This window comes from Pseudomonas sp. GD04091, from assembly GCF_029836165.1.
Taxonomy (GTDB): Bacteria; Pseudomonadota; Gammaproteobacteria; order Pseudomonadales; family Pseudomonadaceae; genus Aquipseudomonas.
This window is the reverse complement of sequence record NZ_JAOEBG010000016.1, coordinates 1-114,946: the sequence shown is the minus strand read 5'-3', so window position 1 is coordinate 114,946 and position 114,946 is coordinate 1. Positions and strand designations below refer to the sequence as shown.

Sequence of the window (114,946 nt, the reverse complement as noted above, 5' to 3'; positions counted from 1 at the left end):
GGAGCACGAGATCGGTCGCCTGCGTGAAGAGATTCCGCAGACCAACTCGGAAACCAAGATCAAGAAGCTGTCCAAGCGCCTGAAGCTGATGGAAGCTTTCCAGGGCTCGGGCAACCTGCCTGAGTGGATGGTCCTGACCGTCCTGCCAGTGCTGCCGCCGGACCTGCGTCCGCTGGTTCCGCTGGATGGCGGTCGCTTTGCGACCTCCGACCTGAACGACCTGTATCGTCGGGTGATCAACCGTAACAACCGTCTGAAGCGCCTGCTCGATCTGTCGGCGCCAGACATCATCGTGCGCAACGAAAAGCGCATGCTGCAGGAAGCGGTCGACGCCCTGCTCGACAACGGCCGTCGCGGTCGCGCCATCACTGGCTCGAACAAGCGTCCGCTGAAGTCCCTGGCCGACATGATCAAAGGTAAGCAAGGTCGCTTCCGTCAGAACTTGCTCGGTAAGCGCGTGGACTACTCCGGCCGTTCGGTAATTACCGTAGGCCCGACCCTGCGTCTGCATCAGTGCGGTCTGCCGAAGAAGATGGCTCTCGAGCTGTTCAAACCGTTCATCTTCGGCAAGCTGGAAATGCGTGGTCTGGCGACCACCATCAAGGCTGCCAAGAAGATGGTCGAGCGCGAGCTGCCAGAGGTGTGGGACGTTCTCGCCGAAGTGATTCGCGAACACCCCGTACTGCTCAACCGTGCACCAACCCTTCACCGTCTGGGTATCCAGGCGTTCGAGCCTGTGCTCATCGAAGGTAAGGCAATCCAGCTGCACCCGCTGGTCTGTGCCGCGTACAACGCCGACTTCGACGGTGACCAGATGGCCGTTCACGTGCCTCTGACCCTGGAAGCCCAGCTTGAAGCGCGCGCGCTGATGATGTCGACCAACAACATCCTGTCGCCAGCCAACGGTGAGCCAATCATCGTTCCGTCGCAGGACGTTGTACTGGGTCTGTACTACATGACCCGTGAAGCCATCAACGCCAAGGGCGAAGGTCGCGTATTCGCCGACCTGCAGGAAGTCGACCGCGTATTCCGCGCCGGCGAAGCCGCCCTGCACGCGAAAATCAAGGTCCGTATCAACGAGACCGTGAACGACCGTGATGGCAGCGTCACCAAGAACACCCGTATCGTCGACACCACCGTCGGCCGTGCGCTGCTGTTCCAGGTTGTACCGGCAGGCCTGCCGTACGACGTGGTGAACCAGCCGATGAAGAAGAAGGCGATCTCCAAGCTGATCAACCAGTGCTATCGCGTGGTTGGTCTGAAAGAGACCGTGATCTTCGCTGACCAGCTGATGTACACCGGTTTCGCCTACTCGACCATCTCCGGTGTTTCGATCGGTGTGAACGACTTCGTCATCCCGGATGAGAAGGCTCGCATCATCGACAGCGCTACCGATGAAGTGAAGGAAATCGAGAGCCAGTACGCCTCCGGCCTGGTAACCCAGGGCGAGAAGTACAACAAGGTCATCGACTTGTGGTCGAAGGCGAACGACGAAGTGTCCAAGGCGATGATGGCCAACCTCTCGAAAGAGAAGGTCATCGACCGCGAGGGCAAGGAAGTCGAGCAAGAGTCCTTCAACTCGATGTACATGATGGCCGACTCCGGTGCTCGTGGTTCCGCGGCCCAGATCCGTCAGCTGGCCGGTATGCGTGGCCTGATGGCCAAGCCGGACGGCTCGATCATCGAGACGCCGATCACCGCGAACTTCCGTGAAGGTCTGAGCGTACTGCAGTACTTCATCTCGACTCACGGTGCTCGTAAGGGTCTGGCGGATACCGCATTGAAGACCGCGAACTCCGGTTATCTGACTCGTCGTCTGGTAGACGTGGCGCAGGATCTGGTCGTGACCGAGATCGACTGCGGCACCGACCACGGCCTGCTGATGACTCCGCACATCGAAGGCGGCGACGTTGTCGAGCCGCTGGGTGAGCGCGTACTGGGCCGTGTCATCGCCCGTGACGTGTTCAAGCCAGGCACCGAGGACGTCATTGTTCCGGCTGGCACCCTGGTCGACGAGCAGTGGGTCGAGTTCATCGAGCTGAACAGTATCGATGAAGTGGTCGTGCGTTCGCCGATCAGCTGCGAAACCCGCTACGGCATCTGCGCCAAGTGCTACGGTCGCGACCTGGCTCGCGGTCACCAGGTGAACATCGGTGAAGCTGTCGGCGTTATCGCTGCCCAGTCCATCGGTGAGCCGGGTACCCAGCTGACCATGCGTACGTTCCACATCGGTGGTGCTGCAAGCCGTACCTCGGCTGCCGACAGCGTCCAGGTGAAGAACGGCGGTATGGTGCGTCTGCACAACCTGAAGCAGGTCGAGCGTGCCGATGGCAACCTGGTTGCCGTGTCGCGTTCCGGCGAGCTGGCCATTGCCGACGAGTTCGGTCGTGAGCGTGAGCGCTACAAGCTGCCATACGGTGCGGTGATTTCGGTCAAGGAAGGTGAGAAGGTCGAAGCTGGCGCCATCGTCGCCAAGTGGGACCCGCACACCCACCCGATCGTTACCGAACTGAAAGGTACCGTGACCTTCGTGGGCATGGAAGAAGGCATCACCATCAAGCGTCAGACCGACGAACTGACCGGCCTGACCAACATCGAAGTGATGGACGTCAAGGATCGCCCTGCCGCCGGCAAGGAAATCCGTCCGGCAATCAAGATGGTCGATGCTGCTGGCAAGGATCTGTACCTGCCAGGTACCGACGTACCGGCCCAGTACTTCCTGCCGGCCAACGCCCTCGTCGGTGTGGCTGACGGTGCTCAGATCGGTGTTGGTGACGTTATCGCGCGTATCCCGCAAGAGACGTCGAAGACCCGTGACATCACCGGTGGTCTGCCGCGCGTTGCCGACCTGTTCGAAGCGCGTCGTCCGAAAGAAGCCTCGATCCTGGCTGAAGTCAGCGGCACCATCGCCTTCGGCAAGGAAACCAAGGGCAAGCGCCGTCTGGTCATTACCCCGACCGACGGTAGCGATCCGTACGAAGAGCTGATTCCGAAGTGGCGCCACCTGAACGTCTTCGAAGGCGAACAGGTAAACCGCGGCGAAGTCATCTCCGATGGTCCGAGCGATCCGCACGACATCCTGCGTCTGCTGGGTGTGAGCGCGCTGGCCAAGTACATCGTCAACGAGATCCAGGACGTTTACCGTCTGCAGGGCGTGAAGATCAACGACAAGCACATCGAGACCATCCTGCGTCAGATGCTGCGTAAAGTTGAGATCACCGAGTCCGGCGACTCCAGCTTCATCAAGGGCGACCAGATGGAACTGACTCAGGTGCTGGTCGAGAACGAACGTCTCGCTGGCGAAGACAAGTTCATCTCGAAGTTCTCGCGCGTGCTGCTGGGTATCACCAAGGCGTCGCTGTCGACCGAATCGTTCATCTCCGCGGCTTCCTTCCAGGAAACCACCCGCGTACTGACCGAAGCGGCCGTCACCGGCAAGCGCGATTACCTGCGCGGCCTGAAAGAGAACGTGGTCGTGGGTCGTCTGATCCCGGCGGGTACCGGTCTGGCCTACCACAGCGAGCGCAAGCGTCGCCGTGATGCCGACAAGCCGCTGCGTGTGAGCGCCAGTGAGGTGGAAGCCGCACTGACCGAAGCGCTGAACTCCAGCGGTAACTAAGACAGGGCAGGGCCCCGGCGCACCTCGCAAGGCCATCGGTGACATGAATTGTTGCCGATGACCGGGCGGGGAGGGCCGGGGCCTCGTCTTGACTGGGTGCAAGATCCTCTTTAGACTTTTGTACCCTTAAATTTGGTGAGGCTCCGTCTCGCCAATTTTTGGCTTTCTTGCAAGACAATAGAGTCGCAAGACAATCAGTGGAGCTAGTAGATGGCAACTATCAACCAGCTGGTACGTCAGCCGCGCAAGCGTTCGGTCGAGAAGTCCGACGTTCCTGCGCTGCAGAACTGCCCGCAGCGTCGTGGCGTGTGCACCCGTGTGTACACCACCACGCCGAAAAAACCTAACTCGGCACTGCGTAAAGTATGCCGTGTGCGTCTGACCAACGGTTTCGAGGTTTCCTCGTACATCGGCGGTGAAGGCCACAACCTGCAAGAGCACAGCGTCGTCCTGATCCGTGGCGGCCGTGTAAAAGACTTGCCAGGTGTTCGTTACCACACCGTTCGCGGCTCTCTGGATACTTCGGGCGTCAAAGGCCGTAACCAGGGTCGTTCGAAGTACGGTACCAAGCGTCCGAAGTAATCGGTCGTTTGCAGACATCCATTTATTTGAGTCGATAAGAGTAAGGTCGGGCAGGGGTCGAAGACCCACGTCCCGGGCTAACCTGAAGACCGTTTGAGGGCTTATCATGCCAAGACGTCGTGTAGCAGCAAAACGTGAGATTCTGGACGATCCGAAGTACGGGTCCCAGATCCTCGCCAAGTTCATGAACCACGTGATGGAAAGCGGCAAGAAGGCCGTAGCCGAGCGCATCGTTTACGGTGCCCTGGATACCGTCAAAGCACGCAAGAACAGCGACCCCCTGGAAATCTTCGAGAAAGCTCTCGACGCCATCGCTCCGCTGGTCGAAGTAAAGTCCCGTCGTGTCGGCGGTGCCACTTACCAGGTTCCGGTTGAAGTTCGTCCATCCCGTCGTAACGCTCTGGCAATGCGCTGGCTCGTAGACTACGCCCGCAAGCGCGGCGAGAAGTCGATGGCCCTGCGTCTGGCCGGTGAACTGCTGGATGCTGCCGAAGGCAAGGGTGCTGCAGTCAAGAAGCGTGAAGACGTGCACCGTATGGCCGAGGCCAACAAAGCGTTCTCGCACTACCGCTTCTAATTCAAGCATCAATCTTTTTGCGAGGGCTTTATGGCTCGTACTACAGCAATTAACCGCTACCGTAACATCGGTATCTGCGCGCACGTTGATGCGGGCAAGACTACCACTACCGAGCGGATCCTGTTCTACACAGGTCTGAGCCACAAGATGGGCGAGGTGCACGACGGCGCCGCGACCACCGACTGGATGGTGCAGGAGCAGGAGCGCGGTATCACCATTACCTCCGCTGCCGTTACCACCTTCTGGAAAGGTTCCCGTGGTCAGTACGACAACTACCGCGTAAACGTCATCGATACCCCCGGCCACGTTGACTTCACCATTGAAGTTGAGCGTTCGCTGCGTGTACTCGACGGCGCGGTCGTTGTGTTCTGCGGTACCTCCGGTGTTGAGCCGCAGTCCGAAACCGTGTGGCGTCAGGCCAACAAGTACGGCGTTCCACGTGTTGTCTACGTGAACAAGATGGACCGTGCTGGTGCTAACTTCCTGCGCGTTGTCGGCCAGATCAAGAACCGCCTGGGTCACACCCCGGTTCCGGTCCAGCTGGCTATCGGTGCAGAAGATGACTTCCAGGGTCAGGTTGACCTGATCAAGATGAAGGCCATCTACTGGAACGATGACGACAAGGGCACCACCTATCGCGAGGAAGAAATTCCTGCCGATATGCTGGAGCTGGCTGAAGAGTGGCGCAGCAACATGGTCGAGGCTGCTGCCGAGGCCAACGAAGAGCTGATGAACAAGTACCTTGAAGAAGGTGACCTGTCCGTCGAAGACATCAAGGCTGGTCTGCGCGCCCGTACCCTGGCGAGCGAGATCGTTCCTGCTGTCTGCGGTTCCTCGTTCAAGAACAAGGGCGTTCCCCTGGTTCTCGACGCTGTTATCGACTTCCTGCCTGCGCCAACCGAGATTCCTGCGATCAAGGGTATCCACCCTGATCTGATCGACGTGCCGAAGGATGAAGTCACCCCAGAGCAGTACGACGAGCGTCCTGCCGACGACAACGAGCCGTTCTCGGCCCTGGCGTTCAAGATTGCCACTGACCCATTCGTGGGTACTCTGACTTTCGTCCGCGTCTACTCGGGCTTCCTGACCTCCGGTGACTCCGTCATCAACTCGGTCAAGGGCAAGAAAGAGCGCGTTGGTCGTATGGTGCAGATGCACGCCAACCAGCGTGAAGAGATCAAAGAAGTACGCGCTGGCGACATCGCTGCTCTGATCGGCATGAAGGACGTCACCACTGGTGACACCCTGTGCAACGCCGACAAGCCGATCATCCTCGAGCGTATGGACTTCCCTGAGCCGGTAATTTCGCTCTCCGTAGAGCCGAAAACCAAGGCTGACCAGGAGAAGATGGGTATCGCACTGGGCAAGCTGGCCCAGGAAGACCCGTCGTTCCGCGTCAAGACCGATGAAGAAACCGGTCAGACCATCATCTCCGGTATGGGTGAGCTGCACCTGGACATTCTCGTTGACCGCATGAAGCGCGAGTTCAACGTCGAGTGCAACGTCGGCAAGCCGCAGGTTTCGTACCGCGAGAAGATCACCAAGTCCAACGTCGAGATCGAAGGTAAGTTCGTTCGTCAGTCGGGTGGTCGTGGTCAGTTCGGTCACTGCTGGATCCGTTTCTCGGAGCCGGACGTCGACGAGAAGGGCAACATCACCGAAGGTCTGGTGTTCACCAACGAAGTCGTTGGTGGTGTGATTCCTAAGGAATTCATCGCCCCGATCCAGAAGGGTATCGAAGAGCAGATGAAGAACGGCGTTGTTGCCGGCTATCCGCTGCTCGGCCTGAAGGCTACGGTATTCGACGGTTCGTACCACGACGTCGACTCCAACGAAATGGCGTTCAAGATCGCCGCTTCGATGGCGACCAAGCAACTGGCCCAGAAGGGCGGTGGCGTGGTGCTTGAGCCGATCATGAAGGTCGAAGTTGTAACCCCGGAAGACTACCTGGGTGACGTGATGGGTGACCTGAGCCGTCGTCGTGGGATGATCCAGGGTAATGAAGACTCGGTGTCCGGCAAGGTAATCACTGCTGAGGTACCGCTCGGAGAGATGTTCGGTTACGCAACCGACGTTCGTTCCATGTCTCAGGGTCGCGCAAGCTACTCCATGGAATTCTCCAAATACGCCGAAGCTCCGTCGAACATCGTCGAAGCACTCGTTAAAAAACAAGGCTAATCCCCTTTAGGCAAGAGGTTCACTGTCGTGGCTAAAGAAAAATTTGATCGTTCCCTTCCCCACGTTAACGTCGGCACCATTGGCCACGTTGACCACGGTAAGACCACTCTGACCGCAGCTCTGACTCGCGTTTGCTCCGAAGTTTTCGGTTCGGCAATCGTTGAGTTCGACAAGATCGACTCGGCTCCGGAAGAAAAAGCGCGCGGTATCACCATCAACACCGCTCACGTTGAGTACAACTCGACCATTCGTCACTACGCTCACGTTGACTGCCCAGGTCACGCTGACTACGTGAAGAACATGATCACCGGTGCTGCCCAGATGGACGGCGCGATCCTGGTTTGCTCGGCCGCCGATGGTCCGATGCCACAAACCCGTGAGCACATCCTGCTGTCGCGTCAGGTTGGCGTTCCGTACATCGTGGTCTTCCTGAACAAGGCTGACCTGGTAGACGACGCTGAGCTGCTGGAACTGGTCGAGATGGAAGTTCGCGACCTGCTGTCCACCTACGACTTCCCAGGCGACGACACTCCGATCATCATCGGTTCGGCGCGTATGGCCCTGGAAGGCAAAGACGACAACGAAATGGGCACTACCGCTGTCAAGAAGCTGGTAGAGACTCTGGACAGCTACATTCCTGAGCCAGTTCGTGCCATCGACCAGCCGTTCCTGATGCCGATCGAAGACGTGTTCTCGATCTCGGGTCGTGGTACCGTTGTTACCGGCCGTATCGAGCGTGGTATCGTCCGCGTTCAAGACCCGCTGGAAATCGTTGGTCTGCGTGACACCACCACCACCACCTGCACCGGCGTTGAGATGTTCCGCAAGCTGCTGGACGAAGGTCGTGCTGGCGAGAACTGCGGCGTTCTGCTGCGTGGTACCAAGCGTGACGACGTTGAGCGTGGCCAGGTTCTGGTCAAGCCAGGTTCGGTCAAGCCGCACACCAAGTTCACCGCAGAAGTCTACGTCCTGTCGAAGGAAGAAGGCGGCCGTCACACTCCGTTCTTCAAAGGCTACCGTCCTCAGTTCTACTTCCGTACCACTGACGTGACCGGTAACTGCGAACTGCCGGAAGGCGTTGAGATGGTAATGCCAGGTGACAACATTCAGATGACTGTCACCCTGATCAAGACCATCGCGATGGAAGACGGTCTGCGCTTCGCCATCCGTGAAGGCGGTCGTACCGTCGGCGCCGGCGTCGTAGCCAAAATCATCGAGTAATCACTCGATCGATTGAAAAAGCCCCCGCTCAGCGGGGGCTTTTTTTATTGGGTTGACACTAAATAGGGGCGTCTATAGAATCACGCCTCCTTTTAACGGGCGTAGTGCGCCCGATGGGAACAGCCTGGAGTCTGAAATCCAATGCAAAATCAGCAAATCCGTATCAGGTTGAAGGCTTTCGACCATCGCCTGATCGACCAATCCACCCAGGAAATCGTGGAAACCGCGAAACGTACTGGTGCACAAGTGCGTGGTCCAATTCCACTGCCAACCCGCAAAGAGCGTTTCACCGTTCTGGTCTCCCCGCACGTCAACAAAGACGCGCGTGACCAGTACGAGATTCGCACTCATAAGCGTGTTCTGGACATCGTCCAGCCGACGGATAAAACCGTTGACGCGCTGATGAAGCTTGATCTCGCGGCAGGCGTGGAAGTGCAGATCAGCCTCGGCTAAGACTTCGGTCTGGTCGTGTAACGCTCTGAAATGGGCGGCCATAGCGGGTGAAAGCCCCGTACACTCATGAGGTTTACAACATGACTATTGGTGTAGTCGGTCGTAAATGCGGTATGACCCGTATTTTCACCGAAGAAGGTGTCTCCATTCCGGTCACGGTCATCGAGATCGAGCCGAATCGCGTCACCCAGTTCAAAACTGAAGAAACCGATGGCTACCGTGCAGTGCAAGTCACTGTCGGCGAGCGTCGTGCTTCGCGTGTGACTGCCGCTCAGGCAGGTCACTTCGCCAAGGCTAACGTTGCCGCTGGTCGCGGTGTCTGGGAGTTCCGTCTTGAAGAAGGCGATTTCCAGGCTGGCGATCTGATCAAAGCTGAACTCTTCACTGCAGGCCAGCTGGTAGACGTAACCGGTCAGTCCAAAGGTAAAGGCTTCGCCGGTACCATCAAGCGTTGGAACTTCCGTGGTCAGGACAACACCCACGGTAACTCCGTATCGCACCGTGTCCCTGGCTCCATCGGCCAGTGCCAGACTCCTGGTCGTGTATTCAAGGGCAAAAAAATGTCCGGTCACATGGGCGCCGAGCGCGTGACTGTTCAGTCCCTGGAAGTAGTACGCGTAGACGCTGAACGCAACCTGCTGCTGATCAAGGGTGCCGTCCCAGGCGCTACTGGCGGCGACGTGGTCGTGCGTCCGGCTGTCAAGGCTCGCGGTTAAGGGGAAACTGACATGCAACTTAATGTAAATGACGCTCAGGCGATCGAAGTTTCCGAACTGACCTTCGGTGGCGAATTCAACGAGACGCTGGTACACCAAGCAGTCGTGGCCTACATGGCCGGCGGCCGTCAGGGCACCAAGCAGCAGAAGACCCGTTCTGACGTGGCCGGTGGCGGTAAGCGCCCATGGCGTCAGAAAGGTACTGGCCGTGCTCGTGCCGGTACTACCCGTGGTCCGATCTGGCGTGGCGGTGGTGTTACCTTCGCAGCTCGTCCTCAGGATCACTCGCAGAAGCTCAACAAGAAGATGTATCGCGCAGCCCTGCGCTCCATCCTCGCCGAGCTGGTGCGTAGCGACCGTCTGGTCGTGGTTCAGGACTTCGCTGTTGAAGCCCCGAAAACCAAAGATCTGCTGAACAAGCTGAACGGCATGGGTCTGAGCGATGTTCTGATCGTTTCCGACGCTGTTGATCAGAATCTGTACCTGGCTGCTCGTAACCTGCCGCACGTCGACGTACGTGACGTTCAAGGTTCCGACCCGGTCAGTCTGATCGCATACGAGAAAGTGTTGATCACTGTCTCGGCCGTGAAGAAATTCGAGGAGCTGCTGGGATGAACCAGGAACGCGTATTCAAAGTCCTCCTTGGCCCGCACGTTTCCGAGAAGGCTACCGTTCTGGCTGAGAAGAAAGGCCAGTTCGTATTCAAGGTTGCTACCGATGCAACCAAGCTGGAAATCAAGAAAGCTGTCGAAGGCCTGTTCAACGTAAAAGTTGAAAACGTGTCGACTGTCAACGTTCTGGGTAAAACCAAGCGTACCGCACGTGGTCTGGGCAAGCGCAATGACTGGAAGAAGGCGATCGTCTCCCTTCAGCCAGGCCAAGATCTCGATTTCAGCAGCAGTGCTGAGTAAGGAAGGGGTGCATCATGGCAATCGTTAAATGCAAACCGACTTCCCCTGGCCGCCGTTTTGTGGTCAAGGTGGTCAACAAGGAGCTGCACAAAGGCGCTCCTCACGCACCGCTGCTCGAGAAAAAATCGAAGTCTGGTGGTCGTAACAACAATGGCCGCATCACCACTCGTCACGTTGGTGGTGGTCATAAGCAGCATTACCGTCTGGTCGACTTCCGTCGCAACGACAAGGATGGCATTCCAGCCACCGTCGAGCGTATCGAATACGACCCGAACCGTACTGCTCACATCGCCCTGCTGTGCTACGCAGACGGCGAGCGTCGCTACATCATCGCCCCTAAAGGCGTGAGTGCTGGCGACCAGCTGATCGCAGGTGCCCTGGCCCCAATCAAGGCCGGTAACTCCCTGCAGCTGCGCAACATCCCAGTAGGTAGCACCGTTCACGGCATCGAACTGAAGCCGGGTAAAGGTGCTCAGATCGCTCGTTCCGCTGGTGCTTCCGCTCAGCTGATCGCGCGTGAAGGCGTCTACGTGACCCTGCGTCTTCGCTCTGGCGAAATGCGTAAAGTACTGGCTGAGTGCCGTGCGACCCTGGGCGAAGTCTCGAACTCCGAGCACAGCCTGCGTTCGCTGGGTAAAGCTGGTGCCAAACGCTGGCGCGGCGTTCGCCCAACCGTTCGTGGTGTTGCCATGAACCCGGTTGACCACCCGCATGGTGGTGGTGAAGGTCGTACCTCCGGTGGTCGTCATCCGGTATCGCCATGGGGCTTCCCAACCAAGGGTGCGAAAACCCGTGGTAATAAGCGTACCGACAAAATGATCGTCCGTCGTCGCAAGTAACTAGAGGGATACGACAGTGCCACGTTCTCTGAAAAAAGGTCCTTTTATCGATCTTCACCTGCTGAAGAAGATCGAAGTGGCGGTGGAGAAGAACGATCGCAAGCCAGTTAAAACCTGGTCGCGCCGTTCGATGATCCTGCCACAAATGGTCGGTCTGACCATCGCGGTACATAACGGTCGCCAACACGTCCCCGTTCTCGTGAACGAAGACATGGTCGGCCACAAACTGGGCGAGTTCGCCGGTACCCGCACCTATCGCGGGCACGTGGCTGACAAGAAAGCCAAGCGTTAAGGGGTAAGGAAATGGAAGTAGCCGCTAAGTTGTCGGGCGCTCGAATCTCCGCCCAGAAAGCCCGCTTGGTCGCCGACCAGATCCGCGGGAAGAAGGTGGGCGAAGCGCTCAACCTGTTGGCCTTCAGCAGCAAAAAAGCCGCTGAAATCATGAAGAAAGTCCTCGAGTCGGCCGTTGCCAACGCCGAACACAACGAAGGCGCAGACGTTGATGACCTGAAGGTCTCCACCGTCTTCGTCAACGAAGGGCGTTCGCTGAAGCGCATCATGCCACGTGCCAAGGGCCGTGCTGATCGCATCGTCAAGCGGTCTTGCCATATCACTGTCAAGGTTGCGGACAAGTAACGGAGTCGATCAGATGGGTCAGAAAGTACATCCCACTGGCATTCGCCTGGGAATCGTCAAGGAGCACACCTCCGTCTGGTATGCAGACGGCGCTACTTACGCAGATTACCTGTTGAAGGATCTGAAAACGCGTGAGTACCTCCAAGACAAACTAAAAAGCGCGTCCGTAAGCCGTATCGATATCCATCGTCCGGCTCAAACTGCACGCATCACCATCCACACCGCTCGTCCCGGTATCGTTATCGGCAAGAAAGGTGAAGATGTTGAGAAACTGCGTCAGGACCTGACCAAGCAGATGGGTGTGCCTGTGCACATCAACATCGAAGAGATCCGCAAGCCGGAGCTCGACGCCATGCTGGTTGCTCAGAGCGTTGCCCAGCAGCTGGAGCGCCGCGTTATGTTCCGTCGCGCCATGAAGCGCGCCGTGCAGAACGCCATGCGTATTGGTGCCAAGGGCATCAAGATCCAGGTGAGCGGTCGTCTCGGCGGTGCCGAGATCGCACGTACCGAGTGGTATCGCGAAGGTCGTGTGCCTCTGCACACCCTGCGTGCCGATATCGACTACAACACCTACGAAGCTCACACCACCTATGGTGTGATCGGTGTCAAGGTTTGGATCTTCAAAGGCGAAGTGATTGGTGGTCGCCAGGAAGAGCTGAAGCCTCAAGCACCAGCGCCTCGTAAAAAAGCTGCTAAGTAAGGGGTACGCCAAATGTTGCAACCAAAGCGTACAAAATTCCGCAAGCAGATGACTGGCCACAACCGTGGTCTGGCACTGCGCGGTAGCAAGGTCAGCTTCGGCGAATTCGCTCTGAAAGCTGTCGCTCGCGGTCGTCTCACCGCTCGCCAGATCGAGTCGGCACGTCGTGCCCTGACCCGTCACGTAAAACGTGGCGGCAAGATCTGGATCCGTGTATTCCCGGATAAGCCGGTTACCAAGAAGCCTCTCGAAGTGCGGATGGGTAAAGGTAAGGGTTCCGTGGAGTACTGGGTTGCCCAGATCCAGCCAGGCAAAGTCCTGTACGAGATCGAGGGTGTTTCTGAAGAGCTGGCGCGCGAAGCTTTCGCCCTGGCTGCTGCAAAGCTGCCTCTCGCCACCTCCTTTGTTAAGCGGACGGTGATGTGATGAAAGCGAATGAACTTCGTGAAAAATCGGCACAGCAACTGAATGAGCAACTGCTCGGCTTGCTGCGCGACCAGTTCAATCTGCGCATGCAGAAAGCAACTGGCCAGTTGGGGCAGTCGCACCTGCTCTCGCAAGTTAAGCGTGACATCGCTCGCGTGAAAACTGTGCTCAACCAGCAGGCAGGTAAGTGATCATGGCTGAAGCTGAAAAAACCGTCCGTACGCTGACTGGCCGTGTCGTCAGCGACAAAATGGACAAGACCATCACCGTTCTGATCGAGCGTCGCGTAAAGCACCCGATCTACGGTAAATACGTTAAGCGTTCGACTAAGCTGCACGCGCACGACGAATCCAACCAGTGCAAGATCGGCGACAAGGTTTCCATCCGTGAAACCCGTCCGCTGGCCAAGACCAAGTCCTGGGCACTGGTTGAAGTCCTCGAACGCGCTGTTGAAGTCTAAGGGCTAGGGGTCGGAGAAATTTTATGATTCAGACTCAATCCATGCTCGATGTGGCCGATAACAGCGGCGCTCGTCGCGTCATGTGCATCAAGGTGCTCGGCGGTTCCCACCGCCGTTACGCCGGCATCGGTGACATCATCAAGGTAACCGTCAAGGAAGCGATTCCGCGCGGTAAGGTCAAGAAAGGCCAGGTGATGACCGCTGTTGTCGTCCGTACCCGTCACGGTGTACGTCGCGCTGACGGTTCCATCATTCGTTTCGACGGTAACGCTGCTGTTCTGCTGAACACCAAGCAAGAGCCGATCGGCACTCGCATCTTCGGGCCAGTGACCCGTGAACTTCGTACCGAGAAGTTCATGAAGATCGTTTCGCTCGCCCCTGAAGTGCTCTAAGGAGATCCGACATGCAAAAGATTCGTCGTGACGACGAGATCATCGTGATCGCCGGCAAAGACAAAGGTAAGCGCGGTAAGGTGCTGAAGGTGCTCGCTGATGACCGTCTGGTCATCGGTGGTGTCAACCTGGTCAAGCGCCACACCAAGCCTAACCCGATGGCGGGCGTCCAGGGCGGTATCGTCGAGAAAGAAGCGCCTCTGCACGCTTCCAACGTTGCCATCTTCAACAGCGAAACCAACAAGGCTGATCGCGTTGGCTTCAAAGTAGAAGACGGTAAAAAAATTCGTGTCTTCAAGTCGACCCAAAAAGCGGTTGATGCTTGAACACTGCTAGGTAGAAGACCATGGCACGACTGAAAGAGATTTACCGGAACGAAATCGCTCCTAAGCTTAAGGAAGAACTTAAGCTGTCGAACGTGATGGAAGTTCCGCGCGTTACCAAAATCACCCTGAACATGGGTCTGGGCGAAGCCATCGGTGACAAGAAAGTCATCGAGCACGCTGTTGCCGATCTGGAAAAGATCACCGGTCAAAAGCCGGTCGTGACCTTCGCTCGTAAATCCATCGCGGGCTTCAAAGTCCGTGAGGGTTGGCCGATCGGTGTCAAGGTGACCCTGCGTCGCGAAAAGATGTACGAGTTCCTGGACCGCCTGCTGGCGATCTCCCTGCCACGGGTTCGCGACTTCCGCGGCCTGAATGCCAAGTCCTTCGACGGTCGTGGCAACTACAGCATGGGCGTGAAAGAGCAGATCATCTTCCCGGAAATCGATTACGACAAGATCGATGCTCTGCGCGGTTTGGACATCACCCTGACCACCACTGCTCGTTCGGACGACGAAGGCCGCGCTCTGCTGCGTGCTTTCAAGTTCCCGTTCCGCAACTGATTGGAGTAGGAAAATGGCCAAGAAGAGCATGAAGAACCGCGAGCTGAAGCGTCAGCTCACGGTAGCCAAGTACGCCAAAAAGCGTGCCGAGCTGAAAGCGACCATCGTCAACCTGAACGCCTCTCCTGAAGAGCGCTTCGCTGCCGTTGTCGCCCTGCAGAAGCAACCACGTGACGCCAGCGCCTCGCGCCTGCGTAACCGTTGCCGCATCACCGGCCGTCCGCACGGCGTGTACCGCAAGTTCGGCCTCGGCCGTAACAAGCTGCGCGAAGCCGCCATGCGTGGTGACGTGCCAGGTCTGGTCAAGGCCAGCTGGTAATCCCGGTTGGCGTGACCACCGACGGAAGGGGAGCGATCTTCCGACCGTCGGTGACCTCGCAACGAAACAAGCCCCTATATGGGGCTTGTTTCGTTTCTGCCTTGTGTCTAGAATGACCGGCTCACCTGAGCCTGGGTTTTTTGCCCTGCCTGCCCGGGTGGTTGTGATAGCCGCAAGGCTAATAATTCTTGTATCAGGAGCATCTAGCCCATGAGTATGCAGGACCCGTTAGCGGACATGCTAACTCGCATCCGTAATGCCCAGATGGCTGAAAAGTCTGTCGTAAGCATGCCTTCTTCCACCCTGAAGGTCGCGGTTGCCAAAGTACTGAAAGACGAAGGCTACATCGCTGGCTACGAAGTCACCGGCGAAGCCAAGCCTTCCCTGTCGATCGAACTGAAGTACTTCGAAGGCCGTCCGGTCATCGAGGAACTGAAGCGTACCAGCCGTCCTGGCCTGCGCCAGTACAAGGCCGTCACTGAGCTGCCGAAAGTACGTGGCGGCCTGGGCGTGTCTATCGTCTCCACCAACAAAGGTGTGATGACTGACCGCGCTGCGCGCGCTGCCGGTGTCGGCGGCGAAGTTCTGTGCACAGTGTTCTAAGGGGAGATAGGCATGTCTCGCGTCGCTAAGAACCCCGTTAAGCTGCCAGCAGGCGTCGAAGTCAAATTCGCCGGCCAGCAGCTTTCGGTGAAGGGTGCCAAGGGCACTCTCGAACTGAACGTTCACTCGTCTGTTGAAGTTACCGAAGAAGCTGGTGAGCTGCGTTTCTCCGCTCGCAACGGTGACCAGCAAGCTCGCGCCATGGCCGGTACCACCCGCGCCCTGGTGAACAACATGGTCCAGGGCGTAAGCCAAGGCTTCGAGCGCAAGCTCCAGCTGGTCGGTGTTGGTTACAAGGCTCAGGCCAAGGGCACTGTCCTGAACCTGGCTCTGGGCTTCTCGCACCCAGTGGACTACGAACTGCCAGCCGGTATCACTGCTGAAACCCCAAGCCAGACCGACATCCTGATCAAGGGTATCGACAAGCAGCTGGTGGGTCAGGTGGCCGCTGAAGTCCGCGCCTTCCGTCCGCCAGAGCCTTACAAGGGCAAGGGTGTGCGTTACGCGGACGAAGTAGTCCGTCGTAAAGAAGCCAAGAAGAAGTAGGGCCTAGCAAATGACCGACAAAAAAGTTACTCGACTGCGTCGCGCTCGCAAAGCACGCCTGAAAATGCACGAGCTCGAAGCCGTGCGTCTGTGCGTGTTCCGCTCCTCGCAGCACATCTATGCCCAGGTCATTTCGGCCGACGGCAGCAAGGTTCTGGCAAGCGCCTCGACCTTGGACAAAGAACTGCGTGATGGCGCCACCGGCAACATCGACGCGGCCACTAAGGTTGGCAAGCTGGTAGCTGAGCGTGCGAAAGCCGCCGGTGTATCTCAAGTTGCCTTTGACCGTTCCGGCTTCAAGTACCACGGCCGCGTCAAAGCGCTGGCTGATGCTGCTCGTGAAGGCGGGCTGGAGTTCTAAGTTATGGCAAATAACGATCAAAAGCGCGACGAAGGCTACATCGAGAAGCTGGTTCAAGTTAACCGCGTAGCCAAAACCGTTAAAGGCGGCCGTATCTTCACCTTCACCGCGCTGACCGTGGTGGGTGATGGCAAGGGTCGTGTTGGCTTTGGCCGTGGCAAATCGCGCGAAGTACCAGCCGCGATCCAGAAAGCCATGGAAGCTGCTCGTCGCAACATGATTCAGGTCGACCTGAAAGGCACCACCCTGCAGTACGCCACCAAGGCCGCCCACGGCGCCTCGAAGGTCTACATGCAGCCTGCGTCGGAAGGTACCGGTATCATCGCCGGCGGCGCAATGCGTGCCGTCCTGGAAGTTGCTGGCGTTCAGAACGTTCTGGCCAAGTGCTACGGTTCGACCAACCCGGTGAACGTGGTTCACGCCACCTTCAAGGGTCTGAAAGCCATGCAATCCCCTGAGTCCATTGCTGCCAAGCGCGGCAAGACTGTCGAGGAGATCATCTGATCATGGCAACCATCAAAGTAACGCTGATCAAGAGCGTCTCGGGCCGTCTGCCTAACCACAAGCTGTGTGTTAAAGGCCTGGGTCTGCGTCGCATCGGTCACACTGTAGAAGTCCAGGATACTCCCGAGAACCGCGGGATGATCAACAAGGCCTACTACATGCTGAAGGTCGAGGGTTAATCGATGAAACTCAATGATCTGAGTCCAGCGCCGGGTTCCCGTCGCGAGAAGCACCGTCCGGGTCGTGGTATCGGTAGCGGTCTGGGTAAGACCGGTGGCCGTGGCCACAAAGGTCAGACCTCCCGTTCCGGTGGTTCCATTGCTCCAGGCTTCGAAGGCGGTCAACAGCCGCTGCACCGTCGCCTGCCGAAGTTCGGCTTCGTTTCCCTGAAAGCCATGGACCGCGCCGAAGTGCGTCTGTCCGAGCTGGCCAAGGTGGAAGGCGATCTGATCACCGTTCAGTCCCTCAAGGACGCCAACGTGATCGGTCAGCACGTACAGCGCGTGAAAATCATGCTGTCGGGCGAAGTCACTCGCGCAGTCACCCTCAAGGGTATCGCCGTCACCAAAGGTGCACGTGCGGCTATCGAAGCAGCTGGCGGCAAGTTCGAGGAATAAATGGCTAAGCAAGGTGCTCTCTCTTCGCTCGGTAAGGGCGGGATGTCGGAACTCTGGGCTCGTCTGCGCTTTCTGTTCATGGCGATCATCGTCTATCGGATTGGCGCGCACATCCCGGTACCAGGCATTAACCCGGACCGTCTCGCGGATCTGTTCCGGCAGAATGAGGGGACCATTCTTAGCTTGTTCAACATGTTTTCCGGCGGCGCGCTGGAGCGCATGAGCATCTTTGCACTGGGGATCATGCCGTACATCTCGGCGTCGATCATCATGCAGCTCATGACCGCTGTCAGCCCGCAGCTGGAGCAGTTGAAGAAGGAAGGTGAAGCTGGCCGTCGCAAGATCAGCCAGTACACCCGCTACGGCACCGTTATCCTGGCGCTGGTTCAAGCCATTGGCATGTCCATTGGCCTGGCCAACCAGGGCGTGGCGTTTTCTGCTGGTCTCGGCTTCCATGTCGTCGCTGTCTCCACCTTCGTGGCGGGCGCGATGTTCATGATGTGGCTGGGCGAGCAGATCACCGAGCGCGGTGTGGGCAACGGTATCTCGATGTTGATCTTCGCAGGTATCGTTGCCGGTCTTCCGAGAGCAATCGGGCAGTCTTTCGAGTCTGCGCGTACGGGCGATATCAATATCTTCGCCCTGGTCGCTATCGGTTTGCTGGCAGTAGCGATTATCGGTTTCGTGGTGTTCATTGAGCGTGGTCAGCGTCGTATCGCCGTTCACTACGCCAAGCGTCAGCAGGGCCGCAAGGTCTTCGCTGCGCAGACCAGCCACTTGCCGCTGAAGGTGAACATGGCGGGCGTGATTCCGGCCATTTTCGCGAGCAGCATCTTGCTGTTCCCGGCTTCGCTGGGTGCCTGGTTCGGTCAGTCCGAAGGTATGGGCTGGCTGCAGGACATCTCGCAGTCGATCGCTCCTGGTCAGCCGTTGAACATTCTGCTGTTTAGTGCAGGGATCATTTTCTTCTGCTTCTTCTACACAGCGTTGATGTTCAACCCGAAAGACGTAGCGGAAAACCTGAAGAAGTCCGGTGCCTTTATTCCGGGTATCCGTCCTGGTGAGCAGTCGGCGCGCTACATTGATGGCGTTCTGACCCGTTTGACCATGTTCGGTGCTCTTTACATGATGGCCGTCTGCCTTCTGCCCCAGTTCCTGGTGGTGGCAGCAAACGTGCCGTTCTACCTTGGCGGGACCTCGTTGCTGATTGTGGTAGTGGTTGTGATGGACTTCATGTCCCAAGTACAATCGCACCTCGTTTCGCACCAGTACGAATCCCTGATGAAGAAAGCCAACCTGAAAGGCTACGGTGGCAGCGGTCTGCTGCGCTGATAGGCCTCCTAAGGTTCGAGGAGTCGGTAATGAAAGTTCGTGCATCGGTGAAAAAGCTGTGCCGCAACTGCAAGATCATTCGTCGCGAAGGCGTCGTTCGCGTGATCTGCAGCGCGGAACCGCGTCACAAGCAGCGCCAAGGCTGAGTGTGATCCGCGTTTCAAACCCAGCAGCTAGTGTGCTGCTGGGTTGATTATTCGTTTCTACAGCGATATTATCTCGCGCCCTATTTCTTGGCTTCCGGGGCGTAGGTAGCTGTCAATTGGAGTCCCACTGAATGGCCCGTATTGCAGGCGTCAACATTCCAGATAACAAGCATACTGTTATCTCGCTGACCTACATCTATGGTGTCGGTCGCACTACTGCACAGAAAATCTGTGCAGACGCTGGTGTAAACCCAGCCGCAAAGATCAAGGATCTGAGCGACGAGCAAATCGAAACCCTGCGTGGCGAAGTCGCGAAGTTCACCACCGAAGGTGACCTGCGTCGTGACATCAACATGAAGATCAAGCGCTTGATGGACCTGGGTTGCTACCGCGGCCTGCGTCATCGTAAAGGTCTGCCGGTTCGCGGTCAGCGCACCAAGACCAACGCACGCACCCGTAAGGGCCCGCGTAAGCCGATCCGCAAGTAATCGCCCAGGAATATAGACATGGCAAAACCTGCTGCTCGTCCTCGTAAGAAAGTCAAAAAGACAGTGGTTGATGGCATCGCCCACATCCATGCGTCTTTCAACAACACCATCGTGACCATCACCGACCGTCAGGGCAACGCACTGTCCTGGGCTACTTCCGGTGGTTCGGGTTTCCGTGGTTCGCGCAAATCCACCCCGTTCGCAGCTCAGATCGCTGCCGAGCGTGCTGGTCAAGCTGCGCTGGAATACGGTCTGAAGAACCTCGACGTCAACGTCAAGGGTCCAGGTCCAGGTCGTGAGTCCGCCGTTCGTGCACTGAACAGCTGCGGCTACAAGATCGCCAGCATCACCGACGTGACGCCAATCCCGCACAACGGGTGCCGTCCGCCGAAGAAGCGTCGCGTGTAATCAGGAGACAGATAAATGGCACGTTACATTGGTCCAAAATGCAAACTGTCTCGCCGTGAAGGCACTGACCTGTTCCTGAAGAGCGGCGTTCGCGCTCTGGAATCGAAGTGCAACATCGAAGCAGCCCCAGGTATCCACGGCCAGCGCCGTGGCCGTCAGTCCGACTACGGTACCCAGCTGCGCGAGAAACAAAAAGTCCGTCGTATCTACGGTGTACTGGAGCGTCAATTCCGCGGTTACTACCAAGCGGCAGCCTCGAAAAAAGGCGCCACCGGTGAGAACCTGCTGCAGATGCTCGAGTGCCGTCTGGACAACGTCGTTTACCGTATGGGCTTCGGTTCCACCCGTTCCGAGTCCCGTCAGCTGGTTTCGCACAAAGCGATCAGCGTCAACGGCAAGACCGTAAACATTCCATCCTACCAAGTTCGTCCGGGTGACGTGGTCGCAGTTCGCGAGAAGTCGCTGAACCAGCTGCGCATTGTTCAAGCCCTTGAACTGTGCGCACAGCGTGGCCGCGTTGAGTGGGTTGACGTGGATGCTGCTAAGAAGTCGGGCGTTTTCAAGAACGTTCCTGCTCGTAGCGACCTGTCCGCCGACATCAACGAAAACCTGATTGTCGAGCTCTACTCCAAGTAAGGGCTAGAAAATAGGTGCATCCATGCAGATTTCGGTAAATGAGTTTCTGACACCCCGCCACATCGATGTGCAGGTTGTCAGTCCAACCCGCGCCAAGATCACGCTCGAGCCTCTCGAGCGTGGCTTCGGCCATACCCTGGGCAACGCGCTGCGCCGCATCCTGTTGTCCTCCATGCCTGGCTGTGCAGTAGTCGAGGCCGAGATCGATGGCGTACTCCACGAGTACTCCGCGATCGAAGGTGTACAGGAAGACGTCATTGAAATCCTGTTGAACCTGAAAGGCCTGGCTATCAAGCTGCACGGTCGTGACGAAGTTACGCTGACCTTGTCGAAAAAGGGTTCGGGGGTGGTTACCGCTGCCGATATTCAGCTGGATCACGATGTCGAGATCGTCAACCCCGATCACGTAATCGCGAACCTGGCGTCCAACGGCGCCCTGAACATGAAGCTCACCGTAGCTCGTGGTCGCGGTTACGAGCCGGCCGACTCCCGTCAGACCGACGAGGACGAAAGCCGCAGCATTGGCCGTCTTCAGCTGGACGCTTCGTTCAGCCCGGTGCGTCGTATCGCCTACGTGGTCGAGAACGCCCGTGTTGAACAGCGTACCAACCTGGACAAGCTGGTCATCGATCTGGAGACCAATGGCACCCTGGATCCTGAAGAGGCCATTCGCCGCGCCGCGACCATCCTGCAACAGCAGCTGGCCGCGTTCGTCGACCTCAAGGGTGACAGCGAGCCGGTCGTGGTCGAGCAGGAAGACGAGATCGATCCGATCCTGCTGCGCCCGGTTGACGACCTGGAACTGACCGTACGTTCGGCCAACTGCCTCAAGGCGGAGAACATCTACTACATCGGCGACCTGATTCAGCGTACCGAAGTAGAGCTGTTGAAGACTCCTAACCTGGGCAAGAAGTCCCTGACTGAAATCAAGGACGTCCTGGCCTCCCGTGGTCTGTCTCTCGGCATGCGCCTCGACAACTGGCCGCCTGCAAGTCTTAAGAAAGACGACAAGGCGACTGCCTGATCGTCGTAATCACCGAACGTAGTGTTTGGTAAGGAATGAATCATGCGTCATCGTAAAAGTGGACGTCACCTGAGCCGTACCAGCTCTCACCGCAAGGCTATGTTCCAGAACATGGCAGTGTCGCTGATCGAGCACGAGCTGATCAAAACCACCCTGCCGAAAGCCAAGGAACTGCGCCGCGTTGCCGAGCCGCTGATCACCCTGGCCAAGGAAGACAGCGTAGCTAACCGTCGTCTGGCCTTCGACCGTACCCGTTCGAAGTCCGCCGTTGGCAAACTGTTCAACGATCTGGGCAAGCGTTACGCCACCCGTCAGGGCGGCTACCTGCGCATCCTGAAGTGCGGTTTCCGCGCTGGCGACAACGCGCCTATGGCGTACGTCGAGCTGGTTGATCGTCCGGTCGGTGGTGCTGTAGAAGCTGCCGAGTAAGACGTTCTGTCTGCTACAAGAAACCGGGCCCTGGCCCGGTTTTTTGTTGTCTTATGAATTGTTATTTTCTATTGATGCAAGTCATGTAATGAATTTGTTCTTGTAACCTTGCTCGACAATACTCTCTCCAAGCCGATTAGCCGGCAGTTCAAGACCGATAAGGAGAGCCCATGAGCAAGATTCTCACTACCGCCAGCGGTGCACCTGTAGCTGACAACCAGAACTCCCGTTCCGCCGGCCCGCGCGGCCCGCTGCTGCTCGATGACTTTCATCTGATCGAGAAGCTGGCCCATTTCAATCGCGAGAACATTCCTGAGCGCCGCGTGCATGCCAAGGGCTCGGGCGCCTACGGCACCTTCACCGTCACCCGCGACATCACCGAGCTGACCAGCGCCAAGCTGTTCGACAGCGTTGGCAAGCAGACCGAGACGTTCCTGCGCTTCTCTACCGTAGGCGGTGAGCGCGGCTCCGCGGACACCGAGCGTGATCCGCGCGGATTCGCCGTCAAGTTCTACACCGAGGAAGGCAACTGGGACATCGTCGGCAACAACACCCCCGTGTTCTTCATACGCGACCCCTTGAAGTTCCCCGATTTCATTCATACCCAGAAACGTCATCCGCAGAGCAACCTGAAGAACGCGCAGATGATGTGGGACTTCTGGTCGCATTCACCCGAGGCGTTGCACCAGGTCACCATCCTGTTCTCCGATCGAGGTATTCCGGATGGCTACCGTCACATGCACGGATTTGGCAGCCACACCTACAGCCTGATCAATGCCAAAGGCGAGCGCACCTGGGTCAAGTGGCACTTCAAGACCCAGCAGGGCATCAAGAACCTGGCCCCGGCCGACGCCGCGCGCCTGGCCGGCAGCGACCCGGACTACGCTCAGCGTGACCTGTTCGAGGCCATCGAGCGTGGCGACTTCCCGCGCTGGACGGTGTGCATCCAGGTGATGAGCGAAGCCGAGGCCGCCAGCCGCGACGAAAACCCCTTCGATGTGACCAAGACCTGGTCGCAGAAGGACTACCCGCTGATCGAAGTCGGCATGTTGGAACTCAATCGCAACCCGCTCAACTACTTTGCCGAGGTCGAGCAAGCCGCGTTCGGCCCAAGCAATATGGTGCCGGGGGTTGGCCTGTCGCCGGACCGCATGTTGCAGGGGCGCGTGTTCGCCTATGCCGATGCGCACCGCTACCGTGTGGGCACCAACCATCAGCAGCTGCCGGTCAATGCGCCTCGCTGCCCGGTGAACAGCTACCAGCGCGACGGCTCCATGGCCACGGGTGCCTACGGCAGTGCCCCGAACTACGAGCCCAATAGCTACACGGATGCACCGAAGCAGTCGCCACGCCATGCGGAGCCCGCGCTGGCGCTGAACGGCTCGGCGGATCGCTACGATCACCGCGAGGACAACGACTACTACAGCCATGCGGGGGCGCTGTTCCGTCTGATGAACGACGAGCAGAAGGCGCTGCTGATCAACAACATCGCCGGCACCCTCGCCGGGGTCAGCGAGGATGTGGTGCAGCGTCAGTTGCAGCACTTCTTCAAGGCGGACCCGGCCTACGGAGAGGGGATCACCAAGGCGTTGGGCCTGAATCTCGCCTAAGTCGAAGTGATAAGAAGAACCGCCCTCATTTGGGCGGTTTTTCAATGAATATCACTACTGTTTAACCGATTTTTTGCTTCCGATTGCGCGTTTTTCAGTGACCACGAGCAAAACCTGGTTCACACTATGTGGCATTGACGTATTCACAGGGAGAAGCAGGGCGATGCAAGGTCACCCGGACGTAATCAACTATCTCGTCACGTTGCTGAAGGGCGAACTGGCAGCACGCGATCAGTACTTCATTCACTCGCGGATGTACGAAGACTGGGGCCTGACCAAGCTCTACGAACGTATCAACCACGAGATGGAAGAAGAGACCCAGCATGCCGACGCCCTGATGCGCCGTATCCTCATGCTCGAAGGCACGCCCGACATGCGTGCGGACGACCTGGAGGTGGGCAGTACCGTGCCGGAAATGATCGAGGCCGATCTCAAGCTCGAGTACAAGGTCCGTGCCGCGCTGTGCAAGGGCATCGAGCTGTGCGAGCTGCACAAGGACTACATCAGCCGTGACATCCTGCGCGCGCAGTTGGCGGATACCGAAGAGGATCACACCTACTGGCTGGAGAAGCAGCAGGGGCTGATCAAGGCCATTGGCCTCGAGAACTACCTGCAGTCGCAGATGTAAAAGCTGGGGGCTGCGTTGCAGCCCTTTCGCGGCACAAGGCCGCGAAAGGGGCGCAAAGCGCCCCCATCGCTTTATGCCCGGTCGCGCTCCAGCAGCGGCTTGAGGTAATGCCCGGTATAGGACTGCTTCTTCTCAGCCAGCTCTTCCGGCGTGCCGCAGGCAATGATTTGCCCACCCTTGGAGCCACCTTCCGGCCCCAGATCCACCAGCCAGTCGGCGGTCTTGATCACATCCAGGTTGTGCTCGATCACCACCACGGTATTGCCGTGGTCACGCAGGCGGTGCAGCACGTCCAGCAGTTGCTGGATATCGGCGAAGTGCAGGCCGGTGGTCGGCTCGTCGAGGATGTACAGGGTCTTGCCGGTATCGCGCTTGGACAGCTCGCGTGACAGCTTGACCCGCTGCGCTTCGCCACCCGACAGCGTCGTGGCCGATTGCCCCAGCTTGATGTACGAAAGCCCCACGTCCATCAAGGTCTGCAGCTTGCGGGCAAGTGCCGGGACCGCGTCGAAGAACTCACGGGCATCCTCGATGGTCATTTCCAGCACCTCGTGGATGTTCTTGCCCTTGTACTTGATCTCCAGGGTCTCGCGGTTGTAGCGCTTGCTCTTGCACACATCGCACGGCACATAGATGTCCGGCAGGAAGTGCATCTCCACCTTGATCAGGCCGTCGCCCTGGCAGGCCTCGCAGCGCCCCCCCTTGACGTTGAACGAGAAGCGCCCGGGGCCATAGCCACGCGAGCGGGATTCCGGGACGCCGGCGAACAGTTCACGGATCGGTGTGAAGATGCCGGTATAGGTCGCCGGGTTGGAGCGGGGCGTACGCCCGATCGGGCTCTGGTCGATGTCGACCACCTTGTCCAGATGCTGCAGGCCATCGATGCTGGCATGGGCGGCCGGCTCCAGGCTGCTCGCGCCATTGAGCGCGGTGGCGGCCAGGGGGTACAGGGTGTTGTTGATCAGTGTCGACTTGCCTGAGCCGGACACGCCGGTCACGCAGGTCAGCAAGCCGATCGGCACCTCCAGGTCGACGTTCTGCAGGTTGTTGCCACGGGCGCCCTTGAGCTTGAGCGAGAGCTTCTTGTTGCGGGGCGTGCGCTTGGCCGGCACGACGATCTTCTTGCGCCCCGACAGGTATTTGCCGGTCAACGAGTCGGGGTGCGCCATCACTTCCTCGGGCGAACCCTCGGCGACGATCTGCCCGCCGTGCACGCCCGCGCCCGGTCCGATGTCCACCACATAGTCGGCCAGGCGGATGGCGTCTTCGTCATGCTCGACGACGATCACCGTGTTGCCCAGGTCGCGCAGGTGGTTGAGGGTGGCCAGCAGGCGGTCGTTGTCCCGCTGGTGAAGGCCGATGGACGGCTCGTCGAGGATGTACATCACCCCTACAAGGCCGGCGCCGATCTGGCTGGCCAGGCGAATGCGCTGGGCCTCGCCGCCGGAGAGCGTCTCGGCGCTGCGGTCCAGGGTCAGGTAGTCGAGGCCGACGTTGACCAGGAACTGCAGGCGCTCGCAGATCTCCTTGAGGATCTTCGCGGCGATCTCGCCGCGGCGGCCGGTCAGGGTCAGGTCGCTGAAATAATCGCTGGCCTCGCCGATCGGCAGGTTGGTCACCGCCGGCAGGGTCTTTTCACCGACCCAGACATGGCGCGCCTCGCGGCGCAGGCGAGTGCCACGGCAGTCCGGGCAGGGCTGGGTGCCGAGGAACTTGGCCAGCTCTTCGCGCACGGTCGCCGACTCGGTCTCGCGGTAACGGCGCTCGAGGTTGGGCACGATGCCCTCGAACGGGTGCGAGCGCTTGACGATGTCGCCACGGTCATTGAGGTACTTGAAGTCGACGCTCTGCTTGCCGCTGCCGTGCAGGATCACCTTCTGGTGATCCGCCGAGAGCTGGGCGAACGGCTCCTCGAGGCTGAACCCGTAATGTGCCGCCAGCGAGCCGAGCATCTGGAAGTAGTAGACGTTGCGCCGGTCCCAGCCGCGGATCGCCCCCTCGGCCAGGGTCAGCTCGCTGTTGACCAGGCGCTTGGTGTCGAAGAACTGCTTCACCCCCAGGCCATCGCAGGTCGGGCAGGCGCCGGCCGGGTTGTTGAAGGAGAACAGCTTGGGCTCCAGTTCGCTGATCGCATGGCCGCAGATCGGGCAGGCGAAACGCGCGGAGAAGATCATCTCTTCGCCTTCTTCGTCATCCATCGGCGCGACCAGGGCGATGCCGTCGGCCAGCTTGAGCGCGGTCTCGAACGATTCCGCCAGACGCTGCTGCAGGTCGGCGCGCACCTTGAAGCGGTCCACCACCACGTCGATGCTGTGCTTCTTCTGCTTGTCGAGCTTGGGCAGCTCGTCCAGCTCGTAGAGCTTGCCGTTGACCCGGGCGCGGACGAAGCCCTGGGCGCGCAGTTCGTCGAACACCGCCAGGTGCTCGCCCTTGCGTTCGCGGATCACCGGGGCCAGCAGCATCAGCTTGCTGCCCTCGGGTTTTTCCAGCACCAGGTCGACCATCTGGCTGATCGTTTGCGCCTCCAGCGGGATATCGTGATCCGGGCAGCGTGGGGTGCCGACGCGGGCGTAGAGCAGGCGCAGGTAGTCGTAGATCTCGGTGATGGTGCCCACGGTCGAACGCGGGTTGTGCGAGGTCGATTTCTGCTCGATGGAAATGGCCGGCGACAGGCCTTCGATGGTGTCGACGTCGGGCTTTTCCATCATCGACAGGAACTGCCGGGCATAGGCCGACAGCGATTCAACATAGCGACGCTGACCCTCGGCGTACAGCGTGTCGAACGCCAGCGAGGACTTGCCGGATCCGGACAGGCCGGTGATCACGATCAGCTTGTCCCGAGGCAGGGTCAGGTCGATGTTCTTCAGGTTGTGGGTACGTGCCCCACGGATCAGGATCTTGTCCACTACGGCCTCGCTCGGCGGGCATAAACAAAGGAGTATACGGCGCGCCGCCAGTACGCGGCAAAGCGTCGCGTATATGCCGGCAAGGCGTCGGACTGATAGAATCGCCGCCGGTTCACACGAGGTTAATCCATGCACGACACCCACAACGAACGCATGAGCGGCAGCGAAACCCGCGCCGCGAGCGGCCTGGCCCTGGTCTTTGCCTTTCGTATGCTGGGCATGTTCATGGTACTGCCGGTGCTGGCCACCTACGGCATGGACCTGGCGGGCGCCACGCCGGCACTGATCGGCCTGGCCATCGGCGCCTACGGCCTGACGCAAGCCGTGCTGCAGATTCCGTTCGGGGTGATTTCCGACCGCATCGGCCGTCGCCCGGTGATCTACCTGGGACTGGTCATCTTTGCCCTGGGCAGCGTGCTGGCGGCCCAGGCCGACTCGATCTGGGGCGTGATCGCGGGGCGCATCCTGCAGGGCGCCGGAGCGATTTCCGCAGCGGTCATGGCGCTGCTCTCCGACCTGACCCGCGAACAGCATCGCACCAAGGCCATGGCCATGATCGGCATGAGCATCGGCCTGTCGTTCGCCGTGGCGATGGTGGTTGGGCCGCTGCTGACCCGCGCCTTTGGCTTGTCAGGATTGTTCCTCGCCACCGCAGGACTTGCCCTGGTCGGCATTGGCCTGATCGCCTTCGTCGTGCCCAACTCGCACAGCGTGCTGACACATCGAGAGTCCGGTGTTGCCCGTCAAGCCCTCGGCCCGACCCTGCGCAATCCGGACCTTCTGCGCCTGGACATCAGCATTTTCGTGCTGCACGCCATCCTGATGGCCAGCTTCGTCGCGCTGCCCCTGGCCTTCGTCGAGCGCGGCGGGCTGCCCAAGGAGGAGCACTGGTGGGTGTACCTGACCGCGCTGCTGGTTTCATTTTTTGCAATGATCCCCTTCATCATTTATGGAGAGAAGAAGCGCAAGATGAAACGCGTGTTGCTCGGCGCGGTCAGTGTTCTGCTGCTGGTGGAGGTGTTCTTCTGGCAGTGGGCTGACAACTTGCACGGACTGGTGATCGGCACCGTGGTATTCTTTACCGCATTCAACCTGCTGGAGGCATCCTTGCCTTCGCTGGTCAGCAAGGTGTCGCCTGCCGGTGGCAAGGGGACGGCGATGGGGGTGTATTCCACCAGCCAGTTCCTCGGTGCCGCGCTGGGAGGCATCCTCGGTGGCTGGTTGTTCCAGCACGGTGGCTTGAGCATGGTGTTCCTGGGGTGTGCCGTGTTGTGCGTCCTGTGGTTGCTCACCGCGTTGCGCATGAACGAGCCACCCTACGTGACCAGCCTGCGCATGCCGCTGACGCCGGAAGCGGTCCGGGAAGCCGGACTGACCGAGCGCCTGATGGCCGTGCCGGGTGTGACCGACGCTGTGGTGGTGGCAGACGAAGCCGCCATCTATATCAAACTGGATACGAAAATTTTGGACCGTGCGACCCTCGAGCGACTGGTGAACCCAGCCTCTTCGGCGTGCGAAGCCTAGGAGAACGTTATGGCCCGTGGGGTTAACAAAGTCATTCTGGTCGGCACCTGCGGTCAGGATCCCGAAGTCCGCTACCTACCCAACGGTAACGCCGTGACCAACCTGAGCCTGGCCACCAGCGAGCAGTGGACCGACAAGCAGTCCGGCCAGAAGGTCGAGCGCACCGAGTGGCACCGCGTCTCGCTGTTCGGCAAGGTCGCCGAGATCGCCGGTGAATACCTGCGTAAAGGTTCGCAGTGCTACATCGAGGGCAAGCTGCAGACCCGTGAGTGGGAAAAGGACGGCATCAAGCGCTACACCACCGAGATCATCGTTGACATTAACGGCACCATGCAGCTGCTCGGCGGTCGTCCGCAGGGCCAGCAGCAGGGCGGCGACCCGTACAACCAGGGTGGCGGCAACTACAACCAGGGCGGCCAGCAGCAGTACAACCAGCAGGCCCCACGTCAGCAGGCTCCGCGCCCGCAGCAGGCCCCGCAGCGCCCGGCCGCGCAACAGCCGGCTCCGCAGCCAGCCGCTGATTTCGACAGCTTCGACGACGATATTCCGTTCTAAGTTCGAGCCGTACGGGTTGCCAGAAACCCCTGAAACGCAAGTTTCAGGGGTTTTTTATTGAGCCCGCCAGGACGTTGGCGCAGCTGCTGATCAGCTTGCGTCGAGCGCGGCCTGGGCGAACTGGGCGTCCAACTCCGGTGTCGCACCACTGATACCGATACCGCCGATATGCGCACCCTTGGCATCCATGATCGGCAAGCCGCCCTCCAGCAATAGAAAGCCTGGTAGTGAGGCATAGGGATTGGCGGGTAACGCGGCGCTTCGTTCGCCCAGCGAACGAGAGGAGGCCGGAAAGCGCGCCGATGTCGAGGCCTTGAGTTGCGCGACTTGTACGCTGCCGCTGCTGGTGCCGTCCATGCGATGGAAGTGCTTCAGGTTGCCGTGATTGTCGACGATGGCATGCCCGTGGGCCAGAGCTGCCTGCTCGGCGGCGGTAGCCATGCGCCGCGCTTGCTCGGCGCTGAGGTGCGCAGTGGCTCGGTGGTCGTCGCTGTTGGCTGGAGCGGGTGCCGTAGCCTGGGCCAGTTGCGGTGCGCAGAGGCAGAGAACGATCAGAAACTGCTTCATGGTCATGGTGGTTTATCCCGCCCCGGTGGAACAGGAAACCTAGCAAGCCAGTATAGGGAGGCTGTGTAGTTCATTTCCTAAAATGATGTCGGCCTACACAACCGCCTTTGTCATGATCCTTGTTCTGACCCTGTATTCATGGGCGTATCGCTTCAGCGTTCAGGTGCTGCTCGGAGTAGGCAAGCAGCCCGTTGACCGCATGCAGGTCTTTTTCCATCAGTCCACCCACGGCGGCCTTCAAGCGTAGTTGGGCGAGCAGTATGGCGTAGCGCACTCGAGCCAGTCGTTGCGTCACCTCGGTGAGCCGCCCTTGGGCGTCCAGCACGTCTCGGCTGACACGCACGCCTACTTGGTATCCCAGGCGATTGGCTTCCAGGGCGGTCGTGGCGGAAGACTTCGCGGTCCCCAGAGACCGTGCCTGCGCCTGGCCATCACGTATCTCCAACCAGGCTTCATGGACTTGAAGTTGCGCGATGCGCATGGCGTCCTCGTGCAGGGCCTCGCTTTGCGCTCGCAAGGCCTGTGCTTGGCGTACCGCCGAGGTAGCGCGTCCACCACCGTACAGCGGTAGCTGAAAGCGCAGGCTGATGCTGGACAGGTCGCTGCGTTCATTGCCCATGCTGGGCTGCTGCTGGATACCTCGGTTCGCTACCAGGTCGAGCGTTGGCAGATGCTCGGCATTGCGACTGCGAACTTCGTTCTGCGCGATTGCCAGGCGCAGCGCCTGCACCTGGACTGCATAGGCATCCTGTCGCGCCGATGCCAGCCAGAAAGCGATGTCGGCTGGCGCTGGTGCGGGGAATTGCACGCCTTCACGTAGGTCGCGCAAGACGCCGGGCGATCGACCGGTCATGCTCGCCAATGCATGCCGCGCCTTTTCGACCTGGCTGATGGCCGCAATCAACGCTGCCTTAGTCTGCTCGGCGCTGGCTTGTGCGTCATGCATATCGGTGATGCTGGCATTGCCAAGTTCGAAATGCTTGCGAGCGCTGGCCAGGAGCTGAACACCAGCAGTTTGCTGCTGGCGCAAGGCATGCACCTGCGCCTCTGTGCCGAGCACTTCGAAGTAGGCCTCGGCGACCCGCAGGAGCAAGGCTTGGCGCGCCTCGTGAAAGCGACAGGTGGCCAGGGCCGCTTGCTGGGTGCCTTGCTGGTACTGGACCCAATGCTTCCAGCGAAACAGTGGCTGGACCAATTGAATGCTGAGTGTCTGGTTCCGGCGGCTATCGCTCATCGCCTCGTGTTCGAGTTGGTACTGGGTACGCGTCCACGCCTGCTGCGCCTGCAAAGACAGCTCTGGCCACAGGCCTGCACGGGCCTGGACTTCGGACTCCTGGCCCGCCAGGTGCTCGGCGTTGGCCGCAGACCATTGTGGGTCGTGTAGCAAAGCGGCCCGATAAGCGCTGACCAGGTCGTCCGCGGCGCAGGCCATCGCAGTCAGCAGCAGCACCAGAGCAAGGCCAAACCGATAGTCCAGGCAAGGCATCAAGCCAAGGCCTGCGTTGCTGCGTGCCGAGAATCCTCGACGATTGCGCCGTTTTGCAGGCGTATCACCCGATTTGCCAAGGCGATGGTTTCCTGGCGATGGGCGATGCTGATACGGGTCATGCGCAGCTGTTGCAGGGCCTTCGTTACCCACTGCTCGCCAAGCGGGTCCAGTTGGCTGGTGGCCTCGTCCAGGGCCAGGATCCTGGGTTGCTTGTACAGCGCTCTGGCCAACAGCAACCTTTGTCGTTGGCCGCCTGACAGGCCATTGCCCATTTCCGTCACCAGGGTCTGGTAGCCCATGGGCATCTGGTTGATTGTGTCGTGGATATGCGCCTGACGCGCGGCAGCCTCGATTTCGCCCTGATCGGCTTGAGGGTCGAAACAGGCGATGTTTTCCATGAGGGAGCCGGCCAGCAGGTGATCGTCCTGCATCACCGTGCCTATCAGGCTGCGCAGCCCTTCGACGCCCAGTTGGCGAACTGGAATGCCACCGACCCGAATCTCGCCATCGGTAGGTTGCAGCAGGCCGAGCATCAGTTTGAACAGCGTCGACTTGCCGCAACCCGACTCCCCGACGATCACGACCGCTTCGCCAGCAGCAATGGTCAGTGACAGGTTGCGGATGATCCAGGGTTCCCCTTCGGCATAGCGAAAAGAAACGTCCCTGAATTCGACACTGGGCACGATGCGGCGCACATCGGTTTCCAGTTGGGCGCTTGGCTCGATGGGCTCCAGCGCGATATCGGCCAAACGCTCGGCATGCAACGACAGCATGCTGATTTCGATGCCCAGGTCGATCAGTTTGCTGGCGCGCCCGGTGAACTGGCTCTTGTAGGCCAGAAAAGCCAGCAGCATACCCAGCGACAGGTCTGCGTCGAGGACGGCCATGCCGCCGACATACAGCAGCAACATGCCTTCGATGCCGAAGACCAGGGTATTGAGGCTGGCGAACAACAGCAGCATCTTCTGCGTGGCGAGGTCGCGGTTCTGCACATCGGCCAGCATGTTTTGCCAGCAGGCCAGGCGCGCCGAGGTCATGTTGAACAGCTTGATCGGCATGGCCGTGCGGATCGTTTCGAGGAAGTATGAGTTTTCCCGTGCGCTCAGCACGATTCGTTCCTCTGAAGCACCGCGCAAGGGATGGTAGAACGCCAGGCGCAACAACGCGTAGAGCAGCACCGCGCTGCCTACGATGCAGGTCAGCAGAGGGCTGTACAGCAGCATCATGGCCACGGTGATGACGGTGACCAGGCCATCCAGCAGCACGCTCACCGCGCCATTGGTCAACACGTTGCGGATGGCGGACAGCGACTGGAAGCGTGCGCTGATGTCGCCTAGCTGGCGCCGTTCAAAAAAAGACCAGGGCAGTTGCAGCAAGTGGCTGCACAGATTGCCCGACCATTGCAGGGCCAGTTGCTGGTTGAGGCGCAGGTTCATCCAACCACGGCCCATGCGCAGGGCAAAGTCCACCAGCATCAGCATGCAGCCGCCCAGCACTGCCAATAGCAGCAGGTGCCGGTCCGCCGACACCAGTGCGCCATCGACCACCCACTGGGTTACCTGGGGTGAGAGCAGGGCCACCATTTCCATGGCGAGCGCCAGTACCAGGATGTTGCCCAGCGCTCGCTTGAGCCCTTGTATCCGTCCGGTCAAGGCGCTCAAGCGTATGCGAGGCTTGTGCCGAGCGGGCGTGAATTCGGTATTGGGCGAGAGCTCCAGGGCGACACCCGTGAAGTGCCGGGATGCTTCCTCCAGCGAGACCCGCTGGCGCCCGTGGGCGGGGTCGAGGAGCACCAGGCGATTGGCCTGGCATTTCTCCAGCACCACGAAATGGTTGAGTTTCCAGTGCAGGATGCAGGGCAGGCGCAGTTGGCGGATCTCGTCGAGCTCCAGGCGCACTGGCCGGCAGGTGAACGCCAATTGCTGGGCATGGCGGATCAGTTGCGCCAGGCTGGTGCCCTTGCTCGAAATGGCGAAGCGCCGACGCAGTGTCGCCAGGTCCAGGTGCAGGCCGTGCGCGGCGGCGATCATCACCAGGCAGGCCAGGGCGCATTCATGGCTTTCGGCCTGCAAGGTCACGCGCATGGCTTGTGTCCTTCGATCAAAGCTGTCGACTGGGTGTTCACGCGCGAACCAACTCCAGAATGTCCTGACGGCACAGGTCGTGGAGCAGCACGCGTAGTTTGGCTGGGTCCATTTCGGCCAGCCCGTTTGCCAAGTGGTCCAGGCGAACACCAGGGGCTTGCTCGATACAGCGCACCACGTGCAGCGCCGACTCATCCAGGTTGATCCGGGCGCCATTGGCGATCAGTTGGCCGTGCTCGAGCGATGCCGTGCTGTTGGCGGCCAGGCGCAACCGGGTGTCCTCTGGCAGCTGTGTGATGCTTGGGTTGCCGAACAAATCGATGGCCAGAGGCGTCTCGATGCGCTGGGCGATGGCGAACGCTTCCATGAATGTCTGGTACTGACCTGCGTCAGTGAGACGCTCGGCCAGTTGCGCGGCGAGTGATGCGAGGTTCTCGCGGTCCTGCTCGAAGGTGGTCATCGCCTGTCGCGCGGCCAGCAGCTCGGGTAGTTTTTGCATGGTCCAGTGCACATAGTCCAAGGCATTGGCCGGGAAGGTGCCAATGGAGAGGTGGAAGGTTTCTTCCTCGAACGGCAGCGGGTTGTGCCACCAGCCACGGGGCAGGTAGAGCATGTCGCCTGGCTCGAGTATCAGGTCCATGTACGGCTCGCTCGGGCAGGGGTAGTCCTGCTCCAGGTCCTTGCTCTGCTGCATGAACAAAGGTTCGGCGAAGCTGGGTGGGTAGATGATCCAGCGTTTTCGGCCAATCAGTTGGATGGCGAAGATATCGCGGGTGTCCCAATGGGTCTGGAACGATGCCTGGCGGCCAAAGGCCGCATACACGCTGCAGACGGTTTGTCGGCCGGTGAACTGCGCCACCTGGCGGGCCAGGGCGTGGATCTTGGGTTCGTTGACGAGCTTGTTGGCAATCAGGGTGGCGCCATTTTTCATGCGTTCATAGAGCGCCGGCTTGATCAACCGGTGCCTGACCATGCCGACGTCGTAGAAGGTTTCGATGTACTCCTGCTTGGGGACCAAGCCGTTGTGGAGAATCTTGAAGTCATCTGTATCAATAGACGCTCGCTCGATGATCTCATTGGCGTCGGGCCAGGAAAAAGATAACGGTGTGCGAATGGCGTTACTGATTAAGAGTGGCGATTTACCTTGGTGAAGACTAGTGAAGTCGTGCTTCGTGATTTTGAAGTCAATAATCATGGTCGTCGGTATAAAAGGTATGTTGAGATCGGTGTTTGGAGTGTTAATTGTGTGTGAGTGAGGCGTGATCTAGTTTTTTAGGCATAGGTAATTTATCAACTGATGCGACCATCTGTTGGAGAGGTAAGCTGATAGGAAGGTTGAAGGGAATAATAGTAGGAATAGCTCGAGTGATTTTGATGTGCGCTAGTCGAACATAAAAATTAGTATCTTGAAGATTGGTACTCCGGCCAGCATTAAGAGTGATGATGAGAAAAATTGTACGACGCCAACACAAGTCATATTTGATTTCTCTGAGTAAGAATGGGTTTTATGTTCGTATGGGGGCGTCACTCAACGGTTGTAGTTGGTTTCAGCAGCATCCAGCCCACGGTTTGTCACTCCGCCCATCATTCCCCAATAAAAACTAATTTCTCCGACCCCTATGGAAACTGTGGCGCTGGCATAGGCTCCAGTAGGTTCGACAATGATTCGATTGGCTGGATTGCCCGGGAGGGGATGTATTTCTGCTTTTAGCGAGATGAAGGTTGTTTTAAGTTTCTGTAGTTGGTTTGTTAGTCCGAGTAGGGAGCCTAAAGTTTGTGAATAGGTGTTTGTGATATGGGCAGCAATTATGGCGGGCGCTCCGGTGATCAATGAAAATTCTAGAGGTTCTGGAGTTCTTGGTTTAAAAGTTGGAAAAGGTATTTTTATTAGGCCTACTGTAAGGCTGAGTCTGATCGCTTCAAGGGGCTCCATGTCTATGATTCGATTATGCCTAAGGCGATGGCCAGTGTGCGTGACAATTTATCGGCGATGTGGAGCGCTGTTAATGTGGATAAGGTGATGGCGAATGGAAGATATAATGGGTCTGATATGTTTCTCTTGAAGTATAAAAGTATGTGCTTTGCTGCAAGTAGGATTGTCAGGCTTGCGCCTATCGTGAGTGCAAATTTTAATGCGCCTAAGGCATCCATATTTTAATTGTCCATAGCTGATGGCGCGCATTGAAATTGTGGTTTTTACGGCTATCGGTTGTAGTTAGTCCCGGCGGCATTCATCCAATTACTCATCATTCCGCCTGCCATACCGCTATAAAAACTGACCTGTGTGCCTGCGATAGCTCCGGCTGCAACGGCTTGCGCACCCGCAGGGCCTGCTATGAAGCCGCTGATGGCACCTGCCGCTACAGTCGTTGCGAAACCATTCATTGAGCCTTCACCTGTCATGCTTTGGTACCCGATGTAGCCGGCCCCGGCGATGGCTGCATTGACAACAGCTCCGGGGACACCGTACCCGCCTGCGATCAGCTCGAGCTCTTCGATTAGTAAATCCTTCATAGCGTGCCTCCTGAAATATGGGGTAGTAGGTAGTTGTTTACCTTCGGTTGAATCGCTTGGTGTAAATCTAATTTGAGTCTAAATTTTTATGTTTGGCTTTCGGAACGGGTTGAGCTGTAATGCTGCACTCGTTTGATGCACCTTCATATCCGACAGGTGTCGTGGTGGCCTGATAATTGCGCTGCCATCAATGTCGCGCGAGAGCGCGTGCAGTGTTTCCGAAGCAACGATGACACATGGTCGCGCACCGTGTAATCGCTGATCTGTAAGTCAAGCGCGATCTGCTTGTTGGTCTTGCCGAGCAACAGTAGTCGCAGTACGTCCGACTCGCGTGGCGTCAAGTTCATCGTTCCCTCGTTATAGGTTATGCATCGCCTTCGTCGGCAATGTTCAATCCCGCAACCGTCCGGTTATCGAATACAAGGGCTCCAGCGCCCATTCATACAGTCGCCGTCGGTCCTGGACGACATCCGCTTCCAGCAACATGCCCGTTTGTAGTGGTTGGTCATGTCCATAGACCTTGATGCTGTTCGATTCGAGCGCCACCGTGACGCCATAGAACAGTTCTACTGGCCCGCCCTGACCTTGCAGCGATGGGGCGATATGCGGTGGCAGTTCCTGGGCGGCATAAGGGCTTTTGGTGATACTCAGCACATGGCCATGGACCATGCCGAATTTCTGGTAGGGATACGCGGCGTAGCGCATCAGCACCCGCTGCCCAGGTTCGATAAACCCGGCCTGACGGGATGCTGCATACAAGTGGGCGTTCAAGTTCGACCCCGCCGGCAGCAGGCTGGCAAGCACCGTGCCCGCGCTGACTTGCTGGCCGACTTGCACGTTCAAGCCGGTTACGGTCCCTGCATGGGGCGCCACGACCCTTGTTTCGCTGCGCGCCCCGTTTTCCGCTTGCTCTTGCTTGATCTGGGCAATGGCACCCTCCACGTCGCTCGTCTCGTCGCGGTGGCGCAGGGCCGCTTCCTGTTGTTGGGCCAGCAACCCCGTGCGTTCGCGCTCCAGGCTGGTCCGTGCCCGGTGGCTGGCCTGGCGCTGACCCTGGAGGGACAGCAGTTCACTCTCAGCGATCTGTAACTGGACTGCGGCGATGAAGCCGGCCGCCGCCAGCTGTTGCTGACGGTCCAGATGCGCCTGCGCCAGTTGCACCCGTCGTTTCAGGAGGCGGTGCTCTTCGCTGAACTGGCGAAGCTCGTGGCCGATGGTGGTGAGACGGCTGTCGAGCATCCGCTGTTGCCCGGCCAAGCGTTCGTCGGCCTGGACCTGGCGCCTCGCCAGTACCTCCAGGCGCTTTTGCAACTGGTCGGCGATCAGTACCTGCGTGTCACCCAGCCCTGATTGGCGTTCCTCGGAGATCACGGCTAGCACGTCGCCTTGGTCGACCTGCTGGCCCTCGACGGCGAGAACTTCAGTGAGGCGCCCGGCTGCCGGCGCGCTCAGGCGCAACATGCCCTGCTCGGGCATCAGCAGGCCGTGTAGCGTGGCCTTGCGTGTGTAGCTGGCGAAGTAGCCGAACGCGATGGTCAGGATGACCAGAAGAGCGGCCAGCAGGGCAAGCAACCGATAGCTCAAGGGTTGATCGACAAGGACATTGCCGAGGCGTTGTTCCTGGGCTGCGCAAACGGCTTCTGGTCGGAACAGGGGGCGCGTGGGCAATGGCGGGGAGGGCATCGGTTGGCGGTGTCTGGGTATGTAGGGTCGGCAGAAGGAAAGTAGCGCCTGCGCCTGGGCGTCGATACCGTCCAACACACCTGAGACAGGTAGGAAGGCTCTTGTTGACCCGTGGTTCTCAGGGGAACCACGGCACTCACCCTAAGCATGACCCATGTCATCGCACTTCCACGATTCTTGACTAGTCTTAACAGTTGGCGGTGTCTGTCTACCGCCACCGTGAAGTCCCTGAGGCGCCGGCCAAGTCCCGCGCGCCCGAGAACCTGATCAGGAGTGCACGATGGATCTCAACCGTCGGCAATTCTTCAAGGTCGCCGCCGTCGGCCTTGGAGGCTCTAGCCTCGCGGCGTTGGGCATGGCCCCGACACCTGCGTTCGCCGAGCAGGTGCGTCACTTCAAGCTGACGCACACCAAAGAAACCCGTAACACCTGCCCTTACTGCTCGGTCGGCTGCGGCCTGATCATGTACAGCCAGGGTGACGCGGGCAAGAACGTCAAGCAGAACATCATCCATATCGAGGGCGACGCGGACCATCCGGTCAACCGCGGCACCCTGTGCCCGAAAGGTGCGGGCCTGCTGGACTTCATTCACAGCCCGAACCGCCTCAAGTACCCCGAGGTGCGCAAGCCGGGCAGCAACGAGTGGACCCGCATCGAGTGGGACGAGGCGCTCGATCGCATCGCCGACCTGATGAAAAAGGACCGCGATGCCAACTTCATCGAGAAGAACGCCCAGGGCCAGACGGTCAACCGCTGGCTGACCACGGGCTTTCTCGCCGCATCCGCCGCGTCCAGCGAGGCCGGTTACCTGACGCACAAGGTGATCCGTTCGCTGGGCATGCTGGGGTTCGACAACCAGGCGCGTGTCTGACACGGCCCGACGGTGGCAAGTCTTGCCCCGACGTATGGCCGTGGCGCGATGACCAATCACTGGTCCGATATCGCCAACGCAAACCTGGTCCTGGTGATGGGCGGCAACGCCGCTGAAGCGCACCCGTGCGGCTTCAAATGGGTGACCGAAGCCAAGGCGCACAACAAGGCGCGGCTGATCGTGGTCGACCCACGATTCACCCGTACCGCCTCCGTGGCCGATTACTACGCGCCGATTCGCACCGGCAGCGACATCGCCTTCATGGGCGGGTTGATCAACTACCTGCTGAGCAACGACAAGATTCAGCACGAGTACGTGCGCAACTACACCGACGTGTCGTTCATCGTCAAAGAGAACTATGGCTTCGAGGACGGGCTGTTCAGCGGCTACGACGCGGCCAAGCGCATCTATGCCGACAAGTCCGGCTGGGGCTACGAACTGGGCGAGGATGGCTACGCCAAGGTCGACCCGACCTTGCAGCACCCGCGTTGCGTCTACCAGCTGATGAAGCAGCACTACAGCCGCTACACGCCGGAGCTGGCGAGCATGACCTGTGGCATGCCGCAGGATCAGATGATGAAGGTCTGGGAAGAGATCGCCACCTGCTCGGTGCCGGGCAAGACCATGACCATCCTCTATGCCCTGGGCTGGACCCAGCACTCGATCGGCGCGCAGATCATCCGCAGTGCCGCCATGGTGCAGCTGTTGCTGGGCAACGTCGGCATGCCGGGTGGCGGAGTCAACGCCCTGCGCGGGCACTCCAATATCCAGGGGCTGACCGATCTGGGCCTGCTGTCGAACTCGCTGCCGGGCTACCTCACCCTGGCCGGTGACGCCGAGCAGGACTACGCCGCCTATATCGACAAGCGCGCCTCCAAGCCGCTGCGCCCCGGCCAGCTGTCGTACTGGCAGAACTACGGCAAGTTCCACGTCAGCCTGATGAAGGCTTGGTACGGCGCCAACGCCACGGCCGAGAACAACTGGGGCTATGACTGGCTGCCCAAGCTCGACGTGCCGGCCTACGACGTGCTGCGCATGTTCGAGATGATGAGCCAGGGCAAGGTCAACGGTTACATGTGCCAGGGCTTCAATCCGATCGCCGCGCTGCCGGACAAGAACCGCGTCACTGCCGCCCTGGCCAAGCTCAAGTGGCTGGTGATCATGGACCCGCTGGCCACCGAGACTTCCGAGTTCTGGCGCAACGCCGGCGCATTCAATGACGTCGACACGGCCAATATCCAGACCGAGGTGATTCGCCTGCCCACCACCTGCTTCGCCGAGGAGGACGGCTCGCTGGTCAACAGCAGCCGCTGGCTGCAGTGGCACTGGAAGGGCGCCGACGGTCCGGGCGAGACCCGTACCGACGTGCACATCATGAGCGAGCTGTTCCTGCGCCTGCGCCAACGTTACGAGAAGGAGGGCGGCGCCTATCCGGAGCCGATGCTCAACATCAGCTGGCCGTACAAGGTCCCTGAAGAGCCTTCCCCCGAGGAGCTGGCCAAGGAGATGAATGGCTGGGCGGTCAGCGACCTCACTGATGCCACCGGCGCCACGCTCAAGGCCGGCCAGCAGCTTGCCGGTTTCGCCCAGATGAAGGACGACGGCAGTACCGCGTCCGGCTGCTGGATCTTTGCCGGCAGCTGGACCGAGCAGGGCAACCAGATGGCCCGGCGTGACAACAGCGACCCGTACGGTATGCATCAGGTGCAGAACTGGGCCTGGGCCTGGCCGGCCAACCGCCGCATTCTCTACAACCGCGCCTCCAGCGATCCGCAAGGCAAGCCCTGGGACCCGCAGAAGAAGCGCCTGGTGTGGTGGAACGGCAAGGCCTGGACCGGCACCGACGTGCCGGACTTCAAGGTCGACTCGCCGCCGGAAGCCGGGATGAACCCGTTCATCATGAACCCCGAGGGGGTGGCGCGCTTCTTCGCCGTCGACAAGATGGCCGAGGGGCCGTTCCCCGAGCACTACGAGCCATTCGAGACGCCGATCGGCATCAACCCGCTGCATCCGCAGAACAAGAAGGCCACCAGCAACCCGGCCGGGCGCATCTTCGATTCGGTGTGGGAAACCCTCGGCACCCACGACGAGTTCCCCCATGCGGCGACGACGTACCGGCTGACCGAGCACTTCCACTTCTGGAGCAAGCATTGCCGCCTCAACGCCATCGCCCAGCCCGAGCAGTTCGTCGAGATCGGCGAGGTGCTGGCGAACGAGAAGGGCATCAAGGCCGGCGACCGGGTGCGGGTGTCGAGCAAGCGCGGGTACATCGACGCGGTGGCGGTGGTGACCAAGCGGATCCGTCCGCTGCAGGTCAACAACCAGACCGTGCACCAGATCGGCATCCCGTTGCACTGGGGCTTCACCGGGCTCACGCGACAGGGCTTCCTGACCAACACCCTGGTGCCGTTCCTCGGTGACGGCAACACGCAGACGCCGGAGTCCAAGTCGTTCCTCGTCAAAGTGGAGAAACTCTGATGGCCAGCCAAGACATCATCGCCCGCTCGGCCACCACCACCGTGCCGCCCTCGGTACGCCAGCAGCAGGAAGTCGCCAAGCTGATCGACACCACCAAGTGCATCGGCTGCAAGGCCTGCCAGGTGGCGTGCTCGGAGTGGAACGAACTGCGTGACGAGGTCGGCCACAACCACGGCACCTACGACAACCCCCAGGACCTCAGCGCCGAGAGCTGGACCCTGATGCGCTTCACCGAGCACGAGCGCGACGACGGCAACCTGGAGTGGCTGATCCGCAAGGACGGCTGCATGCACTGCGCCGACCCAGGTTGCCTGAAGGCCTGCCCGAGCCCGGGGGCGATCATCAAGCACGTCAACGGCATCGTCGACTTCAACCAGGACCACTGCATCGGCTGCGGCTACTGCATCACCGGCTGCCCGTTCAACATCCCGCGCATCTCGCAGAAGGACCACAAGGCGTACAAGTGCACCCTGTGTTCCGACCGCGTGGCCGTGGGCCTGGAGCCTGCCTGCGTGAAGACCTGCCCGACCGGGGCGATCGTCTTTGGCAGCAAGGAAGAGATGAAGGTGCATGCCGACGAGCGCATCGTCGATTTGAAGTCGCGCGGTTACGAGAACGCCGGGCTGTACGATCCGGACGGGGTCGGTGGCACCCATGTGATGTACGTGCTGCACCACGCCGACACGCCACGGATCTACGCCGGCCTGCCGGACGCACCTGTGATCAGCCCGCTGGTGGGGCTGTGGAAGGGCTTCACCAAGCCGCTGGCGCTGCTGGCCATGGGCGCGGCGGTGCTGGCCGGCTTCTTCCACTATGTTCGCGTCGGCCCGCAACGGGTCGAAGAGGACGAACACCCGGAGCCTGTGGATAACAGCGTGCACCAGGTCGACCCGGCGGTGCATGTCTATGACCCGAACCGCCCAGGCGGGCAGGGGGAGCAGCGGCCATGAACGACAACAAGCCTATCCTGCGCTACAACGCCAACGAGCGTACCAACCACTGGATCGTCGCGATCCTGTTCATCATGGCCGGGCTGTCGGGGCTGGCGCTGTTCCATCCCGCCCTGTTCTGGCTCACCCAGCTGTTCGGCGGCGGGCCCTGGACGCGCATCCTGCATCCGTTCATGGGGGTGGCGATGTTCGTGTTCTTCCTAGGCCTGGTGCTGCGCTTCTGGCGCGCCAACTTCATCACCGCCAACGATCGCCTGTGGCTGCGGCGCATCGACCGGGTGATGCTCAACAAGGAAGAGGGTGTGCCGCCGATCGGCAAGTACAACGCCGGACAGAAGCTGCTGTTCTGGACCCTGCTGGCGTGCATGCTGGTGCTGTTGCTCAGCGGCGTGGTGATCTGGCGTGCGTACTTCAGCCATTTCTTCGACATCGGCGCGATTCGCCTGGCCACCCTGGCCCATGCGCTGGCGGGATTCGTACTGATCCTCAGCATCATCGTGCACATCTACGCCGGGATCTGGATCAAGGGCTCCATCGGCGCCATGCTGCATGGTTGGGTCAGCCGCGCCTGGGCGCGCAAGCACCATGAACTGTGGTACCGGGACGTGACCGGCGACAAGCCGCGACAAAACCCCGGCCCAAAAGAAGGATGACCGTTTGAGCACGATTCTCGAACCGGGGCAGATCGAAGCGTCGGCGGTGATGCCGCCGTTTCTGCACCTGCCCCCGGGCAATCTCTTCGACGTGCGTGCCGCACGGTTGGAGCATCTTGCCCAAGGCAATGCCCTTGGCGACTACCTGCGGCTGATCGCCCGGCTGTGTCGGATCCAGCAGCAGCTTGTGGATAACCCGCCCGCTGGCTTGCCGGTGGCCGAGGAGCGCCAGCGCCTTTGCATAAGTCATGGGCTGCCGCCGCTGGCGGCGGACAGCCTGGTGCGTGAGGGGCCATGGCTGGTCTGGTTGCAGGCGTTGCTCGAGGCGTTCGAGTCCGAGCCTGACGGGCCGGTGGCCGAGGCGCTGAGGGCATTGCGGGGCAGTGATGAGGCGCAGCGCAAGGGCTGGGGCATAGCCTTGCTCGGCGGTCAGTACGATGCGCTGCCGGCGGCGTTGGTGCCCTTTGTCGGCGCCGCATTGCAGGCAGCCTGGTCCAGCTGGCTGCTGGCGCTGCCCGAACCGGAGCTCAAACCTGCGGGCAGCCTGGCCCAGTGCCCGGCCTGTGGCTCGCCGGCCATGGCCGGTGTGGTGCGTAACCGGGGCAAGCACAATGGGCTGCGTTACCTGGCGTGTTCGCTGTGTGCCTGCGAGTGGCATGTGGTGCGGGTCAAGTGCGTGTACTGCGAGTCGAGCAAGGGCCTGCGCTACACCAGCCTCGAGGATGACCGCCACGCGCCGGGCAAGGCGCCGCTACGTGCCGAGTGCTGCCCGGGGTGTGACAGCTATCTGAAACAGAGCTACCTGGAGAACGACGCCGCAGCCGAGCCGCTGGCCGATGACCTGGCGAGCCTGGCGCTGGACCTGCGCCTGGACGAGGAGGGCTTCCATCGGCTGGCGCCGAACCTGCTGCTCGCGCCTGGATAGTCAGGGTCTACACTGCAGTACCGAGTCGCCTTTTTCGCGGGCAAGCCCGCTCCCACAGACAGCCCGCTGGCTTCGGCATCAGTGGCGTACCTGTGGGAGCGGGCTCGTCTGCGAAAGGGCCAGAACAGACAACGGATCAGTTGAAGGTCGTACCGCATGTCTTCAAGCCTCGCCAGCGACACCCCACGCTTGCCCTCCATCGACACCCTGCTGCGCCACCCGGTCTGCACCCCATTGATCGACCGCCACGGCCGCGACGCCGTGCTGGCCACCCTGCGCCAGCTGCTCGACGACCTGCGCGAACCGGCCCGCCTCGGCCAGCTCGGTGCCGCCGAACTGGCCGCCGAAGTCCTCCTGGGCCGCACTGGCGAACGCCTGGCCATCCAGCAGCGCAGCCAGGTGCGCCGGGTGTTCAACCTCACCGGCACGGTGTTGCACACCAACCTTGGCCGCGCCTTGCTGCCCGAGGAAGCGGTGGAGGCCATGCAGACCGCCGCGCGTTACCCGCTCAACCTGGAGTTCGACCTGGCCACTGGCAAGCGCGGCGACCGCGACGACCTGATCGAAGGCCTGATTCGCGAACTGACCGGTGCCGAAGCCGTCACCGTGGTCAACAACAACGCCGCCGCCGTGCTGCTGGCGCTCAACAGCCTGGGCGCACGCAAGGAGGGGATCATCTCCCGTGGCGAGCTGATCGAGATCGGCGGCGCCTTCCGCATCCCCGACATCATGGCCCGGGCCGGGGTGAAGCTGCACGAGATCGGCACCACCAACCGTACCCACGCCCGCGACTACGAAGCCGCCATCAACCCGCGTACTGGCCTGCTGATGCGCGTGCACTGCAGCAATTACAGCATCCAGGGCTTCACCACCCAGGTGCCCACCGCCGAGCTGGCGCGCATTGCTCACGAACGGGGCCTGCCGCTGCTCGAGGACCTGGGCAGCGGCAGCCTGCTCGACCTCACCCGCTGGGGCCTGCCGGCCGAGCCGACGGTGCGCCAGGCCCTGGCCGACGGCGCCGATATCGTCACCTTCAGCGGCGACAAACTGCTCGGTGGCCCGCAGGCCGGGATCATCGTCGGGCGCAAGGACCTGATCGCGAAGATCAAGAAAAACCCGCTCAAACGCGCCTTGCGGGTAGACAAGATCACCCTTGCGGCGCTCGAAGCCGTGCTGGCGCTGTATCGCAACCCCGACCGTCTGGCCGAGCGCCTGCCGAGTCTGCGTCTGCTGACCCGGCCTCAGGCCGAGATCGCCGCGCAGGCCGAACGGCTGGCGCCCAAGCTGGCCGCGCGGTTGGGTGGGCAATGGATCGTCAGCGTCGAGCCGGTCCTGGGCATGATCGGCAGCGGTAGCCAGCCTGTGGCGCGACTGCCCAGCGCGGCCCTGTGCCTGCGTCCGCAGGTGTCGAAGAAATTGCGCGGCCGCAGCCTGCACGTGCTGGAGCGCGCCCTGCGCGACCTGCCGGTGCCGGTGCTCGGGCGCATTGACGACGATGCCCTGTGGCTTGACCTGCGCCAGCTGGACGACGAGGCACAGTGGCTGGCGCAGCTGCAGGCCTTGCAACTGGGATCGGTGCAGTGATCGTCGGCACCGCCGGGCACATCGACCACGGCAAGACCGCGCTGCTCCAGGCCCTGACCGGCCAGGCCGGCGATACGCGTCAGGAGGAGCGCGCCCGCGGCATGACCATCGACCTCGGCTACCGCTATGCGGCCCTGGCCGAGGGGGCGCCGTTGACTGGCTTCATCGATGTGCCGGGGCACGAGCGTTTCATCCACAACATGCTGGCGGGCGCCCATGGCATCGATCTGGTGCTGCTGGTGGTGGCTGCCGACGATGGCGTCATGCCGCAGACCCGCGAGCACCTGGCGATCATCGAGTTGCTCGGCATTCCCCAGGCGCTGGTGATCATCAGCAAGTGCGACCGGGTCGAGCCACAGCGGTTGGCCGAAGTCCAGGCGCAGGTCGCCACGGTGCTGGCGCCCGGACCCTACGCCGGAGCCCCGCAGTTCCCGGTTTCGAGTCTGAGTGGCGAGGGGATCGATGCTGTGCGCGCGGCGTTGTTGGCCGCTGAGGCACAGGTGCATCGACGAGGCGTCCGTGGTGGATTCCGCCTGGCCGTGGACCGCGGCTTCGCGGTTTCCGGGGCGGGTGTGGTGGTGACCGGGACCGCCCTGGCCGGGCAGGTCAGCGCCGGGGACACGCTATTGCTGGGCAAGACCGGCAAGCCGGTACGGGTGCGTGGTCTGCATGCGCAGAACCAGGCAGCGCTGGTGGCCGAGGCCGGGCAGCGGGTCGCCCTGAACATCAGTGCCGAACGGCTGACGGCAGAGCAGGTGCACCGGGGCGACTGGCTGGTGCCGCAATGGCTGCACGCGCCGGGCGTGCGGGTCGATGTCGATTTCACCTTGTTGCCGGGCGAGACACGCACATTCGAACATTTCAGCGCGGTGCACGTGCACCTGGGGACCCAGGATGTCACGGCACGGGTCGCGCTGCTCGAGGGCGAGCGCTTGGCCGCCGGTCAGCGCATGTTCGCCCAGTTGCTGCTCAACGCGCCGTTGCAGGCGGTGCACGGCGATCGCCTGGTGCTGCGCGACCAGCGCGCCCAGCGCACGCTGGGCGGTGGCCGGGTGCTCGACCCGTTCGCGCCGAGCCGGCAGCGACGCAGCGAAGCGCGCCTGCGCCAGTTGCAGGTGCTGCGTGACGCCGATGAACTGGAGCAGGCCTTGCCGGCGCTGCTCGAGGCGGCGCCTGGCGGGCTCGATCCGCAGCGCCTGGAGCGCCAGTTCAATCGTCTGCGCGAAACCTGGCAACTGCCCGATGGGGTGCGGGTGGTCGCTACCCGTCAAGGCCAGTTGTTGTTTGCCCACCATCAGTGGCTGGCGCTCAAGGGGCAAGTGCTGCGGCGACTCGCGCAGTTCCATGAGCAGGAGCCCGACCAGTTGGGGCCGGACCGTGACCGCCTGCGCCGCTTCACCGCGTTGCCGCTGGAGCGTCCTGCATTCGTCAGTCTGCTGGACGAGTTGCTGGGGGAGGGGGCGATCAGCAGCAGCGGCCCCTGGCTGCATCTGCCGGACCACAAGGTCCAGCTCAGCGAAGCCGATAGCGTGCTTTGGGAGCGCCTGTTGCCGCGCCTGCTGGCCGGCGCGTTCGATCCTCCGTGGGTGCGAACGCTGGCCGCCGAGGAGCGCTGCGAGGAGGGCGAAGTGCGTCTGCTGCTGCGCAAGCTGGCCAGACTGGGGTTGTTGCACCAGGTAGTGCGTGACCTGTTCTACCCGGAGGTGACGCTCAGGCGCATGGCAGAGCTGCTGTTGCAGCAGGCCGAGGCATCGCCGATAGTGCAGGTCGCGGCGTTTCGCGATATGTTGGGCATCGGTCGCAAACGCAGTGTGCAGATTCTTGAATACTTCGACCGCATCGGCCTGACCCGTCGGGTCGGTGAGCAGCGTCATATCCGTGTCGACAGTGCATTGGCCCAGCAGCAGGCCGGTCGCTGAGATCCAGGGAAGGCAATCGCGCCCGGTGGCGCGGCCGGGCTTCAAACCCGGTTGGGGACGGCAGCCGTTCCCGGGCAGGTTCGACTCCCGCTGCCTTCCGCCATTTTTCTCTGATTCGAATGCTTGTGGGAAAGGCCAACCTGCCTGCCAACTAAATCGATCTCAGCTCAATAATCAATTCATATCTCTTGATCTTGATCTTGATCTTGATCTTGATCTTGATCTTGATCTTGATCTTGATCTTGATCTTGTTTCTAAGTGCGCGATAGTTCAAGCAACACAAGTTGCGACTTCAGGAGGCCGAGCGGAGTTCTTGCGGAGGGAGGTGACGGGCATGGATGCCCGTCAAGCGCTGCGCCCCAGGATGGGGCGTTCAGCGCGGTCCTCCCGGGAGCAAGAACGGAGCGAGGGAACCCCGGAGCGAAGCGTAGGGGCCGGATGAATGGAGCGAGGATTTTTTGCTTACTTTTTGATCCTTCAAAAAGTGAGCCGCCGTAAGGGCGGAAAGGTGACTATGCGTCGACAGCGCAAATGAATGTGCATATAGCTTTCAAAACAAGTTATTTAAAAGTCAAAGTTGGCCGGTGTCGGTTTTCATAGTTGTAGGCGCATTCATTTGCGATGTCGACGCATAGTCACCTTTTCGCCTTTACGGCGAGTCACTTTTTGTCAACCGCGACAAAAAGTAACCAAAAAACGCTGCGCTCCATTCATCCGGCCCTGCGCTACGCTCCGGGTTCCCTCACTCCGGCCTTGCTCCCGGGAGGACCGCGCTGAACGGCCCATCCTGGGCCGCAGCGCTTGACGGGCATCCATGCCCGTCACCTCCCTCCGCAAGGCCTGCGTTCGGCCTCCTGAAGTCGCGAAGTTACGGGCGGCGCCTGGACTGACGCAGCTGTCGCTAGCGGGCTATGGGGCTAGACTCTTGATCGGCAACGGCAACGGCAACGGCAACGGCAACGGCAACGGCAACGGCAACGGCAACGAGCGTTACTTCTGCAATTGCGCGATCAGATAAACTGCGTCCATGTCTGTTTTTTCTCTACCCCAAGCCCCTCTGCATCGCCTAGACCTGCCCTGGTTGCACCACGCGGGAGTAGAGGCTGCGGTCTTGCGTCTGGACCTGATCGACCCGCTGATCAGCGGCAACAAATGGTTCAAGCTGCGTCATCACCTGCTCCAGGCCCGCAAGGCCGATGCACCTGGCCTGATCAGCCTGGGCGGCAATCATTCCAATCACCTCCATGCCCTGGCGGCAGCCGGCAAGCGCTTTGGCTTTGCGACCGTCGGGCTATTGCGTGGCCATCCCCAGGACACGCCCACGGTGCAGGACCTGCGAGCCCTGGGCATGGAGCTGCACTGGCTAGGTTTCGGCGGCTACCGGGCCCGCCATGAGGCCGGCTTCTGGCAGCCCTGGCAGGCGCGCTATCCGGGTTGGCACTGCATCCCCGAAGGCGGTGGCGGCCTGGCGGGTGCGCAGGGCTGCGGAATGATCGTCGAGCAATGCCAGGCGCAACTGGCAACGCTCGGTTGGACGGACTACGACGCTTGGTGGCTGGCGGCAGGGACCGGCACGACCCTGGCGGGTTTGGTGCTGGAGGAGGCGGGCAGGCATGTGGTCCATGGCGCCTTGGCCGTGCCCCGTGACCACGGCGTGCCGGAAACCATCGCGACGTTGGCGGGCGTGCAGGGCTACGAGCTGCACGACGCCAGCCGTGGCGGTTTTGCCCGCCTCGACGACGCGCTGCTGGCATTCATCGCCGAGACCGAGCGGCAAACCAGCATGCCGCTGGAGGCGCTCTATACCGGCAAGGCCCTGCTGACCCTGCGTGACCAGGTCGAGGCCGGGTGCTTCGCCCCCGGCACCCGCCTGGTGTTCCTGCACACCGGTGGCCTGCAGGGGCGGCGCGGTTACTTGTAGGGCAGCATGCGCAGCAGGGTGTTGTCGCGCCGCACATAGTGGTGGTAGAGCCCCGCCAGCGCATGCAGGCCGATCAGCCAGTAGCCCCAGCTGCCGATGCGTTCGTGCCAGCCCTTGATGAACTTGGCCAGGTCCGGATCGGGGGCGACCAGGGCCGGCAGCTCCAGGCCGTAGAACGGAATCGGTTTGTCGGCGGCGCTGAGGATCGTCCAGCCGGCCAGGGGCAGGCCGATCATCATCAGGTACAGCAGCAGGTGCACCAGGTGGGCGAGGCCGGTCTGCCAGGCTGGCGGCCTGGGCACGATCGGTGGAGTGGGACGCGACAGACGCATGGCCAGGCGCAGCCAGACCAGCACGAACACCGTCAGCCCGAGCATGAAGTGCAGGTCTTTCATCAGGTCGCGCTCGGCGCTGTCCTTGGGGAACAGGCCGCGCAGTTCGATGCAGGCATAGACGGCCGCCAGTAGCACCAGCATCAACCAGTGCAGGGCGATCGACAGTCGCGCGTAGTGTGCCGCGGGAGTGGATGAAACCATGGTGGATCCTCGTCATCAGGTCGCAGAGGGCGCTCTTGTCGGCGTTCAGGTACAACTGTAATGGCTATCGGCAACCGATCCTTGCGCCAGGTCGGTGAAATGTGTGTTGTCTGCTTCGGCCTCTTCGCGGGTAAACCCGCACCCACAGGATCGGTGTGTGCTGTGGGAGCGGGTCTACCCGCGAAAGGGCCGGACCTGCCCACCTCAAAGACCGGGCAGATGCGGCCAGCTATCCGCCACCAGGAACAGGCGCTCGGCCTCCTGCCAGGCACCGTCGCCATCCTGCTCCAGCCGAACCAGCAACTGCGCGGGCGCGAGCGCATCCAACCCGGTCAGCCAATCGGTGAACTGGCTCGATACCCAGCACTGCTCCGTTGCCACCCGCGCAGGCGCCAGCCAGGCATGCCGGGGCAACGGCTGCCATCGTCCGGGAGGGCGATCCTCGAGATGACCCGGCCAATCGCGCCGGCGCAGCCAGCGCCCGCGCAAATGCGCCGGATGGGCGCCGGCGGGCGGCTCGGCATGCCCCGGCCAGGGATAGAACAGGTAACCGCCCAGCCACAGATTGGCCTCGACCTCGGTCACCCCCAGCCCGGCCAGCGCCGGTCGGCCATGGGGCTGGCTGGAGATCGTCAGCTGATGGCCGGCCAGGTGCGCCAGCTTGGTGCCGAGGCGGTCATGGCAGCCGGGGCCGAGCCAGTGCGATGGATCCGCGCCGTCACCGTCCGCTGGGCCTAGGTAGAGCTTGATGGCCAGCTCCAGGTGATGGTCGCCTTCCCGGTCGCGCAGCAGGATATCCAGCTCGCCCAGGGTATGCCCGCCGTCGCGGATCGCCAGATTGGCCGCCAACAGCTCGATGCCCGGCGCCTGGTGCAGGGCGAATTGCCACAGGCTTTCGTAGTACAGGCCCAGGCGCCGGCTGTTCAGGCGTGCCAGCCAGGCCAGAAGGGGCTCGGGCTCCTGGTCGAGGGTGGCGAGCCAGGCTTCCAGGCGTGGTGGGTCGTCCGCCCAGGCACTGCCCTTGAGCGGGTGGCGCTGGGGGCACCCGGCATGCGCCAGCAGCGGCGGTGAAAGCAGCACCCAGGCCAGGTCGCGCACGGCCGGGTGGCGCAGCTGGCGGGGCAGGGGCTGAAGGTGGGCGAAGGGCATCATCCTGGGAGCATAGCCGGTTTGCCGCTGGCCGGTCCTTTCGCCCATAATCCCGGCATTGTCACCCCGCCGCAGAGCCTTGCAGGAGCACCATGGAGCAATTTCGCAATATCGGTATCATCGGACGCCTTGGCAGCTCCCAGGTGCTCGACACCATTCGCCGACTGAAAAAATTCCTCCTCGAGCGCCACCTGCACGTGATCCTCGAGGACACCATCGCCGAAGTGCTGCCCGGCCACGGCCTGCAGACCTCGACGCGCAAGCTGCTGGGTGAGGTCTGCGACCTGGTCATCGTGGTCGGCGGTGACGGCAGCCTGCTCGGCGCCGCCCGCGCCCTGGCCCGGCACAACATCCCGGTGCTGGGCATCAACCGCGGCAACCTGGGCTTTCTCACCGATATCCGCCCCGATGAGCTGGAAGAGAAGGTCGCCGAGGTGCTCGACGGTCATTACCTGGTCGAGAACCGCTTCCTGCTGCAGGCCGAGGTACGCCGTCACCACGAGGCCATCGGCCAGGGCGACGCGCTCAACGACGTGGTACTGCACCCGGGCAAGTCGACGCGAATGATCGAGTTCGAGATCTACATCGACGGCCAGTTCGTCTGCAGCCAGAAGGCCGACGGCCTGATCGTCGCCACCCCGACCGGTTCCACCGCCTACGCGCTGTCCGCCGGCGGGCCGATCATGCACCCCAAGCTCGACGCCATCGTCATCGTGCCGATGTACCCGCACACGCTGTCCGGACGGCCGATCGTGGTGGACGGCAACAGCGAGCTGAAGATCGTCGTGTCCAAGGACCTGCAGATCTACCCGCAGGTTTCCTGCGACGGCCAGAACCACTTCACCTGCGCACCCGGCGACACCATCACGGTGAGCAAGAAGCCGCAGAAGCTGCGCCTGATCCATCCGCTGGACCACAACTACTACGAAGTCTGCCGCACCAAGCTCGGCTGGGGCAGCCGTCTGGGAGGCAGGGACGACTGATGTTCGATCCGGCGCGCAGTTTCGACATCATCGGTGACGTGCACGGCTGTGCGCTGACCCTCGAGCGGTTGCTCGATGCGCTCGGCTACAAGCGGGTGGGCGGAATCTGGCGCCATCCGCGGCGTCAGGCGCTGTTCCTGGGCGATATCGTCGACCGCGGCCCGCGCATCCGCGAGGCGCTGCACATCGTCCACGACATGGTCGAGGCCGGCCAGGCCCTCTGCATCATGGGCAACCATGAATACAACGCCCTGGGTTGGGTCACCCCGGCGCTGCCCGGCAGTGGCAAGGCGTACGTACGCGAACACACGCCGCGTCATGCCCGGCTGATCGACGAAACCCTCACCCAGTTCGCCCAGCACCCTGGCGACTGGCACGATTTCATCCAGTGGTTCCACGAGCTGCCGCTGTTCCTCGACGCCGGGCGCTTCCGCCTGGTGCATGCCTGCTGGGATCATCAATTGATCGAGCCGCTGCGCCGGCAATACCCTGACGGTCGCATCGACGCGCATTTCGTCCAGGCGTCGGCGGTGTCCGGCAGTTTTGCCGCCACGGTATGCAACCGCCTGTTGCGCGGCACCGACATGCGCCTGCCGGACGGCCTGACGCTGACCGGTGGCGACGGCCTGACCCGGGCGTTCTTCCGCACCAAGTTCTGGGAAGAGGACCCGCAGACCTACGGCGACATCGTGTTCCAGCCCGATGCGCTGCCCGACGAAGTGGCCCGCACGCCGCTCAGCCACAGCCAGAAGAACGCCTTGCTGCGCTATGCCGAGGACGAACCGTTGCTGTTCGTCGGCCATTACTGGCGCAGCGGGCGGCCGGCGCCGATCCGCGACAACCTGGCCTGCCTGGACTACAGCGCCGTGCTGTACGGCAAGCTGGCGGCCTATCGGCTGGATGATGAAACCCGCATCGACCCGCACAAGTTCGTCTGGGTCGATGTCGAGCGCCCGCAGGCCAGCCAATGAACGTGATCGAAGTGCTGCGCCTGCCGCTGACGGTCGACCTCAGCGGCTTCGTCGCCCTGCTGCGCCGCCTGCAGGTGCCGCATCGGGTGGTGGAGGAGGGCAAAGAACAGGTGCTGTGGGCGCCACCGGCCATGGCCGAGGATGTGCGCCAGCTGTACCAGCGCTTCCCCGACGGCAACGCCGACCTGCACGCCGTCCCCGACCCTGTGGGAGCCGGCGTGCCGGCGAATGCGCCAACGCCACCGTCCCTGAAGGAGCAGGCCCTGGCCTGCAAGGTCACCGCTGCCGTTCTGCTCCTGAGCCTGGTGGTCGCCGGGGTCACCGGCCTGGGCGACAACCTCTCGACCATTGCCTGGTTCACCTTCCTGCCGTTCCAGGTGCAGGGCGACTACCTGTACTTCACCCCCTTGCTCCAGGCCCTGGCCGAAGGCCAGTGGTGGCGCCTGGTCTCGCCCATGCTGCTGCACTTCGGCGTGCTGCACCTGGCGATGAACGGCCTGTGGTACTGGGAACTGGGCAAGCGCATCGAGCTGCGCCAGGGCCCGTGGATGCTGCTGGGGCTGACGCTGCTGTTCAGCTTGGTGTCCAACCTGGCCCAGCATTTCACCAGCGGCCCGAGCCTGTTCGGCGGCCTGTCTGGCGTGCTCTATGGCTTGCTCGGGCATGTCTGGCTGTACCAGTGGCTGGCCCCCAACCCGCAGTTCAACCTGCCCAAGGGCGTGCTGGCGATGATGCTGATCTGGCTGGTGGTCTGCCTGAGCGGCCTGGTCGGCCAGCTCGGCTTTGGCCAGATCGCCAATGCCGCCCATGTCGGCGGGTTGCTCATCGGATGCCTGACGGGCCTCTTGGGCGGAGGACTTGCCAGGCGTAGACTGTCGGCCTGACTGAGGAGACACCATGTCCACGTTCGCGCAAATGATCGAAAACATCACCCCCGAGATCTACGAGAGCCTGAAAACGGCCGTCGAAATCGGTAAATGGTCCGACGGCCGCAAACTGACCGCCGAGCAGAAGGAACTGTCGCTGCAGGCGGTGATCGCCTGGGAGATGAAGAACCTCCCCGAAGAACAGCGCACCGGCTACATGGGCCCGCAGGAGTGCGCGTCGAAGTCCGCGCCGATCGCCAACATCCTGTTCAAGTCGGACTCGGTACATTGATCGAACTCGCTCGTGGCTCTCTGAGCAAGATGGCGGTGCGCCTGGAAGCACCGGTCGTTCAATACAGTTTCCGCCTGGATGACACGCAGGTGCCGGTCAACCCCCTGATCGGCCAGTCGATCCGCCTCGAGTACCTCGGCGCGATCCACTGCAGCCACTGCGGCAAGCGCACCAAGACCAGCTTCAGCCAGGGTTACTGCTACCCGTGCATGACCAAGCTGGCGCAGTGCGACGTGTGCATCATGGCCCCGGAGAAATGCCACTACGACGCCGGCACCTGCCGCGAGCCGTCGTGGGGCGAGCAGTTCTGCATGACCGACCATGTGGTGTACCTGGCCAACTCGTCGGGGATCAAGGTCGGCATCACCCGCGCCACCCAGCTGCCCACCCGCTGGCTCGACCAGGGCGCCAGCCAGGCGCTGCCGATCATGCGCGTGGCCACCCGCCAGCAATCCGGGCTGGTCGAGGACGTGCTGCGCAGCCAGGTGCCGGACCGCACCAACTGGCGCGCGCTGCTCAAGGGCGACGCCGAGGTGCTTGACCTGCCGGCCATCCGTGAACAGATCTTCGACGCTTGCGCCGACGGCATTCGCGGTTTGCAGGAGCGCTTCGGCCTGCAGGCGATCCAGCCGTTGCCCGATGCGCAGGTGGTGCAGATGCGCTACCCGGTCGAGGCCTATCCGAAGAAGATCGTCAGCTTCAACCTCGACAAGAACCCGGTGGTGGAAGGCACGTTGCTGGGCATCAAGGGCCAGTACCTGATCTTCGATACCGGCGTGATCAACATTCGCAAGTACACGGCCTACCAGCTGGCCGTGCTCCAGTAAAAGGATCGTCACCATGCGTACCGAACAACCGCAAGTGATCTACCTCAAGGACTATCAGGCCCCCGAGTACCTGATCGACGAGACGCACCTGACGTTCGAACTGTTCGAGGACCACACCCTGGTCCATGCGCAACTGGTCATGCGGCGCAACCCAGAGCGTGGCGCCGGGCTGCCGCCGCTGGTGCTCGACGGCCAGCAGCTGGAGCTGCTGAGCGTGCAACTGGACGACCAGGCGCTGGCTGCCGGCGACTACCAGCTGAGCGACGACAGCCTGACCGTGCAACCGAATGCCGAACGCTTCACCCTCGACACCAGCGTGAAGATCCACCCGGAGAGCAACACCGCGCTGGAAGGCCTGTACAAGTCGGGCAAGATGTTCTGCACCCAGTGCGAGGCCGAGGGCTTTCGCAAGATCACCTATTATCTCGACCGTCCGGACGTGATGAGCACGTTCACCACCACGGTGATCGCCGAACAGCATCGCTATCCGGTGCTGCTGTCCAACGGCAACCCGGTCGGTGACGGCCCGGCCGAAGACGGCCGCCACTGGGCGACCTGGGAAGACCCGTTCAAGAAACCGGCCTACCTGTTCGCCCTGGTGGCCGGTGACCTGTGGTGCGTCGAGGATACGTTCACCCGCCAGTCGGGGCGTGACGTGGCGCTGCGCATCTATGTCGAGCCGGAAAACCTCGACAAGTGCAACCACGCCATGGTCAGCCTGAAGAAGTCCATGCGCTGGGACGAGGAGGTCTACGGCCGTGAGTACGACCTGGACATCTTCATGATCGTCGCGGTCAACGACTTCAACATGGGCGCCATGGAAAACAAGGGCCTGAACATCTTCAACTCCAGCTGCGTGCTGGCCCGCGCCGAGACCGCCACCGACGCCGCCCACCAGCGCGTCGAGGGCGTGGTCGCCCACGAGTACTTCCACAACTGGTCGGGCAACCGCGTGACCTGCCGCGACTGGTTCCAGCTGTCGCTCAAGGAAGGCTTCACCGTGTACCGAGACGCTGAGTTCAGTGCCGACATGAACTCGCGCACGGTCAAGCGCATCGAGGACGTCGCCTACCTGCGCACCCATCAGTTCGCCGAGGATGCCGGCCCCATGGCCCACCCGGTGCGTCCGGACAGCTTCATCGAAATCTCCAACTTCTACACCCTGACCGTGTACGAAAAGGGCGCCGAAGTGGTGGGCATGGTCCACACCCTGCTGGGCGCCGAGGGCTTCCGCAAGGGCAGCGACCTGTACTTCGAACGTCACGATGGCCAGGCGGTGACCACCGACGACTTCATCAAGGCCATGGAGGACGCCAACGGCGTCGACCTGACTCAGTTCAAGCGCTGGTACAGCCAGGCCGGCACGCCGCGCCTGGAGGTCAGCGAGGCCTATGACGCCGCTGCGCAGAGCTATAGCCTGACCTTCCGCCAGAGCTGCCCGCCGACCCCGGGCCAGGTCGACAAGCTGCCGTTCGTGATTCCGCTGGCGCTGGGCCTGCTGGATGCCGAAGGCAACGACCTGCCTTTGCGCCTGGTCGGCGAGGCGCAGGCCGTCGGCACCAGTCGCGTGCTGTCGGTGACCGAGGCCGAGCAGACCTTCACCTTCGAAGGCATCCCGGCCAAGCCGCTGCCGTCGCTGCTGCGCGGCTTCAGTGCGCCGGTCAAGCTGAGCTTCCCCTATGATCGCGACCAGCTGATGTTCCTCATGCAGCACGACAGCGATGGCTTCAACCGCTGGGAAGCGGGGCAGCAGCTGTCGGTGCAGGTGCTGCAGGAACTGATCGGGCAGTATCAGCGCGGTGTAGCGTTCAAGCTCGACCAGCGGCTGATCACCGCCCTGGGCACGGTGCTGGGTAATGAGGCACTGGACCCCGCCATGGTCGCCGAGATGCTCTCGCTGCCGGGCGAGGCCTACCTCACCGAGATCAGCCAGGTGGCCGACGTGGACGCCATCCACGCCGCCCGCGAGTTCGCCCGCCAGCAAATCGCCGAGCAGCTGTTCGACGCCCTGTGGGCGCGCTACCAGGCCAACCGCGAAGTCTCGCGTAACACCGCCTACGTCGCCTCGGCCGAGCACTTCGCCCGTCGCAGCCTGCAGAACATCGCCCTGTCGTACCTGATGCTGAGCGGCAAGCCGCAGGTACTCGAGGCGACCCTGGAGCAGTTCGAGCACTGCGACAACATGACCGAGCGCCTCACCGCTCTGGCGGTGCTGGTCAACTCGCCGTTCGAGGCCGAGCGGGCCACGGCGCTGGAGGCCTTCGCCGAGCACTTCAAGGACAACCCGCTGGTCATGGACCAGTGGTTCAGCGTGCAGGCGGCCAGCACCTTGCCGGGCGGCCTGGCACGGGTCCAGGCGTTGATGGAACACCCGGCTTTCACCCTGAAGAACCCGAACAAGGTGCGTGCGCTGGTCGGCGCCTTCGCCGGGCAGAACCTGGTCAACTTCCATGCCGCCGATGGTTCGGGGTATCGCTTCCTGGCGGATCTGGTGATCGAGCTCAACGCGCTCAATCCGCAGATCGCTTCGCGTCAACTGGCGCCGCTGACCCGCTGGCGCAAGTATGACGACAAGCGTCAGGCGCTGATGAAGGGCGAGCTGGAGCGGATTCTCGCTTCGGGGGCGCTGTCCAGCGATGTGTATGAAGTGGTGAGCAAGAGCCTGGCGTAAGCCGGGTAGATATTGGGGCTGCTGCGCAGCCCATCGCGACGCAAGGCCGCTCCCACAGGGATGGCGCCAGGGCAGATCTGGCGCATGTCCTGTGGGAGCGGCCTTGTGTCGCGATGGGCCGCAAGGCGGCCCCAAATGTTTTTTCTGGTTAACAAAACATAACGTCCCGCTCGTTGTGTTCCGCCGAACAACCCCGATAGGATGGCCCGAAGCTATTCCAGGGCTCTGGAACAGGGTTTTCGCAGTACCTGGCAATAGATTGACCCACCACAAGAACACAACAGGGGGCAGTCATGAGACAGCGGGCAAGGGCACGCTACAGCCTGGCCGCCAGCGCGATGCTGGCGCTGGCGTTGGGCATCGGGACGGGCAATGCCCTGGCAGCGGTGGCTGCCGAGGAATACTCGGTGGAATCGGCCCAGGCCAGCCAGAGCCTGTTGATCGGCGCCACCCACGCCGGCCAGCGCCTGGTGGTGGTCGGTGATCGCGGCCATATCCTGTTCTCCGACGACCAGGGCAAGACCTGGACCCAGGCCCGGGTCCCCACCCGGCAACTGCTCACCGCAGTGTTCTTCCTCGACGACAAGCGCGGCTGGGCGGTTGGCCATGACGCGCAGATCCTCGCCAGCAGCGACGGTGGCGCGACCTGGAGCAAACAGTTCGAGGACCTCTCCCGCGAAGCCCCGCTGCTCGATGTGCGCTTCCTCGATCCGCAGCACGGTTTCGCCATCGGCGCCTATGGCGCGGTGCTGGAAACCACCGACGGCGGCCAGCACTGGCAGGACGTCGCCGAGCGCCTGGACAACCCCGACCAGCTCCACCTCAATGCCATCGCCACGGTCAAGGACGCTGGCCTGTTCATCGTCGGCGAGCAGGGCAGCATGTTCCGTTCCAGCGACGCCGGCCAGACCTGGTCGAAGGTCGAAGGCCCCTATGAGGGTTCGTTGTTCGGCGTGATCGGCACCGCCCGCTCCAATACGCTGCTGGCCTTCGGCTTGCGCGGCAACCTGTTCCGCTCCACCGATTTCGGCGACAGCTGGCAACCGATCGAGCTCAAGGCCGAACGCGGCCCGCTCGAATTCGGCCTGGCAAGCGCTACGCTTCTCGATGACGGCAGCCTGGCGCTGGTCGGCAACGGCGGCAGCGTGCTGCGCAGCCAGGACGACGGGCAGACCTTCAGCGTGCGCAACCGCGCCGACCGCATCGCCCTGTCGGGGGTCAGCGGCCTCAGCGGCGGCGGCCTGTTGCTGGTCGGCCAAGGGGGCGTGCACCTGGCCTCGGCCGATGGCACCCAGGAGGTGCGTCCATGACCAGTCGGGAGAGCTTCGACATGCAGCACAAGGACAAGGCCACCCTGCTGGAACGCCTGATCTTCAACAACCGCCCCGTGGTCATCGGCCTCTGCCTGCTGGTGAGCATCTTCCTGTTCTGGCAGGCGACGCAGATTCGCCCGTCCACCAGCTTCGAGAAGATGATCCCGCTGCAGCACCCGTTCATCGAACAGATGCTCGAGCACCGCAACGACCTGGCCAACCTCGGCAACACCGTGCGCATCTCGGTGGAGTCGACCAAGGGCGACATCTTCGACAAGGACTACATGGAGACGCTGCGGCAGATCCATGACGAGGTGTTCTACATCCCCGGCGTCGACCGCGCCGGCCTGAAGTCGCTGTGGAGCCCCAGCGTGCGCTGGAGCGAGGTCACCGAGGAAGGCTTCTCCGGTGGCGAGGTGATCCCCAACACCTACAACGGTTCGCAGGACAGCCTCGACGCGTTGCGTGACAACGTGCTCAAGTCCGGCCAGGTCGGGCGCCTGGTGGCCAACAACTTCAAGTCCAGCATCGTCGATATCCCGCTGCTGGAAAGCTATCCGGACCCGCAGGACCCTGGTCGCCAGGTCAAGCTCGACTACCAGCAGTTCTCCCACCAGCTGGAAGAGAAGATCCGCGACAAGTTCCAGGCACAGAACCCCGATGTGAAGATCCATATCGTCGGCTTCGCCAAGAAAGTCGGCGATCTGATCGACGGCCTGGTGATGGTGGCGATGTTCTTCGGCGTGGCCCTGGTGATCACCTGGGCGCTGCTGTACTGGTTCACCTGGTGCATCCGCAGCACCATCGCCGTGCTGATCACCACGCTGGTGGCGGTGGTCTGGCAGCTTGGGCTGATGCACGCGGTGGGCTTCGGCCTGGACCCGTACTCGATGCTGGTGCCGTTCCTGATCTTCGCCATCGGCATCTCCCACGGGGTGCAGAAGATCAACGGCATCGCCCTGCAGTCGAGTGACGCCGACAATGCCCTGACCGCGGCCCGGCGTACCTTCCGCCAGCTGTTCCTGCCGGGCATGATCGCCATTCTTGCCGACGCCGTGGGCTTCATCACCCTGCTGATCATCGACATCGGCGTGATCCGCGAGCTGGCCATCGGCGCCTCCATCGGCGTGGCGGTGATCGTCTTCACCAACCTGATCCTGCTGCCGGTGGCGATCAGCTATGTCGGCATCAGCCAGAAGGCCATCGCCCGCAGCAAGAAGGACGCGACTCGCGAGCATCCGTTCTGGCGCCTGCTGTCCAATTTCGCCAGCCCCAAGGTGGCGCCGGTGTCCGTGGTGCTGGCACTGCTGGCCTTCGCCGGCGGCCTCTGGTACAGCCAGAACCTGAAGATCGGCGACCTCGACCAGGGCGCCCCGGAGCTGCGTCCGGACTCGCGCTACAACCAGGACAACAGCTTCATCATCAGCAACTACTCGACCAGTTCCGACGTGCTGGTGATCATGGTCAAGACCCCGGCCGAGCAGTGCTCGATCCACTCGACCATGGCGCCGATCGACGAGCTGATGTGGACCATGGACAACACCCCGGGCGTGCAGTCGACGATCTCCCTGGTGACCGTCTCCAAGCAGGTCATCAAGGGCATGAACGAGGGCAGCCTGAAATGGGAGACCCTGTCGCGCAACCCGGACATCCTCAACAACTCCATCGCCCGCGCCGACGGCCTGTACAACGCCGACTGCTCGCTGGCACCGGTGCTGGTGTTCCTCAACGACCACAAGGCCGAGACCCTGGAGCGGGTCACCGCCGCCGCCAAGGCCTTCGCCGACAGCCATAACAAGGACGGCCTGCAGTTCCTCCTGGCGGCGGGTAACGCCGGCATCGAGGCGGCCACCAACGAAGTGATCAAGTCGGCCGAGCTGACCATCCTGATCCTCGTCTACATCTGCGTGGCGGTGATGTGCATGATCACCTTCCGCTCGTTCGCCGCGACGCTGTGCATCGTGCTGCCGCTGGTCCTGACCTCGGTGCTGGGCAACGCGCTGATGGCGTTCATGGGCATCGGCGTGAAGGTTGCCACGCTGCCGGTGGTGGCGCTGGGCGTGGGCATCGGCGTGGACTACGGGATCTACATCTACAGCCGCCTGGAGAGCTTCCTGCGCGCTGGCCTGCCATTGCAGGAGGCCTACTACGAGACCCTGCGCTCCACCGGCAAGGCGGTGCTGTTCACCGGCCTGTGCCTGGCCATCGGCGTGTGCACCTGGATCTTCTCGGCCATCAAGTTCCAGGCCGACATGGGCCTGATGCTGACCTTCATGCTGCTGTGGAACATGTTCGGCGCGCTCTGGCTGCTGCCGGCGCTGGCACGCTTCCTGATCAAGCCGGGCAAGCTGGCGGGCAAGGAGGGTGGGTCGATCTTCGCCCATTGATCGAAGCGGCTGTAGAGTCTGTGGGAACGGGTTTACCCGCGAATACGACGGTGCATTCACCGACGCATTCGCGGGTAAACCCGTTCCCACAGCGTATACTGCCTGCTCATTTTTCTATCGGTACTTGCGCCTCCCATGCCCACCCTAGCCACCGCCCTCGCATCCTGCGACATGCTCCTGATCGACGGCCTGCATGCCTTCGACTTCACCTTCGACGACAGCGGCCTGGCCATCGAATGCATGGACGGCCGCCAACTGCGCCGCTGGACCTTCACCGCCGAACAGGTCGCCGCAGCCACCGGCGCAGGTGACGACTGGAGCCTGGCCAGTGACCAAGGCGAGCATCGTCTAGTCTGTATGAGTGCCTTTCGCGCTCCGGATGAAGAAGACGAATGAACAGGAAATGGACACGCCTGCTGACCGTTAGCCTCATGGCTTTGTCAGTCAACGCCCAGGCCGCCACGTTGCTGGTGGGCAGCTACACCGACAACGGCAGCGAAGGGATCTACCGCTACGACTTCGATCCCCGCACTGGCCAGATCGACGTCAAGCCCCGGCAAGTGGTCAAGAGCGTCAGCCCCTCGTGGTTGGTGCTGTCCGCCGACCAGCGTCAGTTGTTCGCGGTCAATGAAACCCGGCAAGGCCAGGTCAGCAGTTTTTCACTGAGCAGGAATGGCGAGATCAAGCTGTTGAACCAGGTGCCCAGCCAGGGCGACGAGCCGACCCACGCCAGCCTCAGCCACGACCAGCGCTACCTGTTCGTCGCCAACTATGCCGTTGCCCCCGATCCGGGCGGCAGCCTGGTGGTGCTGCCAGTGGCCAGGGACGGCAAGCTCAAGCCGGTGGTGCAGCAGGCCCGGCACGCGCCGAGCAAGGTCAACCCCGAGCGCCAGGCCGGTGGCCATGTGCATTCGCTGGTGCTGTCGCCCGATGGCCGCCACCTGTATGCCTGCGACCTGGGGGCGGACAAGGTGTTCATCTACCGCTACGACGGCGCCAGCCCCGAGCATCCGCTGAGCCCGGCGATCCCGCCAGCGGTCGACCTGCCACCGGGTAGCGGGCCACGCCACCTGCTGTTCGATGCCAAGGGCCGGCACGCCTATCTGACGTTGGAGATGAGCGCTGAGGTGGCGGTGTTCGATGTGCAGGACGGCGCGTTGAGCGAGCGGCAGCGCCTGCCCCTGACCGACAGCAAGGACGCGGCGGCGAAGGCCGCTGGTGGCCTGCACCTGTCGGCCGATGGTCGCTTCCTCTATGTCAGCAACCGCGGTACGGCCAACGAGATCGTGGTGTATGCCGTGGGCAAGGACGATGGCCTGCTCACCTTGCTGCAGCGCCGTTCGGTGGAGGGCGACCATCCCCGGGAGTTCGCCCTCGATCCAGATGGCAACTACTTGCTGGTGGCGAACCAGAAGAGCAACCAGATCGTGGTCATGCGCCGTGACCCGCGCAGCGGCAAGCTGGGGGACACGGTGCAGCAGCTGTCCCAGCAGGCCCCTTCGGACCTCAAGTTTCTTGAATGATGCACCCCGGGGCAATTATCGATAGCCGTGATAATCGCTACTGCCGCAATGAATTTTTCCAGGCGCACGCATCGGCGTAAGTTTTGAACCAAGGCCCCGACGGGCCCACTTCAAACCCCAGAAGCCGAGGTCCGCCCCCATGAACTTCAATCTCTTCCCGGTCATCGCCGCATCCGCCATTTCCGCTTCCGTCGTCCTGCCGGCTCACGCCCAGGCCCAGATCACCGAGCATAAATCCTCGGTCCAGAGCTATACCCAGAAGTACCTGCAGCAGAGCGCCAACTTCTACGCGGCGCTGGATCACAAGGCGCAGCACTGAACCGACTTGGTCCTGGACCTGGTTTCGCACAGGTGCTCAGACGCCTTTGGGAACCCAGGTCAGCTGCTCTTCACAGCGAATGCCGATCTGCAGGTTCTGCTCGTCCAGATAAGGATTGCCCTGCGCATCGATCAGGTAGAACACCTCGTGCAGGTACTGTTCGCCCTTGGCATCCCTGTAGCAGCGAAACGCCGTGTTGGCCGGGAAGGTCTTCCTGATCGTGGAAAACAACGCCTTGCTGCCAACCAGCGCGTTGAAGCCTTGCTGATCTGCAAACTTCGCCACCCCGGCGAGCGTGACCATGTCCTGGAAGTACGCCTGCATGTTCTTGCCTGAACAGGTCCCGTGCTTTCGCCATTCGTGGGCAAACATGCCTTCCGGCTCCTTGGTCACCAGCGCCCGGAGCGGCTTGTTGTCCAGTACCGCCTTCATTTCGTCTGCCGGCATCGCGCACGCCTCTTTTTTACAGGCAGGAGAGGTCGTGCAGAACTGTGGGTGGCGATTGGTCACTTCACCTTCGGATTTGCTGTAAGGCCACAGGCCGTGGCTCAGCAGCCGTTGTGGCGGCTGGTCGCAGCCAGCTGTCGCAGGCTTCATGATGCAGAAGGTCGGTTGCCAGGTGAACGAGTAGACCAGGAAGTCGGTCTTGAACTCCTCCTGGGACGGGCCGGCGGCCTCGTTCGCATCCAGTCCCCAGGCGTTGCCGATGCAGGCGAGCAGCAGTGCTCCAAACAGTTTCTTGCGCATGTTCATGGGCCATGTCCCTTGGCATTGGTCGCAGCGATAGCCGCGGCTCACGGCTCACTAATACCGCCGTCGATCATTTCCGGCCACTGGCAAAAATGCCAGGTCGGCTGACTCAAATGTAAAGAACGTGGTGATATCACATGGCCATGTGATTAAATTTGACGCTAATTTTTTGACTGGCCGGGGGTGAATGATGATGTGGCGTATCGCGGCGGTTGTGCTCTTGCTGATGTCCTCGCCGATCCTGGCGATCTGACGTCGCCTTTGGCGGGTGCTACTTCGCCATGACGGCCCTGAACAGCGCTGACTCCAGCCAGCCCTGCAACCAGTTGCGCAAGCGCGGATAGGCCGCTGCGGCGAACCATTCGGGTTCGACCCCGGCAAACTGGCGCATCAAGGGCAACAGGGCGGCATCGGCCAGGCTTGGGTGATCGGCCAGCAGGTAGGGCCTGCCTTCGAGCAGGCTTTCCAAAGTGGCCAGCCACGGCTCGGCCTGGGCGCGGTAGTGCGTCCGGGAGTGCTCAGGGTAGCGCTCGGCGTATTTGTACAGGTTCACCTGTGCCTTGAACGTGCCGTCGTTGCGCGCGATCAATGCTTCGCCCTGTTGCGCCGCAGTCGGATCGGCCAGCAGGCGCCAATCCTCGGGATCATGCCGGGCGAGTGCCCAGCGCATGATGTCCAGGCTCTCTTCCAGCACGCCATCCCCGGTATCGAGCACCGGCACCGTGCCCTTGGGCGACAGCGCCAGCAGCTCGGCGGGCTTGTCTTTCATCTTCACTTCCACGATCCGCACGTCGCACCCGGCGTAGCGCAGGGCCAGGCGCGCGCGCATGGCCCAGGGGCAGCGGCGGAACGAGTAGAGGATCACCCGCACACCTCCACGTCGCTCAGGCCATTGCCCTGGCGGCGCACCTGGATCTGCACCGGGATGCGCTCGTGCATCTCCTGCACGTGGGAAATCACCGCCACCTTGCGTCCCTGGGCCTGCAGACCGTCCAAGGCGTCCATGGCCAGTTGCAGCGATTCGGGGTCGAGGCTGCCGAAGCCCTCGTCGATGAACAGCGACTCGATACGCAGTGTGCTGGAGGCCATCGATGCCAGGCCCAAGGCCAGGGCCAGGGAGACCAGGAAGGTTTCGCCGCCCGACAGCGAGTGCACCGAGCGCAGCTCGTCGCCCATCTCGGTGTCCAGCACCAGCAGGCCCAGGGCGCTGCCGCCGCGCTTGAGGCGATAACGTTTCGCCAGCTGGCGCAGTTGGCTGTTGGCATGATGCAGCAGCAGGTCGAGGTTGTAGCCCTGGGCGATCTTGCGGAACACATCGCCCGAGGCCGAGCCGATCAGGGCATTCAGGCGGGCCCAGCGCTGCCATTGCCGATAGGCCTGGTCGATCTGCTCGGCCAGCGCCTGGTGCGCCTGCTGGCGGCGCTGATCGTCCGCTTGCCGGGCGCGCAGTTCGGCGCACTGTTGCTCATGCACCGACAGACGCTGCTGGAGTTCCGCGAGGGCATGTTCCAGTGCGTGCGCAGGCAGTTCGTCCTGAGCCTGGGCAGCGTGCTGCTGCAGGCGTTGCTCGCGCTCCTGCAACAATACGCGGCCTTGTTCGATGGCTTTTTCCACGGCCTGCAGGTGCAGGCGCAGTTCGCTGACCTGGGTATCGTCGATAGCCAACAGGCGATCGAGGCCGGCGTCGTCCAGTTCCGGGTGCTCGGCGCGCCATTGGCCGATCTCGCCCTGCAACTGCTGGCACTCCTGCTCCAGGGCTTGCTGGCGCTGGGCATTGGCCTTGAGTTCACCGGCCAGCTGCACACCCTGGGTGCGCAGTTCCTGCAAGCGCTGGGAGGTGTCGGCGTCGGCGGCGCGGGCCTGTTCCAGCTGCGCGTCCATATGCTGTTGCCAGGCTTCGGCACTGGCGTGCTCGCCGAGCAGCTCGCCCAGGGTGTCCTGGGCCTGGCGGTGCTGCTCGCCCAAGGCTGCGAGCTTGTTCTGGAGCTGCTGCTGGCTGTGCTGTCGCGCCTGTTGCTGGTCGCGCAGCTTGTCCAGCTGGACCTGGCGGGCCTGCTGTTCTTCCTGCTCGTCCTTGCGTCGGTCCAGGTGCTGCCGGCGCTGGGCGATCTGCTGGTCAAGGCCGAGGAAGGCATTGGCCGGATCGTCGCGCAGGGCTTGGAGAATATCTGCGGGCAGCACGCTGGCGAGGTCCTCGAGGCCTTGCGCGAGCTGTTGCTCGTCGGCGGCCAGGGCCTGGTGCTGCTGGTCGAGGTGGCGCTGGGCCTGCTGTTGGGTTTCGCTGGCGGCCTGCAACTGCTGGCTGAGGCGGGCGGCGTCCTTTTGCAGGGCGAGCAGGGTGGCCTGGCGTTTCTCGTCGCGGTCGATCTCCTCGCCGAGGCGGCGCAGTTGGCCGTCCAGCCAGGCACTGCGAGCCTTGTCATCCTGTGGCGCGAGTGCCGGCCACAGGGCGTGGGCTCGTACCTGTTCGAGCGAGGGCTGCAGTTGTTCGCTCAGTTGCAGCTGTTGCTGCTGGTAATCCTTGAGCTGGGCGTTGACCACGCCCAGCTGGGTGCGCAGCTCCACCAGCTTGCCATTGAGCTGTTCGACCTGCTTGTGCGCGGCGTCTTCCTCGGCCTGGTCATGGCGACCCAGGCTTTGCAGCAGTGCTTCGGGCTGGTGGAACGGGTGCTCGGCGCTGCCGCACACCGGACACGGCTCGCCATCGCGCAGCTGCGCGCGCAGTTCCTCGACGCTGGTGTTGCGCGCCAGCCGCTGGCGTTCGAGCAACTGACGGGTCAGGGTCAGCGCCTGCTCGGCGGCTTCCAGCTCGGTCTTGGCGGCGGTGCCTTCGCCGATCAGTTGCTGGCGCTGCTGCATGGCCTGCTGCTGGCGTTCGCGCAGGGTGTCGATGTGCTGCTGCAGTTCCAGCGCGCGGCCATGCAGGCGCGACAGATCTTCGACGGCGCGCTGCTGCTTGCGGTTGTCCTGGAGCATGGCGCCCAGCAGGTCGATCTGTTCGGCCAGCGCCTGGGGCTCGGCTCCGGCCTCACGGAACAACAGCTCGAAACTGTCACGCTGCGCTTGCAGCTGGGCGTTGGCCTGGCTGACCTGGGCCTGCAGGCCGGGCAGCTCGTCGCGCCCCTTGGCCAGGCGGCCGCCGATCAGCATCACTTGTTTCAATTGCGGCAGGTAGGCTTGCCAGGCGTCGGCGAGGCTGGCGAGGTGCTCGCTTTCGGCGAGAGCGCTGTCGATCTGCGCCAGCTGTTGCAGGCTGCGCTGCTGGTGTTCCTCCAGCTGCTGCAGCTGTTGCAAGGCTTCGGCAACTTCCCGCGAGGCCTGCGCGCAGGCTTCACGTTGCTCGGCCAGCGCTGCGTCGAGGCGGGCAAGGTCACCCTGGGCCGCGAAGGCCTGGCGCAGGCGCGGGGCATTTTCGCTGTGCAGCGCCTGGCTCTGGGCCAGGTTCTGGCGCGCCGCCTGCAGTGCCTGTTCCAGCTCGATGGTCTTGTCTTGCAGTTCGCTTTGCTGCTGCTGTTGCTGGGCGATTTCCGCCAGCAGTGGCAGCCGTTGCGCGGCCAGCTGCTGTTGGCGGTGGAATTGGTGGCGCTGTGGGGCCAGGCGCTCCAGGCGTTGCAGGTCCACGCGCTGTTCGGCCAGTTGCTGCCAGTCGAGCTCGGCGGCCTGCAGGGTTGCGCGCGCCTCGCTGTGCTGGGCCTGCAGCCGGTGCTGTTCTGCGAGCCAGGCGCGCTGCTGCTCCAGCTGACGCTGGCGCGACTGATCGGCCTTGAAGCCTTGCTGGGCCTGCTCCAGCTCCTGATCGAGCGCGGTCCGCGCCGCGGCCTCCATTGGCAGCAGGTGCTCGGCCTGTTTCTTCAGGTCGCTGTGCGTCTCGCCGGTTTCCCGGGCCTTGCTGAAGGCGCGCTGGCCAAGGCGGGTGTAGATCGCCGTGTTGGTGAGCTTTTCCAGCAGCTCGCTGCGTTCCTTGTCGTCAGCCTTGAGGAAGGCGCCGAACTCGCTCTGGGCCAGCATCACCGCCCGGGTGAACTGCTCGAAGTTCAGGCCCAGACGGGCCTCGACCAGCTGCTTGTATTCGTTCTTGCCGCTGCCCAGCAGCTGTTCGCTGTCCAGGTCGTAGAGGCTCTGGCGGCTGTGCTGCAGCTTGCCGTTGGCCTTCTCGCGGGCGCGGTTGGCCTCCCAGCGGGCGCGGTAGCGGCCGCCGTCGATGCCGACGAAGTCCACCTCGGCAAATCCGCTGCCGGTGCCTCGGCGCAGCAGGTTGCGCGGGTCGGAGGTGGGGATTTCGCCGTCGGCGTCCGGCACCTTGGCTTCCCGGGCGATGTCGTTGAGCCGTGGCACGCTGCCGAACAGCGCCAGGCACAGGGCGTCGAGCAGGGTGCTCTTGCCGGCGCCGGTGGGCCCGGTGATGGCGAAAAGACCGGCGCTGGCCAGGGGCTCGGCGGTGAAGTCGATATCGATGGGGCCGGCCAGCGAGGCCAGGTTCTTCAGGCGGATGGCGAGAATCTTCATGCCTGTTCCTCCTCGTGCAGGACGTCCTGCAGCAGTTCGGCGAAATCGGCCAGGGCCTGCTCGTCGGCGGGGTTGCCATAGGCTTGCTCCCAGGCGCGACCGAACAGGTCCTGGGGCGTCATCTGGGCCAGCTCGACGAAGGCTTGGTCGTCGTCTTCCTGGCGGCCGGCGCCTGCGTATTCGGCGCTGATACGCACCAGGCGCACGGCCTTGCCCTGCAGGGCCGCCTCGATCTGCTGGCGCAGGTCGGGTTGCGGCTCGTCGAGGCGCACCCGCACCTCCAGCCAGGGCTGGCGGTTGGGGTCTTCGAGCAGGTCGATTTCCGGCAGTTGGCCGAGCTGTTCGAGCAGCTCGGCCAATGGCGCCGGGCCGACCCGCTGCAGCGCCACCGCGCGGGGGACCAGGCGCGGCTCGACGCTGACCAGTTCGCTGCCCTGCAGCTCCACTTCCAGCACCTGGTGCGGGTAGTTGATCTCGGCGAACGACAGCGGGATCGGCGCGCCGCTGTAGCGGATGCGGTCTTCGCGATTGACCTTCTGCGGCTTGTGCAGGTGGCCGAGGGCGACGTAACCGATGGCCTTGTCGAACAGCCGCGCCGGCAGGGCCTCGGCATTGCCGATGATCAGGCTGCGCTCGGAGTCCTCCGAGATGCTGCCGCCGGCCATGTGCGCATGGCTGATGGCGACCAGGGCCTGGTCCTTCTTGCGTTTCTTCTGCGCGGCGGCGATGAGCTGCTCGTGCACCTGGGCGATGCCCTGCAGGTAGTCGTCACCCAGGGTGGGCCCGGTGACCTCGGCCGGGCGCAGGAAGGGCAGGGCCAGGCACCAGGCCTCGACCTTGCCGCGGGCGTTGGTCAACGGGATCAGCAGGCGCTCGGCGTCGAGCTGGCCTTCGTCGAGCCAGTGCACCCGGCCCAGGGCATGGGTGCGCAGGCGGCGCATCAGCGGCGCCGGCAGCTCGATGCGCGAGCCGGAGTCATGGTTGCCGGCGATCATCACGATATCCAGCTTGGGCTGCTGCTCGTGGGCCTGGACGATGAAGTCGTAGAGGCGTTCCTGGGCTTTGACCGGTGGGTTGACGGTATCGAAGATGTCGCCGGCGATCAGCAGCGCGTCGGGCTGGCGCAGGCGCAGCTGACCCAGCAGCCAGTCGAGGAAGCAGGTGTGTTCGAAGTCGCGTTCCTGGCCATGCAGGCTCTGGCCCAGGTGCCAGTCGGAGGTGTGAAACAGACGCATGGAAGATCCGTTGGATGATCGGCGGAGGCTTTGGATAAGGGCGGTATGGTAACCCATCGCGGGGCAAGCCCGCTGCCATGGCGTGGGAGCGGGCTTGCCCCGCGATGGGTTACTTGGGATACAGCGGCGGCAAGCTACCGGCTTCACCCGACGGCGCCAGTACCTGCTCGGCCGGGATCGCGCCAATGGCCCGCCACAGCTCGTCGCCATGCCAGTACTGGCCGCTTTCGCTGTAGAGGGCGCCGTTGAGGCCATCGAGTGCGTCGGACAGGGGCACGAACCGCGCCGCCATCTCGGCCAGTGTTTCCGGTTGCTGCCGCGCCCAGGCGTCCAGCGCCTGGCGCGTGGCCTGTGGGTCGTTGGCCTGGCAGGCGCGCTTGAGGTCGTCGAGCAGCGTGCGTGGGCTTGGGCCGCTCTGCGCCGCCCGCAGCACTGCCGGTTGCGAGCGTGCGCGCCACCAGAGGATGAAGCCGAGCAGCGTGGTAAGGGCCAGCACCAGGGTCGCCAGCTGCCATGGCCAGAGCAGGTGGGTACCGGTGTCGGTGTCGCCCACCGGGGTGTCGGCGCTCAGCGCCGGATTGTCCTGCACATCGAGGGTGCGCGCCGGCAGGCTGCTGTGCTCCAGGTGATCCTCGCGGGTGTTCCACCAGGTCACTTCCAGCGCCGGCAGGGCCAGCGCGCCGCTGTGGGTGGGCACCAGCGCCTCGCGCTCCTCGCGGTTGGCGATCATGCCGCGTTCGCCGATTTCGTTACGTAGCAGCGGCTGGTCGGGGTAACGGCGCAGGCCCACGGCCTCGGTGGCCGGCAGCGGCGGCAACTGGGTGCTCGACAGCCCTTCGGCGCGCAGGGTGACGTTGCGCGTCAGCGAGTCGCCGATCTGCGTCGGCTGGTTCGCCGGGTCAGGGTTCCAGCGCTCTTCCAGGGTCAGGCTGCGGGCGGGCAGCCATGGGCGATCGGCCGGATAGCCGGGCGGGATCGGCTTGACCTCGAGACGCAGCGGCAGCGAGCTGACTTGCACTTGGCGCCCGACCCGCGGCGTGCCGGCCGGCTGTTCGCCATTGTCGGCGGCGGTGGCGGTGAAGCGCAGGGCGGGCACTTCGAGACTGCCGCTTCGCTGCGGGTAGAGGGCGTAACGGGTTTCGATCACCCCATGGCGCACGCCGTTGATCTCTTTTTCGTAGGTGCGCGACTCGCCCAGCGGATCGACCTTGGCATTCTCCAACTGCAACGGGCTGAGGTTGCTGTCGTCGTACAGCGCCACCGAATGATAGATGCGCAGGGTGAGCACGGCCTGGGCCTGGACATACACGCTGCTGCTGTCGAGGGTCGCTTCGACGAACACCTGCGAGGCCACGTCCGGGCGCTGGCTGTCGGCCTGCTGCACCTGCAGCTCGATGGCCTGGCTGCGCGACTGGCCCAGCTGCAGCTCGGGGATGCGCAGGCTGCCGCTGCGCCGGGGCAGCAGAGTGATGATCCAGCGGGTGCTGGCGCGGGTCTCGCCGTCCAGGCTGTGCAGGCTGTTGAGCTGGCGTGTGCCGCGGACTTCGAAGTCGCCTTCCAGGGCGCGCAGGTCAGGTTTGCCGAACTGGGTGACGTCCTGGCTCTCGAGCGTGAGCTCCAGGGTTTCGCCGGCCTCCAGGCGCGTGCGGTCGACGCTGGCTTGCAGGGTGGGTGCGGCCTGGGCCGCGAGGCTCCACAGCAGGCCAAGGAGAAAGACGCCGAAGCGACTCATCGTGGGGTTTCCTGATGCAATTGCTGTTCGTACCAGAATTTGCGCCGCAACAGCTCTGCCGGGTTGTCGGGGATCTCCCGCAGCCATTGTTCCAGGGCCTGGCGCTGTTCGGCGTCGAGGCTGGTGGAAACCGGCCGCTGGGGCGGTTGGGTAACGCTGTCGTCGTCGCCGCCGGCATTGCCCGGCGGGGCCTGGGCATTGCTGGCGCTGTCGGCGGACTCCTGGGCCTGGGCCTGTTCGTCGCTGCCGGGTGTGCCCTGGGCCTGGCTGCTGGATGAGCTGCTGTTGCCGTCGGTGTCGTTGCCGGGTGTGCCTTGGGCATCGGCATCGGCCGGTTGTTCCTCGGCCTGGGCTTCGCGCTGCTGCAACAGTTGCTGTACCAGAGCCTGGTTGTCCAGTGCCGGTTTCAGATCGGGCTGGCGCTCCAGCGCCTGTTCGTAGGCGTCCAGCGCCGCCTCCAGCTCGCCTGCGCGGGCCAGGGCATTGCCTCGATTGTAGTGGGCGGCGGCGTCGTTGCCCTGGGCGAAGGCCGCGGCGGCTGCGGCGAAGTCGCCCGCCTGGTAAAGCGCCATGCCACGCCATTGTGGATCGACGAAATGGCGGGCCGCCGCGGCCGGTTGCTGGCGCTCCAGCAAGCGCAGGCCTTGCTGGTCGGGGCGCAGCCACAGATCGTTGAACTCGAAGGCCTGGCTGGGCTGCGGCAAGGCCAGCAGCAGTGGCAGGCAGAACAGCCAGCCGCGGCGACCGGCGCAGGCGGCGAGCAGCAGCAGGGGCAGCAGCAGCCAGTAGCCCTGGTCGGCCCAGCTGTCCAACTGCAGGGTCTGGCCATCGTTGTGCAGCAGGCGTGGGTTGTCGAACAGGCCCAGGCCGCGCAGGTCGAGGTCGTCGATACGGGCATGGCGGTAGCGCCCGCCGGTGCTGGCGATGAAAGCCTTGAGCGAGGCGCTGTCCAGGCGTGGCAGGAGAATACCGCCCTGGTCGTCCTTGAGGTATTCGCCGTTGGCCTGGCGCACCGGGGCGCCCTCGGTGGTGCCGACGCCTAGCATCAGCAGGCTCGGCCCTTGGCGGCCGAGGGCCTGCTGGATGCCTTCGCGCTCCTGGTTGCTCAGCGCCGAGCCGATCAGCAGCAGCCGGCCCTGGCCCAGGCCGCTCTGGGCCAGCAACGCCAGGCCCTTGCGCACGGCGAGATCGGCACGCTGGCCCGGCTGCGGCATGATCGACGGGTCGACGGCTTCGAGCAGGTTGCGGGTGGTGCCCAGGTCGTCGGACAGCGGCACCAGGGTGTGGGCGCTGCCGGCATAGACGATCAGCGCGGTCTGGCTGTCGCGGCGGTGTTCAAGCAGGTCGAGGATCTTGCGTCGGGCCTGTTCCAGACGGTTGGGCGCGCTGTCCTCGGCGAGCATCTGCGGGGTCAGTTCGAGCAGGATCACCAGCGGGTCGGCCGGACGCTGACGGGTTTCCTCCAGGCGCTGCCAGCTCGGCCCGAGCAGGGCGAGCACGATCAGCAGCCAGGCCAGGCCCAGGGCGATCCACGGCAGCTTCCTGCTGCCACCGCTGCCGCCACCGAGCAGCACTGCGTGGAACGGTTGCGGCAGGATCAACTGCCAGCGCCCGGCACGTTTGCGCCGATGCCAGAGCTTGTACAGCAGCCAGCCGAGCAGCGGCACGACCAGCAGCCAGAGTGGGCGCAGCCATTGGGGCCAGAGTTCGATCATCGCCGTCTCCTCAGGCGCAGGCGTTTGAGGCGCTGGCGCCATTCCGGGTGCGGCTGCAGGAAGCGTGGCTTGCGCAGCAGGCGTTGCAGCCGGTTGTCCGGCCATTGCACGGCCACCACCAGCAGCACGCTGAGCAGCAGCGCCAGGCCCAGCGGCCAGGCATACAGTTCGGTGGCGGTACGTGCCTGGGTGGGTTGCTGGGCCACCGGTTCGAGCTGGTCGAGGGTGTCGCCGATGGCGTCCAGCTCGGCGCCGTCGTGGGCGCGGAAGTAGCTGCCGTGGGTGATCTCGGCGATGTCCTTGAGGGCGGCTTCGTCCAGGTCGAGGCTGGGGTTCAGTCCGAGCAGGCCGGGGGTACCGCTGGCCTCGGGGTTGGCGCCGATGCCGATGGTGTAGATGCGCACGCCTTCCTGGGCGGCCAGGCGCGCGGCGGTCAGCGGGTGGATCTGCCCGCCGTTGTTGGCGCCGTCGGTGACCAGGATCAGCACCCGGCTCTGCGCCGGGCGCTGGCGCAGGCGCTTGACGGCCAGGCCGATGGCGTCGCCGATGGCGGTGTTCTTGCCGGCGATGCCAATCTGCGCTTCGTCGAGGAAGGTGCGCACGGTGCGCCTGTCGAAGGTCAGCGGTGCCTGCAGGTAGGCCTGGCTACCGAACAGGATCAGCCCGACCCGGTCGCCCTGGCGGTCCTGGAGGAAGTCGCCCATCAGCGCCTTGACCAGGTCCAGGCGGCTGATTTCATCGTCCTTCCACTGCATGTCGGGGAAGTCCATGGAGCCGGACACGTCCACCGCCACCAGCAGGTCGCGGCCGCTGGCCGATACCGGAACAGGCTCGCCCAGCCATTGCGGGCGCGCGGCGCCCAGCAGCAGGAGCAGCCAGATCAGGATGAACGGCGCCTGCTGGCGCCAGGTCGGCAGGTTCAGGCGCGCCCGGCGCCCGGCCAGGCCTTCGAGCTCGTCGAGGAAGCCGACCTTGAGCACCGGCTCGCCGCTGTCGGCCGCGGGCAGCACCAGGCGCGCCAGCCAGGGCAGCGGCAACAGCAGGAAGATCCACGGCCAGGCCAGTTCAAACATGCTTGCGGATCCAGGTTTCGACCGCCTGGGCGAGCCCGGCGATGGCCTTGTCGTCGAGTTTGCACTCGGGCTTGTAGGCGCCTTCGACCAGCACCATCCAGCGGGTCAGGCCAGCGGCCGGGCAACGGTTGTCGAGAAAGGCCAGCCATTGCCGGCCATTGAGCGTATGGCTGTTGGCGCCGGGGTAGTGAGTGCGACACAGACGCTTGAGCAGGGCGTTGATCTGCTGCAGCCAGGCGCCGGCCGGAGCGCCGTCGTAGGGGCGCGGCAGGCGCGCCAGCTCGGCCAGGGCCTCGACGCGGACCGGGTCCAGGGGCTGCTCGGCCCGTACCACCTTGCGCTTGCCCGGTCGCCAGCGGCGCAGGCGCCACAGGCCCCAGCCCAGCAGGGGCAGCAGGACGGGCAGCAGCCACCAGCCCGGCGCCGGTGGCCACAGGCCGATGGTGGGCGGGGCGATCAGCGGCTGCAGCTGATCCAGCGGATTCATCGGCTGCTCCCTGGGCGCTGCGCGTTCAGGTACTCGCGCAGCTGTTCGATCATCTCGCTCTGGGTGCTCAGGGGCATCAGCACTACCCGTAGCTTCTGCGCCAGCAGCTCCCAGCGCTCGATGCGCGCCTCGGCCTGCTGGCGGTAGGCCTGGCGCAGGTTGGCATCGAGGGTGTCGAGCTCCAGCTGCGCGCCGCGCTGGGCGAAACGCAACAGGCCAGCGGCGGGCAGGGCGTGATCGAGCGGGTCGCTGATCGGCATCAGCAGCACGTCGCAGTGGCGCGACAGCATCGCCAGGTGCTGCTCGACGCTGGCGTTGAGCGCGCGTTCGTCGCAGATCACGATGGCCAGGCTGCCCGGGCGCAGTACCTCGCGCGCCCGGCGCAGGGCCAGGTCGAGGCTGTCGGGTTGCGGCACGGCTTCGGTGTGCAGGGCCTGATTGGCCTTGGCCAGGCGGTTGAGCAGCTGCAGCAGGCTTTGCTTGCTGCGTCGCGGCTTGATCTCCAGGTGATCGTTGTCGCCGAACACCAGCCCGCCGATGCGGTCGTTGTGGCCCAGCGCGGCCCAGCCGAACAGCGCCGCTGCCTGGGCCGCCAGCACCGACTTGAACATCAGCCCCGAACCGAAGAACAGCCGCTGGCTCTGTTCGACCATGATGAAGATCGGTCGCTCGCGCTCCTCATGGAACAGTTTGGTGTGCGGCTCCTGGGTGCGCGCGGTGACGCGCCAGTCGATGTTGCGCACATCGTCGCCGGCCTGGTAGACGCGCACCTGGTCGAAGTCGACGCCGCGTCCGCGCAGCTTGGAGTGGTGCAGGCCGACCAGCGGACTGCGCTGGCCGGGCCGGGAGAACAGCTGGATTTCGCGTACGCGGTGGCGCATGTCGATCAGGTCGGACAGGCCGATGCGGATGCCGGGTTCGGCCAGCTGGGTGGTGGGCATGGGGGTCAGGCGACGGCGACGACGTCGAGGATGCGCTGGACCACGCGGTCCTGGTCGACCCCCGCGGCCTCGGCCTCGAACGAGAGAATGATGCGGTGGCGCAGCACGTCGAACAGCACCGCCTGGATATCCTCGGGGCTGACGAAGTCGCGTCCGGCCAGCCAGGCATGGGCGCGGGCACAGCGATCCAGGGCGATGGAGCCGCGCGGGCTGGCGCCATAGGCGATCCAGTCGGCCAGCTCGCTGTCGAACTTGGCCGGGGTGCGGGTGGCCATCACCAGCTGCACCAGGTATTCCTCCACCGCATCGGCCATGTACAGGCCGAGGATTTCCTTGCGCGCGGCGAAGATCGCCTGCTGGCTGACCCGCCGTTCGGGCTTCACTTCGCCGCCCAGGGCTTCGCCCCGGGCCTGGAGCAGGATGCGCCGCTCGACGGCGGCGTCGGGGAAGCCGATCTTCACGTGCATCAGGAAACGGTCGAGCTGGGCTTCGGGCAGCGGGTAGGTGCCTTCCTGCTCGATCGGGTTCTGCGTGGCCATCACCAGGAACAGCGGCGACAGTTCATAGGTGCTGCGCCCGACGCTGACCTGGCGCTCGGCCATGGCTTCGAGCAGGGCGGATTGCACCTTGGCCGGGGCGCGGTTGATCTCGTCGGCCAGCACCAGGTTGTGGAAGATCGGCCCCTGCTGGAACACGAAGCTGCCGGTTTCCGGGCGGTAGATCTCGGTGCCGGTGATGTCGGCCGGGAGCAGGTCGGGGGTGAACTGGATGCGATGGAACTGGGCCTCGATGCCTTCGGCGAGTTCCTTGATGGCTTTGGTCTTGGCCAGGCCCGGGGCGCCTTCGACCAACATGTGGCCATCGGCCAGGAGCACGATCAGCAGACGCTCGACCAGCTTTTCCTGGCCGAGGATCTGGGAGGAGAGAAAGGTGCGCAGCGCGATCAGCGCCTCACGGTGTTCCATCGTCGACGGTTCCTGGGGTGGGCCCTGGCGCGCTGGGAGCGGTTGCCGGGCGGGGGTGGATACTTTAATGCATCCGGGGGGGCGGGGACCAATGGCGGTTTGCAAAAATCGTGTAAAGCAGAGGGAAGGGGGGCTGCCGGGGCTTGCCCGCGAAGAGGCCCGCACAGGCGGCGGGCATCTCAGGGCCAATGACCGGGACGTTCTGCGGATAGGTCAGTTTTTCGATTTCGAATGCCGCCAGCCTTGATCGAAGAACGCGAACACCACCACCAGCACCCCGGCCACCGCCAGGATCAGTGCCACGCCGTCGGTGGAGTGCGTCGCCGATCCGGCCACCAGCGCCAGCCCGCCCAGCGGCGCCAGGCCGCCGGCCACCGCGGTGCCGATCTCGCGCCCGGTACCGAACCCCGACGAGCGCGTCTGGGTCGGGAACTGCCGGCTGAGGAACGAGCCCTGGGGGGCGAACATCATCGGCGCCAGGATCCCGGTGCCCACGGCGATGGCCACGTAGATCATCATCGGCTCGCCGGTCGACAGCAGTTGCAGGAACGGGAAGGCGAACAGTGCCGAGAGCACGCCGCCGAGCATCAGCACGGTCTTGCTGCTCCACTTGTCGCACAACCAGCCGAAGAACGGCACGGCGAAGATCGCCACCAGGCTGGCCAGGGTCACCGACAGCGAGGTGACGTGGGCCTCGACGCCCTTGAACTGGGTCAGGTAGGCCAGCGAGAAAGTCTTGAAGATGTAGCTCAGGGCGTTGTAGCCCACGGCGACGAAGAACACCACGGCCAGGCCCTTGAGGTCATTCTTGAGCAGCAGCTTGAGCGGTGATACCTGGGGCTTGTCGTCGGCCTTGTCCAGTTCCTTGAAGTCCGGCGTCTCGGGAATGCTCTTGCGCACCCACAGGCCCACGGCGACCAGGACGATGCTGGCGATGAACGGGATGCGCCAGCCGCCGGCCAGGAGGAATTCGTTGCCGTTCATGGTCAGCAGGTACACGGTCAGCGACGACAGCAGCAGGCCCAGGTTCAGCCCCAGCGCCGGCCAGGCGCCCTGGCTGCCGCGCTTGCCCTCGCTGGCGTGCTCGTAGGAGGTCACCGCCGCGCCGGACAACTCGGCGCCGGCGCCCAGGCCCTGGATGATGCGGATCACCACCAGCAGGATCGGCGCCCAGATGCCGATGGTCGCGTAGCTCGGGATCAGCCCGATCAGCGCGGTGCACAGGCCCATCATGCAGAAGGTGATCACCAGCACGTGCTTGCGCCCGAAACGGTCGCCCAGGTAGCCGAACAGCACGCCGCCGAACGGCCGGGCGATGAAGCCGATGGCGAAAGTGGAGAACGCCAGCAGCGAGGCCACCGCCGGGTTGCTCGGGTCGAAGAAGATCTTCGAGAAGACGATCGCCGCCATGGTCGCGTAGAGATAGAAGTCATACCACTCCAGCATCGAGCCGAAGATGGTCGCCGCCGCCACCTTGCGCAGGCGCTTGCGTTGCTGTTCGGGGGTTTCGCTCGCGGCCAGGGCCGCCTCGTGTACCGACATCTGAGGTTTCCTTGTTGTCTTTGTAATTGTGGGTGCAGCGGATGGATCAGCGGGCCTTGAGGATCTTCTCGGCGATCATCTGGCCGATGGGGATGGCCGAAGTGGCCGCCGGCGACGGGGCATTGCAGACATGCACCATGCGCGGGGTCTCGGCGAACAGGAAATCGTGGACCAGGGTGCCGTCGCGCATCACCGCCTGGGCGCGGATGCCGGCTTCATAGGGCAGCAGGTCCTCGACCTCGAGTGACGGGCAGTACTTGCGGCACTGTTCCAGGTAGCCGCGCTTGAACAGCGAGTTCTTCATCTCGGTGGTGCCGGAGCCGAGGTTGTTCCAGATCGTCTTCCAGAAGCCCGGGAAGCGCGCATATTCGGCGACATCGCGCCAGTTCACCGAGAACTTGCGGTAGTTCTCCCGGCCAAAGCCGAGCACCGCGTTGGGGCCGACGGTGACGCTGCCGTCGATCATCCGCGTCAGGTGCACGCCGAGGAAGGGCAGTTCGGGGTCGGGAATCGGGTAGATCAGGTGGTTGACGATCTGGTTCTTGCTTGCCGGCAGGCGGTAGTACTCGCCGCGGAACGGGATGATCTGATGGTCGATCCTCACACCGGCCAGGCGTGCCAGGCGGTCGGACTGCAGGCCTGCGCAGGCCACCAGTTGGCGGGCGCGCCAGGTGTGGCTGTCGGTGTCGACGGCGACATGGTCGGCATGCTCCTGGATGGCGCGCACCGTGGTGGACAGGTGCAGCTCGCCGCCGCCCTGGCGGATCACCTTGGCCATGGCGTCGCACACCTGGGTGTAGTCGACGATGCCGGTGGCATCGAGCCAGAGCGCCCCCTTGCCGACGATGTTCGGCTCGCGCTGGCGCAGCTCGGCGGCATCCAGGCGTTCGACCTTCAGGCCGTTCTGCCGCGAGCGCTCGTGCAGCGCCTGCATGCGCTGCATCTCCAGGTCGTTGGAGGCCACCAGCAGCTTGCCGCAGACCTCGAAGGCGATGCCGTGCTCGCTGCAGAAGTCCTTGGTGGCCTGGGCGCCGCGCTTGCACAGGTCGGCCTTGAGGCTGCCAGGGGCGTAGTAGATGCCGGCGTGGATCACGCCGCTGTTGTGGCCGGTCTGGTGGCGGCCGAGGCTGGCCTCTTTTTCCAGGATCAGCAGCGAGGCGCCGGGACGCTGCTGGAGCAGCGCCATGGCGGTGGCGAGGCCGACGATGCCGCCGCCGATGATGCAGTAGTCATAGGTCATGCAAGGTACCTTTGAATTCTTGTCGGTGAATCTGCTTATCAGGTTGTCAGACTAACTAATGCAAGTGAAAGCCTCGCCAGGTCGCGATTGGGTCTGTGGGATCAGTCGAGGTCGGGAAGGTCGAGCTTCAGGCGTTTGGCCGAGGCGCGCAGATGGGCCTCGGCGCAGGCAGCGGCGGTCTGGCGATCGCCGTTGGCGATGGCCTGGTACAGCGCCTCGTGTTCGCGGCTGGCATCGGCCGAACCGCCCACCGAATGGGCTGCGGAGTTTTCCCAGGCGGTGCGGCGTGCCGCGGCCAGCTGGCCTCCGAGGAAGTCGTGGAAGGCGACGAAGTAATCGTTCTTGCTGGCTTCGGCGATGGCGCGGTGGAAGGCCACGTCGGCAGCGGAGGCCGTGGCGAAGTCGCTGCGTTTGTCGAGCATGGTGCGCAGGGCATCGGCCATGCGCTTGAGGTCATCGTCATCGCGACGGCGGGCGGCGATGGCGGCGGCCTGGGTCTCGATCCACAGACGCATTTCGAACATCTGCACCAGGTCCGGCTTGCGCCCGTTGCTGCCGGGGAAGCGGAACACCGTGCCGTTGGGTGTCTGCGAGATGTAGGAGCCCAGTCCACGGCGGGCGATCAGCACCCCATCGGCCTTGAGCTGCGCCACCGCTTCGCGTACCACCGAGCGGCTGACGTTGAGCTGTTCGGCCAGTTGCTGTTCGGTGGGCAGGCGCGATTCGGCGGCCAGGCGGCCGGAATCGATCTCGGCGCGGATGGCGCTGACGACCCGTTCGACGAGAGTGTCGGGGCGCTGGAGCTCTAGCATGGACAGAGTTTCTTATTGATCAGGTTGTCAGACAATGCCTGTGCCGATAGTGGCCTGTCAATGTCCTGAAGGCTTGCGCGCTACCTGTAGGAGCGGCCTTGTGTCGCGAAAGGGCCGCATAGCGGCCCCGGCAATATCAACTTGGTGCACAAATAGGGGGGCGCTTCGCACCCCTTTCGCGACACAAGGCCGCTCCTACAGGGGGCGATGTCTTGGCTTAGAGCTCGGACACGAACGTCCCGGTCCCGTCGAGGATATTGCGCAAGGTCAGCGCCACTTCCTCCATGTCGGTCCCGGCGCTGGTCAGGATGATCTCCAACTGCTCATCGCCCTTGAGCGCATCACGATCCCCCGCCGCCACCTCGATCAGCAGCCGCTGCGCGCTCAGCGTCACCTTCAGCCCGTCCAGCGTCGACGGCTCGTCATCCAGGGTCAGGTCGACGGTGTCCTCGTCCGGATAACGGGTCAGCAGGAACATCTGCCCCTTGTCGCTGTGGCAGCACAGGGTCGCCATGTTGTCTTCCTCGTCGTCGCAGGGGGTTGCGAAGAGCAGGGCGGTTTTCAGTTGCATGGGCGGCTCGGGTCAATGGAAAAGGAAAGGAATTCTGACAGCCTTGCCGGCCTCGATAAACGTAAAGTTACCGCGCATTGACCGAAATTGTCGCAGCGCTGCAAGCCGGAGTGACCGTTCAGTCGTTAAGCTCCCCTGTCGGTGGACATGACGCTCGTGTCCAGCGCCCGGTTTACCGTCCGGCTTGCCGCGGGTTGGCTATCGTTGATCCGTACACGGCGGACGCACGCGACGCTTCACCTATAACAAAGCCCAAGCGGAGTACCACAGATGGCGTTCTTCACCGCAGCCAGCAAAGCCGACTTCCAGCATCAACTGCAAGCGGCCCTGGCGCAGCACATCAGCGAACAGTCCCTGCCACAAGTGGCGCTGTTCGCCGAACAGTTCTTCGGCATCATCTCTCTGGACGAACTCACTCAGCGCAGGCTGTCGGATCTGGCCGGCTGCACGCTGTCCGCCTGGCGCATCATCGAGCGCTTCGACCCCCAGCACCCGCAAGTGCGGGTCTACAACCCCGATTACGAACGTCACGGCTGGCAGTCCACGCACACCGTGGTCGAGGTGCTGCACCACGACCTGCCGTTCCTGGTCGACTCGGTGCGCACCGAGCTCAATCGCCGCGGCTACAGCATCCACACCCTGCAGACCACCGTGCTCAGTGTGCGCCGTGGCGCCAAGGGCGAGCTGGTCGAGCTGCTGCCCAAGGGCACCCAGGGCGAGGGCATCAGCCACGAATCGCTGATGTACCTGGAAATCGACCGTTGCTCCAGCACCGCCGAGCTCAACACCCTGACCAAGGAACTGGAGCAGGTGCTGGCCGAGGTGCGCGGCGTGGTCGCCGACTTCGAGCCGATGAAGGCGAAGATCCACGAACTGCTGGAACAGGTGGAGCAAACGGCCTTCGGCCCGGCGCAGCACGACAAGGCCGAGGTGAAGAGCTTCCTGTCGTGGCTGCTGGACAACCACTTCACCTTCCTCGGCTATGAAGAGTTCACCGTCGAGTCCGATGCCGCCGGTGGCCATCTGGTCTACGACGAGAACTCCTTCCTCGGCCTGGCCCGCCTGCTGCGCGCCGGCCTGGGCGCCGACGACCTGCGCATCGAGGACTACGCCGTCGCCTACCTGCGCGAGCCGCGCCTGCTGTCGTTCGCCAAGGCCTCGCAGCCGAGCCGCGTGCACCGCCCGGCGTACCCGGACTACGTATCGATCCGCCAGATCGACAAAGACGGCAAGGTGATCAAGGAATGCCGCTTCATGGGCCTGTACACCTCGTCGGTTTACGGCGAGAGCGTGCATACCATTCCGTACATCCGTGGCAAGGTCGCCGAAGTCGAGCGCCGCTCGCACTTCGATCCGAAGGCCCACCTGGGCAAGGAACTGGCCCAGGTGCTCGAGGTGCTGCCGCGCGACGACCTGTTCCAGACCCCGGTCGACGAGCTGTTCAGCACCGCGATGTCGATCGTGCAGATCCAGGAACGCAACAAGATCCGCGTGTTCCTGCGCAAGGACCCGTACGGCCGCTTCTGCTACTGCCTGGCCTACGTGCCGCGCGAGATCTACTCCACCGAAGTGCGGCAGAAGATCCAGCAGGTGCTGATGGAGCGCCTGAAAGCCACCGACTGCGAGTTCTGGACGTTCTTCTCCGAATCGGTGCTGGCCCGCGTGCAGCTGATCCTGCGGGTGGACCCGAAAAACCGTATCGACATCGACCCGCAGCAGCTGGAAAACGAAGTGATCCAGGCCTGCCGTTCGTGGCAGGACGACTTCTCGGCACTGGTGGTGGAGAACTTCGGCGAAGCCCAGGGCACCAACATCCTCGCCGACTTCCCGAAAGGTTTCCCGGCCGGCTACCGCGAGCGCTTCGCCGCGCATTCGGCGGTGGTCGACATGCAGCATGTGCTCAACCTGTCCGAAGCCAAGCCGCTGGCCATGAGCTTCTACCAGCCGCTGACCCAGCTCGGCGAGCGCCAGCTGCACTGCAAGCTGTACCATGCCGATACGCCGCTGGCGCTGTCGGACGTGCTGCCGATCCTGGAAAACCTCGGCCTGCGCGTGCTCGGTGAGTTCCCCTACCGCCTGCGTCACGCCAGTGGCCGCGAGTTCTGGATTCACGACTTCGCCTTCACCTACAGCGAAGGCCTGAACCTGGATATCCAGCAGCTCAACGACACCTTCCAGGATGCCTTCGTCCACATCGTCAAGGGCGACGCGGAGAACGACGCCTTCAACCGCCTGGTGCTGACCGCCGGTCTGCCGTGGCGAGACGTGGCGCTGCTGCGCGCCTACGCCCGCTACCTCAAGCAGATCCGCCTGGGCTTCGACCTGGGCTACATCGCCAGCACCCTGAACAACCACACCGACATCGCCCGCGAGCTGACGCGGTTGTTCAAGACCCGCTTCTACCTGGCGCGCAAGCTCACCCAGGACGACCTGGACGACAAGCAGCAGCGCCTGGAGCAGGCGATCCTCACCGCCCTGGACGATGTCCAGGTGCTCAACGAAGACCGCATCCTGCGTCGCTACCTGGACCTGATCAAGGCCACGCTGCGCACCAACTTCTACCAGCCTGACGCCAATGGGCAGAACAAGTCGTACTTCAGCTTCAAGTTCAACCCCAAGCTGATCCCCGAGCTGCCCAAGCCCGTGCCGAAGTTCGAGATCTTCGTCTACTCGCCACGGGTCGAGGGCGTGCACCTGCGCTTTGGCAACGTCGCCCGCGGCGGCCTGCGCTGGTCGGACCGCGAAGAGGACTTCCGCACCGAGGTGCTGGGCCTGGTCAAGGCGCAGCAGGTGAAGAACTCGGTGATCGTGCCAGTGGGCGCCAAGGGCGGCTTCCTGCCACGTCGCCTGCCGCTGGGCGGCAGCCGTGACGAGATCGCCGCCGAAGGCGTGGCGTGCTACCGCATCTTCATCTGCGGGCTGCTCGACATCACCGACAACCTCAAGGACGGTGGCGTGGTGCCGCCGGCCAACGTGGTGCGTCACGATGACGACGATCCGTACCTGGTGGTGGCGGCCGACAAGGGCACCGCGACCTTCTCCGACATCGCCAACGGCATCGCCATCGACTACGGCTTCTGGCTCGGCGACGCCTTCGCCTCCGGCGGCTCGGCCGGTTATGACCACAAGAAGATGGGCATCACCGCCCGGGGTGCCTGGGTGGGCGTGCAGCGGCACTTCCGCGAGCGCGGCATCAATGTTCAGGAAGACCCGATCACCGTCATCGGTGTCGGCGACATGGCCGGCGACGTGTTCGGCAATGGCCTGCTGATGTCCGACAAGCTGCAACTGGTGGCGGCGTTCAACCACCTGCACATCTTCGTCGACCCGAATCCGGACCCGGCCACCAGCTTCGCCGAGCGCAAGCGCCTGTTCGACCTGCCGCGTTCGGCCTGGAGCGATTACGACACCAGCATCATGTCCGAAGGCGGCGGGATCTTCCCGCGCAGCGCCAAGAGCATCGCCATCAGCCCGCAGATGAAGGAACGCTTCGCCATCGAAGCCGACCGCCTGACCCCGACCGAACTGCTGCACGCGTTGCTGCAGGCTCCAGTCGACCTGCTGTGGAACGGCGGTATCGGCACTTACGTCAAGGCCAGCACTGAGAGCCACGCCGATGTCGGCGACAAGGCCAACGACGCGCTGCGGGTCAATGGCAACGAGCTGCGCTGCAAGGTGGTGGGCGAGGGCGGCAACCTGGGCATGACCCAGCTCGGCCGGGTCGAGTTCGGCCTCAATGGCGGCGCCACCAACACCGACTTCATCGACAACGCCGGCGGCGTGGACTGCTCCGACCACGAGGTCAACATCAAGATCCTGCTCAACGAAGTGGTGCAGGGTGGCGACATGACCGAGAAGCAGCGCAACCAGCTGCTGGGCAGCATGACCGACGAGGTTGCCGGGCTGGTGCTGGGCAACAACTACAAGCAGACCCAGGCGTTGTCGCTGGCCGCCCGTCGCGCCCGCGAGCGGATCGCCGAGTACAAGCGTCTGATGGCTGATCTGGAAGCCCGGGGCAAGCTGGACCGCGCCATCGAGTTCCTGCCCACCGAGGAACAGCTGGCCGAACGCCTGGCAGCAGGCCAGGGCCTGACCCGTGCCGAGCTGTCGGTGCTGATCTCGTACAGCAAGATCGACCTCAAGGAGCAGTTGCTCAAGTCGCTGGTGCCGGACGACGACTACCTGACCCGCGACATGGAGACCGCGTTCCCACCATCGCTGGTGAGCAAGTTCGCCGACTCCATGCGCCGTCACCGCCTCAAGCGCGAGATCGTCAGCACCCAGATCGCCAACGACCTGGTCAATAACATGGGCATCACCTTCGTCCAGCGCCTGAAGGAGTCCACTGGCATGAGCCCGGCCAATGTCGCCGGCGCCTACGTGATCGTGCGCGACATCTTCCACCTGCCGCACTGGTTCCGTCAGATCGAGGCCCTGGACTACCAGGTCCCGGCCGAGATCCAGCTGACCCTGATGGACGAGTTGATGCGTCTGGGCCGCCGTGCCACTCGCTGGTTCCTGCGCAGTCGTCGCAACGAGCAGGACGCCGGCCGCGACGTCGCCCACTTCGGACCGAAGATCGCCCAGTTGGGCCTGAAGCTGGACGAGCTGCTGGAAGGACCGACCCGTGAGCGCTGGATGGTCCGCTACCAGAGCTTCGTCGAGGCTGGTGTGCCGGAGCTGCTGGCGCGCATGGTCGCCGGCACCACCCACCTGTACACCTTGCTGCCGATCATCGAGGCCTCGGACGTCACCGGCCACGACCCGGCGCAGGTGGCCAAGGCGTTCTTCGCCGTGGGCAGCTCGCTGGACCTGACCTGGTACCTGCAGGAGATCAGCAACCTGCCGGTGGACAACAACTGGCAGGCCCTGGCCCGCGAGGCGTTCCGCGACGACATCGACCTGCAGCAGCGGGCGATCACCATCTCGGTGCTGCAGATGGCCGATGCCCCGGACGACATGGATGCCCGCGTGGCGCTGTGGTGCGAGCAGCACCGGGTAATGGTCGAGCGCTGGCGCGCCATGCTCGACGACCTGCGCAACGCCACCGGCACCGACTATGCGATGTACGCGGTGGCCAACCGCGAGCTGGTCGACCTGGCGATGAGCGGGCAGGCGGCGATGATTCCGTCCTGAGCCTCGCGTTGAGATAAAAGAAAGCCCCGGCAGCGATGCCAGGGCTTTTTCATATCCACTGTCCCAATCTCTGTGGGAGCGGCCTTGTGTCGCGAAAGGGGGGCGACGCGCCCCAAGATTTGTGCATCAAGCTGATATTGCCGGGGCCGCTTGCGGCCCTTTAGCGACACAAGGCCGCTCCTACAGGGACTGTGCAGGCCTTGAGGGGTTATGCAGGTCTACTTGAACCTGCGCTCCACGCCTTTCTCCACCAGGATCTTCGCCGAAATCTCCTCCACCGAGAAATGCGTGGAATTGATGTTGGGAATGTTCTCCCGGCGGAACAGGTTCTCCACCTCGCGCACCTCGAACTCGCACTGGGCGAAGCTCGAATAGCGGCTGTTGGGCTTGCGTTCGTGGCGAATGGCGGTCAGGCGATCAGGGTCGATGGTCAGGCCGAACAGCTTGTTGTGGTGCTTCTTCAGTACCGCCGGCAGCTGCAGGCGTTCCATGTCGTCCTCGGTCAGCGGGTAGTTGGCGGCGCGAATGCCGAACTGCATGGCCATGTACAGACAGGTCGGAGTCTTGCCGCAGCGCGACACGCCGACCAGGATCAGGTCGGCCTTGTCGTAGTAGTGGGTGCGCGCGCCGTCGTCGTTGTCCAGGGCGAAGTTGACCGCCTCGATGCGCTCCATGTAGTTGGAGTTGCCGCCGATCGAGTGGGATTTGCCCACGGAATACGACGAATGGGCGGTCAATTCCTGCTCGAGCGGGGATAAAAACGTCGAGAAGATGTCGATCATGAAGCCATTGGACGTGGCCATGACCTCACGGATGTCCTGGTTGACGATGGTGTCGAAAATGATCGGGCGCACCCCGTCGCGCTCGGCCGCGGCGTTGATCTGCTGGACCATGGCCCGGGCCTTTTCCAGGGTATCGATGTAGGGGCGCGTGAATTTATTGAACGGAATGCTCTCGAATTGCGCGAGCAGGCTCTGGCCCAGCGTTTCTGCAGTGATGCCGGTACCGTCGGAGATGAAGAACGCGGTTCGTTTCATTTGCACGTGAGGGCCTTAAGCTGCCGAATGTTTCTGGATATGATAGGTTCGGTTTGCCGAACGCGGTTGCTCGGCATTCTCACTTATTTTCCAGGTCCAGGCCACAAGCGTCCGGCCCAGTCATAGAACCGGCAGGCGGGCGCCCTTGAGCTTTTCCAATACAGTTAGTGGAGAGATCACCTTGGTAGAGTACGTAGTTTCCCTCGATAAGCTCGGCGTCCATGATGTGGAGCATGTGGGGGGCAAGAACGCATCCCTGGGCGAGATGATCAGTAACCTCGCAGGTGCCGGTGTCTCGGTGCCGGGCGGCTTTGCCACTACGGCTCAGGCGTATCGCGATTTTCTCGAACAAAGTGGCCTGAACGAACGCATCCATGCGGCGCTCGATGCGCTGGATGTCGATGACGTCAACGCCCTGGCCAAGACCGGCGCGCAGATTCGCCAGTGGGTGATGGAAGCGCAGTTCCCGACTCGCCTCGATTCGGAAATCCGAACCGCCTTCGCCGAGATGTCCAAGGGCAACGAAAACATGGCCGTGGCCGTGCGTTCCTCGGCTACCGCCGAAGACCTGCCGGACGCCTCCTTCGCCGGCCAGCAGGAGACCTTCCTCAATATCCGCGGCGTCGACAACGTCATCCGCGCGGCCAAGGAAGTCTTCGCCTCCCTCTTCAACGACCGTGCCATCGCCTACCGCGTGCACCAGGGCTTCGACCACAAGCTGGTCGCCCTGTCCGCCGGCGTGCAGCGCATGGTCCGCTCGGAAACCGGTACCGCCGGCGTGATGTTCACGCTCGACACCGAGTCGGGCTTTCGCGACGTGGTATTCATCACCGGCGCCTACGGCTTGGGTGAGACCGTGGTGCAGGGTGCGGTCAACCCTGACGAATTCTACGTGCACAAGCAGACCCTGCAGGCCGGTCGCCCGGCGATCCTGCGCCGCAACCTGGGCAGCAAGGCGATCAAGATGGTCTATGGCGACGAAGCCAAGGCCGGTCGCTCGGTCAAGACCGTCGAAGTCGAGCGTGCCGAGCGTGCGCGCTTCTGCTTGAGCGACGACGAAGTCAACGAACTGGCCAAGCAGGCGATGATCATCGAGCAGCACTACCAGCGCCCGATGGACATCGAATGGGCCAAGGATGGCGACGACGGCAAGCTGTACATCGTCCAGGCTCGCCCCGAGACCGTGAAGAGCCGCGCCAGCGCCAATGTCATGGAGCGCTACCTGCTCAAGGAGAAGGGCACCGTACTGGTCGAAGGCCGCGCCATCGGCCAGCGCATCGGTGCTGGCAAGGTCCGCGTGATCAACGATGTGTCGGAAATGGATAAGGTCCAGCCGGGCGACGTGCTCGTTTCAGACATGACCGACCCGGACTGGGAACCGGTGATGAAGCGCGCCAGCGCCATTGTCACCAACCGCGGCGGGCGTACCTGCCACGCGGCGATCATCGCCCGTGAGCTGGGTATCCCGGCCGTGGTCGGTTGCGGCAACGCCACCCAGATCCTCAAGGACGGCCAGGGCGTCACCGTGTCCTGCGCCGAAGGCGATACCGGTTTCATCTTCGAGGGCGAGCTGGGCTTCGACGTCAAGCAGAACTCGGTGGACGCCATGCCGGAGCTGCCGTTCAAGATCATGATGAACGTCGGCAACCCGGACCGTGCCTTCGACTTCGCCCAGCTGCCCAACGCCGGTGTCGGCCTGGCGCGCCTGGAATTCATCATCAACCGCATGATCGGCGTGCACCCCAAGGCGCTGCTCAACTACGCGGGCCTGCCACCGGAGCTGAAGGAAAGCGTCGACAAGCGCATCGCCGGCTACAACGACCCGGTCGGCTTCTATGTCGAGAAACTGGTCGAGGGCATCAGCACCCTGGCCGCGGCCTTCTACCCGAAAAAGGTCATCGTGCGCCTGTCGGACTTCAAGTCCAACGAATACGCCAACCTGATCGGCGGCAAGCTGTACGAGCCGGAAGAAGAGAACCCGATGCTCGGCTTCCGTGGCGCCTCGCGCTACATCAGCGAATCGTTCCGTGACTGCTTCGAGCTCGAATGCCGCGCCCTCAAGCGCGTGCGCAACGAGATGGGCCTGACCAACGTCGAGATCATGGTGCCGTTCGTGCGTACCCTGGGCGAGGCCAGCCAGGTCGTCGACCTGCTCGCCGAAAACGGCCTGGCCCGAGGCGACAACGGCCTGCGCGTGATCATGATGTGCGAGCTGCCGTCCAATGCCCTGCTGGCCGAGGAGTTCCTCGAGTACTTCGATGGCTTCTCCATCGGCTCCAACGACCTGACCCAGCTGACCCTGGGTCTGGATCGTGACTCCGGCATCATCGCCCACCTGTTCGACGAGCGAAATCCGGCGGTGAAGAAGTTGCTGGCCAACGCCATCGCCGCGTGCAACAAGGCCGGCAAGTACATCGGTATCTGTGGCCAGGGCCCGTCGGACCACCCGGACCTGGCCAAGTGGCTGATGGAGCAGGGCATCGAGAGCGTGTCGCTGAACCCGGACTCGGTGCTCGAGACCTGGTTCTTCCTGGCCGAGGGCCAGGGCGCGGCCTGATGCGCTGAAGGCAACACACTGTGGGAGCGGGCTTGCCCCGCGATAGCACCAGATGGGACAGCAGTGTCTGCAGGTCTGGTTCAATCGCGGGGCAAGCCCGCTCCCACGTTCATATCCTCAGTTTGTTTGTGAATCCATGCAAAGCAGCTCCACCCAATTTCCCGTCGCGTTGCTCAGTGCCGAGCGCCGCGGCGACCTCAGCGAAGACGTGTACCGGATCAAGGCCGGCAACAGCCCTGATCCGAGCGTCGAACTGGCCGTCACCCGCCTGGGCCTGGCCGATCCGGGCCGTGCGCAAGGCATGCCGGTCATCCTGTTGCATGGCAGTTTCTCCAACCGGCGTTTCTGGTATTCCCCCAAGGGCATCGGCCTGGGTGCTTATCTCGCCCGTGCCGGCTTTGACGTGTGGATCCCGGAAATGCGCGGGCATGGCCTGTCGCCGCGCAATCGCCAATGGCGGCAGAACCGTGTGGCGGACTATGCGCGCTATGACTTGCCGGTGATCGGTGCCTTCGTCCGCGAGCAGGCCGGGCAGGCGCCGCACTGGGTCGGCCATTCGCTGGGCGGCACCACCCTGGCGGCGGCACTGGGCAGCGGATACCTGGACGCCGCACTGGTGGCCAGCGCGGCACTGTTCGGCACCCAGGTCAGCCGGGTTTACTGGCCGCTGAAAGTGCCGCCGGTGGAGTGGGGCGCGCGCGTGCTGCTCAAGCGCTTCGCGCAGATCTCGGGTTCGCGCCTCAAGCGTGGCCCGGAGGACGAACCCATCGGCCTGGCCCTTGAGAGCTTGCGTTGGAACGGCCTGTTTGGCCGCTTCGGCGACAAGGAGAAGGACTGGTGGGCGGGCCTGGCCGAGGTCGAGGTGCCGCTGTTGGCGGTGGCCGGGGCCGGCGATTTCCAGGACCCGGTCTGGGCCTGTCGCAAGCTGTTCGATCAGTTGGGTGGTGACAGCAAGCAGTTCCTGCGCCTGGGGCGTGAGGAGGGCTTCGAGGCCTTCGGCCATGTCGACATGCTGGTCAGCAAGGCGGCGCAGGTACAGGTGTGGCCGCTGGTGGAGCGCTGGTTGCGCGACCCATTGGCGCCGGTGCATGCCTCTACGGTGGTGAGGGAACCGGTGCCTGCCAGTTGATCCTGCGTTGGCCTCTTCGCGGGTGAGCCCGCCCCCACAGGGTTTTGCGACTCGCCTGTGGGAGCGGGTTTACCCGCGAAGAAGCCGGAACAGGTAAAAGCAAACTGACTGACCGGTCCTGGATGACTGCCATGCCTCCTGCGGTGTAGCCTTGCTCCCACATCCGCTTTCGTTGTGACTGACAGGAGTTTCCCATGCAGCATTACGTAACGCCCGACCTCTGCGATGCATACCCGGACCTGGTCCAGGTGCTCGAGCCCATGTTCAGCAACTTCGGTGGCCACGACTCCTTCGGCGGCCAGATCGTCACCATCAAGTGCTTCGAAGACAACTCGCTGGTCAAGGAGCAGGTCGAGCTCGACGGCAAGGGCAAGGTCCTGGTGGTCGATGGCGGCGGCTCCCTGCGTCGTGCGCTGTTGGGCGACATGCTGGCCGACAAGGCCGCCAAGAATGGCTGGGAAGGCCTGCTGATCTACGGCTGCGTGCGCGACGTGGACGTGCTGGCGCAGACCGATGTCGGCATCCAGGCCCTGGCCAGCCACCCGATGAAGACCGACAAGCGTGGCATCGGTGACCTCAACGTCGCGGTGACCTTCGCTGGCGTGACCTTCCGCCCGGGGGAATATGTGTACGCCGACAACAATGGCGTGCTGGTCTCGCCAAGCCCGCTGAAGATGCCCGAGTGACACGCCGCGCAGCCATGGAGCTTTGATGTTCGAGGAAGACAACGCGCAGTGGGGCCTGGTGCATGCCCTGGTGCTCGATGGCAAGGGCGGTGCGCGTTCGATCGCCCGCACCGAGCTGGACGACTTGCAACTGCAGCCCCAGGAGAGCCTGTGGCTGCACTGGGACCGTAGCCATCCACAAACCCGTACCTGGCTGCTGCACGACAGTGGCCTGAGCGAGTTCGCCTGCGAACTGTTGCTGGAGGAGAACACCCGTCCACGCCTGTTGCAGATGGCCAACGAGCAGATGTTGCTGTTTCTGCGCGGGGTCAATCTCAACCCGGGCGCGGAGCCGGAGGACATGGTCTCGGTGCGCATCTTCGCCGAGGCGCGGCGGGTCATCTCGTTGCGCCTGCGTCCGTTGCGCGCCAGCGATGAGGTCCTGCAGCAGCTGGACGAGGGGCGGGGGCCGAAATCGGCGTCCGAACTGTTGCTGCTGATGGGTGAGCTGCTCACCGAAAAGGTCCAGGCCCTGGTCAGCGACCTGTCGGAAGCGGCCGATATAGAAGAAGAGAAGATAGAATCCGACAAACGGTACGCCCCAGAACAGGGCAGCCTTCAGCAGATTCGCCGCCGCGCTGCCGGACTGCGTCGTTTTCTCGCGCCACAGCGTGACATCTATGCCCAGCTTTCACGCAGCAAGTGCAGCTGGTTCGCCGATGTCGACGCCGACTACTGGAACGAGCTGAACAACAGCCTGATCCGCTATCTCGAGGAGCTGGAGCTGGCCCGCGAGCGCGCCGCCCTGGTGCTGGAAACCGAGGATCGCAGGCGCAGCGAGCGGATGAACCGGACCATGTACCGGTTCGGCATCATCACCTGCATCTTCCTGCCCATGAGCTTCATCACCGGGCTGCTGGGCATCAATGTCGGCGGTATTCCGGGGGCGGAAAATCCCTACGGCTTCCTGTTCGCCTGCATCGTCGTGCTGGGCCTGGCAGCGGGGCAGTGGTGGCTGTTCCGGCGGTTGCGGTGGGTGTAGCAGGTGAACGATCGACGTAACCTTTTTCGCGGGCAAGCCTGCCTCTACCGCTACAGCGCAGGCTGGCAGCGCCGCGAGGCATTCAAGGGTGCGGGCTTGCCCACGAATGACCCACCGCGAACTCATTTTGAAACATTCGTTCCACATCCGTGTGTGACCCATCGCTCGGCGCCCTCGTCTTTGACTGACATTGCGCGAGGTGCCCATGCACGATCCGTTTGAAGAATCCCTGCGCGACCTGCTCAAGGCGTCGCCGTCCGGCCAGGACCGTGACGACGCCGCGTGCCTGGGTCGTGTGCTCAAGACCGCCAACCGTCAGGTCGGCGCGGGCGATCTGTTCAGCTTGCTTGGCCGCTGGAGCCAGGCGCTGCTGATCGCCGTGAACAATGGCTCGGCGCATGTCGCGCCGGTCCGTCGCAACTCTACCCGCAACGCCGCCGCCGGCGGCAAAGCAGATAAGGCCGATTGAATATGGAACTCGATCTCTGGACCCAGAGCCTGGTCACCGCCATGACTGCCCTTTGGACCAAGGTGGCGAACTTCATCCCCAACCTGTTCGGCGCGCTGGTCGTGGTGCTGCTCGGTTTCGTCGTGGCCAAGCTGCTCGACACCCTGCTGTCCAAGGTGCTGGCCAAGTTCGGCCTGGACCGCCTGATGGGCGGTACCGGTCTGACCAAGATGCTTGCCCGGGTCGGTATCCAGGTTCCGATTTCGACGCTGATCGGCAAGATCGTCTACTGGTTCGTGCTGCTGATCTTCCTGGTTTCCGCTGCTGAGTCCCTGGGGCTCGAACGCGTCTCGGCGACCCTGGACATGCTGGCGCTCTATCTGCCCAAGGTGTTCGGCGCGGCGCTGGTGCTGCTGGCCGGCGTGCTGCTGGCGCAGTTGGTCAACGGTCTGGTGCGGGGCGCCGCCGAGGGCATCGGCCTGGAGTACGCCGCCGGTGTCGGGCGCATCGCCCAGGGCCTGGTGATCATCATCAGCATCTCGGTGGCGATCAGCCAGCTGGAGGTCAAGACCGACCTGCTGAACCATGTGATCGTCATCGGGCTGATTACCGTTGGTCTGGCAATTGCACTGGCGATGGGGCTGGGCAGTCGCGAAATCGCCGGGCAGATCCTGGCCGGAATCTACGTGCGTGAGCTCTACGAGGTCGGCCAGCAGGTGCGGATTGGCGAGGTCGAAGGGCAGATCGAGGAGATCGGCACGGTCAAGACGACGCTGCTGACCGATGATGGCGAACTGGTGTCGCTGTCCAATCGCGAACTGCTCGAGCAGCGCGTGAATAGCCGCTAACCGCACAAAAGCTGTTAATGTATGCCGCCGCGAAAATCGCCCCATGGGGCCTAGCGGCGACATTGACCTGACTGTCGGCCAGATCCGTTTTGAATAAAGTTCATTCGCCGCCCATGCGTTATGACCCCCGGGAGCTCACCGACGAGGAGTTGGTGGCGCGTTCGCATGAGGAGCTGTTTCACGTTACCCGCGCCTATGAGGAACTCATGCGGCGCTACCAGCGGACGCTGTTCAACGTCTGCGCACGGTACCTGGGGAACGACCGGGATGCCGACGATGTCTGTCAGGAGGTGATGCTGAAAGTGCTGTACGGATTGAAGAACTTCGAAGGCAAATCCAAGTTCAAGACCTGGCTCTACAGCATCACCTACAACGAATGCATCACCCAGTACCGCAAGGAGCGGCGCAAAAGAAGGTTGATGGATGCCTTGAGCCTGGACCCTGTCGAAGAGGCGTCCGAAGACAAGGCACCGAAGCCGGAAGAGAAAGGCGGGCTGGATAAATGGCTGGTGCATGTGAACCCGATCGATCGGGAAATCCTGGTGCTGCGATTTGTCGCGGAACTGGAATTCCAGGAGATCGCGGACATCATGCACATGGGCCTGAGTGCCACGAAAATGCGCTACAAACGTGCGCTCGACAAGCTTAGAGAGAAATTTGCAGGCCTGGCTGAAACTTAGTGGGCTGCAAATACCTCTAACCAACCGGCAAGTTCTGCTAGACTTGCCGTCGAGTTGTCCCCCGGATGTTGGTGGGACTGCTTAACTATCACCAGATGGGGATTTAACGGATGAAATTGAAAAACACCTTGGGCCTGGCCATCGGCTCTCTCGTGGCCATGACTTCGCTCGGCGCTCTGGCTCAAGGCCAAGGCGCAGTCGAAATCGAAGGCAACGTTACCAAGCAGTTCTACGACAGCGAGCGTAACTTCAAGAACGACGGCACCAACCCTGGTGTTCGCCTGGGCTACTTCCTGACCGACGACGTCTCCCTGGACCTCGGCTACAACGAGACTCACAATGCTCGTGGCGAAGTCTTCAACAAGGACATCAAAGGTTCCAAGACCAAGCTCGACGCTACCTACCACTTCGGTACCGTAGGCGACGCACTGCGTCCGTACGTCTCCGCTGGTTTCGCTCACGAGAGCCTGGGCCAGGCTACCCGTAGCGGCCGCGACCACTCCACCTTCGCCAACGTTGGCGCTGGCGCCAAGTGGTACATCACCGACATGTTCTTCGCCCGTGCCGGCGTCGAAGCCATGTACAACATCGACAACGGCAACACCGAGTGGGGTCCGACCGTTGGTCTGGGTCTGAACTTCGGTGGCAGCGGCGGCGCCAAGCCGGCTCCAGCTCCGGCTCCAGTTGCCGAAGTCTGCTCCGACAGCGACAACGACGGCGTCTGCGACAACGTCGACAAGTGCCCTGACACCCCAGCCAACGTTACCGTTGACGCTGATGGCTGCCCGGCTGTTGCCGAAGTCGTTCGCGTTGAGCTGGACGTCAAGTTCGACTTCGACAAGTCGGTCGTCAAGCCTAACAGCTACGGCGACATCAAGAACCTGGCTGACTTCATGAAGCAGTACCCACAGACCACCACCACCGTGGAAGGTCACACTGACTCCGTCGGTCCAGACGCTTACAACCAGAAGCTGTCCGAGCGTCGTGCCAACGCTGTCAAGCAAGTCCTGACCCAGCAGTACGGCATCGAATCCAACCGTGTTGACTCGGTTGGCTACGGTGAGACCCGTCCGGTCGCCGACAACGCCACCGATGCTGGCCGCGCCGTCAACCGTCGCGTAGAAGCTCAGGTAGAAGCCCAGGCCAAGTAATTGGTTTGACGCTTCACGAAAAACCCGGCCTCGGCCGGGTTTTTCTTTGCCTGTGGCAGCGGGTTCCGCCGTGACGCAGGCGCTGCGCTTCGCCCTCGCGTCCTTGCCTCTTCAACCTTTGAGCAAGACGAGCAGCAGCATCAGGTTCAATAGCAGGGAAAGCAGCGCCAGGGTGCGCCAGACCTTCAGCGGTTCGCGCTCAAGCAGCGGCAGCGTTCGCGCCGGCAGTGCCTGACAGTCGCCGCGCTCGAGCAGCAGCAGCCATTGTTCGGCAGTCTCGAAACGTCGTGTCGGATTGGCAGCCACGGCCTGTTCGAGGTTGCTCTGCAGCCATTCCGGCAGATCGGGGCGGTAGCGGCCGGGATTGACAGGCGTGCCGAAGCGCGGACGCTGAAAGGCTTCCACTTCGCCATAGGGATAGTGGCCGGTCAGGAGCTGGTAGAGGGTCACACCCACAGCATAGAGATCCTGGCGCGGGTTCGGCGGCAGGCCGTCGAATGCCTCCGGGGCAATGTAGGAAGGCGTGCCGGGTAGATCGTGCGGTTGGTCCTCGGACAGGCCGGGGCAGTACGCCAGGCCGAAGTCGAGCAGGCGCAGCTGGCCGTCGTTGCCCAGATGCAGGTTCTCCGGCTTGATGTCGCGGTGCAGCAAGTTGCGCCGGTGCAGCACGCCGACGGCTTGCAGTAGCTGACGGGCGATTTCCAGCCATTGCGGCAGGGGCATTGGGCCACTGGCTTCGAACAGCTCGGCGAGGGTCGCGCCCGGGTATTCGCGCATCAGGTAATACAGGTGCTGACGCTGGCCCGCCGGGTGGACCTCGGGAAAGTGGCGTCCCGCTACCCGGCGCAGAAACCATTCCTCCAGCAGCAGGTCCTGGGCCGCTCCCGACTCCTGTTCGCGCCCTTGAGGCAGGGTCTTGAGCAGCCAGGCCTGGCCCTGGCCGTTGTGCACCCGATACAGCAGCGATTGCCGGCTGTGGGCCAGCAGCTCGTCGACCCTCCAGCCGTCGATCACCTGGCCGTCACGCAACGGGCCGGGCACTGGCCATTGGCGCAACTGCGCCAGGGTATCGCCCAGGTTGCTTGCGCCGAGCCGCTCGACCCGCACCAGCAGTGCGCTGGCATTGTCCTGGCTGCCGCTGTGATGGGCGGTGGCCACCAACGTGCTCGCGGCATCCTGCAGGTCGGGATGCTCGCGCAGGATCGACAGGATGCGCTGGTCGCCCAGGCTGGACCACACGCCGTCGCTGAGCAGCACGAAGCATTCGCCTTCCTCCAGCTCGCCTTCCAGATAGTCGACCAGCAGATGTTGGTCCAGGCCCAGCGCTCGTTTGAGTACGTGCTGCATGCCGGGCTGGTCCCAGACATGGTCTTCGCTCAGGCGCCGCAGTTGGCCGGCATGCCAACGGTAGACACGACAATCGCCGACGTGGGCCAGGGTGAAGCGCCGCCCGCGCAGGACCAGTGCGCTGAGGGTGGTCAGCAGGGGTTGGCCATTGCCCTGGGCGCGCAGCCAGCGGTTCTGGGCGATGAGCAGTCGATCCAGGGCCTGGGGCACGCCCCAGGTGGCGGGCGTGGCGTAGTAGTCCAGGGCCAGGGCCTGCAGGCTGGCCCGGGCAGCCAGGCCGCCATCGGCGCATTGGCTGACGCCGTCGGCGAGGGCGCACAGGTAGCCCTTGCTGGCCGCCAGCTCCGGCGCGGGCGTGACCAGGCGCAGGGCATCCTGGTTTTCCGTGCGCGGCCCGGTGGCGCTGGCCTGGGCGAAGGTCAGCTGCAGGTTCATGATGTGTCCTCAGACACGGGCCGAAGTGATGGCGGCCGAGCCCCAGGTGGTGCGCCAGCGCAGTTTCACGCCATGCAGGCCGAACCAGGCGAACACGCCAAGGCTGGCGAACAGCCAGAGACCGATCTGGTAGTCACCGGTGTGCTGCTTGATGGCGCCCAGCCCGGCGGCGAGGAGGAAGCCGCCAATGCCCCCGGCCATGCCGATCAATCCGGTCATCACACCGATTTCCTGGCGAAAACGTTGCGGCACCAGTTGGAACACCGCGCCGTTGCCGGCACCCAGGCCCAGCATGGCACTGACGAACAGCGCCAGTGCCGCCGTTGCGCTTGGCAGGTTGAAGCCCACCGCGGCGATGCACACGGCGGCCACGCCGTACATCGCCAGCAAGGTGCGAATGCCGCCGTAGCGGTCGGCCAGGGCGCCACCGAGCGGGCGCATCAGGCTGCCGGCGAACACGCAGGCGGCGGTGTAGTAGCCGGCGGTCACCGGACTCAGGCCGTACTGGTCGCTGAAATAGCCGGGCAGGGCGCTGGCCAGGCCGATGAAGCCGCCGAAGGTCACGCTGTAGAAGAACATGAACCACCAGCTGTCGCGATCACCGAGGGCCTTGAGGTAGTCGGCCATGGCCTTGGGTTTTGGCCGCTGCGGGGCATTGCGTGCCAGCAGGGCGAACAGCGCCAGGGTCAGCAGCAGTGGCAGCACGGCGAAGCCGAATACGTTGTTCCAGCCGAAGCCCGCCGCCAGGGCGGGAGCCAGCAGTGCGGCGAACACCGTCCCGGAGTTGCCGGCGCCGGCGATGCCCATGGCCTTGCCTTGGTGCTGCGGTGGGTACCATTGCGAGGCCAGCGGCAGGGACACGGCGAACGAGGCACCGGCAAAGCCGAGGAACACGCCCAGCAGCAGCGCCTGTTCGTAGCTGTTCACACCCAGGTACCAGGCGCACGCCAGGGCGACGATCACCACGACCTGGCCAATCAGCCCGGCGGTCTTGGGCGACAGGCGATCGACCAGCAGACCCATGGCGAAGCGCAGTATCGCGCCGGCGAGGATCGGCGTGGCCACCATCAGGCCCCGTTGCTGGGCGGTGAGCTGCAGGTCGGCGGCGATCTGCACCGCCAGGGGGCCGAGCAGGTACCAGACCATGAAGCTGAGGTCGAAATACAGGAAGGCGGCGAACAGGGTGGGCACATGCCCGGATTTCCAGAAGCTCGTATTCATCGGACACCTCGTAGGGCGCACAGCACAGTGGCGGAAACGAAAAGACGCCGCTGCCCGGTCCACTGGCGTGGAGGGGCGCGACGTCTTTGTCGGGGTATGGGGCAACCGCCGTTGGCTGCCTGGCATAGGCTTGAGCAAGAGCCGGGCCAAGTCTGATGCTGTTGGCAAGCCCGCCCTCGAGCTGGCTCCCTGCGCTACCCAAGCATCTGCGCCATGGCGATGATCTGTTCCGCCACCTGGATCAGCTTTTGCTGCCGGCTCATGGCCTGGCGGCGCATCAGGGTATAGGCCTGTTCCTCGTTGCAATCCTTCATCTTCATCAGCAGCCCCTTGGCTTGCTCGATGCGCTTGCGTTCGGCCAGTTGCTGGTCGCGGGCCAGCAGCTGGGCCCTGAGCGCCTGGTCGCTTTCGAAGCGGGCCATGGCCACGTCGAGGATCGGCCGCAGGCGCGCCGCGTGGATGCCCTCGACGATGTAGGCACTGACCCCGGCCTGAATCGCCTGGCGCATCACCCCTGGGTCGTGTTCGTCGGTGAACAGCACGATGGGGCGGGGATGATCGCGGCTGACCAGCACCACCTGTTCCATCACATCGCGGCCCGGCGACTCGGTATCGATCAGCACCACGTCCGGGCGCACCGTTTCGATACAGGCGGGCAGGTCGATGCTGAGGCTGCTGGCTTCTATCACGTCGAAACCGGCCTCGCTCAACGCGGCCTTGAGGCGGCCGACTTTCTTTTCGGTGTCGTCGATCAGCAGGATGCGCATCATGCTCAGGCCCTCAACGGCTGGCGAGTCGGTCGGGCGCAGCGTCCAGGGCGTGCAGCCGGAAACTGCGCGCATAGCCCTGAGGGTCGCTGCCATCCCAGCGACTGCCATCGATCAGCAGGCTGCTGCGCATGGGCGGGTCGGCGCAGGGCACAGCCAATGCCTCGGCGGCTTCGCGGTACAGCGCCAGTTGCTGGACCTGGCCGGCCACGGCCAGGTAGTCGGGGTCTTCACGCAACAGGCCCCAGCGGCGGAACTGGGTCATGAACCACATGCCGTCGGACAGGTAGGGCAGGTTGGCCCGGCCTTGGTCGAAAAGGCGCAAGCCATGAGGGTCGTGCCAGCAATTGCCCAGGCCGTCCTGGTAGTCACCGCGCAGACGCGGCTCGATGCTGGTGACGGGGGTGTCCAGGTAGGCGCTGCCACTGAGCAATTGTGCCGTTCCATGCCGGTTTTCCTGGTTTTGCTCGATGAAGCGGGCGGCGGCGAGTACCGCCTTGATCAACGCCCGCGCGCTGTTGGGGTAGCACTCGACGAAACCTCGGGCGCAGGCCAGTACCTTTTCCGGATGGTCCGGCCAGATCGACTGGCTGGTGGCCAGGGTGAATCCCTGACCCTGGGCGATGGCATTCGCAGCCCAAGGTTCACCCACGCAGAAGCCGTCGATGCGCCCGGCCTGCAGGTGAGCGACCATCTGCGCCGGCGGCACCACCACGCTGTTCACGTCGCGCAGCGGATGGATGCCCTGGCTGGCCAGCCAGTAATACAGCCACATGGCATGGGTGCCGGTGGGGAAGGTCTGGGCGAAGGTCAGGCGTGCGCCACCCTGGTGCACGAGCCGGGCCAGTGCCTCGGGGCTGGTCACGCCTTTGCGTTGCAGGGCGGGGGAAAGGTTGATCGCCTGGGCGTTCTGGTTCAGTCCCATGAGCACCGCCATGTCGCTGGCTGGTCCGCCGCCAACTCCCAGGTGCACGGCATAGGCCAGTCCGTACAGGCAGTGGGCGGCGTCCAGTTCGCCGCTGACCAGTTTGTCGCGCAGGCTGGCCCATGAGGTCTGGCGTCGCAGGTTGAGGGTCAGGCCCTGTTGCTGGGCGAAGCCCTGGGTGGCGGCGACCACCACCGAGGCGCAGTCGGTCAGGGCCATGAAACCGATGTCCAGGCTGTGCTTTTCCGGCGCGTCGCTGCCATTGACCCAGGCCAGGGGCAGTGTCGGGAGAGGTGTGTTCACGAATATCCTCGGGCGTTTGCAAGGGCTGCATGAGGCTGATGCTGCAACCCATGTGCCATGGCCCTGTCGTCCGGGCGGCGCGCTAGCTATAATCGCCCCCTCACTCACCGCGAGTCCGCCCGCCCATGTATACCCTGGCCCGCCAGCTGTTGTTCAAGCTCTCCCCGGAAACCTCCCACGACCTGTCGCTCGATCTGATCGGCGCCGGTGGCCGTCTGGGTCTGAATGGCCTGCTGTGCAAGCAGCCGGCGGCGTTGCCGGTAACGGTCATGGGCTTGAACTTCGCCAACCCGGTCGGCCTCGCGGCGGGCCTGGACAAGAACGGCGCGGCCATCGACGGATTCGCCCAGCTGGGCTTCGGCTTCGTCGAGATCGGCACCGTGACGCCGCGCCCGCAGCCGGGCAACCCGAAGCCGCGGCTGTTCCGCCTGCCGGAGGCCACCGCGATCATCAACCGCATGGGCTTCAACAACCTGGGTGTCGATCACCTGCTGGCGCGGGTGCGTGCTGCGCGCTATGACGGCGTGCTGGGCATCAACATCGGCAAGAACTTTGACACACCGGTCGAGCGGGCACAGGACGATTACCTGATCTGCCTGGAAAAGGTCTACAACGACGCCAGCTACATCACCGTCAACGTCAGCTCCCCCAATACGCCGGGCCTGCGCACGCTGCAGTTCGGCGACTCGCTCAAGCAACTGCTCGATGCCCTGGCCGAGCGTCGTGAGCAACTGGCAGCGGCCAATGGCAAGCGTGTGCCGCTGGCGATCAAGATCGCACCGGACATGAGCGACGAGGAAACCGCGCTGGTGGCGGCCGCGTTGGTCGAGTCGGGGATGGATGCGGTGATCGCTACCAACACCACTTTGGGCCGTGAAGGGGTCGAGGGCCTGCCGTTTGGCGGGGAGGCGGGCGGCCTGTCCGGGGCTCCGGTGCTGGAAAAGAGCACCCACATCGTGAAGGTGCTGGCGAGCGAGCTGGGCGGTAAACTGCCGATCATCGCCGCAGGTGGGATCACCGAAGGCCGTCATGCGGCAGAAAAGATCGCAGCTGGCGCGAGTCTGGTGCAGATCTATTCGGGTTTCATCTACAAGGGGCCGACGCTGATCCGCGAGGCCGTGGATGCCATTGCCGCGATGCCGAGGTGATCTCGAGGGCGCTTTCGCTCCTACAGGTACACAAATCGGGCCCATAAAAAAGGGGGCCCTCAAGGGACCCCCTGGGCCGCAGCCCGCCGCCCGGATGGGGCGCGCATGGGTGACTCGAATTCAGTGTCCTCGTTCAGCCAACGGCGTGATTTTCGTTGAGTCTATGGATGCCAGCGGTGCCGGTCATGCCGTCCCAGTTATCGCCGCGACCTTCGCGCCAGCCGTTGATCCAGGCTTGGCGTACAGACGGTAGATTGAAGGGGCAAAGCTCGCGGGATTTGCCGGTGACTCCATATTGGTAGCCACGTGAATATGCTCTTTCCAACGGATCACGCTTAAGTCTTCTCATAGGGTGTTGCCCTCACTTGTTGACTGTAATGTCCCGTCGGCCTCTCCGAGGCCGGGCAGAATCGTTCTGCCGGTGTGCGCCCGCTGCCGGCGTCGCGGGCTGAAAGTGCCGCCCCATTGCGAGGCGGCCTGAGACCAGTTCTAACGAATGCGGGTCACAGTGTGAATGATCGATTTGTCATAAGGACGTAACCTTTCCGAGGGTGAAAGGATAAGTAAATAAATGCGACTCAACCTTGTTTGCCGTTGAGCCCGCTATGATCAGGGTTTAGTGATCTTTGACGTCATTTGGCCAGCGTTGCTGGATGATGACAGTAATATTTGGTAATGCGACGAAGGGTCATATCTGGATCCCTTGTCCACGAAATTTTCACACTGCCCGACGATCCAACGCTTTTCTGCCAGCCGGCGAGCGTCTGGAACGTCGGGCGGCCTGGCCTTGCGAGATGGCTCGCAGGCCACCCGGGCGCCTGCTGGAAGGGCGTGCGGGCAAACATCGGCAGGTCGATGCGTCGGTCTGTCACTTACCTAGCCCAAGGCTCTGGATTGCTCATGTCGGACCGTTTCGAACTCTACCTCACCTGCCCCAAAGGCCTTGAAGGCCTGCTCGCCGAAGAGGCCCGCACCCTGGGCCTGACCGAAGTGCGTGAACACACCTCGGCCATCCGTGGCGCCGCCGACATGGAAACCGCCTACCGCCTGTGCCTGTGGTCGCGTCTGGCCAACCGTGTGCTGCTGGTGCTCAAGCGCTTCCCGATGAAGAACGCCGACGACCTTTACGACGGCGTGCATGCGCTCGACTGGGCCGATCACCTGGCCGCCGACGGCACCCTGGCAGTGGAGTTCAGCGGCCACGGCTCGGGCATCGACAACACCCATTTCGGCGCCCTCAAGGTCAAGGATGCGATCGTCGACAAGCTGCGCAACCGCGAGGGCCTGCGCCCGTCGGTGGAGAAGGTCGATCCGGATGTGCGCGTGCACCTGCGCCTGGACCGTGGCGAGGCGATCCTTTCCCTCGATCTCTCCGGCCACAGTCTGCATCAGCGCGGCTACCGCCTGCAGCAAGGCGCGGCGCCGCTCAAGGAAAACCTCGCCGCGGCGGTGCTGATCCGCGCCGGCTGGCCACGCATCGCCGCTCAAGGTGGCGCCCTGGCCGACCCGATGTGCGGTGTGGGTACCTTCCTGGTCGAGGCGGCGATGATCGCCGCCGACATCGCGCCCAACCTCAAGCGCGAGCGCTGGGGCTTCAGCGCCTGGCTCGGCCATGTGCCGGCGCTGTGGCGCAAGGTGCACGACGAGGCCCAGGCCCGCGCGCAGGCTGGCCTGGCCAAGCCACCACTCTGGATCCGGGGCTATGAAGCTGACCCACGCCTGATCCAGCCGGGGCGCAACAACGTCGAGCGCGCAGGCCTGGGTGACTGGGTGAAGATCTACCAGGGCGAGGTCGCCAGCTTCGAGCCGCGTCCGGACCAGAACCAGAAAGGTCTGGTGATCAGCAACCCGCCTTACGGTGAGCGCCTGGGCGACGAGGCCAGCCTGCTGTATCTCTACCAGAACCTCGGCGAGCGCCTGCGCCAGGCCTGCATGGGCTGGGAAGCGGCGGTGTTCACCGGCGCGCCGGAACTGGGCAAGCGCATGGGCATTCGCAGCCACAAGCAGTACGCCTTCTGGAACGGCGCGCTGCCGTGCAAGCTGCTGCTGTTCAAGGTGCAACCCGACCAGTTCGTCACCGGTGAGCGTCGCCAGGCGGACACCGGCGAGGGTGAGCCGGGTCGCCAGGCGTCGGTCGCCAGCGAGCCGGCACGCTTGTCCGAAGGCGCGCAGATGTTCGCCAACCGCCTGCAGAAGAACTTCAAGCAACTGGGCAAGTGGGCGCGCCGCGAGCAGGTCGATTGCTACCGTGTCTACGATGCCGACATGCCCGAGTATGCCCTGGCGGTCGACCTGTATCACGACTGGGTGCATGTGCAGGAATACGCCGCGCCGCGTTCGGTCGATCCCGAGAAGGCCCAGGCCCGCCTGCTCGATGCCCTGGCGGCGATTCCCCAGGCGCTGGGCGTCGACCCGCAGCGTGTGGTGCTCAAGCGTCGCGAGCGGCAGAGCGGCACGCGCCAGTACGAGCGCCAGGCCACCGAAGGGCGGTTCCAGGAGGTGAATGAAGGCGGCGTCAAGCTGCTGGTCAACCTCACCGACTACCTGGACACCGGCCTGTTCCTCGATCACCGCCCGATGCGCATGCGCATCCAGCGCGAGGCAGCCGGCAAGCGCTTCCTCAACCTGTTCTGCTATACCGCCACGGCCACCGTGCACGCGGCCAAGGGCGGCGCGCGCAGCACCACCAGCGTCGACCTGTCCAAGACCTACCTGGACTGGGCGCGGCGCAACCTGTCGCTGAACGGCTTCTCCGAGCGTAACCGTCTGGAGCAGAGCGATGTCATGGCCTGGTTGCAGAATGCCCAGGACAGCTACGACCTGATCTTCATCGACCCGCCGACCTTCTCCAATTCCAAGCGCATGGAAGGGGTGTTCGATGTGCAGCGTGATCATGTCGAGCTGCTCGATCTGGCCATGGCCCGCCTGGCGCCGGGCGGCGTGCTGTATTTCTCCAACAACTTCCGCAAGTTCCAGCTCGACGAGCACCTGGCGACGCGTTACCTGGTGGAGGAGATCAGCGGCCAGACCCTGGACCCGGACTTCGCCCGCAACAACCGTATCCATCGCGCCTGGCAATTGCGCCTGCGCTGAGCCGACGAGGTACATGGCAGGGTGGCTGGCCAGTGGCTATAAAGCAGTACGGGGCGGGACAATACGCAGGACGCTGACGTTGGTGAGAGTCCTACATGCCGAACCCAGGTGAATCCGCGAAGCGCCTTGGCCTGTTCGGTGACCAGCTGCCGGCCTGGGGTGTGGCCCTGGCGGCGCTGGTCGCCGGGGCGCTGCTCACGGCTGCGTTGGCCATCGCCACCCAGGGCTTCTACAAGCAGCAGCTGCGCCAGCGCTTCGAGCTGCTGGCCAGCGAGCGGCACAGTCGGGTCGCCGAGCGCTTCGAGGAGCAGGAGCAGCGCCTGGACAGCCTGCGTCGGTTCTTCAACTACTCCAGCGAAATCACGCCGCGTGAGTTCGATGGCTATGCCCGCCCGCTGCTGCATCGTACCCAGGCCTACTCCTGGGCGCCGCGGGTTGCCGCGGGGCAGCGCGAGGCGTTCGAGCGGCGCGCCAGCGCCTGGCTGGGACAGCCTTACCAGATTCGCGACCGGGACGCGCGGGGCGGCTGGCAGGCTGCTCCCGCGCGCGATTACCACTACCCGGTTCTCTACACCCAGGCCGCGAGCACGCAAGGGCAGCCCTACGGCCTTGACCTGCGTGGACAGCCCCTGCGTGAGGCGACTCTGGCCCGGGCCTCTAGCCCTGGCAGCATGGCGGTATCCGCGCCGCTGGACATGCTCGATGTCGAGCCGACGTACACCCGCGGCCTGTTGTTGGTCGCCCCGGTGTTCGCCGACTCGGCGCCGCTCGATGGCCTGCCCAGCGGTTATGTCATGGCGTTGCTGAGCCTGCACCAGCTGATTGCCGAAAGCCTGCCGACGGCTGCCGACGACAATCTGGTGATGCGCATACTCGATCTGTCCACCGACGCAGGTCACGAGGTGCTGTTCGATTCGGGCACGCCACCTGCGCCGATGGCGCTTGCCAGCAGCTACCTGCTGCACCTGGCCGATCATCGTTACCAGCTCGATATCCGTCCCAGCCCGGGGTTTCTCGCGGCCAACCAGTCTGCGGCGGTTCCGGTGGTGATCCTCTCGGGCGGCCTGCTCAGCGTGCTGCTGGCGATCCTGTTGTACAGCCTGTTCAGTCAGCGCCAGCGCGCCCTGGGCCTGGTGGCCCGGCGTACCGCCGAGTTGCAGGTCAGCGAACAATCGTTGCGCGAAACTCACAACCAGCTGCGCAGCGTGCTCGACGCCGCGACCCAGGTGGCGATCATCGCCACCAGCCTGCGCGGGGTGATCGGCACGTTCAACGCCGGGGCGCAGCGCATGCTGGGTTATTCGGCCAGTGAGGCGCTGGGGCATTTGCGCCTGGAGGATCTGGTCCAGCCTGACGAGCTGCTTCAGCGTGCCCACGCCCTGAGCGTGCGTTACGGCCGTGAAATCGGCGCCGGCCAGGCGATGTTTGCCGAAACGGTACAGGAGGGCGGCGGCGAGCCCGCCGATTGGACATTGGTGCGCAAGGACGGCAGCCATCTGCTGGCCAACATGCTGGTGACGGCGGTCCTGGATGAGCAGGGGCTTTGGGTCGGCTATCTGGCGATCTGCATCGATGTCACCGAACGGCGCCGCGTGCACGAGGCACTGGCGGCCCGGGACAGGCTGCTGGAGAAGCTTAGCGCCGAGGTTCCCGGCGGAATCTATCAGTACCGTGTGGATGTCGATGGCCATTCCTGTTTTCCCTATGCCAGCGCCGGGTTGCATGACATCTACGAGGTAGACCTTGCCGTGTTGCGCCAGGATGCCTCGGTGGCGTTCGAGCGTATCCATCCCGACGATCTGGAGCGGGTGCGGCGGTCGGTGCGTTATTCCGCCGAACACCTGACCCCCTGGCGCGAGGAGTACCGTGTGTGCCTGCCCAGGGCGGGCCTACGCTGGGTGCGCGGCGAGGCGACGCCGGAGATCGGTGATCGGGGTTGCACGCTCTGGCATGGCTACCTGACGGACATTTCCGATCTCAAGCGGGTGGAGGAAGAACTGCGGGCACTGTCGGTCACCGATGCGTTGACCGGCATCCATAACCGTCGTTTCTTCCAGGAGCGTCTGCGCGGCGAGCTGGATCGGGCGCAGCGCGATGGCCTGGACCTGGCGGTGATCATGCTCGACATCGACCATTTCAAGCAGATCAACGATCAGTTCGGGCATGCGGTGGGGGATCATGTGCTGCGCAGCCTGTGTCAGCGGATCGGACAGCGGTTGCGGCGCACGGATGTGTTCTGCCGGCTGGGTGGGGAGGAGTTCATGGTGCTCTGTCCGGGAAGCAATGCCGATCAAGCGCGCTTGCTGGCCTTGGAATTGTGGCAGGGGGTGCGGAATGTGCCGGTGGAGGGCGTGGGGCGGGTGACGGCGAGTTTTGGTGTGGCCGGGTGGCGCACGGGGGAGGGGGCGGATGCGTTGTTGTTGCGCGCGGATGCGGGAGTGTACGCGGCCAAGCAGGCGGGGCGGGATCGGGTCGAAGTGGAGTTGCCTTGAGGGGACACTGAAACCCACATGCTTGAAGCCGAAGCCTATACTCCAATCCCCAACCCGCACGGAGCTCCCCATGCCCCTGGAAAAACAAGGCAGCTGCCTCTGCGGCGCCACGCACTTGTCCGTTACCGTGGACACCCTCCATATCAACGCCTGCCACTGCAGCATGTGCCGTAAATGGGGCGGTGGCCCAATGCTGGTGGTCGACTGCAGCCAACCTCCGGTTATCGAAGGCCCCGCGCTCAGCGTCTATGACTCATCCGAATGGGCCCAGCGCGGCTTCTGCGGCCGGTGCGGCACGCACCTGTTCTACCGCCTCAAGCAGAACGATTTCTACGCAGTCCCTGTCGGCCTGCTCGACGGTGAGGAAAACTGGGATTTCAACAAGCAGATTTTCGTCGACGAAAAGCCCACCTGGTACTGCTTCAAGAACGAGACCGAACAGCTGACCGGCAAGGAGGTCTTCGAACAGTTCACCTGACCCGACACGCCCCCGCCTTGCCAAACCTGCGCATTCCTGAGAAAAGGGCGGCCACGAAAACCGCTTCGAGGAACCTGCCATGAGCAGTGAGCTACACGTCATCGATCTCCAGGAAGGCAACGGCAAGGCCGTGGTCAAGGGCGCGCTGATCACCACCCAGTACACCGGCTGGCTGGCCAACGGCAGCGAGTTCGATTCCTCCTGGTCACGTGGCAAGCCGTTTCAGTGCGTGATCGGCACCGGGCGGGTAATCAAGGGCTGGGACCAGGGGCTGATGGGCATGCGCGTGGGTGGCAAGCGCCGCTTGCAGGTGCCGGCGCACCTTGGTTATGGCGAACGCAGCGTTGGCTCGATCCCACCGAATTCGGACCTGACCTTCGAGATCGAGCTGCTTGAGGTGTTGACCCGCGACGATTGAGCCGGATGACACACTCCAGCAACACCTGTGCTGTAGGATGACTGTCGGCCAAGGAAGGCGCGCGCAGTCAGGGAGGAATCCACGGGTTGAGGCCAGGATGGCATCCACGACAGGGATGCCCTGCAGCTCAGGCTGCGAGGGGCAATGTGGCAGGGCAACCCGCTACCCTCATCCACAAGAGCCTGTCACCGATGAAGTTTCCTCCGTTCCTCCGCCGTCGTCGTCACTTGCTGCTGAGCCTGGCGCTGGCTGCCGCGGTCTTGCCGCTGGCCCTGGATGTCGTCGAAAGCCGGGCGCAGCCAGTGGATGGCACCCAGACGCTGGTCTTTCTGCGTCATGCCGAAAAACCCGGCGAGGGCCTGGGCCAGTTGAACTGCCAGGGGCTCAATCGCGCCCTGGACCTCGCCACGCTGCTGCCCGAGCGTTTCGGCGAGGCCGATTACGTGTTCGCCGCCAACCCCTCGCGGCATGTCGAGGAAGGCAGCGAGGATCAACGCTACAGCTATATCCGCCCCCTGATCACCATCAGCCCCAGCGCCATCCGCCTCGGTCTGCCGGTCAACATCGACTTCGGTGCCAACGATACCGACGCACTGGCGGACGAGCTCCTGGGCAACAAGTACCGTAACGCAACGGTCTACACCGCCTGGTCTCGCGGTTACCTCCCGGAGTTGATCAATACGGTGGCCGGCAAGGCCCTGGGCGAGGAGTGGCGGATCGCCGATGACTGGAGTCGGGATGATTTCGACACGCTCTATGTACTGACCCTGACTTGGCGCGACGGCAAGGCGAGCCTGCTCAGCCGCGAGCTGTCCCAAGGCCTCGGTAATGGCGAGCCTGGCTGCCCGACCTGACCTGCTGTTACTGTCCGACTTTCAGATCGGTACAGGGATGAGCGGATGGACCAGCGGGTGACAGTGATCGGCGGTGGCGTGGTCGGCCTGGCGACGGCTTATGCGCTGGTGCGAAGGGGTTTTTCGGTCGACCTGATCGAGGCTCGCGACAGCCTGGCCAGTGCGACCAGCTACGCCAACGGCGGGCAGCTTTCGTACCGCTATGTGGCGCCGCTCGCCGACGCCGGCGTGCCGTGGCAGGCCCTCGGTTGGTTGCTGCGGGGAGACTCGCCGTTGCGCCTGCGCTTGCGCCTTGACCCGGCGCAATGGCGTTGGCTGGCGTCCTTTGTGATGGCTTGCCGCACGCGCGTCAATCGCCGTAATGCCGCACAACTGCTGGCCCTGGCGTTGGAAAGCCAGGCAGTTCTGGGGCGCTGGCGGGAGGAGGACCACCTGGAGGGTTTCGCCTGGCGGCGCAACGGCAAGCTCGTCGCGTTCCGCACGCAACGGGCATTTGCCCAAGGGCGTGAACACCTGCTCGATCCCGCCTGCCAACGGGTACTGGGCGGCGCCGAACTACGCGGACTCGATTCGGCCCTGGTCGATGCGCCCTTCGTTGGCGGTGTGCTCACCCCGGACGAGGAGGTCGCCGATTGCCACCGCTTCTGCCTGCGCCTGGTCGAGCACTTGCAGGCGTCAGGGCGGTTCCGGTTGCACCTGGGGCGTCCGGTGACGCGGCTGATACCGCGCGATGATCGTGTGGTCGCGCTGCAACTGGGCGATGAGCGGCTGGAGGTTCAGCGACTGGTGCTCAGTGCCGGGCACCGTAGTGCCGGCCTGGCATTGCCTGGCTTGAACTTGCCGCTCTATCCACTCAAGGGCTACAGCTTGACCGCGCCCGTCAGCGCTGCACATCGGGCACCCGAGGTGAGCATCACCGACTACGAGCGCAAGATCGTCTATGCCCGGTTGGATGATCAGCTACGGGTGGCGGCGATGGTGGATATCGTCGGCTACGACGAGTCGGTGGATGCCGGCAGGCTGATGAGCATGCGCCGGCTCGCCCGGGAGACCTTGCCGCGGGCCGCCGAGTACGGGCAGGCGGTAGAATGGGCGGGAATGCGGCCGGCGACCCCGACCGGCGTGCCGATCATTGGCTCCACGCACTATCGCAACCTGTGGTTGAACCTGGGACATGGCGCATTGGGCTTCACCCTGGCCTGCGGTAGTGGCGAGCGCATGGCGAGTATGTTGAGTTGAATGTGCCGGTATCATCGGGACAAACCCGTCCCCACGAAGTCGACTGGTGGGAGCGGGTCTGCCCGGCGATGGGGTATCTACGAATGGATCAGCGGCCCAAGCGCATCGGCCAGCCCACTACCTTTTTCGCCCTCGGCGTGGCATAGGTGCGCACCTTCGAAGTGCTCAAGCCCATCCGCACCAACGACTCGGCAATGGTCACCGCCGCGCTCACCCCATCCACCACCGGCACCCCGGTGCGCTGGCGGATCTGCTCGTCCAGCCCGGCCATCCCGCCGCAGCCCAGGCAGATCACCTCGGCCTTGTCCTCGCGCACGGCGCGCTCGGCCTGGTCAACGATGGCTTGCACTGCGCGCACAGGGTCGGCCTCCAGTTCCAGCACCGCCAGGCCACTGGCGCGTACCGAGGCGCAGCGCTCGTACAGGCCGGAGAGTCTGAGGCGATCCTCGATCAACGGCACGGTGCGGTCCAGGGTGGTCACTACCGAGTAGGCGTGCCCCAGGTACATGGCGGTACTGGCGGCTGCGTCGGTGATGTCCACCACCGGCACGTTCAGCAGCTCCTGCAAACCTTCGCGACCATGCTCGCCGTAGCCGGCCTGGATCACTGCATCATAGGGCTGGTCGTAGGCCAGCACCCGGTCCATCACGGCGATGGCGGCAAGGTAGCTTTCGAAGTTGCCCTCGACCGACTCGGCGCCGAACCAGGGGGTCAGGCCGACGATCTCGGTGCCTGGTGCGGCGACGCTGCGTGCCTGCTCGGCGATGGCTTCGGTGATGGCTTCGGTGGTGTTGACGTTGGCGATCAGAATACGCATGTCAGATCTCCCTGGATCAGTGGCTGCTGTGGTCGACGGCGATGCTTTCGCCGCTGACGTCGTGGTACTGGCCGTGACGCGGCGCGATCAGCAGGTACACGGCGGCGGCGATGCCGGCACCGATCAGCCAGGAAAACGGCGCGACACCATGGAAGTTGGGCACCAGGGCCAGGAGGATGGCCAGCAGCGCGGCGGGAAGGAATGCCGCCACGGCGCGCAGGTTGACGCCACGGCTGTAGTGGTACGCACCGTTGGGGTTTTCGCTGTACAGCTCGGGCACGTTGATGCGGCCCTTACGCAGCAGCCAGTAGTCGGCCATGATCACGCCGTACAGCGGGCCGAGCAGGGCGCCCAGGCCGGAGAGGAAGTACACGATCACCAGCGGGCTGTTGTAGAGGTTCCATGGCAGAATCAGCACGGCCAGGGTGGCGCTGATCAGGCCGGCGCGGCGGAAGTTGAGGTGACGTGGCGCCAGGTTGCTCAGCACGAAGGCCGGCGCGACGAAATTGGCCATGATGTTCACCGCCACGGTGACGATCAGGAAGGCCAGGCAGCCCAGTACCAGGAAGGCGGTGTTGGGGATGCTGGCGACGATCTGCGTGGGGCTGTCGATGATCTGGCCGTTGATCTGGAACTGCGCGCCGCACAGCACTACGGTGATGGCGGCGAACACCAGGATGTTCACCGGCAGGCCCCAGAAGTTGCCCACGCGGATGGTCTTGCGGCATGGCGAGGAACGGGCGAAGTCGCAAAAATTGAGCACCAGGGTGCCGTAGATCGCCAGCCACAGGGCGCCGCCGGCGAAGATGTTGCGCCACATCTCGTAGCCGGTCAGGGGTTCGGCGACCGACCAGGCGATGCGGGCGTCGGCCTGGAAGTACATGAACACCGCCAGGCTGGCCACGGTCAGCAGGATCACCGGGCCGGCGAAGGCTTCATAGCGGCGCACCATCTCCATGCCGTAGGCGAGGATCACCAGCTGTACCAGCCAGATCGCCACGAAGCATATCCAGCCCAGGCTCGACAGCCCGAGGATGCTGTCCTGGTCGTAGGCCGCCACTTGCGGCCAGATTGCGGTCAACAGCACACGCAGGACCACCGAGGCCAGGTAGGTCTGGATGCCGAACCAGGCGATGGCGATCACCGCACGGATCAACGCCGGGATCTGCGCGCCATGGATGCCGAACGCGATACGGCTGATCACCGGGAAGGGTACGCCGGTCTTCTGCCCCATGTAGCCGGACAGGTTCATGAAGAAGTACACGAGCGCCGCGCCGATCGCCAGTGACAGGAAGATCTGCCAACCCCCGAGGCCAAGGGCGAACAATCCCATGGCGAAGGAGTAGTTGGCGATGTTGTGCACGTCGTTGGTCCACAGCGCGAAGATGCTGTAGCCACCCCAGCGGCGACCTTCGAGTTTGGTCGGGGCCAGGTCGCGGTTATGCAGGCGTGGGCTGAGTTCGAGGTCGACCGCATGGCCGTCGAGGGCGGTGGGAGAGGAGGGCGTGGCAACGGAAAGTTCAGGGGCAAGGGGGAGACTGCTACTCATTCCGGCGGCTCCTGATGCGTGTGACTGCGATGAGCGGGCGCTGGCGCACGGGCTCGCCATCTCGTCGGTGCAGGCGTTGGCATCTCTGGGTTCTGGGCGCAACGGTCGCCACTGGAGCGACGCTGCGGGTTATTGTGTATTTATGTTTCGTCAACTTTGTATACAAAACACAGGCACACAAAAGCCAGTTCCATGCCAGCGAATAACGGATGCTCAGGATGGCAATTTTTGAGAACTATCTTGTTGAAAGATAACTAAATGAAATAAAGGAAATATAAGTTGACCAATTGAGCAGGTTTATTTTTTGAAGGGCAGATTTAGTTGATCAATTAGTCAATTTTTGTTGTGTGAAGTGTGTAACTTATTGGGGCGTTACCGAGGGGTATTGCACACAAAAATGGCACTTATAGTGACATTCTTGTGTACACGATTCTGCTGTCTGTAGGATGTCGCCGCCTGAACGCCTGCAGCGAAGTGCTGGCGTCAACGGCCCACGCTTCACGTCATGGGTGGCAGCCGTCGTTTCACCGGGGTCTTCTTGATGATCGCGGTATTGGTTTCGGCGAGCACATTCAATCGGTCGAGCAGGGTGTCCAATTGCTCCATCGAGCGCACGTGCAGGCGCGCGATGAAGCAATCCTCGCCCGTCACCTTGTCGCACTCGGTGAATTCGGCAATGGCCACGATTTGCCGCTCCACCTCCTGCAACTGTCCCGGCAACGGGCGAATGCGCACGATGGCCTGCAACTGGTAGCCGAAGCAGCGCGGGTCCACCTCCACGGTATAACCGCGCAGAACACCACGCTCCTCGAGCTTGCGCAGTCGTTCACTGACGCTGGGCGCCGACAACCCGGTGATCTGTGCCAGGGCCTTGAGCGAGCGGCGGGAGTCCTCCATGAGGGCATTGATCAGCAGTTGGTCGATATCGTCGGTCATGGATACCTCGTTAGGCGATTGGCGTGATCGACCTTGATAGTAGAGGTTGTACTCATGTTTTGCCTTCGATATCCACTGGAGGGCTGAGGTCGCCCTCCGCATACTGTGTCCATCATCGAAAGGAGACATGAGATGGATAATTCGCTGCGCCGTGGATCGCTGGAAATGATCGCCGCCATGCTGATCTCCGGGACCATTGGCTGGTTCGTGCTGGTGTCCGGGCAGCCGGTGCTGGAGGTGGTGTTCTGGCGTTGCGTGTTCGGCGCCGTGACCTTGCTGTGCATCTGCGCTGGCATGGGCTTTCTCAGGCCTGGTGTACTGACGCGGGCCACCTTCCTCCTGGCCGTGGCCAGTGGCGTGGCGATCGTCGGCAACTGGGTGCTGCTGTTTGCCTCATACTCTCGAGCATCCATCGCCATCGGTACTGCGGTGTACAACGTCCAGCCATTCATGCTGGTCGGGTTGGCGGCGTTGTTCCTGGGCGAGAAGATCACCTTGGCCAAGCTCACCTGGCTCAGTGTCGCTTTCCTCGGCATGCTGGCCATCGTCGGCGCCCATGGCGCCGGGCAGGCAGGCGCTGGCGATTATCTGCAAGGCATCGCCCTGGCGCTGGGCGCGGCCTTCCTGTACGCCGTGGCGGCGCTGATCATCAAGCGCCTGACAGGCACGCCCCCGCATGTGATCGCGCTGATTCAGGTCAGTACCGGGGTGCTGCTGCTGGCGCCCTGGGTCAAGCTGGGTGGACTGCCGGCTGAGCCGCAGGCGCTGGGCAGCCTGGTGACGCTAGGTATCGTCCACACCGGCTTGATGTACGTGTTGTTGTACAGCGCCATCCAGCGCCTGCCGACGGCAGTGACCGGAGCGCTGTCGTTCATCTATCCGATTGCGGCGATCCTGGTCGACTGGGTGGCCTTCGGTCATCGCCTGGCGGCGCTGCAGTGGCTGGGGGTAGGGCTGATCCTGCTGGCCGCGGCGGGCATGCAGCAGGGGTGGTGGTTCCGACCTGCGGCCAAGCCTGCGCGGCATCGGGCATAATCGCCCGGGTGCAGGACGGTCGTCCGCGCTTGTCGGCATACAAGGAGGTAACCGTGTTTTCCAGGATCAGTCTCGACCAGTGGCAAGCGTTCGTCAGCACCGTGGAGTGCGGCGGGTTCCAGCAGGCTGGCGAGCATATGTTCAAGTCTCAGTCGGCGGTCAGCCACTCGGTCAGCCGCATGGAGCAACTGCTGGACCAGGAGCTGTTCATCATCGAAGGCCGCAAGGCCGTGCTCACGCCGTTGGGCCGGGCGCTGCTGCCCCAGGCCAAGCACCTGTTGGGCGCGGCACAGAAGCTCGAACACCTGGCCGATCAGTACCGGCCGGGGCTGTTCAGCGAGCAGGCGCTGGCCGTGGATGTGCTGTTTCCCATGGAAGTGCTGCAGCAGGCCTTGCTGGATTTTGCCGAGCAGTACAAGGAGCACCGGATCCGCCTGTACGAGACGGCGCTATCCGGTGCCCGCGAGCTGCTGGAGGATGGCAAGGTCGAACTGGGCATTGCCAGCAGTTTGCCGTCCGGTTACCTGCAGGAGTTGCTGCTCACGGTCTCGCTGGTCTGCGTGGTCGGCGCCGGCCATCCACTGGGTCAGGTGCGGCGCGAGTTGAGCCTGGATGACATGAAGCACCATCGTCAGGTGGTGATTCGCGATTCCGGAACGCGCAACCCGCAGAACAGCGGCTGGCTGGGGACCTCTCAGCGCTGGACGGTGAGCAGCCTGGCGGTGGCCGAGAGTTTCGTCGAGCGCGGGCTGGGGTTTGCCTGGCTGCCGATGCATCGGGTCCGGCAAGGTCTCGCCGCAGGGCGGTTGCGCCGAGTGGATTTGCGGCATCAGCGCGAGCGCGAGGTGCCGATGTACATGGGCTATCCAGAGGCGTATCGGCGTAGCGAAGAGGTGCAACTGCTGGCGCGTATCCTGCGT

At 63.3% G+C, this 114,946-nt stretch carries 105 protein-coding genes, 1 tRNA gene and 2 pseudogenes (1 of these 108 cut by a window edge); 74 read left to right on the top strand and 34 right to left on the bottom strand.

From position 1 onward, the window contains the following. From rpoC to bfr, 35 genes are all read left to right on the top strand, one after another. Window positions 1-3,619, top strand: the 3' portion of a protein-coding gene (gene rpoC / locus N7422_RS18795; RefSeq protein WP_279807938.1) for a DNA-directed RNA polymerase subunit beta'. 581 nt of this gene lie to the left of the window's left edge; the window shows 3,619 of its 4,200 coding nt (coding positions 582-4,200); its start codon lies off the left edge, out of view; the stop codon is at window positions 3,617-3,619. Window positions 3,620-3,829: 210 nt separating this feature from the next. Further along, window positions 3,830-4,201, top strand: a complete 372-nt coding sequence (rpsL, locus tag N7422_RS18790; RefSeq protein WP_003255492.1) for a 30S ribosomal protein S12 — start codon at window positions 3,830-3,832, stop codon at window positions 4,199-4,201. 106 nt (window positions 4,202-4,307) lie between these two features. Continuing rightward, a complete protein-coding gene (rpsG, locus tag N7422_RS18785) occupies window positions 4,308-4,778 on the top strand; it encodes a 30S ribosomal protein S7 (protein WP_003246741.1) in 471 nt (156 codons plus the stop codon). Between the two features lie 30 nt (window positions 4,779-4,808). Then, window positions 4,809-6,956, top strand: a complete 2,148-nt coding sequence (fusA, locus tag N7422_RS18780; protein ID WP_279807937.1) for an elongation factor G — start codon at window positions 4,809-4,811, stop codon at window positions 6,954-6,956. Window positions 6,957-6,983: 27 nt separating this feature from the next. Further along, window positions 6,984-8,177, top strand: a complete 1,194-nt coding sequence (gene tuf, locus N7422_RS18775) for an elongation factor Tu (RefSeq protein ID WP_003255489.1) — start codon at window positions 6,984-6,986, stop codon at window positions 8,175-8,177. A 141-nt stretch (window positions 8,178-8,318) separates the two neighbouring features. Beyond that, window positions 8,319-8,630 (top strand): 30S ribosomal protein S10, encoded by a 312-nt coding sequence (gene rpsJ, locus N7422_RS18770; RefSeq protein ID WP_003186070.1) that lies wholly within the window; start codon window positions 8,319-8,321, stop codon window positions 8,628-8,630. 80 nt (window positions 8,631-8,710) lie between these two features. Beyond that, a complete protein-coding gene (rplC, locus tag N7422_RS18765; protein WP_054893562.1) occupies window positions 8,711-9,346 on the top strand; it encodes a 50S ribosomal protein L3 in 636 nt (211 codons plus the stop codon). A 12-nt stretch (window positions 9,347-9,358) separates the two neighbouring features. Beyond that, entirely contained in the window at window positions 9,359-9,961 is a 603-nt protein-coding gene (gene rplD, locus N7422_RS18760) for a 50S ribosomal protein L4 (protein WP_003255485.1), read from the top strand. Continuing rightward, window positions 9,958-10,257: a 50S ribosomal protein L23 gene (gene rplW / locus N7422_RS18755; RefSeq protein ID WP_003255484.1), complete on the top strand. Its 300-nt coding sequence runs from the start codon at window positions 9,958-9,960 to the stop codon at window positions 10,255-10,257. Before rplD ends, rplW begins: the two co-directional genes overlap by 4 nt. Before the next feature lie 14 nt (window positions 10,258-10,271). After that, window positions 10,272-11,096, top strand: coding sequence for a 50S ribosomal protein L2 (gene rplB / locus N7422_RS18750; protein ID WP_279807936.1), 825 nt, complete (start codon window positions 10,272-10,274; stop codon window positions 11,094-11,096). A 16-nt stretch (window positions 11,097-11,112) separates the two neighbouring features. After that, window positions 11,113-11,388, top strand: a complete 276-nt coding sequence (rpsS, locus tag N7422_RS18745) for a 30S ribosomal protein S19 (protein WP_010486981.1) — start codon at window positions 11,113-11,115, stop codon at window positions 11,386-11,388. 11 nt (window positions 11,389-11,399) lie between these two features. Then, window positions 11,400-11,732: a 50S ribosomal protein L22 gene (rplV, locus tag N7422_RS18740; protein WP_003103908.1), complete on the top strand. Its 333-nt coding sequence runs from the start codon at window positions 11,400-11,402 to the stop codon at window positions 11,730-11,732. A 13-nt stretch (window positions 11,733-11,745) separates the two neighbouring features. Next, the gene (rpsC, locus tag N7422_RS18735) at window positions 11,746-12,432 is read left to right on the top strand and encodes a 30S ribosomal protein S3 (RefSeq protein ID WP_003255481.1); all 687 of its coding nucleotides are present in this window, start codon (window positions 11,746-11,748) and stop codon (window positions 12,430-12,432) included. A 12-nt stretch (window positions 12,433-12,444) separates the two neighbouring features. Beyond that, on the top strand, window positions 12,445-12,858 hold the full coding sequence (rplP, locus tag N7422_RS18730; protein WP_009397508.1) for a 50S ribosomal protein L16: 414 nt from the start codon (window positions 12,445-12,447) through the stop codon (window positions 12,856-12,858). After that, a complete protein-coding gene (rpmC, locus tag N7422_RS18725) occupies window positions 12,858-13,049 on the top strand; it encodes a 50S ribosomal protein L29 (RefSeq protein WP_002555481.1) in 192 nt (63 codons plus the stop codon). The genes rplP and rpmC overlap by 1 nt, the downstream gene beginning before the upstream one ends. 2 nt (window positions 13,050-13,051) lie before the next feature. Beyond that, complete coding sequence (gene rpsQ, locus N7422_RS18720) at window positions 13,052-13,318, top strand: 30S ribosomal protein S17 (protein ID WP_008089812.1); 267 nt, start codon at window positions 13,052-13,054, stop codon at window positions 13,316-13,318. A gap of 23 nt (window positions 13,319-13,341) precedes the next feature. Next, window positions 13,342-13,710: a 50S ribosomal protein L14 gene (rplN, locus tag N7422_RS18715; RefSeq protein WP_008089810.1), complete on the top strand. Its 369-nt coding sequence runs from the start codon at window positions 13,342-13,344 to the stop codon at window positions 13,708-13,710. Between the two features lie 11 nt (window positions 13,711-13,721). Beyond that, window positions 13,722-14,036, top strand: coding sequence for a 50S ribosomal protein L24 (gene rplX, locus N7422_RS18710; protein WP_279807935.1), 315 nt, complete (start codon window positions 13,722-13,724; stop codon window positions 14,034-14,036). A 20-nt stretch (window positions 14,037-14,056) separates the two neighbouring features. Next, entirely contained in the window at window positions 14,057-14,596 is a 540-nt protein-coding gene (gene rplE, locus N7422_RS18705; protein WP_012316517.1) for a 50S ribosomal protein L5, read from the top strand. A gap of 13 nt (window positions 14,597-14,609) precedes the next feature. Then, on the top strand, window positions 14,610-14,915 hold the full coding sequence (rpsN, locus tag N7422_RS18700) for a 30S ribosomal protein S14 (protein ID WP_279807934.1): 306 nt from the start codon (window positions 14,610-14,612) through the stop codon (window positions 14,913-14,915). A gap of 210 nt (window positions 14,916-15,125) precedes the next feature. Then, window positions 15,126-15,518: a 30S ribosomal protein S8 gene (rpsH, locus tag N7422_RS18695; protein ID WP_134693400.1), complete on the top strand. Its 393-nt coding sequence runs from the start codon at window positions 15,126-15,128 to the stop codon at window positions 15,516-15,518. Between the two features lie 12 nt (window positions 15,519-15,530). Next, window positions 15,531-16,064 (top strand): 50S ribosomal protein L6, encoded by a 534-nt coding sequence (rplF, locus tag N7422_RS18690; protein WP_279807933.1) that lies wholly within the window; start codon window positions 15,531-15,533, stop codon window positions 16,062-16,064. A 10-nt stretch (window positions 16,065-16,074) separates the two neighbouring features. After that, a complete protein-coding gene (gene rplR, locus N7422_RS18685) occupies window positions 16,075-16,425 on the top strand; it encodes a 50S ribosomal protein L18 (protein ID WP_011531893.1) in 351 nt (116 codons plus the stop codon). A gap of 3 nt (window positions 16,426-16,428) precedes the next feature. Continuing rightward, window positions 16,429-16,929, top strand: a complete 501-nt coding sequence (gene rpsE, locus N7422_RS18680) for a 30S ribosomal protein S5 (RefSeq protein WP_023629184.1) — start codon at window positions 16,429-16,431, stop codon at window positions 16,927-16,929. 2 nt (window positions 16,930-16,931) lie between these two features. Then, a complete protein-coding gene (rpmD, locus tag N7422_RS18675) occupies window positions 16,932-17,108 on the top strand; it encodes a 50S ribosomal protein L30 (protein WP_279807932.1) in 177 nt (58 codons plus the stop codon). A gap of 3 nt (window positions 17,109-17,111) precedes the next feature. After that, on the top strand, window positions 17,112-17,546 hold the full coding sequence (gene rplO, locus N7422_RS18670) for a 50S ribosomal protein L15 (RefSeq protein WP_011531896.1): 435 nt from the start codon (window positions 17,112-17,114) through the stop codon (window positions 17,544-17,546). Beyond that, window positions 17,547-18,878 carry a preprotein translocase subunit SecY gene (secY, locus tag N7422_RS18665; protein WP_003255459.1) on the top strand — a complete coding sequence of 444 codons (1,332 nt, stop codon included), beginning with the start codon at window positions 17,547-17,549 and terminating at the stop codon, window positions 18,876-18,878. It begins immediately after the preceding gene. A 29-nt stretch (window positions 18,879-18,907) separates the two neighbouring features. Beyond that, window positions 18,908-19,024 carry a 50S ribosomal protein L36 gene (gene rpmJ, locus N7422_RS18660; RefSeq protein ID WP_002555468.1) on the top strand — a complete coding sequence of 39 codons (117 nt, stop codon included), beginning with the start codon at window positions 18,908-18,910 and terminating at the stop codon, window positions 19,022-19,024. A 131-nt stretch (window positions 19,025-19,155) separates the two neighbouring features. Further along, window positions 19,156-19,512, top strand: coding sequence for a 30S ribosomal protein S13 (rpsM, locus tag N7422_RS18655; protein ID WP_003255457.1), 357 nt, complete (start codon window positions 19,156-19,158; stop codon window positions 19,510-19,512). Window positions 19,513-19,530: 18 nt separating this feature from the next. Continuing rightward, a complete protein-coding gene (gene rpsK / locus N7422_RS18650) occupies window positions 19,531-19,920 on the top strand; it encodes a 30S ribosomal protein S11 (protein WP_003255454.1) in 390 nt (129 codons plus the stop codon). A gap of 15 nt (window positions 19,921-19,935) precedes the next feature. After that, window positions 19,936-20,556 carry a 30S ribosomal protein S4 gene (rpsD, locus tag N7422_RS18645; RefSeq protein WP_134693401.1) on the top strand — a complete coding sequence of 207 codons (621 nt, stop codon included), beginning with the start codon at window positions 19,936-19,938 and terminating at the stop codon, window positions 20,554-20,556. A gap of 22 nt (window positions 20,557-20,578) precedes the next feature. After that, window positions 20,579-21,580 carry a DNA-directed RNA polymerase subunit alpha gene (gene rpoA / locus N7422_RS18640; protein WP_003255452.1) on the top strand — a complete coding sequence of 334 codons (1,002 nt, stop codon included), beginning with the start codon at window positions 20,579-20,581 and terminating at the stop codon, window positions 21,578-21,580. 42 nt (window positions 21,581-21,622) lie between these two features. Next, the gene (gene rplQ / locus N7422_RS18635) at window positions 21,623-22,009 is read left to right on the top strand and encodes a 50S ribosomal protein L17 (RefSeq protein ID WP_003255451.1); all 387 of its coding nucleotides are present in this window, start codon (window positions 21,623-21,625) and stop codon (window positions 22,007-22,009) included. Window positions 22,010-22,179: 170 nt separating this feature from the next. After that, window positions 22,180-23,619, top strand: a complete 1,440-nt coding sequence (locus tag N7422_RS18630) for a catalase (RefSeq protein WP_279807931.1) — start codon at window positions 22,180-22,182, stop codon at window positions 23,617-23,619. A 163-nt stretch (window positions 23,620-23,782) separates the two neighbouring features. Further along, window positions 23,783-24,247: a bacterioferritin gene (bfr, locus tag N7422_RS18625; RefSeq protein WP_028690240.1), complete on the top strand. Its 465-nt coding sequence runs from the start codon at window positions 23,783-23,785 to the stop codon at window positions 24,245-24,247. 71 nt (window positions 24,248-24,318) lie between these two features. On the opposite strand, the gene uvrA is transcribed toward bfr, so the two are convergent. After that, complete coding sequence (gene uvrA / locus N7422_RS18620) at window positions 24,319-27,153, bottom strand: excinuclease ABC subunit UvrA (protein ID WP_279807930.1); 2,835 nt, start codon at window positions 27,151-27,153, stop codon at window positions 24,319-24,321. Window positions 27,154-27,282: 129 nt separating this feature from the next. On the opposite strand from uvrA, the gene N7422_RS18615 reads away from it, so the two are divergent. Continuing rightward, window positions 27,283-28,677: an MFS transporter gene (locus N7422_RS18615; protein ID WP_279807929.1), complete on the top strand. Its 1,395-nt coding sequence runs from the start codon at window positions 27,283-27,285 to the stop codon at window positions 28,675-28,677. 9 nt (window positions 28,678-28,686) lie between these two features. Beyond that, window positions 28,687-29,232 carry a single-stranded DNA-binding protein gene (locus N7422_RS18610; RefSeq protein WP_279807928.1) on the top strand — a complete coding sequence of 182 codons (546 nt, stop codon included), beginning with the start codon at window positions 28,687-28,689 and terminating at the stop codon, window positions 29,230-29,232. 90 nt (window positions 29,233-29,322) lie between these two features. Here N7422_RS18610 and N7422_RS18605 read toward each other — a convergent pair whose 3' ends face one another. The 8 genes from N7422_RS18605 to N7422_RS18570 all read right to left on the bottom strand — a co-directional run bounded on the left by N7422_RS18605 (window position 29,323) and on the right by N7422_RS18570 (window position 37,458). Then, a complete protein-coding gene (locus N7422_RS18605) occupies window positions 29,323-29,805 on the bottom strand; it encodes a heme-binding protein (protein WP_279807927.1) in 483 nt (160 codons plus the stop codon). Between the two features lie 130 nt (window positions 29,806-29,935). Continuing rightward, entirely contained in the window at window positions 29,936-31,285 is a 1,350-nt protein-coding gene (locus tag N7422_RS18600) for a TolC family outer membrane protein (protein WP_279807926.1), read from the bottom strand. After that, entirely contained in the window at window positions 31,285-33,372 is a 2,088-nt protein-coding gene (locus N7422_RS18595) for a peptidase domain-containing ABC transporter (protein WP_279807925.1), read from the bottom strand. The genes N7422_RS18600 and N7422_RS18595 overlap by 1 nt, the downstream gene beginning before the upstream one ends. Before the next feature lie 37 nt (window positions 33,373-33,409). Then, window positions 33,410-34,390, bottom strand: coding sequence for a cupin domain-containing protein (locus N7422_RS18590; protein ID WP_347815271.1), 981 nt, complete (start codon window positions 34,388-34,390; stop codon window positions 33,410-33,412). Between the two features lie 510 nt (window positions 34,391-34,900). Continuing rightward, complete coding sequence (locus N7422_RS18585) at window positions 34,901-35,305, bottom strand: hypothetical protein (RefSeq protein WP_279807923.1); 405 nt, start codon at window positions 35,303-35,305, stop codon at window positions 34,901-34,903. 269 nt (window positions 35,306-35,574) lie between these two features. Beyond that, window positions 35,575-35,886, bottom strand: a complete 312-nt coding sequence (locus tag N7422_RS18580; protein ID WP_279807922.1) for a hypothetical protein — start codon at window positions 35,884-35,886, stop codon at window positions 35,575-35,577. A 143-nt stretch (window positions 35,887-36,029) separates the two neighbouring features. Further along, window positions 36,030-36,233 carry a LuxR C-terminal-related transcriptional regulator gene (locus N7422_RS18575; RefSeq protein ID WP_279807921.1) on the bottom strand — a complete coding sequence of 68 codons (204 nt, stop codon included), beginning with the start codon at window positions 36,231-36,233 and terminating at the stop codon, window positions 36,030-36,032. A gap of 43 nt (window positions 36,234-36,276) precedes the next feature. After that, window positions 36,277-37,458 carry an HlyD family efflux transporter periplasmic adaptor subunit gene (locus tag N7422_RS18570; protein ID WP_279807920.1) on the bottom strand — a complete coding sequence of 394 codons (1,182 nt, stop codon included), beginning with the start codon at window positions 37,456-37,458 and terminating at the stop codon, window positions 36,277-36,279. 391 nt (window positions 37,459-37,849) lie between these two features. Between N7422_RS18570 and fdnG the strand changes: the two genes are divergently transcribed. The 8 genes from fdnG (at window position 37,850) to N7422_RS18530 (ending at window position 48,870) form a co-directional block, all read left to right on the top strand. Beyond that, a complete protein-coding gene (gene fdnG, locus N7422_RS18565) occupies window positions 37,850-40,918 on the top strand; it encodes a formate dehydrogenase-N subunit alpha (RefSeq protein WP_279807919.1) in 3,069 nt (1,022 codons plus the stop codon). Beyond that, entirely contained in the window at window positions 40,918-41,868 is a 951-nt protein-coding gene (gene fdxH / locus N7422_RS18560) for a formate dehydrogenase subunit beta (RefSeq protein ID WP_279807918.1), read from the top strand. Before fdnG ends, fdxH begins: the two co-directional genes overlap by 1 nt. Further along, entirely contained in the window at window positions 41,865-42,521 is a 657-nt protein-coding gene (locus tag N7422_RS18555; protein ID WP_279807917.1) for a formate dehydrogenase subunit gamma, read from the top strand. The genes fdxH and N7422_RS18555 overlap by 4 nt, the downstream gene beginning before the upstream one ends. Window positions 42,522-42,525: 4 nt before the next feature. Then, window positions 42,526-43,446, top strand: a complete 921-nt coding sequence (gene fdhE, locus N7422_RS18550) for a formate dehydrogenase accessory protein FdhE (RefSeq protein WP_279807916.1) — start codon at window positions 42,526-42,528, stop codon at window positions 43,444-43,446. A gap of 156 nt (window positions 43,447-43,602) precedes the next feature. Continuing rightward, the gene (selA, locus tag N7422_RS18545; protein ID WP_279807915.1) at window positions 43,603-45,030 is read left to right on the top strand and encodes an L-seryl-tRNA(Sec) selenium transferase; all 1,428 of its coding nucleotides are present in this window, start codon (window positions 43,603-43,605) and stop codon (window positions 45,028-45,030) included. Beyond that, a complete protein-coding gene (gene selB / locus N7422_RS18540; protein WP_279807914.1) occupies window positions 45,027-46,949 on the top strand; it encodes a selenocysteine-specific translation elongation factor in 1,923 nt (640 codons plus the stop codon). Before selA ends, selB begins: the two co-directional genes overlap by 4 nt. A gap of 7 nt (window positions 46,950-46,956) precedes the next feature. Further along, window positions 46,957-47,052: transfer RNA gene (locus tag N7422_RS18535), tRNA-Sec, on the top strand. 924 nt (window positions 47,053-47,976) lie between these two features. Next, window positions 47,977-48,870 (top strand): pyridoxal-phosphate dependent enzyme, encoded by an 894-nt coding sequence (locus N7422_RS18530; RefSeq protein WP_279807913.1) that lies wholly within the window; start codon window positions 47,977-47,979, stop codon window positions 48,868-48,870. On the opposite strand, the gene N7422_RS18525 is transcribed toward N7422_RS18530, so the two are convergent. Further along, on the bottom strand, window positions 48,861-49,406 hold the full coding sequence (locus tag N7422_RS18525; RefSeq protein WP_279807912.1) for a cytochrome b: 546 nt from the start codon (window positions 49,404-49,406) through the stop codon (window positions 48,861-48,863). The genes N7422_RS18530 and N7422_RS18525 overlap by 10 nt on opposite strands. Window positions 49,407-49,610: 204 nt before the next feature. Next, window positions 49,611-50,603, bottom strand: coding sequence for a DUF1853 family protein (locus tag N7422_RS18520; protein WP_279807911.1), 993 nt, complete (start codon window positions 50,601-50,603; stop codon window positions 49,611-49,613). A gap of 44 nt (window positions 50,604-50,647) precedes the next feature. Here N7422_RS18520 and N7422_RS18515 point away from each other — a divergent pair, with 44 nt between their 5' ends. The 11 genes and pseudogenes from N7422_RS18515 to N7422_RS18465 all read left to right on the top strand — a co-directional run bounded on the left by N7422_RS18515 (window position 50,648) and on the right by N7422_RS18465 (window position 62,707). Then, window positions 50,648-51,538 carry an NAD(+) kinase gene (locus N7422_RS18515; RefSeq protein ID WP_023632574.1) on the top strand — a complete coding sequence of 297 codons (891 nt, stop codon included), beginning with the start codon at window positions 50,648-50,650 and terminating at the stop codon, window positions 51,536-51,538. Next, on the top strand, window positions 51,535-52,509 hold the full coding sequence (locus N7422_RS18510) for a metallophosphoesterase (RefSeq protein ID WP_279807945.1): 975 nt from the start codon (window positions 51,535-51,537) through the stop codon (window positions 52,507-52,509). The genes N7422_RS18515 and N7422_RS18510 overlap by 4 nt, the downstream gene beginning before the upstream one ends. Beyond that, entirely contained in the window at window positions 52,506-53,393 is an 888-nt protein-coding gene (locus N7422_RS18505; protein ID WP_279807910.1) for a rhomboid family intramembrane serine protease, read from the top strand. Before N7422_RS18510 ends, N7422_RS18505 begins: the two co-directional genes overlap by 4 nt. A 13-nt stretch (window positions 53,394-53,406) precedes the next feature. Further along, a complete protein-coding gene (locus N7422_RS18500; protein WP_011532970.1) occupies window positions 53,407-53,667 on the top strand; it encodes a DUF1315 family protein in 261 nt (86 codons plus the stop codon). After that, window positions 53,664-54,494 (top strand): DUF2797 domain-containing protein, encoded by an 831-nt coding sequence (locus tag N7422_RS18495; protein ID WP_279807909.1) that lies wholly within the window; start codon window positions 53,664-53,666, stop codon window positions 54,492-54,494. The genes N7422_RS18500 and N7422_RS18495 overlap by 4 nt, the downstream gene beginning before the upstream one ends. A 13-nt stretch (window positions 54,495-54,507) precedes the next feature. Continuing rightward, on the top strand, window positions 54,508-57,165 hold the full coding sequence (pepN, locus tag N7422_RS18490; protein WP_279807908.1) for an aminopeptidase N: 2,658 nt from the start codon (window positions 54,508-54,510) through the stop codon (window positions 57,163-57,165). Between the two features lie 293 nt (window positions 57,166-57,458). Then, window positions 57,459-58,475, top strand: a complete 1,017-nt coding sequence (locus N7422_RS18485) for a YCF48-related protein (RefSeq protein WP_279807907.1) — start codon at window positions 57,459-57,461, stop codon at window positions 58,473-58,475. Next, window positions 58,472-60,865: an RND family transporter gene (locus N7422_RS18480; RefSeq protein WP_279807906.1), complete on the top strand. Its 2,394-nt coding sequence runs from the start codon at window positions 58,472-58,474 to the stop codon at window positions 60,863-60,865. Before N7422_RS18485 ends, N7422_RS18480 begins: the two co-directional genes overlap by 4 nt. A 135-nt stretch (window positions 60,866-61,000) precedes the next feature. Beyond that, window positions 61,001-61,292, top strand: a pseudogene (locus tag N7422_RS18475) (DUF5629 family protein). Between the two features lie 4 nt (window positions 61,293-61,296). Beyond that, the gene (locus tag N7422_RS18470) at window positions 61,297-62,388 is read left to right on the top strand and encodes a lactonase family protein (protein ID WP_279807905.1); all 1,092 of its coding nucleotides are present in this window, start codon (window positions 61,297-61,299) and stop codon (window positions 62,386-62,388) included. A 139-nt stretch (window positions 62,389-62,527) separates the two neighbouring features. After that, a complete protein-coding gene (locus N7422_RS18465; protein WP_279807904.1) occupies window positions 62,528-62,707 on the top strand; it encodes a hypothetical protein in 180 nt (59 codons plus the stop codon). 36 nt (window positions 62,708-62,743) lie between these two features. On the opposite strand, the gene N7422_RS18460 is transcribed toward N7422_RS18465, so the two are convergent. The 14 genes from N7422_RS18460 to N7422_RS18395 form a co-directional block, all read right to left on the bottom strand. Then, window positions 62,744-63,460, bottom strand: coding sequence for a hypothetical protein (locus N7422_RS18460; RefSeq protein WP_279807903.1), 717 nt, complete (start codon window positions 63,458-63,460; stop codon window positions 62,744-62,746). A 268-nt stretch (window positions 63,461-63,728) separates the two neighbouring features. Then, the gene (locus N7422_RS18455; RefSeq protein ID WP_279807902.1) at window positions 63,729-64,322 is read right to left on the bottom strand and encodes a glutathione S-transferase; all 594 of its coding nucleotides are present in this window, start codon (window positions 64,320-64,322) and stop codon (window positions 63,729-63,731) included. After that, on the bottom strand, window positions 64,319-67,963 hold the full coding sequence (locus N7422_RS18450) for an AAA family ATPase (protein WP_279807901.1): 3,645 nt from the start codon (window positions 67,961-67,963) through the stop codon (window positions 64,319-64,321). Before N7422_RS18450 ends, N7422_RS18455 begins: the two co-directional genes overlap by 4 nt. Further along, window positions 67,960-69,198, bottom strand: coding sequence for an exonuclease SbcCD subunit D C-terminal domain-containing protein (locus N7422_RS18445; RefSeq protein WP_279807900.1), 1,239 nt, complete (start codon window positions 69,196-69,198; stop codon window positions 67,960-67,962). The genes N7422_RS18450 and N7422_RS18445 overlap by 4 nt, the downstream gene beginning before the upstream one ends. 109 nt (window positions 69,199-69,307) lie before the next feature. Further along, on the bottom strand, window positions 69,308-70,930 hold the full coding sequence (locus N7422_RS18440; protein ID WP_279807899.1) for a BatD family protein: 1,623 nt from the start codon (window positions 70,928-70,930) through the stop codon (window positions 69,308-69,310). Beyond that, window positions 70,927-72,645 (bottom strand): VWA domain-containing protein, encoded by a 1,719-nt coding sequence (locus N7422_RS18435; protein ID WP_279807898.1) that lies wholly within the window; start codon window positions 72,643-72,645, stop codon window positions 70,927-70,929. Before N7422_RS18435 ends, N7422_RS18440 begins: the two co-directional genes overlap by 4 nt. Beyond that, a complete protein-coding gene (locus tag N7422_RS18430; RefSeq protein WP_279807897.1) occupies window positions 72,642-73,718 on the bottom strand; it encodes a VWA domain-containing protein in 1,077 nt (358 codons plus the stop codon). The genes N7422_RS18435 and N7422_RS18430 overlap by 4 nt, the downstream gene beginning before the upstream one ends. Then, a complete protein-coding gene (locus N7422_RS18425; RefSeq protein WP_279807896.1) occupies window positions 73,711-74,205 on the bottom strand; it encodes a DUF4381 domain-containing protein in 495 nt (164 codons plus the stop codon). The genes N7422_RS18430 and N7422_RS18425 overlap by 8 nt, the downstream gene beginning before the upstream one ends. Beyond that, window positions 74,202-75,146, bottom strand: a complete 945-nt coding sequence (locus tag N7422_RS18420) for a DUF58 domain-containing protein (RefSeq protein WP_279807895.1) — start codon at window positions 75,144-75,146, stop codon at window positions 74,202-74,204. Before N7422_RS18420 ends, N7422_RS18425 begins: the two co-directional genes overlap by 4 nt. Window positions 75,147-75,151: 5 nt before the next feature. Then, window positions 75,152-76,111: a MoxR family ATPase gene (locus tag N7422_RS18415; protein ID WP_011532987.1), complete on the bottom strand. Its 960-nt coding sequence runs from the start codon at window positions 76,109-76,111 to the stop codon at window positions 75,152-75,154. A gap of 213 nt (window positions 76,112-76,324) precedes the next feature. Continuing rightward, the gene (locus tag N7422_RS18410) at window positions 76,325-77,653 is read right to left on the bottom strand and encodes an MFS transporter (RefSeq protein ID WP_279807894.1); all 1,329 of its coding nucleotides are present in this window, start codon (window positions 77,651-77,653) and stop codon (window positions 76,325-76,327) included. A 46-nt stretch (window positions 77,654-77,699) separates the two neighbouring features. Continuing rightward, window positions 77,700-78,893, bottom strand: a complete 1,194-nt coding sequence (gene lhgO, locus N7422_RS18405) for an L-2-hydroxyglutarate oxidase (protein WP_279807893.1) — start codon at window positions 78,891-78,893, stop codon at window positions 77,700-77,702. Window positions 78,894-78,994: 101 nt separating this feature from the next. Further along, on the bottom strand, window positions 78,995-79,705 hold the full coding sequence (locus tag N7422_RS18400) for a FadR/GntR family transcriptional regulator (RefSeq protein WP_279807892.1): 711 nt from the start codon (window positions 79,703-79,705) through the stop codon (window positions 78,995-78,997). A 217-nt stretch (window positions 79,706-79,922) separates the two neighbouring features. Then, complete coding sequence (locus N7422_RS18395) at window positions 79,923-80,276, bottom strand: hypothetical protein (RefSeq protein ID WP_279807891.1); 354 nt, start codon at window positions 80,274-80,276, stop codon at window positions 79,923-79,925. A 270-nt stretch (window positions 80,277-80,546) separates the two neighbouring features. On the opposite strand from N7422_RS18395, the gene N7422_RS18390 reads away from it, so the two are divergent. Continuing rightward, window positions 80,547-85,412: an NAD-glutamate dehydrogenase gene (locus N7422_RS18390; RefSeq protein ID WP_279807890.1), complete on the top strand. Its 4,866-nt coding sequence runs from the start codon at window positions 80,547-80,549 to the stop codon at window positions 85,410-85,412. Window positions 85,413-85,630: 218 nt separating this feature from the next. Here the strand turns inward: N7422_RS18390 and N7422_RS18385 are convergent, their stop codons facing one another. Continuing rightward, window positions 85,631-86,449, bottom strand: coding sequence for a pyruvate, water dikinase regulatory protein (locus tag N7422_RS18385; protein WP_217866660.1), 819 nt, complete (start codon window positions 86,447-86,449; stop codon window positions 85,631-85,633). Window positions 86,450-86,630: 181 nt separating this feature from the next. Here N7422_RS18385 and ppsA point away from each other — a divergent pair, with 181 nt between their 5' ends. The 8 genes from ppsA to N7422_RS18345 all read left to right on the top strand — a co-directional run bounded on the left by ppsA (window position 86,631) and on the right by N7422_RS18345 (window position 94,969). Beyond that, window positions 86,631-89,006 carry a phosphoenolpyruvate synthase gene (gene ppsA, locus N7422_RS18380; protein ID WP_279807889.1) on the top strand — a complete coding sequence of 792 codons (2,376 nt, stop codon included), beginning with the start codon at window positions 86,631-86,633 and terminating at the stop codon, window positions 89,004-89,006. A gap of 136 nt (window positions 89,007-89,142) precedes the next feature. Continuing rightward, the gene (locus N7422_RS18375; RefSeq protein ID WP_279807888.1) at window positions 89,143-90,135 is read left to right on the top strand and encodes an alpha/beta fold hydrolase; all 993 of its coding nucleotides are present in this window, start codon (window positions 89,143-89,145) and stop codon (window positions 90,133-90,135) included. A 194-nt stretch (window positions 90,136-90,329) separates the two neighbouring features. Then, complete coding sequence (rraA, locus tag N7422_RS18370; RefSeq protein ID WP_279807887.1) at window positions 90,330-90,821, top strand: ribonuclease E activity regulator RraA; 492 nt, start codon at window positions 90,330-90,332, stop codon at window positions 90,819-90,821. 25 nt (window positions 90,822-90,846) lie between these two features. Further along, window positions 90,847-91,842 (top strand): zinc transporter ZntB, encoded by a 996-nt coding sequence (locus N7422_RS18365; RefSeq protein WP_279807886.1) that lies wholly within the window; start codon window positions 90,847-90,849, stop codon window positions 91,840-91,842. A 205-nt stretch (window positions 91,843-92,047) separates the two neighbouring features. Continuing rightward, window positions 92,048-92,311: a CrfX protein gene (locus N7422_RS18360; RefSeq protein WP_279807885.1), complete on the top strand. Its 264-nt coding sequence runs from the start codon at window positions 92,048-92,050 to the stop codon at window positions 92,309-92,311. 2 nt (window positions 92,312-92,313) lie between these two features. Then, window positions 92,314-93,138, top strand: a complete 825-nt coding sequence (locus N7422_RS18355; protein ID WP_279807884.1) for a mechanosensitive ion channel domain-containing protein — start codon at window positions 92,314-92,316, stop codon at window positions 93,136-93,138. Between the two features lie 113 nt (window positions 93,139-93,251). Beyond that, window positions 93,252-93,818 (top strand): RNA polymerase sigma factor SigX, encoded by a 567-nt coding sequence (gene sigX / locus N7422_RS18350; protein ID WP_050704759.1) that lies wholly within the window; start codon window positions 93,252-93,254, stop codon window positions 93,816-93,818. Window positions 93,819-93,928: 110 nt separating this feature from the next. After that, window positions 93,929-94,969 carry an OmpA family protein gene (locus N7422_RS18345; RefSeq protein WP_279807883.1) on the top strand — a complete coding sequence of 347 codons (1,041 nt, stop codon included), beginning with the start codon at window positions 93,929-93,931 and terminating at the stop codon, window positions 94,967-94,969. A 111-nt stretch (window positions 94,970-95,080) separates the two neighbouring features. On the opposite strand, the gene N7422_RS18340 is transcribed toward N7422_RS18345, so the two are convergent. The 4 genes from N7422_RS18340 to N7422_RS18325 form a co-directional block, all read right to left on the bottom strand. Next, window positions 95,081-96,751, bottom strand: coding sequence for a bifunctional protein-serine/threonine kinase/phosphatase (locus tag N7422_RS18340; RefSeq protein ID WP_279807882.1), 1,671 nt, complete (start codon window positions 96,749-96,751; stop codon window positions 95,081-95,083). 9 nt (window positions 96,752-96,760) lie between these two features. Beyond that, a complete protein-coding gene (locus N7422_RS18335) occupies window positions 96,761-97,972 on the bottom strand; it encodes a NarK/NasA family nitrate transporter (protein WP_279807881.1) in 1,212 nt (403 codons plus the stop codon). A gap of 194 nt (window positions 97,973-98,166) precedes the next feature. Further along, complete coding sequence (locus N7422_RS18330; protein ID WP_279807880.1) at window positions 98,167-98,742, bottom strand: ANTAR domain-containing protein; 576 nt, start codon at window positions 98,740-98,742, stop codon at window positions 98,167-98,169. A 10-nt stretch (window positions 98,743-98,752) separates the two neighbouring features. Beyond that, on the bottom strand, window positions 98,753-99,967 hold the full coding sequence (locus tag N7422_RS18325) for a CmpA/NrtA family ABC transporter substrate-binding protein (protein WP_279807879.1): 1,215 nt from the start codon (window positions 99,965-99,967) through the stop codon (window positions 98,753-98,755). A 125-nt stretch (window positions 99,968-100,092) separates the two neighbouring features. Between N7422_RS18325 and N7422_RS18320 the strand changes: the two genes are divergently transcribed. Beyond that, a complete protein-coding gene (locus N7422_RS18320) occupies window positions 100,093-101,115 on the top strand; it encodes a quinone-dependent dihydroorotate dehydrogenase (RefSeq protein WP_279807878.1) in 1,023 nt (340 codons plus the stop codon). Window positions 101,116-101,248: 133 nt separating this feature from the next. On the opposite strand, the gene N7422_RS18315 is transcribed toward N7422_RS18320, so the two are convergent. Next, window positions 101,249-101,464 carry a ribosome modulation factor gene (locus tag N7422_RS18315; protein WP_003248687.1) on the bottom strand — a complete coding sequence of 72 codons (216 nt, stop codon included), beginning with the start codon at window positions 101,462-101,464 and terminating at the stop codon, window positions 101,249-101,251. Between the two features lie 551 nt (window positions 101,465-102,015). On the opposite strand from N7422_RS18315, the gene rlmKL reads away from it, so the two are divergent. The 6 genes and pseudogenes from rlmKL to N7422_RS18285 form a co-directional block, all read left to right on the top strand. Beyond that, a complete protein-coding gene (gene rlmKL, locus N7422_RS18310) occupies window positions 102,016-104,208 on the top strand; it encodes a bifunctional 23S rRNA (guanine(2069)-N(7))-methyltransferase RlmK/23S rRNA (guanine(2445)-N(2))-methyltransferase RlmL (protein WP_279807877.1) in 2,193 nt (730 codons plus the stop codon). A gap of 95 nt (window positions 104,209-104,303) precedes the next feature. Further along, complete coding sequence (locus N7422_RS18305) at window positions 104,304-106,700, top strand: diguanylate cyclase (protein WP_279807876.1); 2,397 nt, start codon at window positions 104,304-104,306, stop codon at window positions 106,698-106,700. Window positions 106,701-106,770: 70 nt separating this feature from the next. Then, window positions 106,771-107,178 (top strand): GFA family protein, encoded by a 408-nt coding sequence (locus tag N7422_RS18300; RefSeq protein WP_279807875.1) that lies wholly within the window; start codon window positions 106,771-106,773, stop codon window positions 107,176-107,178. A gap of 79 nt (window positions 107,179-107,257) precedes the next feature. Then, window positions 107,258-107,596: an FKBP-type peptidyl-prolyl cis-trans isomerase gene (locus N7422_RS18295; RefSeq protein WP_279807874.1), complete on the top strand. Its 339-nt coding sequence runs from the start codon at window positions 107,258-107,260 to the stop codon at window positions 107,594-107,596. A gap of 191 nt (window positions 107,597-107,787) precedes the next feature. Continuing rightward, entirely contained in the window at window positions 107,788-108,450 is a 663-nt protein-coding gene (locus tag N7422_RS18290) for a histidine phosphatase family protein (protein ID WP_279807873.1), read from the top strand. A 33-nt stretch (window positions 108,451-108,483) separates the two neighbouring features. Beyond that, window positions 108,484-109,689 (top strand): annotated as a pseudogene (locus N7422_RS18285) (FAD-dependent oxidoreductase); the annotation flags it as partial. Window positions 109,690-109,777: 88 nt separating this feature from the next. Here N7422_RS18285 and N7422_RS18280 read toward each other — a convergent pair. From N7422_RS18280 to N7422_RS18270, 3 genes are all read right to left on the bottom strand, one after another. After that, window positions 109,778-110,506 (bottom strand): aspartate/glutamate racemase family protein, encoded by a 729-nt coding sequence (locus N7422_RS18280; protein WP_279807871.1) that lies wholly within the window; start codon window positions 110,504-110,506, stop codon window positions 109,778-109,780. 16 nt (window positions 110,507-110,522) lie between these two features. Continuing rightward, window positions 110,523-112,055, bottom strand: coding sequence for an NCS1 family nucleobase:cation symporter-1 (locus N7422_RS18275; RefSeq protein ID WP_279807870.1), 1,533 nt, complete (start codon window positions 112,053-112,055; stop codon window positions 110,523-110,525). Between the two features lie 498 nt (window positions 112,056-112,553). Next, a complete protein-coding gene (locus N7422_RS18270; protein WP_279807869.1) occupies window positions 112,554-112,991 on the bottom strand; it encodes an Lrp/AsnC family transcriptional regulator in 438 nt (145 codons plus the stop codon). Window positions 112,992-113,123: 132 nt separating this feature from the next. On the opposite strand from N7422_RS18270, the gene N7422_RS18265 reads away from it, so the two are divergent. Continuing rightward, window positions 113,124-114,026, top strand: a complete 903-nt coding sequence (locus tag N7422_RS18265; protein ID WP_279807868.1) for a DMT family transporter — start codon at window positions 113,124-113,126, stop codon at window positions 114,024-114,026. Between the two features lie 53 nt (window positions 114,027-114,079). After that, window positions 114,080-114,946: LysR family transcriptional regulator (locus tag N7422_RS18260; protein ID WP_279807867.1), on the top strand; the 867-nt coding region annotated here is incomplete at its 3' end.

Coding starts and splice junctions, on each gene's coding strand:
- N7422_RS18290 (WP_279807873.1), top strand. CDS start 107,788: ATGAAGTTTCCTCCGTTCCTCCGCCGTCGTCGTCACTTGCTGCTGAGC.
- N7422_RS18295 (WP_279807874.1), top strand. CDS start 107,258: ATGAGCAGTGAGCTACACGTCATCGATCTCCAGGAAGGCAACGGCAAG.
- N7422_RS18390 (WP_279807890.1), top strand. CDS start 80,547: ATGGCGTTCTTCACCGCAGCCAGCAAAGCCGACTTCCAGCATCAACTG.
- N7422_RS18580 (WP_279807922.1), bottom strand. CDS start 35,886: ATGAAGGATTTACTAATCGAAGAGCTCGAGCTGATCGCAGGCGGGTAC.
- rpsE (WP_023629184.1), top strand. CDS start 16,429: ATGGCAAATAACGATCAAAAGCGCGACGAAGGCTACATCGAGAAGCTG.
- N7422_RS18465 (WP_279807904.1), top strand. CDS start 62,528: ATGAACTTCAATCTCTTCCCGGTCATCGCCGCATCCGCCATTTCCGCT.
- N7422_RS18615 (WP_279807929.1), top strand. CDS start 27,283: ATGCACGACACCCACAACGAACGCATGAGCGGCAGCGAAACCCGCGCC.
- selA (WP_279807915.1), top strand. CDS start 43,603: ATGTCTTCAAGCCTCGCCAGCGACACCCCACGCTTGCCCTCCATCGAC.
- N7422_RS18275 (WP_279807870.1), bottom strand. CDS start 112,055: ATGAGTAGCAGTCTCCCCCTTGCCCCTGAACTTTCCGTTGCCACGCCC.
- rpsC (WP_003255481.1), top strand. CDS start 11,746: ATGGGTCAGAAAGTACATCCCACTGGCATTCGCCTGGGAATCGTCAAG.
- rplV (WP_003103908.1), top strand. CDS start 11,400: ATGGAAGTAGCCGCTAAGTTGTCGGGCGCTCGAATCTCCGCCCAGAAA.
- N7422_RS18400 (WP_279807892.1), bottom strand. CDS start 79,705: ATGCTAGAGCTCCAGCGCCCCGACACTCTCGTCGAACGGGTCGTCAGC.
- rplX (WP_279807935.1), top strand. CDS start 13,722: ATGCAAAAGATTCGTCGTGACGACGAGATCATCGTGATCGCCGGCAAA.
- rpsH (WP_134693400.1), top strand. CDS start 15,126: ATGAGTATGCAGGACCCGTTAGCGGACATGCTAACTCGCATCCGTAAT.
- rplW (WP_003255484.1), top strand. CDS start 9,958: ATGAACCAGGAACGCGTATTCAAAGTCCTCCTTGGCCCGCACGTTTCC.
- N7422_RS18610 (WP_279807928.1), top strand. CDS start 28,687: ATGGCCCGTGGGGTTAACAAAGTCATTCTGGTCGGCACCTGCGGTCAG.
- N7422_RS18440 (WP_279807899.1), bottom strand. CDS start 70,930: ATGAGTCGCTTCGGCGTCTTTCTCCTTGGCCTGCTGTGGAGCCTCGCG.
- rplO (WP_011531896.1), top strand. CDS start 17,112: ATGAAACTCAATGATCTGAGTCCAGCGCCGGGTTCCCGTCGCGAGAAG.
- N7422_RS18450 (WP_279807901.1), bottom strand. CDS start 67,963: ATGAAGATTCTCGCCATCCGCCTGAAGAACCTGGCCTCGCTGGCCGGC.
- N7422_RS18485 (WP_279807907.1), top strand. CDS start 57,459: ATGAGACAGCGGGCAAGGGCACGCTACAGCCTGGCCGCCAGCGCGATG.
- N7422_RS18355 (WP_279807884.1), top strand. CDS start 92,314: ATGGAACTCGATCTCTGGACCCAGAGCCTGGTCACCGCCATGACTGCC.
- rpsM (WP_003255457.1), top strand. CDS start 19,156: ATGGCCCGTATTGCAGGCGTCAACATTCCAGATAACAAGCATACTGTT.
- rpsK (WP_003255454.1), top strand. CDS start 19,531: ATGGCAAAACCTGCTGCTCGTCCTCGTAAGAAAGTCAAAAAGACAGTG.
- N7422_RS18520 (WP_279807911.1), bottom strand. CDS start 50,603: ATGGGCGAAAGGACCGGCCAGCGGCAAACCGGCTATGCTCCCAGGATG.
- fdxH (WP_279807918.1), top strand. CDS start 40,918: ATGGCCAGCCAAGACATCATCGCCCGCTCGGCCACCACCACCGTGCCG.
- rplE (WP_012316517.1), top strand. CDS start 14,057: ATGGCACGACTGAAAGAGATTTACCGGAACGAAATCGCTCCTAAGCTT.
- N7422_RS18340 (WP_279807882.1), bottom strand. CDS start 96,751: ATGAACCTGCAGCTGACCTTCGCCCAGGCCAGCGCCACCGGGCCGCGC.
- rlmKL (WP_279807877.1), top strand. CDS start 102,016: ATGTCGGACCGTTTCGAACTCTACCTCACCTGCCCCAAAGGCCTTGAA.
- rplQ (WP_003255451.1), top strand. CDS start 21,623: ATGCGTCATCGTAAAAGTGGACGTCACCTGAGCCGTACCAGCTCTCAC.
- N7422_RS18555 (WP_279807917.1), top strand. CDS start 41,865: ATGAACGACAACAAGCCTATCCTGCGCTACAACGCCAACGAGCGTACC.
- rpsJ (WP_003186070.1), top strand. CDS start 8,319: ATGCAAAATCAGCAAATCCGTATCAGGTTGAAGGCTTTCGACCATCGC.
- bfr (WP_028690240.1), top strand. CDS start 23,783: ATGCAAGGTCACCCGGACGTAATCAACTATCTCGTCACGTTGCTGAAG.
- N7422_RS18480 (WP_279807906.1), top strand. CDS start 58,472: ATGACCAGTCGGGAGAGCTTCGACATGCAGCACAAGGACAAGGCCACC.
- N7422_RS18280 (WP_279807871.1), bottom strand. CDS start 110,506: ATGCGTATTCTGATCGCCAACGTCAACACCACCGAAGCCATCACCGAA.
- rpsG (WP_003246741.1), top strand. CDS start 4,308: ATGCCAAGACGTCGTGTAGCAGCAAAACGTGAGATTCTGGACGATCCG.
- N7422_RS18410 (WP_279807894.1), bottom strand. CDS start 77,653: ATGTCGGTACACGAGGCGGCCCTGGCCGCGAGCGAAACCCCCGAACAG.
- rraA (WP_279807887.1), top strand. CDS start 90,330: ATGCAGCATTACGTAACGCCCGACCTCTGCGATGCATACCCGGACCTG.
- N7422_RS18315 (WP_003248687.1), bottom strand. CDS start 101,464: ATGAGAAGACTTAAGCGTGATCCGTTGGAAAGAGCATATTCACGTGGC.
- rpmD (WP_279807932.1), top strand. CDS start 16,932: ATGGCAACCATCAAAGTAACGCTGATCAAGAGCGTCTCGGGCCGTCTG.
- N7422_RS18525 (WP_279807912.1), bottom strand. CDS start 49,406: ATGGTTTCATCCACTCCCGCGGCACACTACGCGCGACTGTCGATCGCC.
- N7422_RS18375 (WP_279807888.1), top strand. CDS start 89,143: ATGCAAAGCAGCTCCACCCAATTTCCCGTCGCGTTGCTCAGTGCCGAG.
- rpsQ (WP_008089812.1), top strand. CDS start 13,052: ATGGCTGAAGCTGAAAAAACCGTCCGTACGCTGACTGGCCGTGTCGTC.
- lhgO (WP_279807893.1), bottom strand. CDS start 78,893: ATGACCTATGACTACTGCATCATCGGCGGCGGCATCGTCGGCCTCGCC.
- N7422_RS18595 (WP_279807925.1), bottom strand. CDS start 33,372: ATGCGCGTGACCTTGCAGGCCGAAAGCCATGAATGCGCCCTGGCCTGC.
- rpmC (WP_002555481.1), top strand. CDS start 12,858: ATGAAAGCGAATGAACTTCGTGAAAAATCGGCACAGCAACTGAATGAG.
- rpsD (WP_134693401.1), top strand. CDS start 19,936: ATGGCACGTTACATTGGTCCAAAATGCAAACTGTCTCGCCGTGAAGGC.
- rpoA (WP_003255452.1), top strand. CDS start 20,579: ATGCAGATTTCGGTAAATGAGTTTCTGACACCCCGCCACATCGATGTG.
- N7422_RS18460 (WP_279807903.1), bottom strand. CDS start 63,460: ATGAACATGCGCAAGAAACTGTTTGGAGCACTGCTGCTCGCCTGCATC.
- N7422_RS18415 (WP_011532987.1), bottom strand. CDS start 76,111: ATGGAACACCGTGAGGCGCTGATCGCGCTGCGCACCTTTCTCTCCTCC.
- secY (WP_003255459.1), top strand. CDS start 17,547: ATGGCTAAGCAAGGTGCTCTCTCTTCGCTCGGTAAGGGCGGGATGTCG.
- rplD (WP_003255485.1), top strand. CDS start 9,359: ATGCAACTTAATGTAAATGACGCTCAGGCGATCGAAGTTTCCGAACTG.
- N7422_RS18345 (WP_279807883.1), top strand. CDS start 93,929: ATGAAATTGAAAAACACCTTGGGCCTGGCCATCGGCTCTCTCGTGGCC.
- rpsL (WP_003255492.1), top strand. CDS start 3,830: ATGGCAACTATCAACCAGCTGGTACGTCAGCCGCGCAAGCGTTCGGTC.
- rplF (WP_279807933.1), top strand. CDS start 15,531: ATGTCTCGCGTCGCTAAGAACCCCGTTAAGCTGCCAGCAGGCGTCGAA.
- rplC (WP_054893562.1), top strand. CDS start 8,711: ATGACTATTGGTGTAGTCGGTCGTAAATGCGGTATGACCCGTATTTTC.
- N7422_RS18430 (WP_279807897.1), bottom strand. CDS start 73,718: ATGTTTGAACTGGCCTGGCCGTGGATCTTCCTGCTGTTGCCGCTGCCC.
- N7422_RS18365 (WP_279807886.1), top strand. CDS start 90,847: ATGTTCGAGGAAGACAACGCGCAGTGGGGCCTGGTGCATGCCCTGGTG.
- N7422_RS18530 (WP_279807913.1), top strand. CDS start 47,977: ATGTCTGTTTTTTCTCTACCCCAAGCCCCTCTGCATCGCCTAGACCTG.
- rplB (WP_279807936.1), top strand. CDS start 10,272: ATGGCAATCGTTAAATGCAAACCGACTTCCCCTGGCCGCCGTTTTGTG.
- N7422_RS18420 (WP_279807895.1), bottom strand. CDS start 75,146: ATGCCCACCACCCAGCTGGCCGAACCCGGCATCCGCATCGGCCTGTCC.
- N7422_RS18515 (WP_023632574.1), top strand. CDS start 50,648: ATGGAGCAATTTCGCAATATCGGTATCATCGGACGCCTTGGCAGCTCC.
- N7422_RS18270 (WP_279807869.1), bottom strand. CDS start 112,991: ATGACCGACGATATCGACCAACTGCTGATCAATGCCCTCATGGAGGAC.
- N7422_RS18605 (WP_279807927.1), bottom strand. CDS start 29,805: ATGACCATGAAGCAGTTTCTGATCGTTCTCTGCCTCTGCGCACCGCAA.
- N7422_RS18335 (WP_279807881.1), bottom strand. CDS start 97,972: ATGAATACGAGCTTCTGGAAATCCGGGCATGTGCCCACCCTGTTCGCC.
- N7422_RS18300 (WP_279807875.1), top strand. CDS start 106,771: ATGCCCCTGGAAAAACAAGGCAGCTGCCTCTGCGGCGCCACGCACTTG.
- N7422_RS18585 (WP_279807923.1), bottom strand. CDS start 35,305: ATGGAGCCCCTTGAAGCGATCAGACTCAGCCTTACAGTAGGCCTAATA.
- N7422_RS18500 (WP_011532970.1), top strand. CDS start 53,407: ATGTCCACGTTCGCGCAAATGATCGAAAACATCACCCCCGAGATCTAC.
- N7422_RS18470 (WP_279807905.1), top strand. CDS start 61,297: ATGGCTTTGTCAGTCAACGCCCAGGCCGCCACGTTGCTGGTGGGCAGC.
- N7422_RS18265 (WP_279807868.1), top strand. CDS start 113,124: ATGGATAATTCGCTGCGCCGTGGATCGCTGGAAATGATCGCCGCCATG.
- N7422_RS18320 (WP_279807878.1), top strand. CDS start 100,093: ATGTATACCCTGGCCCGCCAGCTGTTGTTCAAGCTCTCCCCGGAAACC.
- N7422_RS18600 (WP_279807926.1), bottom strand. CDS start 31,285: ATGCCTTGCCTGGACTATCGGTTTGGCCTTGCTCTGGTGCTGCTGCTG.
- N7422_RS18435 (WP_279807898.1), bottom strand. CDS start 72,645: ATGATCGAACTCTGGCCCCAATGGCTGCGCCCACTCTGGCTGCTGGTC.
- rplN (WP_008089810.1), top strand. CDS start 13,342: ATGATTCAGACTCAATCCATGCTCGATGTGGCCGATAACAGCGGCGCT.
- N7422_RS18575 (WP_279807921.1), bottom strand. CDS start 36,233: ATGAACTTGACGCCACGCGAGTCGGACGTACTGCGACTACTGTTGCTC.
- N7422_RS18630 (WP_279807931.1), top strand. CDS start 22,180: ATGAGCAAGATTCTCACTACCGCCAGCGGTGCACCTGTAGCTGACAAC.
- N7422_RS18305 (WP_279807876.1), top strand. CDS start 104,304: ATGCCGAACCCAGGTGAATCCGCGAAGCGCCTTGGCCTGTTCGGTGAC.
- fusA (WP_279807937.1), top strand. CDS start 4,809: ATGGCTCGTACTACAGCAATTAACCGCTACCGTAACATCGGTATCTGC.
- sigX (WP_050704759.1), top strand. CDS start 93,252: ATGCGTTATGACCCCCGGGAGCTCACCGACGAGGAGTTGGTGGCGCGT.
- N7422_RS18445 (WP_279807900.1), bottom strand. CDS start 69,198: ATGCGTCTGTTTCACACCTCCGACTGGCACCTGGGCCAGAGCCTGCAT.
- rplP (WP_009397508.1), top strand. CDS start 12,445: ATGTTGCAACCAAAGCGTACAAAATTCCGCAAGCAGATGACTGGCCAC.
- N7422_RS18505 (WP_279807910.1), top strand. CDS start 52,506: ATGAACGTGATCGAAGTGCTGCGCCTGCCGCTGACGGTCGACCTCAGC.
- N7422_RS18425 (WP_279807896.1), bottom strand. CDS start 74,205: ATGAATCCGCTGGATCAGCTGCAGCCGCTGATCGCCCCGCCCACCATC.
- N7422_RS18330 (WP_279807880.1), bottom strand. CDS start 98,742: ATGATGCGCATCCTGCTGATCGACGACACCGAAAAGAAAGTCGGCCGC.
- N7422_RS18395 (WP_279807891.1), bottom strand. CDS start 80,276: ATGCAACTGAAAACCGCCCTGCTCTTCGCAACCCCCTGCGACGACGAG.
- rpsN (WP_279807934.1), top strand. CDS start 14,610: ATGGCCAAGAAGAGCATGAAGAACCGCGAGCTGAAGCGTCAGCTCACG.
- rpmJ (WP_002555468.1), top strand. CDS start 18,908: ATGAAAGTTCGTGCATCGGTGAAAAAGCTGTGCCGCAACTGCAAGATC.
- pepN (WP_279807908.1), top strand. CDS start 54,508: ATGCGTACCGAACAACCGCAAGTGATCTACCTCAAGGACTATCAGGCC.
- N7422_RS18360 (WP_279807885.1), top strand. CDS start 92,048: ATGCACGATCCGTTTGAAGAATCCCTGCGCGACCTGCTCAAGGCGTCG.
- rplR (WP_011531893.1), top strand. CDS start 16,075: ATGACCGACAAAAAAGTTACTCGACTGCGTCGCGCTCGCAAAGCACGC.
- N7422_RS18385 (WP_217866660.1), bottom strand. CDS start 86,449: ATGAAACGAACCGCGTTCTTCATCTCCGACGGTACCGGCATCACTGCA.